The organism is Enterobacter sp. GD03975, assembly GCF_029838645.1.
GTDB lineage: Bacteria > Pseudomonadota > Gammaproteobacteria > Enterobacterales > Enterobacteriaceae > Enterobacter > Enterobacter quasihormaechei.
On sequence record NZ_JAOBZC010000006.1, the window covers coordinates 1 to 115,343 of the forward strand.

Sequence of the window (115,343 nt, forward strand, 5' to 3'; positions counted from 1 at the left end):
ATTTAGCGTGCTGATATGGCTCAGTTGGTAGAGCGCACCCTTGGTAAGGGTGAGGTCCCCAGTTCGACTCTGGGTATCAGCACCACTTTATACTTAGGTTAAAGTTCGGCAAGAAGTAAAAGAATTTGTCTGGCGGCTTTAGCGCGGTGGTCCCACCTGACCCCATGCCGAACTCAGAAGTGAAACGCCGTAGCGCCGATGGTAGTGTGGGGTCTCCCCATGTGAGAGTAGGGAACTGCCAGACATCAAACAAGTAGAAAGGCCATCCGAAAGGATGGCCTTTTTGCGTTATGCGTACTGTTAAATCCCTCACTTCGTTAATCCCTCTCTCGAAATTCGCACATATCGGCGTATACCTATGCGTTTAACTGGCAAAATAGTGCGTATACATAAAGTAATCGAAACGCAGCAGGAGTGAGGTTACTGGCAGGGTTAACTGTGTAAAGCAGGAAGCATAGTAGGGTATTAAATAGAGTTAATAGCGGGTAAAGCCAGGATGGAAAATATAAGCGCTTACATCACAACAAAATAAAAGCGCGGACATTGCCGCGCTTTTAAAAGCCTTATTTAGTCAGAGCAACAATACCCAGCGTCAGGCCCGCTATTGCCGCAGCGCCACCGGCTATCGCACCTGCTGTTTCCCAGTTATCCTGGGTGGTGCCCTTCATGCAGGTATTGGTGTGAACCAGTCGGCCCTGATCGTCGTATACCGGTACACATGGAGAGTCGTGCGCACAGCCAGCAAGCAGCGCAGCGAGGAGTGCAACGGAAAGGAATTTTTTCATGATGTTACCTCAAAATAATCGCTTATTCGCTTCAGAGCCGATGCGGCAATTAACGAATTGATGATTATTTTACCACCGTAATACCATGCAGAACGGTGAATAATCTCAATTTGTGTGGATTGTAAAAATCATGGAGAAAAGGAGCGGGTGGAGATAATTAATGGAGAAAATGTGAAGGACCGATATATTTATTCTGTTGTTTTCCGTAAATAAAAAAAGGCACCCGAGGTGCCTTTTAATTTTTCATTAATCCTTGTGCTTTGTAAACCGTCTTCGGACAACCACAAAGAAAACAGGAACGAAGAAAATGGCCAGCAGCGTAGCTGACAGCATCCCGCCCATCACGCCCGTACCGACAGCGTTTTGTGCCCCACTTCCTGCACCACTACTGATTACCAGAGGCATAACGCCAAGGATGAATGCCAGGGAAGTCATCAGGATAGGACGCAGACGCATACGTGAGGCTTCCAGCGTGGCTTCGATAATCCCTTTGCCTTCTTTATCCATGAGATCCTTGGCGAACTCAACGATCAGTATGGCGTTCTTAGCGGATAAACCAATTGTCGTAAGCAGGCCAACCTGGAAGTAAACGTCATTGTTCAGCCCACGCACCGATGCAGCCAGAAGCGCGCCGATCACCCCCAGGGGCACAACCAGCATGACCGAGAATGGAATTGACCAGCTTTCATAGAGGGCAGCCAGACACAGGAACACCACTATCAGCGAAATGGCGTACAGCGCTGGAGCCTGATTACCGGAAAGACGTTCCTGGTAAGACATCCCCGTCCAGTCGTAGCCGATGCCGGAAGGCAGTTTCGACGCAAGGCTTTCCATCAACGCCATTGCCTCACCGGTACTTTTGCCTGGCGCAGACTCACCGAGGATCTCCATTGACGGCATCCCATTGTAACGTTCCAGACGGGGTGAACCGTATACCCAGTGAGAGCTGCTAAAGGCAGAGAAAGGCACCATTTCGCCGTTAGCGCTACGCACATACAGGCCGTTAATGTCTCCTGGTAGCATACGGAAGCGAGCGTCAGCCTGTACGTAAACTTTTTTCACGCGTCCATGATCGATAAAGTCATTCACATAGGTGCCACCCAGTGCTGTTGAGATGGTCTGATTAACATCAGATACGCTCACACCTAACGCCTGTGCTTTCTCCTGATCGACATCCAGCTTGAATTGAGGCGTATCCTCCAGGCCGTTAGGACGCACGCGGACCAGTAATTCCGGATGTTCTCTCGCCATGCCAAGCAGCTGGTTACGCGCCTGCGTTAGCTGCGTATGCCCCAGGTTTGCCTGGTCAATCAGTTCGAAGTCAAAGCCTGTCGCCGTGCCCAGCTCAATAATCGCGGGCAGGTTAAACGGAAATACAAGGCCATCTTTGATCTGGCTGAACGCTTTCGTCGCACGGCTGACAATGGCGCTAACGCCGTTTTCATCGCCCGGACGTTCTTCCCAGGGCTTCAGGCTGACGAACGCGATACCGGCGTTTTGGCCCTGGCCGCTAAAGCTAAAGCCGTTTACGGTGAAGACCGATTCAACGTTCGCTTTCTCTTTCGTCAGATAGTAATCCTGAACCTGATCGAGCACCTGCTGGGTGCGCATCTGCGTCGCCCCTGCCGGCAGCTGAACCATCGTCATAAACACCCCCTGATCCTCTTCCGGCAGGAAGGAGGAAGGCAGGCGCAGGAACAAGACTGCCATGCCGCCGACGATGATGACGTATACCAGCAGATAGCGCCCGGTCTTACGTAAAATACCGCTTACGCTGTTGCTGTAGTGCTCCACGCTCTTATCAAAAAGCGCGTTAAACCAGCCAAAGAAGCCACCTTTCTTTTCATGATGCTCGCTGGCAACGGGTTTGAGCAGGGTTGCACAAAGCGCTGGCGTTAATATCAGCGCAACCAGCACCGATAAGGCCATCGCGGAGACGATGGTTAGCGAGAACTGGCGATAGATAGCCCCGGTAGAGCCTCCAAAAAATGCCATCGGTATAAACACCGCCGAAAGCACCATGGCAATGCCCACCAGAGCGCCCTGGATTTGTTCCATCGACTTCTGCGTCGCCTCTTTTGGCGGCAGCTTGTCCTCCACCATCACGCGTTCTACGTTCTCGACCACCACGATGGCATCATCGACGAGCAAACCTATCGCCAATACCATCCCGAACATCGTCAGGGTGTTAATGGAGAAACCGAACGCAGCCAGTACCGCAAAAGTACCCAGCAACACCACGGGCACCGCGATAGTCGGTATAAGGGTTGCCCGCAGGTTTTGCAGGAACAGGTACATCACCAGGAACACGAGAACGATCGCTTCAAACAGCGTCTTCACCACTTCATGTATTGAGATCTTCACGAAAGGTGTGGTGTCGTATGGATAGACAACTCTCAGGCCCTGCGGGAAGAAGGGCTGCAACTGCGCCAGTTTGCTCTTGATGGCGGCAGCGGTATCCAGCGCGTTTGCGCCTGTCGCCAGCTTGATCCCGAGCCCCGTCGCGGCCTGCCCATTGATTTTGGTGACCATGTTGTAGTTTTCGCCACCCAGCTCAATGCGGGACACGTCCTTCAGGTGGACCATTGAACCGTCCTGGTTCACCTTCAGCGTCACACGGCCAAACTCCTCCGGCGATTTCAGGCGCGTTTGAGCAATAATTGAGGCGTTCAGCTGCTGACCCGGTACAGATGGCGTCCCCCCCAGCTGGCCCGCCGCAATCTGGTCGTTCTGGGTTTTCAGCTGGTTAATGACGTCCAGCGGCGTGAGCTGGTACTTATTCATTGCGTTGCTGTCCAGCCAGATGCGCATGGCATACTGCGCACCGAACAGCTGCACGTCACCGACGCCGGAAGTACGGCTGATCGCATCTTTTACGTTAGAAGCAACATAGTCGGAGATATCATCCTGAGTAAGGTTTTTATTATCCGACACGAAGCCCGCAACCAGCAGGAAGCTGCTGCTCGATTTTTCCACGCCGATCCCCTGTTGCTGCACTTCCTGCGGCAGCAGCGGCATGGCGAGCTGAAGCTTGTTCTGAACCTGCACCTGCGCGATATCAGGATCCGTACCCGACTCGAACGTCAGGGTGATGGTGACGTTACCGGCAGAATCGCTGGTGGACGACATGTACATCAGATTGTCGATTCCGTTCATGTTCTGTTCGATAACCTGCGTCACCGTGTCCTGTACCGTCTGGGCATCCGCGCCAGGGTAGGTTGCTGTCACCGCAACCGCGGGTGGCGCAATGGTCGGATATTGCGCGACCGGCAGTTTTAAAATGGCCAGCCCGCCCGCAATCATCAGAATGATGGCGAGTACCCAGGCGAAAACAGGCCGTTGAATAAAGAAATTAGCCATGTCGATATCCCTTAACTGGCTGGAGTAGCGGCGGTATCAGGAATAGCCACGACGGTGACGCCAGGGCGAACTTTTTGCAGACCGCTGGTGATGACGCGGTCGCCGTTTTTCAGACCTTCCGTGACCAGCCACCGATCGCCAATCGCCTGCGGTGCAACGACAGTGCGAGATTCCACCTGGTTTTTATCGTTTACCACAAGCACGGTGGCATCCCCGCGCGGTGTACGGGTTACCCCCTGCTGGGGAACAAGAATGGCATCCGGCTGCGTACCTTCATCGATGCGCGCACGGACAAACATACCCGGTAACAGCATATGCTGAGGGTTAGGGAAGAGGGCGCGAAGGGTGATTGAGCCGGTACTTTCATCTACCGTGACGTCAGAGAACTGTAGCGTTCCTTTTAACGGATAAGGCTGGCCGTTTTCCATCAGCAGCTCGACGCTGCTGGTGTCGCCCTTTTGCAGGCTCGTCTGCTTCAGACGCATAAAATCGCTGCTGGACTGGGTCACGTCGACATAAATTGGATCGAGCTGCTGAACCGTTGCCAGCGCAGTTGACTGACCATTCGTGACGAGCGCCCCTTCAGTAACGCTGGATTTACCAATTCGACCGCTGATTGGCGATGTGACTTTCGTGTAGGCTAGGTTGATCCGCGCGCTTTCAACGCCAGCCTTCGCGGCAACGACGCTCGCATCCGCCTGCTGAGCGGTTGCCACCGCCTGATCGTACTCCTGCTTGCTCACATATTGCGTACCGACCAGCGGAACGTAACGTTTCACCGTCAGATGGGCAATATTTGCCGCCGCCTGCGCTTTTACCAGTTCACCTTTCGCATTGTCGTAGGCTGCCTGATAGGTGGCAGGATCGATCTGATAAAGGGATTCACCCGCTTTGACATCGCTGCCTTCGGTAAAATTACGGTGCAGAATGATACCACTGACCTGGGGACGAACCTCCGCAACACGATACGCATCTGTTCTGCCTGGTAATTCCGTCGTTACGGCCAGCGGCGCGCTTTTGACAATATGAACATTCACCTGAGGGGCTTGCGCATGCTGCTGTGAGTTTTCCTGCCCATCGCACCCGGCGAGCAGTGCGGCACAGACAATGAAACCGGATAAGGGTAAGCGTCTGAAATGAGTCGTCATTACTGTTCCTTAAACTACCCCTAAACCGATAATTGCCGTGAATCGGTGAGAGGGTATGAGGCAAAAATAAAAATGTAGCTGCGTATAATAATGAGGGTATTTAATGTTTTTTAATTTATACGTGCTGGAGGGGCATTAAAAAGTAAAAATCAGAATCTGGCCCAGTACTTTCAATATGCAATTTCTGTCAGGATAACCAGCGCAAATGTTTTGGGTTCGCTTTATTCATATATTTTGTGAATGCAATGCATTGAACTTATTTGGCTGAATTATAAATTAAGCAAATTGACTTTTTTTGTGCAAAATGAAAATCGGTTATGATGAATACTTTTATTTATCCGACCCCATCATTACGTTTGGTAGTGTATTAATCATATGAGCAATGAGTAGCAGGCTATGGCGCGTAAAAAGAAAGAAGAGGCTCAAAAGACCCGTCAGCAGTTGATTGAAGCCGCTATCGGGCTATTCGCGACGCGGGGCGTGGCTAACACCACGCTCACCGACATCGCCGATGCTGCGCAACTCACACGCGGGGCAGTTTACTGGCATTTTTCGAGTAAAGCGGAAATATTTAACGCCATCTGGGAACAGCAATTACCGCTGCGTGAGATGATTCGTGACAGGTTAATGCTTTCTGAAAAAGATGACCCGCTGTTAATGCTTCGTGAACAATTTATTGTTGGGTTGCAATATATTGCAAGCAATCCCCGACAGTATGCTCTTCTACAGATTTTGTATCATAAGTGTGAATTTCATGACGATGTGATTTCAGAATGTGAAATACGAAAGCGGATCGGTTTAAACGATGATTATCTTCGCAGGACGCTGAGGCAATGCATTGCTCGTAACATCATCTCGTCACAAACGAATATTGAACTTGCGGTAATAGTTTTCCACGCCTTTTTTAGCGGAGTCATCAAAAACTGGCTCATGAACAGCAACAGTTTCAATCTGTACCAACAGGCGCCGGCGCTGGTGGATAATATTCTGGCGACGCTGCATATCACCCGAGTGACGCCAGTGGTTTACGATACGGCCTCATGACGGCGTCCGGGGTGGCGACATCTCCCCGTGCTGGCACTGTTCCGTAATCGCTTGCGCGGTAATCGGTTTGCCCAGCAGATAACCCTGTAGCTTATGACATCCCAGTTCTGTCAAAAACGCCTGCTGCGCTGCGGTTTCCACCCCTTCCGCCACAACCTTCAGATTCAGCGTTTTTGCCAGAGCGACAATCGCCGAGACAATCGTTGCATCTTCGCTCTCACCACTTAACTCTTTCACGAAAGCGCGATCGATTTTTAACTCACAGGCGGGGAGCCGCTTAAGATAGAGCAGGCTTGAGTAACCTGTACCAAAATCGTCTATCGAGGCTTTTACGCCCGCATCCGTCAGCGCTGTCAGGACGCGAACGCTTTCGTCTGGATTGTTCATCGCCGTGGTTTCGGTCACCTCCAGGATCAACATACCGGGCGGTACGCTATGGCGCGACAGACAATCGAGAACCGTTTTAACCAGCGTTGGCTGTTCGAACTGCAACGTAGAAAGATTCACCGCCATTGACCAGTCCGTGTGGCCCTGAAGATGCCATTCACGCAGCTGGCGGCAGGCCTCGTCGATGACCCAGTTTCCAATGGGAATAATCAGCCCGGTTTTCTCTGCCAGCGGGAGAAACAGCTCGGGAGACAATAATCCCTGTTTTGGATGCTGCCAGCGTAACAGCGCTTCAAACCCAAGTACTGGCCCGGCAGGGGCGTGGAATTTAGGTTGATATAGCAGGCGTAACTCATTACGGTCGATGGCCTGCCACAGATCGTTCATCAACTGAAGATGCGTTTGCGCCAGCGTATTCATTGACGGCTGGAAGAAGTGATAACCGTTGCGACCCATATGTTTTGTGTGATACATCGCCGCATCAGCGTTAAACATCAGTTCACGATCGGTGTTGCCGTCGTGCGGATAGAGCGCGATGCCAATGCTCAGGGTGACCATCAGCTCGTAAGGATCGAGATGGAACGGGCTATCAATAACGCGCACCAGTGAATTGGCCAGTGAGGCTGCATCATCCGGGCTGTCAGTTTCGGCCAGCAGGACGAATTCATCCCCACCGATACGCGCCAGCGTGTACTGACCTTTCAACTGCAACAGCAAGCGCTGAGTCACGGCAATCAGAAGCTTGTCACCGACGTCATGACCGTAGGCATCATTAACGGTTTTAAAACCATCGAGATCCATAAACATCAGCGCGAAGGCGCTCCCCTCGCGATCGGCCTTGCTGATAGCCTGATCGAGACGATCCTCCAGCAGAATGCGATTGGGCAAACGCGTCAGCGTATCATGTAACGCCAGCTGTGCGAGCTCGCGGTTAGCTTCTGCCAGCGATGAGGCCAGCAGCGAGGTACGAGCCTGAAGGCGGGCATCGAACATCGACACCAGTAATGTGATCCCCAAAATAGCAAGCGCGACCACGCTTACCAGTACCGCCAGCCAGCTACCGTTAATGCCATGATGGTGGACCATCGTCGACACCGGAAACTGGGCGGCTTCCATGCCGGCGTAATGCATACCAGCGATAGCGATGCCCATGGTGATCGCCGCCCCCAGCCGCATCAGCGCCATTTGTGCGGCTTCCTGTCGTAAACGGAACGTCAGCCAAAGAGCGGCCAGTGACGCGGCCAGGGCAATGATCACAGAGACGGCCACCCACGTATTATCCCAGACAATACCCGGTGTGACTTCCAGTGCAGCCATTCCGGTGTAGTGCATGGCAACAATGCCCACTCCCATCACGGCTGCGCCGGGGAGCAGCCGGTGCAGACGCAACTGCTCACCGCTAACGAGCCACAGGGCGAACATCGACGAGCTGATGGCGATAACCATCGAAAGCACGGTCAGGGCCGCGTTGTAGCTCATGCTCATGGAAAGATCCATCGCCAGCATACCGATGAAATGCATCGCCCACACGCCAATCCCCATCGACACCCCGCCGCCTGCCAACCAGACGCGCGCAGCGACGCCCTGGCTACCGGCAACGCGCGCAGCCATATTCAGTGCGGTATAGGCGGCAAGAATGGCGACAACAAAGGAGATGACGACGAGGATTTGGTTGTATTGGCTAACCAGCATGGTCTGTTCACTCGTTGGGGGATGTTAAGCAAGAGCGGTTGGAAAGGGCACAGACATTATCATCGTCAGGAAATGACGAAAAGTGATTTAAATCCCTGTTTTTATTAGGTGATAGCAGGGATGGCGCAGGGGGTAGCGGTTAGTCCAGCTCTGAACAGTTCACCAGTTTTAGCGGATTTACGGAATTCATATTGCGACATTTATCGGTTTCAGTGCTCATCAGTTCAATCCACTGCATCAGCAGCGCATCGAAAAGGAAAACAGAGACAGCAAAAACGACCAGCCACCAGTATTTACGAATCATGTGTCATTCCGGGAAAAGAGAACCTGTAAGGTGCTGGAAATATACACGAAAAGCGGGCGTTGAAAAGTGGGGAACGAGAAGGTTTACAAAGGTTGACGGTCGCCCATTTTGGCGATAAAAAAGGCGCTTCCCCATGCCGAAGAGCGCCTTTTTAAACAAGCAGTTAGCTAATCGAAATTAGTTCATGCCGTATTTTTTCAATTTCTTACGCAGGGTACCACGGTTGATGCCCATCATCAGGGCAGCGCGGGTTTGATTACCACGGGTGTATTGCATCACCATGTCCAACAGTGGCTGTTCAACTTCAGCCAGTACCAGCTCATACAGGTCATTAACATCCTGACCGTTCAGTTGAGCAAAATAGTTCTTCAGTGCCTGTTTAACCGAGTCACGCAGGGGCTTTTGAGTCACCTGATCCTGAGAGTTAACGGTAGATACGGTCAGTACGTCAGAATTTACGCGTTGTTCGAACATAGTTCTGTCAGCTCTTTATTTCATTACGCAAGATTTTCGAAGTATGCCTCCAACGCCTCCAGCTGTTCGCTGGCATCCTCAATGGCGTTGAATGTGCGCCGAAACTGGTCATTTGGAGCGTGCTCCTGGAGATACCAGGAGACGTGTTTACGCGCAATTCGGTACCCTTTTGCCTGGCCGTAGTGGTCATGCAGTTCCCGAACATGCGAACAAAGCAAGCGCTTAACCTCTGCCAGAGGCAGCGGGGCAAGCAGCTCCCCAGTGTCCAGATAATGCTGGATTTCCCGAAAGATCCAGGGTCTTCCCTGAGCGGCACGTCCTATCATCAGAGCATCAGCTCCCGTATAGTCGAGCACAGCTCTGGCTTTAAGCGGGTCAGTAATGTCGCCATTCGCGATAATCGGAATGGAAACTTTCTGCTTAACTGCCCGAATGCTGTCGTATTCAGCTTCACCGTTGAACAAACAGGCGCGAGTGCGTCCATGAATGGTCAGGGCCTGAATGCCACAGTCTTCGGCCAGTTGGGCAATCTCTACGCAGTTACGGTGTTCCGGCGACCAACCCGTGCGAATCTTTAACGTAACAGGAACGTCCACTGCGCTGACAACCGCCGTCAGGATTGACTTCACCTGGTCGGGGTATTGCAGAAGGGCTGAACCTGCAAGCTTGCGATTCACCTTTTTGGCCGGGCAACCCATATTGATATCAATAATCTGGGCGCCACTTTCCACGTTAATACGCGCGGCATCTGCCATTTCTTCAGGCACGCTTCCGGCAATTTGCACGGTGCGAATACCTGGCTCATCAACGTGCACCATCCGTAGGCGGGACTTATCGCTTTCCCAAACCTGCGGGTTAGACGACATCATCTCGGAAACGGTCAGTCCTGCTCCCATCTCGTAGCACAGCGTCCTGAACGGCCGGTCGGTAATACCTGCCATGGGTGCTGCGATCAGGCGATTTCTGAGCTGGTGGTGTCCGATGCGCATGAGTTAAGAAATGACCATACTGTGACTGCAAGGCGGCGTATATTACGCATTTTTTGCACGAGATGAAAGGCCAAACTTTGAACAATCCACTGCTGTAGATCAATGAATCGCCAGTCATACTTTTGGGATAAGATTATTCGCTATTTAAATCATTGGGTTATGAATAAATGAACGTTTTGTGGGCTCTTACAATTTCCCGTAACTTCTCATCATTTCTGAATAAATGAATCAATTGTCCGGGATAATCTGCTGCTATATGCAGCAGATTAGGGTGCTTCTTGCGATCTGTGTCGCCTTTCAGCACAGGATATCAGCGCAAAAAATCGACTTATTCAACCACCAGGCGGCCATGAAGCGGCTGGACCGGACGGTTGTTATCGTGATGCATTGTGTGAGTGAATTTTTGCAGCTGTTCAGCAGAGACGGTCAGCGGCTGCTTAAGCACCAGCCACGTTACCCCTTCTGAGCACGGCGGCGTGGTCAGAGAGCCGCTGAAGCGCCAGTAGGTCTTATCCGCGGGCAGGAGTTTATTGATATTGAGGGTTGGCTTGATCGTGACGTTCTGGTCAACCTGTCCCGGCATCACGCTCCAGAGTTTATCCAGCTCAGCGTTTGCCGCACCCTGGTCGAACATAACGGCAACGACCGTCAGTTCGCCGTCAGCATTTTTGTGTACCAGATGCATTTCCATCGCGTATTTTTTACCGTGCACCGTGTTTTCGGACGGGGCATGGAAATGGAACTGTTGTAACGTCCAGGTCTGTTTATCAAGCGTGATGCTGTCGCGTGTATCGGCGTTTTCACTCGCCTGGATAGTATGGCCGTTGTTTGTCAGGGTGACCGGGCCGTCGATGTAGTGCGTTTCCAGCGGAGAGATATGGGCTTTGACCGTGCTATCAATGTTAATCGGCGACTGATACATCCCGCTTTTACACGTTTTATACGCCTCGTCCAGTTCGCCCCAGTGCTCCGGTGCGCCTTCTCCCTGATAGCTCCAGTGTGATGCGTAAGCCGAAGCCGACATCATGCTCAGCGCCAGCAACGCTGCCTTGCCTGCAATATGTTTCATCGTATTCTTCCTGTGAATTTTATTATCCAAATCAATAATTAACATTATGATTTGCAGGGTTATTTTATCGGAGAAAGGATGAAGGCGGGAGGGAAAACCGAAGGGGAAAGGCGTGGTCAGAGGACCACGCCAAATGCTTATTTTTTACGACCGGTGATGCGGCACCACTCTTCTTTCTCGACGACCGGGTCAAGCGCAAAGAGATCGGCGTAGGCTTCGCAGACGCTGTCTGCCTGGCTTGCCAGAATGCCGGACAGGCCCAGCAGGCCGCCCTCAACCGGCAGGACGCTGATTAACGGCGCCAGCTCGCGTAACGGGCCAGCCAGGATATTCGCGACCACCACATCGGCTTTCATGGCCTCTGGCTGTGCATCGGGCAGATACAGTTCAAGGCGATCGGAAACGCCGTTACGCTCGGCGTTATCACGGCTGGCCTGAATCGCCTGCGGATCGATGTCGATCCCGATGGCTTTGGCCGCGCCCAGCTTCAGCGCCGCGATAGCGAGGATCCCGGATCCGCAGCCGAAGTCGATCACGGTTTTGCCTTCCAGATCCAGACCATCCAGCCATTGCAGGCACAGGGAAGTTGTCGGGTGAGTACCGGTTCCAAACGCCAGACCCGGATCAAGCATCACGTTCACCGCGTTTTCATCGGGAACCTCGCGCCAGCTTGGGCAGATCCACAGACGCTGACCAAACTGCATCGGATGGAAGTTGTCCATCCACTCGCGTTCCCAGTCTTTGTCTTCCAGCTGTTCGATTTTATGCGCGAAGCCTGCGCCCAGCAGCGGATGGTTTTCCAGAATCGCCACCACCTCTTTCATGTCGGTTTCTGCATCAAACAGGCCGATAACGTCGGTATCGCCCCACAGGCGCGTTTCGCCCGGCAGCGGCTCAAAGACCGGCGTGTCATGGGTATCCTGGAAAGTGATAGAGACCGAACCGGCTTCCATCAGCGCATCACTCAGTTCTTCGGCGTTCGCACCGGTTGTGTTCAGTTTTAATTGGATCCACGGCATGGCAAAACTCTTTATTTATCAGTAGACATCAGGGTGGCGGGTGGTACGGGGCGGCCGAAACGGTTACCCACCACAAACGCCAGTAAACTTAACAGCAGCGAGGGCACAATCGGGTGAAAGCCCAGATACTGAATTTTAAACGTTGCGAGAACGGCATACAGAACGCCCCCGACAATCATGCCGCTTAACGCACCCGCGGCATTAGCGCGTTCCCAGTACAGGCCCAGCACCAGCGGCCACAGGAAAACGGCCTCCAGCCCGCCAAAGGCGAGCAGGTTCAACCAGATGATCATCTCCGGTGGACGCCACGCGGCCAGCAGCAGCAGCGCACCCAGCACCAGGGTGATCGCGGCCGACATACGCTTCAGGCGACGCTCATTTTCAACCTGTTCAGGGCGCAGGTTCAGGTAGAGATCTTTAATGATCGTAGCGGAACTTTGCAGTAACTGGGCGTTGATGGTCGACATAATGGCCGCCATGGGCGCGGCGAGGAAAATCCCGGCGGCAAACGGCGGCAGCACTTTTACCATCAGGGTCGGGATGACCAGATCCGGCACAGTAAGGTCAGGGATCACCGCGCGTCCCAGCGCGCCCGCCAGGTGCATGCCAAACATCAGGATCGCCACCACAATCGTCCCGATGATGATCCCCCGGTGCACGGCTTTGCTGTCTTTATATGAGATGCAGCGCACGGCGGTATGCGGCAGGCCAATGACCCCAAAGCACACCAGCACCCAGAACGAAGTCATGAAGGTTGGAGAGAGAATATCATCCGCCCCCTGCGGCGAGACCAGCTTCGGATCGATCGCTTCCAGGGTTTCAACCGCATGGCCCAGGCCACCCGCGGCATGCACGATGCCGACCAGAAGAACGAGGGTGCCTACGAGCATCACCAGCCCCTGCATCGTGTCGTTTAGCACGCTGGCGCGGAACCCGCCAAACGCGGTATACAGCGCAATACTGACGCCGAAGATGACCAGACCCGTCTCGTAGGGGATCCCGGCCGCCGTTTCCAGCAGGCGCGCGCCGCCGATGAACTGCACGGTCATCGCCCCGATGAACGCCACCAGCAGGCTCAGGCTTGCCAGCCATACCAGCAGGCGGCTCTGATAGCGGGCAAACAGCATATCGTTCAGCGTCACGGCATTGTAGCGGCGGGCCAGAATGGCAAATTTTTTACCCAGTATGCCAAGCGAGAGCCAGATGGCAGGAAGCTGGATCATGGCCAGCAGTACCCAGCCCAGTCCGTACTTATAGGCCGCGCCGGGGCCACCGATAAACGAGCTGGCGCTGATGTAGGTGGCGGTCAGCGTCATCGCCAGCACGACGCCACCCATTGAGCGGCTCCCGAGGAAATACTCGTTCAGAAAGGTGCCGGTCGAACGTTTACGCATCGCATAAACTGACAGGCCAAACACCAGGAACAGGTAAGCGATAAGGGGCAGAATGACTTCAAGCTGCATCATCGTCCTCCAGAGAAATATCGCGATAGATGAATTTCACCATCGCCCAGCACAGCACAATAAACACCAGCGGCAACAGCAGGCAGGCCATTTCAAACCAGTGCGGAAGGCCGGTTATGCCGATAGCCGAATCAGGTAAGTAAGCAGTTACTAACCAAGCAGCAAGATAGAGAAGGGTCAGCCACAGCGCCCAGCGCGCTTCTTTATGGGCCTGAACAAAACGCTTGTCCATTTTTTGTCCCTTGTGGATGAAGAAAGCGGGGATTGTACATGATGGGGCTTTGCGATCCCCAGAAATAAAAAAGGCCGGATTATCCGGCCTTTTAGCAACGCTGGTCTGTTACTTCTCGTTCAGACCGAGTTTTTTCTCCAGGTAGTGGATGTTAGTTCCACCATTCTGGAAGTGCTCGTCGCTCATGATGCGCATCTGGAGATCAACGTTGGTTTTGATCCCATCGATGATCAGCTCCTGTAGGGCGTTCTTCATGCGGGCAATTGCCACGTCACGGTTTTCGCCGTAGCAGATCAGCTTACCGATCATTGAGTCATAGTACGGCGGTACGGTGTAACCGGCGTAGATATGGGACTCCCAGCGCACACCAAAGCCACCCGGCGCGTGGAAACGCGTGATTTTACCCGGGCTTGGCAGGAAGGTGTTCGGGTCTTCGGCGTTGATACGGCACTCTACCGCATGGCCTTTCACCACAACTTCTTCCTGCTTGATGGACAGCGGCTGACCGGCTGCGATACGCAGCTGCTCTTTGATCAGGTCAACGCCGGTGATCATTTCGGTTACCGGGTGTTCAACCTGAATACGGGTGTTCATCTCAATGAAGTAGAACTCGCCGTTTTCGAACAGGAACTCAAAGGTACCCGCCCCGCGATAGCCGATATCAACACAGGCTTTAGCGCAACGCTCGCCGATGTAGCGACGCAGTTCCGGGGTAATGCCCGGCGCTGGCGCTTCTTCCACGACTTTCTGGTGACGACGCTGCATGGAGCAGTCACGTTCTGCCAGATAGATCGCGTTACCCTGACCGTCGGCCAGCACCTGAATTTCGATGTGGCGTGGGTTTTCCAGGTATTTTTCCATGTACACCATGTCATTGCTGAAAGCCGCTTTCGCTTCCGCTTTGGTCATGGAGATGGACTGCGCCAGTTCGGCATCGCTGCGCACGACGCGCATACCGCGACCGCCGCCGCCGCCGGACGCCTTGATGATAACCGGGTAGCCAATGCGTTTAGCATGAGCACGGTTAGCATCCATGTCGTCGGTCAACGGGCCGTCAGAGCCTGGTACGGTTGGAACACCGGCTTTTTTCATCGCGGTGATGGCAGACACTTTGTCGCCCATCAGGCGAATGGTGTCGGCTTTCGGGCCGATGAAGATAAAGCCAGAGCGTTCAACCTGCTCAGCAAAGTTGGCGTTCTCAGAGAGGAAGCCGTAGCCCGGGTGAATCGCGACCGCGCCGGTGATTTCGGCGGCGCTGATGATCGCCGGAATGTTCAGATAGCTTTTTACGGACGGAGCCGGACCGATACAGACCGTCTCATCCGCCAGCAATACGTGTTTTAAATCGCGATCCGCGCTTGAGTGCACGGCCACGGTCTTGATGCCCAGCTCTTTACAGGCACGAAGAATACGCAGTGCAATCTCGCCACGGTTGGCGATAACAATTTTATCCAGCATGTTCGCCTCGTTACTCGATGACGACCAGCGGCTCGTCAAATTCTACCGGCTGACCACTTTCGACCAGAATCGCTTTCACAGTACCTGATTTGTCTGCTTCGATCTGGTTCATCATTTTCATGGCTTCAACGATGCACAGGGTATCGCCTACGTTGACTTTCTGACCCACTTCGATGAACGCTTTCGCATCCGGGCTCGGGGTGCGGTAGAAAGTACCAACCATTGGGGAACGTACGATGTGACCACTGATTTCTGTTGCAGCCGCAGGTGCTGCTTCTGCTGCCGCTGGCGCAACGGCTGCGGCGAGCGCAGGCTGTTGCACTGGCGCAGCGTAAGCTTGCTGCATTACCGGGAAGCTAGCGGCTGGGGCTGCACGGCTGATGCGTACAGACTCTTCGCCTTCAGAAATTTCCAGTTCGGAGATGCCTGATTCTTCAACCAGCTCGATCAGTTTTTTAATCTTACGAATATCCATGAGTGGGTTCCGTACTCTTGTTTAGTGTGATTGTGACAAGCGTTTTACCGCTGTCTGTAAAGCGTATGAATAGCCGTCTGCACCCAGCCCACAAATAACGCCAGCGGCGATATCCGACAGGTAGGAATGGTGGCGGAACGGCTCTCGGGCGTGCACGTTACTCAGGTGGATCTCGATAAACGGGATACTCACCGCGAGCAGTGCGTCGCGTATAGCAACACTGGTGTGCGTAAACGCGGCCGGATTGATCAGGATATAGTCCACAGTGTCTTTAGCCTGATGAATACGGTCGATGATTGCGTACTCCGCATTTGACTGAAAATGGTCCAAATCCACATTCAGCGAGGCTGCTTCCGTACCCAGACGGTTAACAATTTCGCTCAATGTCAGCGTGCCGTACTTCTCTGGCTCACGGGTGCCGAGCATGTTCAGGTTCGGTCCGTTCAAAACTAAAATTTGGAATTTGTCAGCCATTGTGCCGCTATCTCCTGCGATTTTCGGGTAAAAAACAACATATACCCTCAACGCGCAATTGTCACCCTTTCAGAGGCCTAAAACCCCTGTCCGGAAAACCGAAGTCGCACATTATAACGATTTCGTAGCATTTGGCAGCTAAATACTGGTCTTATCAGGGAAGATTATCAACCGCTATCCGAAAAAGATTCGCGGTTGATAACTATTCTGCGGGAAAACGCACAGTTTCGTTAACTATCGCCACCACTGGCGGAACTTCTTGTAACGCCATGCTAAAAGGGCCAATGCCAGCAGGGCGTAGATGACCGGCTGAGGGGATAAAATCTTCACCGACCACAGGTAATGAAGGGGGGCGAGGATCGCGACAAGATAGACGAAGTTGTGCAGCCGTTGCCAGCGTCGGCCCAGTTTTCGCTGCGCGTACTGCGTGGATGTCAGCGTCAGCGCCAGTAAAACCAGCCAGCTTACGATACCCAGCGTCAGATAAGGGCGCGTCACCAGTTCGCTGCCGAGTAGTGCCAGGTTGTTAATGCCCAACTCCAGCAGGGCGTAGCTGGTGAGATGCAGCGTCGCCCAGGCAAAACACCATAGCCCCAAAAGCCGTCGCGTGCGTATCAATAAGGGCTGTTTAGCGTAGCGCGCCAGCGGTGAGACGAGCAAGGTCGCCAGCAAAAATTTCAGAGCCATCCGACCCGTAAAATGCTGAATATCTTTAGCCGGATCGGCACTAAACTGCCCCTGACTGGCTGCCCAAAAGAGCCAGATAAAGGGGAGTAATCCGGCTAAGTGCAGGAGAACCTTCAGCCCGGTTATCTGCTTTGCCGTTAAACGCACTCAGAAGTTCTCCCGTAAATTCAGCCCACGGTACAGGGATGCCACTTCATCCGCATAGCCGTTAAACAGCAGCGTTGGCTGGCGTTTAACGTCCAGCGCGCCGCCGGAACCGATAAAACGTTCCGTCGCCTGGGACCAGCGAGGATGGTCAACGTGTGGGTTAACGTTGGCGTAAAACCCGTACTCGTCGGGCGCCGCCAGGTTCCAGGTGGTCGGCGGGCGCTCGCGGGTGAGCTTGATGCTGACGATGGATTTAATGTTTTTGAAGCCATATTTCCACGGTACGGTTAAGCGAATGGGGGCCCCGTTTTGCGGCGGCAGTGCTTTGCCGTAAACGCCCACGGTCAGCAGCGTAAGGGGATGCATGGCTTCGTCGAGGCGTAACCCTTCAACGTACGGATATTCCAGCCCGCCGCCGATGAATCGATCCTTCTGGCCCGGCATCTCGTCCGGCGCATAGCGCGTCTGGAAGGAGACATACTTCGCATTGCTGGTGGGCTCAGCCAGGGCCAGGAGCTTGTGCAAAGGGAAGCCTACCCACGGCACGACCATCGACCAGGCTTCCACGCAGCGCATGCGGTAAATGCGTTCTTCAAGGGGGAAGCGGGTGGTGAGGTCGTGATGATCCAGCGTCAGCGGTTTTGCCACTTCGCCATCAATCTTCAGGGTCCAGGGATCGGTTTTCATGCTGCCCGCGTTGGCGGCAGGATCGGCCTTATCAAGACCAAACTCATAGAAATTGTTATAGCCAGTGACTTTCTCTTCCGGGGTCAGCGCCAGCTTATTTTGCCATTGCGCCGGTTTGGTGAAGTTAAGGGGGGCACCGGAGGGGGCTTTCGGGCGATCGTTACCCTTAAACCAGTCGAGCAGGTCAGCGTGGGCCGCAGGCGTGAGCGTCAGGGCGGTGGCGCTGATGCCAAGCATCTTCAGGATCTGGCGGCGCTGTAGCATAAAGACAGACTCAGACGTTACGTCGGCTTCCGTCAGTTTTCGGGTTTTCATGGCATCCTCCGTCAGGCGTTTTTCTAAGCATGACGGAGGAGGCGGGTTAGCGCGAATATGTCACGAAAATTTGAAGATTAGGCAATTTTGACCAGCGCACGACCGTGGAACTGGTTGTCCATGATTTTATTCGCGAACTCTGGCGCCTGGCTCAGGGTAATCTCCGTGGCGCTCTGCTCATAGAACGAGGCCGGCAGATCGCGGACCAGACGTTCCCAGGCTTCGGCACGCCGCTCGGCTGGAGCCATAACCGAATCGACGCCCTGAAGACGCACGTTGCGCAGAATAAACGGCATCACCGTCGTTGGCAGGGCAAAACCACCCGCCAGCCCACAGGCCGCCACGCAGCCGCCGTAGTTCATTTGCGCCAGCACTTTCGCCAGCACTTTGTCGCCGACGGTATCGACCGCGCCAGCCCAGACCTGTTTTTCCAGCGGGCGGGTTTCGGCGAACTCGTCGCGGCTCAGAATACGGTTTGCGCCCAGCTGACGCAGATAATCATGCGTACTTTCGCGGCCAGAGACGGCGGCGACCTGATATCCCAGCTTGTGCAGCAGCGTGACGGCCGTGCTGCCCACACCGCCGCTTGCGCCGGTGACGACGATTTCGCTGGAGTCAGGACGGATCCCGGCCTCTTCCAGCGCCATGACGCACAGCATGGCGGTGAAGCCCGCCGTGCCGACGATCATCGCTTTGCGGCCGTCCATGCCTTTCGGCATCGGGACCAGCCAGTCACCTTTTACGCGCGCCTGTGCTGCCAGCCCGCCCCAGTGGTTTTCACCCACGCCCCAGCCGGTGAGCAGGACCTGCTGTCCGGCGTGGAAGCGCGGATCTTCACTGGTATGCACGCGGCCTGCAAAGTCGATTCCGGGAACCATCGGGAAATTTCGGATGATTTTACCTTTCCCCGTAATGGCCAGTGCGTCTTTATAGTTCAGGCTGGACCAGTCGATATCCACGGTCACGTCGCCTTCCGGCAGGTGGCTCTCCTCAATGGTTTGCACCGAGGCAACGGTTTTGCCGTCCTGCTGTTCTAAAATCAAAGCCTGCATAGGGGGTCCTCACCAGGTTTAGTAATGGGAAAATATGTTCTGAAGACTATACTCGCTCAGTGAAACACCGTGCCGATGTAACGCAATAAATTGCCAGATACACCAGGTTTGGTAGTATGCCGCATTTGAAATGCAAGTTAGCGCTCACTTGCGACCCCTTCAACCCACGGAGTAATCTCAAGGATGCGATTAACGACGAAGTTCTCAGCTTTTATCACTTTGCTGACGGGGCTGACCATCATTGTCACGCTGATCGGCTGCTCGCTGAGCTTTTATAATGCCATCCAGGATAAGCTGGTTAACCGTGTTGAATCGGTTGCATCGGTTATCGACACCCGCCTGATCACCACACCCTTCCCGGCGCTTTCGCGTGAGCTGGATGAGTTAATGGTGCCTGTGGATATTGTGCGGATCGAGATTAAACAGGGGAAGCAGACCGTTTTCAGCCATACCCGCCAGGGCAGCTATCGTCCTGCCGGCACGGTAGATCAGTATCGGGACGTAACGGTACATTCGCTTAAACACCCTGGTATGACGATCCATATGATGTACCAGGATCCGATGAGCAACTATTTACGCTCGCTCATGACCACCGCACCTTTGACCATCGCCGTTGCCTTTATCGTGCTGCTCATTTTCCTCGCCGTTCGCTGGCAGCGTCGTCAGCTTTCCGGCCAGGAACTGCTGGAAACACGCTCCGTGCGGATACTCAATGGCGAGCGGGGGCCGCAGGTGCGGGGATCGGTTTATGAATGGCCGTCGCGCACCAGTAGCGCCCTGGACGTGCTGCTCTCCGAAATCCAGTTTGCCAGCGACCAGCGTAGCCGTATGGACACGCTGATCCGCTCCTACGCCGCGCAGGATAACAAAACGGGCCTTAACAACCGTCTCTTCTTTGATAATCAGCTGGCTACGCTGCTTGATGACCCCGAAAAGGTAGGCACGCACGGCGTGGTGATGATGATTCGCCTGCCGGACTTCGATCTGCTCCGTGATACCTGGGGACAGCGCGTGGCGGAAGAGAATCTCTTCACCCTGATTAACCTGCTGTCCACCTTTATTATGCGCTACCCCGGCGCGCTGCTGGCGCGCTACCACCGCAGTGACTTTGCCGTCTTGCTGCCGCATCGCACCTTAAAGGAGTCCGAGAGTATCGCCAGCCAGCTGCTGAAAGCCGTTGATGCGCTGCCGCAGAGCAAAATGCTCGACAGAGACGACATGGTGCATATGGGCATCTGTGCCTGGCGCGGCGGCCAGTCGACGGAGCAGGTGATGGAACATGCGGAAGCGGCTACGCGTAACGCCGTATTACAGGGCGCGAACGGCTGGGCGGTCTATGATGATACGCTGCCGGAGAAAGGGCGCGGCAACGTGCGCTGGCGAACCCTGATTGAACAGATGCTGAGCCGCGGAGGACCGCGTATCTATCAAAAACCGGCGGTCATGAAGAATGGCCATGTTCATCACCGTGAGCTGATGTGCCGTATTTTTGATGGCACCGAAGAGGTTATCTCGGCGGAATATCTGCCGATGGTGCTGCAATTTGGCTTATCCGAAGAGTATGACCGCCAGCAAATCACCCGCCTCATCCCGTTTTTATCTTACTGGCCTGAGGAAAATCTGGCTTTACAGGTGACCGTCGAGTCGCTGATTCGTCCGCGCTTCCAGCGCTGGTTACGCGACACGTTAATGCAGTGCGAAAAATCGCAACGCAAACGCATTATTTTTGAACTTGCAGAGGCAGATGTAGGTCAACACATCAGCCGGTTACGTCCGGTGGTACGTTTAATCAATGCGCTTGGGGCTCGTGTGGCCGTCACCCAGGCGGGTTTGACGCTGGTGAGCACCAGCTGGATCAAAGAGCTGGATGTTGAATTATTGAAGCTGCATCCTGGTCTGGTCAGAACGATTGAAAAACGCACGGAAAACCAGCTGCTGGTACAGAGCCTGGTGGAAGCGTGCAAAGGAACGCAAACGCAGGTATTTGCCACAGGCGTACGTTCACGCAGTGAATGGCAGATGTTGAAAGAGCGCGGTGTAGCGGGCGGTCAGGGGGATTTTTTTGCGGCCTCACAGCCCCTTGACACCAATGTGAAAAAATATTTGCAAAGATACTCTGTTTGACCTGCCGTTTACTTTGTTTTCACGTAGAATATCGCGCCTGTAGCTTTGAGTAAGACGAGCATAAAAGCCAGTGAACGACCTTTAATGGGTTACAAGTGAAAGTGAGGGACGCTGCTGTTTACTCAGCCCTGACGGATTCAGGGGATGAATTTGTAACAAAGGAAACGTGCTGCACTAATTTTCACCGTAGCAGACGATTTTTGCGCCTTGTCGCTGCTGCGTGTGGTTGGTAAAGTAAGCGGATTTTGTTTTCCGCCCCAGCTTTCAGGATTATCCCTTAGTATGTTGAAAAAATTTCGTGGCATGTTTTCCAATGACCTGTCCATTGACCTGGGTACCGCGAATACCCTTATTTATGTAAAAGGACAAGGCATCGTATTGAATGAGCCTTCCGTTGTGGCCATTCGTCAGGATCGTGCCGGCTCGCCAAAAAGCGTGGCCGCAGTAGGTCATGATGCGAAGCAGATGCTGGGCCGTACGCCGGGCAACATCGCCGCGATCCGCCCAATGAAAGACGGCGTTATTGCTGACTTCTTCGTGACCGAAAAAATGCTTCAGCACTTCATCAAGCAGGTTCACAGCAACAGCTTCATGCGCCCAAGCCCGCGCGTGCTGGTGTGTGTGCCGGTTGGCGCAACCCAGGTTGAACGCCGCGCGATCCGTGAATCCGCTCAGGGTGCCGGTGCGCGTGAAGTGTTCCTGATTGAAGAGCCGATGGCTGCGGCAATTGGTGCGGGTCTGCCGGTTTCTGAAGCAACCGGTTCTATGGTGGTGGATATTGGTGGCGGTACTACCGAAGTGGCAGTCATCTCCCTGAACGGCGTAGTGTACTCCTCTTCCGTACGTATCGGCGGTGACCGCTTCGACGAAGCCATCATCAACTACGTTCGCCGTAACTACGGCTCTCTGATCGGTGAAGCAACCGCAGAGCGTATCAAGCACGAAATCGGTTCTGCTTATCCGGGTGACGAAGTCCGCGAGATCGAAGTTCGCGGTCGTAACCTGGCTGAAGGCGTGCCGCGCGGATTCACCCTGAACTCTAACGAAATCCTGGAAGCGTTGCAGGAGCCGCTGACCGGCATCGTGAGCGCGGTGATGGTTGCGCTGGAACAGTGCCCGCCAGAGCTGGCTTCCGATATCTCCGAGCGCGGTATGGTGCTGACCGGTGGTGGTGCGCTGCTGCGTAACCTCGACCGCCTGTTAATGGAAGAGACAGGTATTCCTGTCGTAGTTGCAGAAGATCCACTGACTTGCGTCGCCCGTGGTGGTGGCAAGGCGCTGGAAATGATCGACATGCACGGCGGCGACTTGTTTAGCGAAGAGTAGTCGGGTGTGAGAGGGTAGCAATTTGCTACCCTTTCTCTCTGACGCGAGAATACGCATAGCCTATGAAGCCAATTTTTAGCCGTGGCCCGTCGCTACAGTTTCGCCTGATCCTGGCGGTTCTGGTGGCGCTCGGGGTCATTATTGCCGATAGCCGCCTCGGTACGTTCAGCCAGATCCGAACGTACATGGATACCGCCGTCAGTCCTTTCTACTTTATTTCAAATGGTCCCCGTGAACTGCTCGACTCCGTGTCGCAAACGCTTTCATCGCGTGACCAGCTCGAACTTGAAAATCGTGCGTTACGCCAGGAACTGCTGCTGAAAAACAGCGAGCTGCTGATGCTGGGGCAATATAAGCAGGAAAACGCGCGCCTGCGTGAACTGCTTGGCTCGCCGCTGCGCCAGGATGAACAGAAAATGGTCACCCAGGTGATCTCCACCGTAAACGATCCCTACAGCGATCAGGTGGTGATTGATAAAGGCAGCGTGAACGGCGTATACGAAGGTCAGCCTGTGATCAGCGATAAAGGCGTTGTGGGCCAGGTCGTGGCGGTTGCCAAACTGACCAGCCGCGTGCTGCTGATTTGCGATGCTACCCATGCGCTGCCGATTCAGGTGTTGCGTAACGACATTCGCGTGATTGCCGCCGGCAATGGCTGTACGGACGATCTTCAGCTTGAACATTTGCCAGCCAACACGGACATCCGCGTGGGCGACGTGCTGGTGACGTCCGGTCTGGGCGGTCGTTTCCCTGAAGGCTACCCGGTTGCAGTGGTCTCTTCCGTGAAGCTCGACACTCAGCGTGCTTACACCGTAATCCAGGCGCGTCCAACGGCGGGCTTGCAGCGTTTACGCTACCTGCTGCTGCTGTGGGGGGCCGATCGTAACGGTGCGAACCCGATGACGCCGGAAGATGTGCATCGCGTCGCGAACGAACGCCTGATGCAGATGATGCCGCAGGTGCTGCCTGCGCCGGATGCGATGGGGCCACCTGCGCCCGTACCGGCTCCGGCGACAGGGTTAACGCAGCCGCTACCGGATGCGCCACCGCCGCCGCAAGTCTCGGGTGGAGGGCAGTAGTGGCCAGTTATCGTAGCCAGGGACGCTGGGTAATCTGGCTCTCATTCCTTGTTGCACTGTTGCTGCAAATTATGCCCTGGCCGGACGACATTCTTGTTTTCCGGCCAAACTGGGTTTTGCTCATTTTGCTCTACTGGATCCTTGCCCTACCGCACCGCGTAAATGTCGGCACGGGTTTTGTGATGGGTGCCATACTGGATCTCATCAGCGGCTCTACGCTTGGCGTGCGCGCCTTATCCATGAGCATTATTGCGTACCTCGTCGCACTCAAATTCCAGCTCTTTCGTAACCTTGCGCTCTGGCAACAGGCGCTGGTGGTGATGTTGTTGTCGCTCGCTGCGGATATCGTTGTTTTCTGGGCAGAGTTTTTAGTGATCAACGTCTCTTTCCGACCGGAAGTGTTCTGGAGTAGTGTAGTAAACGGTGTGCTCTGGCCGTGGCTGTTCCTGCTGATGCGTAAAATTCGCCAGCAGTTTGCCGTGCAATAAAAGGTTTCTATGACGTCTCTGTATCTTGCCTCCGGTTCTCCGCGTCGCCAGGAACTGCTCGCGCAGCTGGGTGTCTCCTTCGAACGCATCGTTACCGGCATTGAAGAAAAACGTGCTGAGGGCGAAAGCGCTCAGCAGTACGTCTCTCGTCTGGCGCGTGAAAAAGCGCAGGCGGGCGTCGCATGCGTGCCGCGTGACTTACCGGTGCTGGGTGCGGACACCATCGTCATTCTCAAGGGTGAAGTGCTTGAGAAACCCCGTTGCGCAGACCATGCGGCGCAGATGCTGCGCAACCTGTCCGGACAAACGCATCAGGTGATGACGGCGGTGGCGCTGGCGGACAGCCAGTACGTTCTGGATTGCCTGGTGGTAACGGAAGTGACGTTCAGAGTCCTCACCGACGAGGAGATCGCCGGCTATATCGCCAGCGGTGAACCGATGGATAAAGCAGGTGCATACGGTATTCAAGGGTTGGGTGGCTGTTTTGTCAGGAAGATAAATGGCAGCTATCACGCCGTAGTCGGCTTACCGCTGGTGGAAACGTATGAGTTGCTGAGTAATTTTAACTCACTGCGTGAGGGAAGGGATAATTATGACGGCTGAATTGTTGGTAAACGTAACGCCCTCGGAAACCCGTGTGGCCTACATTGATGGTGGCATTCTTCAGGAAATTCATATTGAGCGTGAAGCGCGACGCGGAATCGTAGGCAATATCTACAAAGGTCGTGTCAGTCGTGTACTACCGGGTATGCAGGCGGCTTTTGTAGATATTGGGCTCGATAAGGCGGCGTTTTTACATGCCTCCGATATCATGCCGCATACCGAATGCGTGGCTGGCGAAGAGCAAAAGCAGTTTGCCGTGCGCGACATCTCTGAGCTGGTGCGTCAGGGCCAGGATCTGATGGTGCAGGTGGTGAAAGATCCGCTGGGCACCAAAGGCGCGCGTCTGACCACCGACATCACCCTGCCTTCACGCTATCTGGTGTTTATGCCGGGCGCGTCGCACGTTGGCGTTTCACAGCGTATTGAAAGCGAAAGCGAGCGCGAGCGCCTGAAAAAAGTCGTGAGCGCCTACTGCGACGAGCAGGGCGGCTTTATTATTCGTACCGCGGCGGAAGGGATCAGCGAAGACGATCTGGCCTCGGATGCGGCCTACCTGAAGCGCGTCTGGACCAAGGTGATGGAGCGTAAAAAACGCAACCAGACCCGCTACCGTCTGTACGGCGAGCTGGCGCTTGCTCAGCGCGTACTGCGTGATTTCGCCGATGCGCAGCTTGACCGCATCCGTGTGGACTCCCGCCTGACGTATGAAGCCCTGCTGGAGTTCACCGCCGAGTACATTCCGGAAATGCCCGGTCTGCTGGAGCATTACACCGGACGCCAGCCGATATTTGACCTCTATGACGTTGAAAACGAAATCCAGCGCGCGCTGGAGCGTAAGGTTGAGCTGAAATCGGGCGGTTACCTGATTATCGACCAGACCGAAGCGATGACGACCGTGGATATCAACACCGGCGCGTTTGTCGGCCATCGCAACCTCGATGACACCATCTTCAACACCAACATCGAAGCGACGCAGGCCATCGCGCGCCAGCTTCGCCTGCGCAATCTGGGCGGCATTATCATCATCGACTTTATCGATATGAATAATGAAGATCACCGCCGTCGCGTGCTGCACTCGCTGGAGCAGGCGCTGAGTAAAGATCGCGTGAAAACCAGCATCAACGGCTTCTCCCAGCTGGGGCTGGTGGAAATGACCCGGAAACGGACCCGCGAAAGCGTGGAACACGTGCTCTGCAACGAGTGTCCAACCTGCCATGGACGCGGAACGGTAAAGACGGTGGAGACGGTCTGCTACGAGATCATGCGTGAGATTGTCCGCGTCCATCATGCCTACGACTCCGACCGTTTTCTGGTCTATGCTTCCCCTGCGGTGGCGGAGGCCCTGAAAGGGGAAGAGTCGCACGCGCTGGCGGAAGTGGAAATCTTTGTCGGCAAACAGGTAAAAGTGCAGATTGAGCCGCTCTATAACCAGGAGCAGTTTGACGTCGTAATGATGTAAACGCAGTTCGCTGCGAGATTAAAGGCTGACAAGGAGAGACGCGTGAGGCGATTGCCGGGGATTTTACTGCTTACAGGGGCAACGCTGGTCGTGATTGTCGCGTTGCTCGTGAGCGGGCTGCGTCTCGTCTTGCCGCATCTTGACAGCTGGCGTCCGCAGATCCTGGCAAAAATTGAGTCCACCACCGGCCTGCCGTTAGACGTGAGCCATATCGAGGCAAGCTGGCAGACCTTTGGCCCGACGCTTGATGCGCGGGATATCAGCGCCAGCCTGAAAGATGGCGGCCACCTTAAAATCAAACGCGTTACCCTGGCGCTGGATGTCTGGCAAAGCCTGCTGCATCTGCGCTGGCAGTTTCGCGATCTCACCTTCTGGCAACTTCAGCTAAAGACCAATACGCCGCTGCAAAGCGGCGAAGGCGATCGGGGGCTGGAAACCAGCCGTATCAGCGATCTCTTCCTGCGTCAGTTCGATCATTTCGATCTGCGCGACAGCGAAATCAGCTTTATTACCCTTTCCGGGCAGCGCGCCGAGCTGGCGATCCCACAGCTGACCTGGCTAAACGGAAAAGATCGCCACCGCGCCGAGGGGCAGGTAAATCTCTCCAGCCTGAACGGGCAGCACGGCGTGATGCAGGTGCGGATGGATCTGCGCGACGACAATGGCCTGCTGAACAACGGCCGCGTGTGGTTGCAGGCGGACGACGTGGACGTGAAGCCGTGGCTTGGCGAGTGGATCCAGCAAAACATGCAGCTGGAAACCGCGCGTTTCAGTCTCGAAGGCTGGATGACCCTGACGAACGGGGCGTTCGCCAGCGGCGATATCTGGCTCAAGCAGGGGGGCGCGAGCTGGAAGGGCGAAAACCATCAGCATCAGCTTTCGGTCGATAACCTCACCGCCCACGTAACCCAGGAAAAAGGCGGCTGGCAGTTCGCTATTCCGGATACGCGCATCTCTATGGACAACAAACCCTGGCCAAGCGGCGCGCTGACGCTGGCGTGGATGCCGGAGCAGGACGTCGGCGGGGTAAACGGTAAACGCAGCGACGAGTTGCGTATCCGCGCCAGTAACCTGGACCTGACGGCGATCGAGGGCCTGCGTTCAATGGCCGCAAAACTCTCCCCGGAGCTGGGTGACATCTGGCTGGCGACGCAGCCGAGCGGGCAGATAAACCGTCTGGCGCTGGATATTCCGCTTCAGGCCACGGAAAAAACGCGCTTCCAGGCGGCATGGAAAAATCTCGCCTGGAAACAGTGGAAACTGCTGCCGGGCGCTGAGCATTTCAGCGGCAAGCTGGAAGGAAGCGTGGAAAACGGCAGGCTGACGGCAGAAATGCAGGATGCCAAAATGCCGTACGAAACGGTCTTTCGTGCGCCGCTGGAGATCGCGCAGGGTAATGTCACCCTCAACTGGCTGAAGAATGGCAAAGGTTTTCAGCTTGATGGCCGAAATATCGATGTAAAAGCCAGGGCGGTGCATGCCCGCGGCAATTTCCGCTACCTACAGCCTGAAGGCGATGAGCCGTGGCTGGGTATCCTGGCAGGCATCAGCACGGATGACGGCTCGCAGGCGTGGCGCTACTTCCCGGAGAACCTGATGGGGAAAGCGCTGGTGGACTATCTCAGCGGCGCCATTCAGGGCGGTCAGGCGGATAACGCCACGCTGGTCTACGGCGGCAACCCGCACCTGTTCCCATATAAGCATAACGAAGGTCAGTTCCAGGTTCTGGTGCCGCTGCGCAACGCAACCTATGCCTTCCAGCCGGGCTGGCCCGCGCTGAAAAATCTCGATATCGAACTCAACTTCCTGAATGACGGCTTGTGGATGAAGACGGACAGCGTGGCGCTGGGCGGCGTGACGGCGAGCAACCTGACCGCAAACATCCCGGATTACTCGAAAGAGAAATTGCTGATTGATGCGGATATTAAGGGGCCGGGTAATGCGGTTGGTCCGTATTTTGAAGATACGCCGCTGAATGACTCCCTGGCGGCCACCCTTCAGCAGTTGCAGTTAGATGGCGATGTGAATGCTCGCTTACATCTGGATATCCCGCTCGACGGGGAAATGACTACCGCCAAAGGCGACGTTCGCCTTAACAACAACAGCCTCTATATCAAGCCGCTGGACAGTACGCTGAAAAACCTCAGCGGACAGTTCAGCTTTGTTAACGGCAATCTGAAAAGTGCGCCGCTGAAAGCGACCTGGTTCAATCAACCCGTCAATATCGATTTCTCCACCACCGAGGGTGATAAAGCCTACCAGGTGGCGGTAAATATGGACGCGAACTGGCAGCCGTCACGCATGAATGTTCTGCCGAAGCCGGTTGAGAACGCGGTGGACGGCGCGGTGTCGTGGAATGGCAAGGTGGCCATCGACCTGCCTTATCACTCCGGCGCGCGGTATAAGGTCGACATCACGGGCGATCTTAAAAATCTCAGCAGCCAGCTGCCCGCGCCCCTGAATAAGAAAAGCGGCGAGCCGCTGCCTGTCAACGTCAACGTCGACGGTAACCTCAACGGCTTTGACGTAACCGGTAACGCTGGCGGAACAAACCACTTTAACAGCCGCTGGCTGCTTAACCGCAAGCTGACGCTGGACAGGGCGATCTGGACGACGGACAGCCGTACCACGCCACCGCTGCCGGAGCAGGCGGGAATTGAGCTGAATCTGCCGGCGATGGATGGCGCAGAGTGGCTGGCACTGTTCCAGAAAGGTGTTGGGCAAAACGTCGATCAAACGGCGCAGTTCCCGCAGGCCATTACCCTACGTACGCCTGCGCTGACGCTGGGTGGGCAGCGGTGGAACAACCTGAGTATCGTTTCCCGGCCGACGGCTAACGGCTCAAAGGTTGAGGCTCAGGGTCGTGAAATTAACGGCACGTTGACGATGCGCGATAACGCGCCGTGGCAGGCGGCGATCCGCTACCTCTATTACAACCCGACCTTTGCCGTGGCTGAAAAACAGCCGTCGGTCGCTTCGCCCCTCAGCAAGGCTTCGCGCGTTGATTTCAGCGGCTGGCCCGATCTCCAGCTGCGCTGTGCGGAGTGCTGGCTGTGGGGGCAAAAATATGGCCGTATCGACGGAGATGTCGCCATCAAGGGCACGACGCTGAGCCTTACCGGTGGTCTGGTGGATACCGGTTTTGGCCGTTTGACCGCCGCCGGGGAATGGGTGAATAAGCCGGGCGCGCAGCGCACCTCTCTGAAAGGCGATATCAAAGGCAGCAAGCTGGATGCGGCGGCTAACTTCTTCGGCATCAGCACGCCGCTTCGGGGATCGTCATTCGATGTGAATTACGATCTGCACTGGCGTGCGGCGCCGTGGCAGCCGGACGTCGCCACGCTGAACGGCATTCTCAGAACCCGTTTTGGTAAGGGACAAATTGCCGATGTCAGCACCGGCCATGCGGGGCAAATACTGCGCCTGCTGAGCTTTGACGCGCTGCTGCGCAAGCTGCGCTTCGATTTCAGCGATACCTTCAACGACGGTTTCTATTATGACTCCATTCGCGGAACGGCCTGGATCAAGGACGGCGTGATGCATACCGACGATACGCTGCTGGACGGCCTGGAGGCGGATATCGCCATGAAAGGCTCGGTGGATCTGGTGCGTCGTGAACTGGATATGGAAGCGGTCGTCGCCCCGGAGATTTCCGCTACCGTGGGCGTGGCGACGGCGTTTGTGGTTAACCCGATTGTCGGTGCGGCGGTATTTGCCGCCAGCAAAGTGCTGGGGCCGCTCTGGAGCAAGGTCTCGATTCTGCGCTACCGCATTACGGGCCCAATCGATAAACCGCAGATTAATGAGGTGCTGCGCCAGCCGCGCAAAGAAGCACAGCAATGATTTGACGTGGGCAGGTAATTGCCTCACTCTCAATAAATACGATTTTTACACCGCCACGGGCGGCAACGAACGAGTAGCAATACGATGAGTCTGAACCTGGTAAGTGAACATTTGCTCGCAGCGAACGGCCTGAGCCATCAGGACCTGTTCTCCATTCTTGGTCAACTGACCGAACGCCGTCTCGACTACGGCGATCTCTATTTCCAGTCGAGCTATCACGAATCCTGGGTTTTAGAAGACAGCATCATTAAAGATGGCTCCTATAACATCGACCAGGGCGTCGGTGTGCGCGCCGTGAGCGGCGAGAAAACCGGTTTTGCCTATGCCGACCAGATAAGCCTGGCCGCGCTGGAGCAGAGCGCGCAGGCCGCACGCACCATCGTGCGCGACGCGGGCGATGGCCGCGTAAAAACCCTGGGCGAAGTGCAGCATTCGGCGCTCTATACCAGCATCGACCCGCTGCAAAGCATGAGCCGCGAAGAGAAGCTGGACATCCTGCGTCGCGTGGACAAAGTGGCCCGCGCCGCCGACAAACGCGTGCAGGAAGTGTCCGCCAGCCTGAGCGGCGTCTATGAGCTGATCCTGGTGGCAGCAACGGACGGTACGCTGGCCGCCGACGTGCGTCCGCTGGTGCGCCTCTCCATCAGCGTTCAGGTGGAAGATGACGGCAAGCGCGAGCGCGGCTCAAGCGGCGGCGGCGGTCGTTTTGGCTATGACTGGTTCCTCGGCGACGTTGACGGCGAAGCGCGCACTGACGCGTGGGCAAAAGAAGCCGTGCGCATGGCGCTGGTTAATCTGTCTGCCGTGGCGGCACCCGCCGGTACGCTGCCGGTTGTGCTGGGCGCAGGCTGGCCCGGCGTGCTGCTGCACGAAGCGGTCGGTCACGGGCTGGAAGGCGATTTCAACCGCCGTGGTACGTCTGTATTCAGCGGTCAGATGGGGCAGCTTGTCTCCTCTGAGCTGTGTACCGTGGTCGATGATGGCACCATGCCTGACCGTCGCGGCTCGATTTCTATCGACGATGAAGGCACGCCGGGCCAGTACAACGTGCTGATCGAAAACGGCGTCCTGAAAGGCTACATGCAGGACAAGCTCAACGCGCGTCTGATGGGCGTTGCGCCAACGGGCAACGGTCGTCGCGAATCTTACGCGCACCTGCCGATGCCGCGCATGACCAACACCTACATGCTGCCGGGTAAATCCACGCCGCAGGAGATTATCGAATCCGTTGATTACGGTATCTTCGCGCCGAACTTTGGCGGCGGCCAGGTGGATATCACCTCCGGCAAATTTGTCTTCTCGACTTCAGAGGCGTACCTGATTGAGAAGGGCAAAGTAACTAAAGCAGTGAAGGGCGCAACCCTGATTGGCTCCGGCATTGAGGCCATGCAGCAGATTTCCATGGTCGGTAACGACCTGAAGCTGGATAACGGCGTGGGCGTTTGCGGCAAAGAGGGCCAGAGCCTGCCGGTAGGCGTCGGCCAGCCGACGCTGAAGGTTGATAACCTGACCGTGGGCGGCACGGCGTAATTTTTCATTTTCCCCTCATCCTAACCCTCTCCCCAACGGGGAGAGGGCCGGGGTGAGGGGGAAGGCCTACTCTTTCCTTCTTCCCCGCATGCCCTGAAACAGCTCCGCCACTTCCACAAAATAGTCCGTCAGATAGTTAATACAGACCTGCACCTTCAGCGGCAGCTTGTCCTTTTCGGTATACAGCGCGTAAACCGGGCGCGGATCCGACTGGTAGCGCGGGAACAGGATCTCCAGCTCGCCGCTGTTGATCTCGTTGATCACCCACATCAGCGGCACGTAGGCGATACCGGCCCCGGCCACCAGCCAGCGCGAGATGGTCATCGGATCGTTGGTCACGAAGCGGCCTTCAGGCAGCAGCCGGGTGGAAAGCCCTTCCGGCGCGATCAGCTCAAATTCGTTATCCGGGCGCACGCTGTATTCCAGCCACGAGTGGTTGCTCAGGTCGGCGGGTTTTTCCGGCACGCCATACTGTGCCAGGTAGCTCTTTGAGGCGCAGACCACCATCGGCATGCTGCCCAGCCGACGCGAGAACAGGCTCGAGTCCTGCAAGGCGCCAACGCGGATCACCACGTCTAACCCATCGGCAATCAGGTCCGGTGCGGGAATACCCGTCACCAGATTGACGGTTAAGCCTGGATACTCTTTCAGCATTTCCGCCGTCATGGCAGCGAGAACATTTTGTGCCATAGTTGAAGAACACCCGATGCGCAGCGTGCCGATAGGGGTGTTATTAAAGGCATAAAGCTGCTCGTGAACATCCTGCACTTCATGCAGCATTCGACGGCAGCCCTGATAGTAAATTTTACCCGCTTCCGTCAGCCCGATGCTGCGGGTACTGCGGTTGAGCAGCTTCACCTGAAGCTCGTCTTCCAGTTTTGACACCGTCTGGCTAATGGATGAGACGCTCATTTGTAGCTGACGTGCTGCGGCGGTAAAAGAGCCTTGTTCGACAACTTTGGCAAACACCGACATGCGTTTTAGTCGTTCCATTATTCACTCTGGCTTAAAAGTGATTTAGATCACATATGATAGATAACAGCATAACAGTTACGTTAATATACTATTAATTACATAACGGCTGCGCCACTCTCGCCCGGCATTTCTTGCCCTCCTGCGGCGGCGCGAGCTTAACAATCCAGTAGCCTGCACTCTCTATAATCAAGGTCAACATGAGTCTGTTTCCCGTTATCGTGGTGTTCGGTCTGTCGTTCCCACCGATATTTTTCGAGCTTCTTTTATCACTGGCGATCTTCTGGCTGGTGCGCAAGGTGCTGGTCCCTACCGGGATTTATGATTTCGTCTGGCATCCTGCATTGTTTAATACCGCGCTGTATTGCTGCCTGTTCTATTTAATATCGCGCATGTTTGTCTGAGGTTGATGTGAAAACGCTAACAAGAAAAATCTCCCGCACTGCCATCACTATGGCGCTGGTCATCCTGGCGTTCATCGCTATTTTTCGCGCCTGGGTCTATTACACCGAATCGCCGTGGACGCGCGACGCGCGTTTCAGCGCGGAGGTGGTCGCGATAGCGCCCGATGTTGCCGGTCTTATTACGGCGGTCAACGTTCACGATAACCAGCTGGTGAAGAAAGATCAGGTGCTGTTCACCATCGACCAGCCGCGCTATCAAAAAGCCCTTGAAGAAGCAGAAGCCGACGTGGCGTATTACAACGCGCTGGCCTCTGAAAAACGTCGTGAAGCAGGACGCCGTAACAAGCTGGGCATCCAGGCCATGTCCAGGGAAGAGATTGACCAGTCCAATAACGTGCTGCAAACCGTGCTGCACCAGCTGGCAAAAGCTCAGGCGACGCGCGATCTGGCGAAGCTCGATCTGGAACGTACCGTGATCCGCGCCCCGTCCGATGGCTGGGTGACTAACCTTAACGTCTATGCCGGTGAGTTTATCACGCGCGGCTCAACCGCCGTGGCGCTGGTGAAACAAAACTCCTTCTACGTCCTCGCCTATATGGAAGAGACCAAGCTGGAAGGCGTGCGTCCGGGCTATCGCGCTGAAATCACGCCGCTCGGCAGCAACCGTGTCCTGAAAGGGACCGTGGACAGCGTTGCCGCGGGGGTGACCAACTCCAGCAGTACGGTTGATAACAAAGGGATGGCGACCGTCGATTCCAACCTTGAGTGGGTTCGCCTGGCGCAGCGCGTACCGGTGCGCATTCGTCTGGACGAGCAGCAGAGCAACCTCTGGCCCGCAGGCACCACGGCGACGGTGGTGATCACCGGTGAAAAAGACCGTGATGCCAGCCAGGACTCCATCTTCCGTCAAATCGCCCATCGCCTGCGCGAGTTTGGTTGATCGCTATGGGCATTTTTTCCATCGCCAGCCAGCACATCCGCTTCGCCGTGAAGCTGGCATGCGCCATTGTGCTGGCGCTGTTTGTTGGCTTCCATTTCCAGCTTGAAACGCCGCGCTGGGCCGTTCTGACCGCCGCGATTGTCGCCGCCGGTCCCGCCTTCGCGGCGGGTGGCGAACCCTATTCCGGGGCCATCCGCTATCGCGGGATGCTGCGTATTATCGGGACCTTTATCGGCTGTATCGCCGCCCTGACCATTATCATCCTGATGATCCGCACGCCGCTGCTGATGCTGATCGTGTGCTGTATCTGGGCGGGTTTTTGTACCTGGGTCTCCTCCCTTGTGAAGGTTGAGAACTCGTACGCCTGGGGTCTGGCGGGTTATACCGCGCTGATTATTATCATCACCATCCAGACCGATCCGCTGCTCGCCCCGCAGTTCGCCGTGGAACGTTGCAGCGAGATTGTGATTGGTATCGTCTGCGCGATTGTCGCCGATCTGCTTTTCTCTCCGCGTTCTATTAAGCAGGAAGTGGATCGTGAGCTGGACGCGCTGATCGTTGCCCAGTACCAGCTCATGCAGCTGTGCATTAAGCACGGCGACAGCGAAGAGGTCGACAAGGCCTGGAGCGGGCTGGTGCGCCGCACGCAGGCGCTGGAAGGGATGCGCAGTAACCTCAACATGGAGTCTTCCCGTTGGGAGCGTGCCAATCGTCGTCTGAAAGCGATCAATACCGTCTCGTTAACGCTGATCACCCAGGCGTGTGAAACCTACCTGATTCAGAACACTCGCCCCGAAGCGGTAACGGATACCTTCCGCGAACTGTTTGATGAGCCTGTGGAGACGGTGCAGGACGTGCATCGACAGCTTAAACGCATGCGCCGCGTGATTGCCTGGACGGGAGAGCGTGATACGCCAGTCACCATTTATACCTGGGTTGGCGCCGCAACGCGCTACCTGCTTCTGAAACGCGGCGTGATTGGCAACACCAAAATCAGTGCGGCGGAAGAAGAGGTGTTACAGGGCGAAGTGGTAATTAAACCGGAATCCGCCGAGCGGCATCATGCGATGGTCAACTTCTGGCGCACCACGCTGGCCTGTATACTCGGCACGCTGTTCTGGCTGTGGACCGGCTGGACGTCCGGTAGCGGCGCGATGGTGATGATTGCCGTCGTGACCGCGTTGGCGATGCGTCTGCCCAACCCGCGCATGGTCGCTATCGATTTTCTGTACGGTACCATTGCGGCGTTACCGATTGGCGCGCTCTATTTCCTGGTGATTATCCCCTCGACACAGCAAAGCATGCTTTTGCTCTGCATCAGCCTGGCGGTAATGGCGTTCTTTATCGGGATTGAGGTACAAAAACGCCGACTGGGATCGTTAGGTGCCCTGGCGAGTACGATTAACATCATTGTGCTGGATAACCCGATGACCTTCCATTTTAGCCAGTTCCTGGACAGCGCATTAGGCCAGCTGGTGGGCTGTTTCCTGGCGATGATGGTCATCCTGCTGGTGCGGGATAACTCCCGGGCGCGGACAGGGCGTGTGCTGCTGAATCAGTTTGTGTCGGCCGCCGTTTCGTCCCTGACCACCAATACCGCACGACGCAAGGAGAACCACCTGCCGGCTCTTTACCAGCAGCTGTTCCTGTTGCTGAACAAATTCCCGGGCGATGTCGCCCGTTTCCGCCTGGCATTGACCATGATTATCGCGCACCAGCGCCTGCGGAACGCACCGGTGCCGATTAACGACGATTTGTCCGCCTTCCACCGCCAGCTACGGCGCACGGCGGACCACGTGATATCGGCATCCAGCGATGACAAACGTCGCCGCTACTTTAAGCAACTGCTGGAAGAGCTGGATATCTACCAGGAAAAACTGCGGATCTGGGAAGCGCCGCCGCAGGTTACCGAGCCGGTTGAGCGGCTGGTATTTATGCTGCACCGCTACCAGAACGCGCTGACGGACAGCTGATGAAGAGAAAACCGACGCCAAAAGCGTCGGTTTTTTTGTGGCTATACTTAATCCTGTAGGTTCAAACATTCAGGAAGGGAGGACACATGACAACCCAGGCTCTTCAGGACAGTACGCTTTTTCAGACCGGGTATCTGGTTAACGGTATCTGGAAAACACTCGACACCACGTTTGATGTGCTAAACCCGGCCACGGGCGAGGTCATTGCAAAAGTAGCGAAAGCAGGTAAAGCCGAAACCGAAGAGGCTATTGCGGCCGCGACGAAAGCCTTTCCTGCATGGCGCGCAAAAACGGCAAAAGAGCGTTCTGCGATCCTCTATCGCTGGTATGAACTGATTATTGAGAATAAAAGCTGGCTCGGAAGGCTGATGACCACCGAGCAGGGCAAGCCGCTGAAAGAAGCTGAGGGCGAAGTAGAGTATGCCGCCAGCTTCATTCAGTGGTTTGCCGAGCAGGCCAAGCGTGCCAACGGCGAAATTATTCCTCCGGTTAAACCCGGCTCCCGTATTCTGGCCACCCGGGAGCCTGTCGGGGTGGTTGCCGCTATCACACCATGGAACTTCCCGATGGCCATGCTCACCCGTAAGCTCGGCCCGGCGCTGGCAGCTGGGTGTACCGGCGTGATCAAACCTGCAAACAACACGCCGCTGAGCGCCTTTGCGCTGCTGACGCTGGCGAAGCAGGCCGGTGTGCCGGATGGTGTGCTGAATGCGGTCGCGGGGAGCACCTCTGAAATTAGCGACGCCATTATGGCCAGCCATGACGTGCGCAAAATCTCGTTTACCGGTTCAACCGCCGTCGGGAAAACGCTGGTCCGCAATTCCGCAGACACCATGAAAAAGGTGTCGATGGAGCTGGGCGGCAATGCGCCGTATATCGTTTTTGAGGACGCGGACATTGAGGCCGCCGTTAAAGGCGCCATCGCCAATAAGTTCCGTAACGCCGGGCAGGTCTGCGTCAGCGTAAACCGTTTCTATATTCAGGAGACGGTCTACGACAAGTTTGTCAATCAGCTTGCTGATGCGGTGAAGGCGCTGAAGGTGGGTAATGGCCTGGACGAGGGCGTGGTTGTCGGCCCGCTGATTGAGCCTTCGGCTGTCGATAAAGTTCGTGAGCACGTCGAAGATGCGGTAACGAAGGGCGCCACGGTGCTGGCTGGCGGTAAACCGCATGAGCTTGGCGGTAACTTCTGGATGCCCACCGTCCTCGGTGACTGCCATGAAGGCATGAAGCTGGCGGAAGAGGAGACCTTCGGACCTGTTGCCGCCTGCTTCCGCTTCACATCGGAAGACGAAGTTGTGATGCGTGCGAACAATACGCCTTATGGGCTGGCAGCCTACTTCTATACCCAGAATCTGTCGCGGGTGTTCCGCGTCTCACAGGCCATTGAGAGCGGCATGATCGGGATTAATGAATGTGCGGTATCGACCGAACTGGGCCCGTTTGGGGGGGTAAAAGAGTCCGGGCTGGGACGCGAGGGGTCCGTGCTGGGGCTGGAGGAGTTTCTGGAAGTTAAAACCCTGCATATCGGGGGATTATAATAGACAGGGCGGCATCTGCCGCCCGCCTGTACCGGGTGGCTGGCAATGAAAATTTATACCTTTGATTTTGACGAAATTGATAGTCAGGAAGACTTCTACCGCGAGTTTATTCGGGCGTTCGACCTGGAGCGGGACAGCGTAAGCAACCTTGATATGCTGTGGGATGTGGTGACCGGCGACACGCTGCCGTTACCGATGGAAATCGAGTTTACCCATCTGCCTGAAAAGCTGCGCAGACGCTTTGGCGCACTGATTTTACTGTTTGATGAAGCGGAGGAGGAGCTGGAAGGGCAACTGCGTTTCAATGTGCGTCAGTCATAAAAAAGCCCCTGACCGGGAGGTCAGGGGCAAGTCGTATGATGAGATACGACGAGGGTTTATTTGTACAGTTCAGCCGTAGCGTGCCAGTGGTCACCGCTGCGTGCTTCAATTACGCGATAGGATGATGCACCCTGTTCTTCCGCTTTTTTGTTCAGCATGTCGTGCATGTCCATCGGAGATGCGCCGATGGCACCAACAGAAACCGTCCCGATAGCCTGACGGGATTGTGCCTGTTCGGCATTAATGGCGTCGGCCGCAAACGCACCGAATGATAGGACAGAGAGTACGCTCAGGGCAGCAACAGTGTTTTTAATTTTCATGATCGGTTACCTCGTCAATTATTCTACTGGGGTCTTTGTTCTGTGACCCTCATCACAAAATCAAGTATACACTAATCACGCAAAAAATTAATACCAGACTAATGGTTTCCCTTGTTATTACGTATTAAAAAAATCGATTTTTATAACGGGAGTGCATAAAAAAGGGCATGGCAAGGCGATTTTTGTCCATTTTTGTATTTAAAATCATATTGATAGATGAATTTGATTTTTAGTGCGATTTTGCAGCAAATCATCCACTGGCTGAATGTTAACAGGCGGTAAAAAGCACTATTTGCAAAAGCAGCAGGCAGTGGAAAGCAGGGTAAAACGAGGCAACAGCAGAATGATCCCCGTAGCCGTGCGCTACGGGGCAGGCAATTACAGCTCCTGTTCGAACAGGACCAGAATCGCTTCGTAGAGGTCTTTCACCGAGAAACCATTTGCCGGGGTGGTAAAGATGGTGTCATCACCGGCGATAGTACCGAGGATCCCCTCAGCTTTACCCAGCGAGTCCAGCAGGCGAGCAATCAGCTGTGCGGCACCTGGGCTGGTGTGGATCACAACCACGGCATCGTTATAGTCGATGTCCAGAACCAGGTTCTTCAGCGGGCTGGAGGTTGTCGGGACGCCAAGTTCAGCAGGCAGGCAATAAACCATTTCCATTTTGGCGTTGCGCGTACGCACCGCACCAAACTTGGTTAACATGCGGGAGACCTTCGACTGGTTGATGTTATCGAAGCCTTGTTCCTGCAACGCCTGAACAATTTCTCCCTGAGAACTGAATTTCTCTTCTTTGAGTAGCGCTTTAAACGCCTTTACTAATTCTTCTTGCTTAGACGAGCTTCGCATAAGTCACCCGGAATATGACGAAAGAAACAACATTATTATGCATGTGGATGAATTTTTATGCAAATTATCTACCTGGCGCCAGGCTGAAATAATGTTATGAAAGGGAGTGATTTTATCAGATTTCGTTATCGGAAAACATGCCTGGGTCACGCCGCGCAAATAAGCTTAAAAGTAAATTAAATGTTATCAAAATGATGTTGTTTTGGTGGCGTGGCAGGGTGTATTGTAACCCCCTCTTAATACGTTGTTGCCCACAGCCTGATAGCATTCAGGTGAAGGCGAAAGACGTGCGACCTCAAATTCTTTAGCGATGAAAATTGTAATTAATGACGTGCTGAATTATGGTCGCCGCAACGGATTTACAGATACTTAAGTTAACCATAATAAGGAGTTTAGGATGAAAGTCGCAGTCCTCGGCGCTGCTGGTGGTATCGGCCAGGCGCTTGCCCTACTACTGAAAACCCAACTGCCTTCAGGCTCAGAACTCTCCCTGTACGATATTGCTCCGGTAACCCCAGGCGTGGCGGTTGACCTGAGTCACATCCCGACAGCTGTGAAAATCAAAGGCTTCTCCGGTGAAGATGCGCGTCCTGCGTTGCAGGGTGCCGACGTGGTGCTGATCTCTGCGGGTGTTGCACGTAAACCGGGTATGGACCGTTCAGATCTGTTCAACGTCAACGCGGGCATCGTGAAAAACCTGGTTCAGCAGATCGCTGAAACCTGCCCGAAAGCGTGCATCGGTATCATCACCAACCCGGTGAACACCACCGTTGCTATCGCAGCAGAAGTGCTGAAGAAAGCGGGCGTATACGACAAGAACAAACTGTTCGGCGTGACGACGCTGGATATCATCCGCTCCAATACCTTCGTGGCTGAGCTGAAAGGCAAGCAGCCAACGGAAGTGGAAGTGCCGGTTATCGGCGGTCACTCTGGCGTGACCATCCTGCCTCTGCTGTCGCAGATCCCGGGCGTGAGCTTCACCGAGCAGGAAGTGGCTGACCTGACTAAACGTATTCAGAACGCGGGCACCGAAGTGGTGGAAGCGAAGGCGGGTGGCGGGTCTGCAACCCTGTCTATGGGCCAGGCGGCAGCACGTTTCGGCCTGTCTCTGGTGCGCGCGTTGCAGGGCGAAAAAGACGTTGTTGAATGCGCCTATGTTGAAGGCGACGGTGAACACGCGCGTTTCTTCTCTCAGCCGCTGCTGCTGGGTAAAAACGGTGTTGAAGAGCGTAAGTCTATCGGCACGCTGAGCGCGTTTGAGCAAAACGCGATGGAAGGCATGCTGGATACGCTGAAGAAAGATATCACGCTGGGCGAAGAGTTCGTTAACAAGTAAAACGTCCTCTCCCTGAGCAGGCCGGGTAAGCGTAAGTGCCACCCGGCAAAAAAAACCGAAGCACAGGCTTCGGTTTTTTTATGGCCGTCAGTTAGTGGCCGGATATTCCTGAATGGTGACCTGAATCGTCAGCTTCTTATCGTTTCGCATGACTTCAACAGGAATAATGGAGCCCGGTCGAATCTCGGCCACCTGGTCCATGGTTTCCAGCGCAGAGACCGCCGGCGTGCCGTTGACGGAGAGGATAACGTCATTCACCTGGATGCCCGCATTGGCTGCCGGGCCGCCAGGCGCCACTTCGTTGACCACAATCCCCTGGATCTGATCGATACCCCCACCCTGCGTATGCATCGGCGCGATTTCACGACCGCCGATACCAATGTAACCGCGGATCACGCGGCCATCGCGGATCAGCTTGTCCATGATTTTGGTCGCCAGCTGGAACGGAATGGCAAAGCCAATCCCTTCCGGTGTTTCGCCGTCGTTGCTCTTGTCGAAGGAGAGGGTGTTAATGCCCATCAGTTCACCCAGGGAGTTCACCAGCGCGCCGCCGGAGTTACCGTGGTTGATCGAGGCATCGGTTTGCAGGAAGTTCTGTCGTCCTGACGGGTTCAGGCCAATTCGACCGGTCGCGCTGATGATCCCCTGCGTGATGGTCTGGCCCAGGTTGTACGGGTTACCGATCGCCAGCACCACATCGCCGATGTGCGGCGTTCGTTTGCGGTTTATCGGGATAGTCGGCAGACCGCCCGTGGCGTTGATCTTCAGGACCGCCAGATCGGTCAGGCTGTCCGACCCCACCAGCAGGGCTTCAAACACGCGACCATCCTGCAAGGCGACGATAATCTGGTCGGCATCGTTAATGACGTGTTTATTGGTGATGATATAACCCCGGTCATCCATGATCACGCCGGAACCGAGCGTGCGGATCTCCAGCTGATTATGCGCGGAGCTGTTAAGCCCGCGGTTATAAACGTTAACCACGGCGGGGGCGGCACGGCGTACCGCCTGATTGTACGTCGCAGGCGTTTCATCCGTGCTGTCGAACTGGGGAGCCGACAGTTTGTTGAACTGGCGTAAAGATGGCATAGCCACCAGCAGCAGACCGGCAACGATCAAACCAATGACAATTGAACGAAAGAGCTTTAAAAGCATGATGCGTGTGTCGTTAAAAAAGGAACGGTTTGCAGCATAACATGAGTTATCCGGACATCACACGCAGCGGCGATGCCCGGAGTCGCAAATGGTTAACGCAGTAAAATGTACAGAGTGTCGTTGCCACGGATAATTTGCAGGGCAATGACCGCCGGTTTACTCTCCAGCACCTTACGCATTTCCGCAATAGACTGCACACGAGTGCGGTTCACGCCAATAATCACATCGTCCTGATGTAAACCTGCCTGCGCGGCCGGGCTACTCTTCTCAACGTTAGTGACAGAAATGCCTTTCGTGCCGTTTTTAAGCTGACCGTCGCTCAGCGTAGCGCCCTGGAGCGCCGGGGAGATCTGTTCTGCGCTGGCGGAAGAGGAGGTGCTCTTGTCCAGCGTCACTTCCACGGTCAGCGGTTTGCCCTCGCGGATCAGGCCCAGCTTCACTTTAGCGCCAGGCTCCGTGGTGGCAATACGTGAACGTAATTCAGCGAAGCTGCTCAGCGGTTTATCGTTCAGGCTGACAATAACGTCGCCGGATTTCACGCCCGCCTTTGCAGAGCCGGAGTTGGGCAGTACTTCGCTGACAAACGCCCCGCGCTGGACGTTGAGCTTAAAGGCTTTGGCGATATCGGCGCTCATCTCCATGCCTTTGATGCCCAGCAGCCCGCGCTTAACCTCGCCAAACTGAATCAGCTGTTGAGACAGGGTTTTGGCCATGTTGCTCGGAATGGCAAAACCAATCCCGATGCTGCCGCCGCCTGGCGCGAGTATCGCGGTGTTGATGCCGATCAGCTCACCGTTCAGGTTAAGCAGCGCACCGCCGGAGTTGCCCCGGTTGATGGAGGCGTCGGTCTGGATAAAGTTTTCCAGTCCTTCGAGATTCAGGCCGCTGCGCCCCAGGGCGGAGACAATCCCGGAAGTGGCGGTCTGGCCTAAGCCGAACGGGTTACCGACCGCGACGGCAAAATCACCGACGCGCAGCTTATCGGAATCGGCGATGGCGATCTGGGTCAGGTTGCTGGGGTTTTGCACCTGAAGCAGGGCAATATCACTCTGATCGTCACCGCCGATCAGTTTGGCGTCGAACTCCCGGCCATCGTTCAGCTGAACGCTGATCTTATCGGCCTGGCTGATCACGTGGTTATTGGTCAGGATATAGCCCTTAGCCGCGTCGATAATCACGCCCGAACCCAGGCCTTCAAACGGCTGAGCCTGCTGATCCGGCGCCTCTTCGCCAAAATATTTCTTCAGCTCTTCGGGGATGCGCTGGCTTTGTCGTGCGGTCCCTTCCACCTGCACGCTGACCACCGCAGGCAGGACTTTTTCAAGCATCGGCGCGAGGCTGGGAATGGCTTCTTGTCCGGGCACCTGCGAAGGCAGAGCCGCACTGGCAGGGAAGGAGGCCGAGAGAGATAACCCGACACTTAACGCTAAGGCGCTCAACAGCTGGTTTTTTTTCTTCATCGATGCTGACTCTCGTATCCTGGAATGAAAAAGAACGGCCCCAAAAACATCTTGATGTTATTGAATTTTCAACCGCTGAACAATGAGGTGATTGAGTAAATAATAGCTGGGGACGGGAAGAAAGGACGGGCGCATGAGGTGCGCCCGTAAAATTTATTCAGGTTTTGCGATTAATCGCGTTTTACACCACCGCGCAGCAGGCCGGACGCGCCGTCTGAATAGTCGCGTGGCATCTGAACCGGTGCCTGATCGTTACCGGCTTCAGAGTCCGCCAGACGATTGCGGAAGGGGTTGGTCTCTGCGGTCATTTCCGGCAGCAGGCTGCTGGAGCTTTTCGCCATGTGCTGATAGAGCTGGCGATAATCTGTCGCCATGTTGTCCAGCAGCTCGGCGCTACGGGCAAAGTGGCTGACCAGCTCTTCACGATATTCTTCCAGCTCGGCTTTGTTCTTTTCCAGTTCGTATTGCAGTGACTGCTGCTGACGCAATTTGCGGTTACCGAAACGCATGGCCACAGCACCGATGATGATGCCGACGACTAAACCGATTAGCGCATATTCCCAGGTCATGAACTTCTCCCGTTGTCTTGTTGTTCCGTAGGGTGTTGGCTCGGCTCCTGCCTGTGCCTGATTATGCCACTATAACCGCTATTTCCGCAGAAGTGGAATCCTGACGTATCATCGCGTAGTGTAGAACGGCCTTTTTTTCATCAGCCGCGCGCGCTGGTGAGGTTTAACTAAAGGAATAACAACAACATCATGCAAAACCTGTCCCCTTCATCGCGTTACCAACTGGCCCTGAGTGAGGGCACCCACCAGCCGGATGATGTCCAGCGTGAAGCGGTTAACCGCCTGGACACGATATACCAGGAACTTCTGGCGAAACCCGCCGATGCGGCGCAGAGCAGCGGGCTGAAGGCGGCATTTGGCCGTTTGCTGGGTAAAAAAGAGCCGCCGGTAAACGCACCGGTTCGCGGCTTATATATGTGGGGCGGCGTTGGACGGGGTAAAACCTGGCTGATGGATATGTTTTACCAGAGCCTGCCCGGCACACGTAAGCAGCGTCTGCACTTTCACCGTTTCATGCTGCGGGTTCATGAAGAGCTGACGGCGCTCCAGGGCGAAACCGACCCGCTGGAGATCGTGGCCGATCGCTTCAAGGCGGAAACGGACGTGCTCTGCTTCGACGAGTTCTTTGTTTCCGATATTACGGACGCCATGCTGCTGGGGGGGCTGATGAAAGCGCTGTTTGCGCGTGGGATCACCCTGGTGGCAACCTCTAATATCCCGCCGGATGAGCTTTATCGCAATGGTCTCCAGCGGGCGCGTTTCCTGCCGGCCATTGATGCTATCAAACAGCATTGCGACATCATGAACGTCGATGCCGGTGTCGATTATCGTCTGCGCACGCTGACGCAAGCGCACCTGTGGCTTTCGCCGCTGAACGCCGACACCTCCCGCGAGATGGATAAACTGTGGCTGGCGCTGGCGGGTGCGCCGCGAGATAACGCCCCAGCGCTGGAGATTAACCATCGTCCGTTGCCGACCCTGGGCGTTGAGAACCAGACGCTGGCCGTCTCGTTTGCAACGCTCTGCGTGGATGCCCGCAGCCAGCATGACTACATTGCGCTGTCGCGTTTGTTCCATACCGTTATGTTGTGGGATGTGCCCGTCATGACCCCGCTCATGGAGAGCGAAGCGCGCCGCTTCATTGCGCTGGTAGATGAGTTTTACGAGCGCCACGTTAAGCTGGTGGTCAGCGCCGAAGTACCTTTATATGAGATTTATCAGGGCGAGCGCCTGAAGTTTGAGTTCCAGCGCTGCCTGTCGCGCCTGCAAGAGATGCAGAGCGAAGAGTACCTCAAGCGCGAGCATATGCCATAAATGCTACCCTCTCCTTGAGACGGGAACCATGTAGGCCGGGTAAGGCGCAGCCGCCACCCGGCATTTTCCACCGTCTCGAAAAACCCATTCCAAATCACATTTAAGGGTCGATCTTTGACCTCAACTTCTCTATAATCTTGCGACCCCACGTTACGAGAAGGTTTTTTTCCCGAAACTTTCTATGTGTCGGCATGTGCTATTCGAAGGGGTAGGTTTGCCGGACTTTGTCGTGTGAACCTCAACTGACTAAACGTTTGGGTGTTCACCAACGTGTAACTTATTATTTGGGTAAGCTTTTAATGAAAACTTTTACAGCTAAACCAGAAACCGTACAGCGCGACTGGTATGTTGTTGACGCGACCGGTAAAACTCTGGGCCGTCTGGCTACTGAACTGGCTCGTCGCCTGCGCGGTAAGCATAAAGCGGAATACACTCCGCACGTTGATACCGGTGATTACATCATCGTTCTGAACGCTGACAAAGTTGCTGTTACCGGCAACAAGCGTACTGACAAAGTGTACTACCACCACACCGGCCACATCGGTGGTATCAAAGAAGCGACCTTTGAAGAGATGATTGCCCGCCGTCCTGAGCGTGTGATTGAAATCGCGGTTAAAGGCATGCTGCCAAAAGGCCCGCTGGGTCGTGCTATGTTCCGTAAACTGAAAGTTTACGCAGGCAACGAGCACAACCACGCGGCACAGCAACCGCAAGTTCTTGACATCTAATCGGGATTATAGGCAATGGCTGAAAATCAATACTACGGCACTGGTCGCCGCAAAAGTTCCGCAGCTCGCGTTTTCATTAAACCGGGCAGTGGTAAAATCGTAATTAACCAGCGTTCTCTGGAACAGTACTTCGGTCGCGAAACTGCCCGCATGGTAGTTCGCCAGCCGCTGGAACTGGTTGATATGGTAGAAAAACTGGATCTGTACATCACCGTTAAAGGTGGTGGTATCTCCGGTCAGGCAGGTGCGATCCGTCACGGTATCACCCGCGCTCTGATGGAGTACGACGAATCCCTGCGTTCTGAACTGCGTAAAGCTGGCTTCGTTACTCGTGACGCTCGTCAGGTTGAACGTAAGAAAGTGGGTCTGCGTAAAGCACGTCGTCGTCCACAGTTCTCCAAACGTTAATCCATTCTGCTTACGCAGAACGATTGGCGAAAAACCCGCTTCGGCGGGTTTTTTTATGGATAATGCGCAGGTTATCCACAGTAACATTTCATATATCTTCTCTTTTTCCACATTTCCGGCATCCCCTCACCACAAAGCCATCAAAATCTGGTAAACTATCATCCAATTTTCTGCCCAAATATCGGTGAATACTCGATTTTTGTTCGATTCTTGAACAATGTGTCTTCTCTGGGATGGGCGATACTTCATCTGGCTGGCCCCGTTGGGCCGGTAGCAGTAAAAATTCTGAATATACCTGGAGGTTTTCATGGCTGTCGCTGCCAACAAACGTTCGGTAATGACGCTGTTTTCTGGTCCTACTGACATTTATAGCCATCAGGTTCGTATCGTGCTGGCCGAGAAGGGTGTCAGTTTTGAGATCGAGCATGTGGAAAAGGATAACCCGCCTCAGGATCTGATCGATCTCAACCCGAGCCAAAGCGTACCGACGCTGGTGGATCGCGAGCTGACCCTGTGGGAATCCCGTATCATTATGGAATACCTGGATGAGCGTTTCCCGCATCCGCCACTGATGCCTGTTTATCCTGTTGCGCGTGGTGAAAGCCGCCTGTACATGCAGCGTATCGAGAAAGACTGGTACACGCTGATGAACGTTATCGTCAACGGTTCCTCTTCAGAAGCAGATGCTGCGCGTAAACAGCTGCGTGAAGAGCTGCTGGCGATTGCGCCGGTATTTGGTCAAAAACCGTTCTTCCTGAGCGACGAGTTCAGCCTGGTAGATTGCTACCTGGCGCCGTTGCTGTGGCGTCTGCCAACCCTGGGCGTGGAGTTCAGCGGCCCGGGCGCGAAAGAGCTGAAAGGCTATATGACGCGCGTCTTTGAGCGCGACTCTTTCCTGGCATCCTTAACTGAACCGGAGCGCGAAATGCGTCTCGGCCGAGGCTAATGACTGTGGAAATGTCACAACTTACCCCACGCCGTCCGTATCTGCTGCGCGCCTTCTATGAATGGCTGCTGGATAACCAGCTCACGCCGCACCTGGTTGTGGATGTGACGTTGCCGGGCGTGCAGGTTCCAATGGAATACGCACGTGACGGACAGATTGTACTGAATATTGCGCCACGTGCAGTGGGTAACCTGGAGCTGGCAAACGACGAAGTGCGCTTTAATGCGCGTTTCGGCGGCGTCCCGCGTCAGGTTTCCGTTCCGCTGGCTGCGGTTCTGGCTATCTATGCCCGTGAAAACGGTGCAGGCACCATGTTCGAGCCGGAAGCGGCTTATGATGAAGATGTCGCCAGCCTGAATGACGATGACGCATCCGATGAACGCGAAAGCGACCCGGTCATGTCGGTGATTGATGGCGACAAGCCCGATCGTCAGGACGACGACGAGGGTCCGGATGATGAACCGCCACCGCGCGGTGGTCGACCGGCGCTACGCGTTGTAAAGTAAATGAGAGCCCCTTACTTCGGTAAGGGGCTTTTTTTTTGGCTAACCCCTTCATTTTCCATTCTTAATTACTTTATTCAGATCATGAATGCGTAGCAGCAAAGTCATTAATTTATTCTGAAAAAAGAAATTAGTTAAATTAAATATACACATTCACAAAACAGGGTATATTGGCGTCAAATAATATCATTTAGAGCATAAATTACGTTTTAAAATTGGACGACATCGGACAGGAGCGTCAATGATGTCTGGGCTAAATAAAGCCCATCAAGGATGAGCAGAAGGTTAACAGGTTATAATCCTATCGCTTTAAATTCTTCTTATTCCTTCGTTGTATTATTTTTTAAACCAGTACGCGGGATATTTCCCTAAAATACCCTTTCACTAAAGTAGTGATTTTTATAACCGTTATATTTTTAAGGATTGAAAATGAAAAAATTCGCTAAGTCAGCTCTGTTAAGCATGCTTGTATTAGGCGGTTCTGCTATGGCAGCCCACGCTGAAGGCAATGATGGTACCGTTACATTTGTTGGCAAAATTGTGACTTCCCCATGCTCAATTAAAATTGGCGACGAAAACCAGACCATTAGCCTCGGTGAAAACCTGGGTACCGGTTCACTGAAAGCAGGCCTTATTCAGGCTGTAGATTTCGATATTCAGCTGGTCAACTGCGTGTTTGACGATCAGACCAGCATGAACATTGTATTTAATGCGAGCGGTGACGAATCTACGGCGAACCCGGGCTACCTGGCGCTGATGGGTGCGAAGGGCGAGATGAAAGGTTCTCATATCGTTCTGGCGAACTCTAAGGGTACCGAAATCCGTCTGGGCACCGCTGCAACGCAGGCGCTGGCTGTAGATGCCGAAGGCAAAGGTCTGGCCGATCAGAAATTCGCGTTCAAAGCGTGGGTACAGGGCGAAACCGCTGCTGAAACTATCGACACAGGTGAGTTCTCCTCTCTGACCAGTTTCCAGATCAGCTACCTGTAATTCTCTGTTTTGCCCCGCGCAGGCGGGGCAATTTAGACATCTTTGCGCGGGCCATATCGGCATTCAAGGTATTAATAATGAAGTGCGGCAATTTCTATCAACTAAAGCATCTGGCCATATTGATTGGCCTTATTATGGGATCATCTCTTAATGATTCTTTTGCAGAAGATGCAGTTGAATTTAATACTCAGTTTCTGGATGTCCAGGGGAGTGAAAACTACGACTTAAGCCATTTTTCCCGCAAAGGCTATGTGCTGCCGGGGAAATATAATTTACAGGTCATTGTGAATAAAGGCCGGCTGCCTGAAAATTACGATATCAACTGGTATCCAAAAGAAGATGAGCCTGATGACAGCTTTGCATGTCTTTCACCTGATCTGGTCGCGCATCTGGGTATTAAGCCCGAGCTCACAGAGAAGTTTATCTGGATAAAAGAGGGCGCGTGTCTAAAACCAGATCAGCTGAAAGATATGCACGTGAACGCGGACATGTCCGAATCAGCGCTGCGTATTGCTATTCCACAAGCCTATCTCGAATATTCGGATGAAAACTGGGATCCGCCCGCGCGTTGGGATGAAGGTATTCCGGGTATTCTCTTTGATTATAATATTAATGCCAGCCATGAACATGATGAAAATGAAGGCGGCAACGAACAGGATGTCAGCGGCAATGGGACCCTGGGAGCAAACTTAGGCCCATGGCGTCTACGCGCCGACTGGCAGGCTGATTACCAGCATCAGGACGGCGAAACGACCCGTAACTGGGAGTGGAGTCGTTATTATGCCTATCGCGCTTTGCCTGCCTGGGGCGCCCAGCTTCTGATGGGAGAAACGTCGCTCTCGTCAGATATTTTCGACACCTTTAACTACGCAGGGTTAAGTGTCAATTCAGACGATCAAATGCTGCCCCCAAACTTGCGGGGCTACGCGCCTGACATCGCGGGCGTCGCGCGCACCAATGCCAAAGTTGTGGTTACGCAGCAGGGGAGAGTGCTGTATGAAAAACAGGTCCCGGCGGGCCCGTTCCGAATTCAGGATATTAACCAGTCCGTCTCTGGCGATTTGCACGTGCGCATTGAAGAGCAGGATGGAAAAGTACAGGAATACGATGTCAGCACCACGTCGGTGCCTTTCCTGACCCGCGCCAATCAGGTGCGCTTCAAAACCACCGTAGGCCGTCCACAGGACTGGAACCACAATATGGCAGGCAATATTTTTGCGGCCAGCGAAGCGTCCTGGGGCGTAGCCGATGGCTGGTCCCTGTATGGCGGCGGAATAGGTGAGCAGGATTATCAGGCGATGGCGGTAGGCATCGGGCGCGACATGGCCGCGCTTGGGGCACTCTCGTTTGACGTCACGCGTTCGCGCGCGCTCATCACGGAAGATCAAGACGACGATACGCTCCAGGGTAACTCATACCGCATAAGTTATTCCAAAGATTACGACGAGCTGCACAGCCGCATCTCCTTTGCCGGCTATCGCTTCTCTGAAGAAAACTTCATGACGATGAACGATTACCTGGATGCGCAGGACGGTGAACATTTCCGCTCCGGAAAAGATAAGCAGATGTTTACCGTTAACTACAACCAGAACTTAATTGATATTGGCATAAACGTTTTCGTGAACTGGACGCGTCGTTCTTACTGGGACCGTTCGGACGAGAATAACTATAACATTATGTTCTCTAAATATTTTGACATTGGTGACTTTAGAAATATCAGCCTGTCTCTGAACGGCTATCGCAGTGAATATGATGACGAGACTGACGATGGATTTTATCTTTCCGTCAATATTCCGTGGGGAGAAGGCGGCTCGTTTAATTATAACGGCTCTTACAGCCAGGACGATCACTCTAATCGTGTGGGCTATAGCCAGCGCGTGGATGACAATAATAATTACCAGCTTAGCGTCGGTGATTCACAAAGCCAGAAATCGGCCGACGGTTATTATCGCCACAGCGGTGATATCGCGGATTTGGATCTCAATGCCAGCTATCTGGAGAATAATTATTCCTCGGTGGGGATATCCCTGGAAGGCGGAGCCACGCTGACGGGCCACGGCGGCGCGCTGCACCGCGTTTCCATCCCGGGCGGCTCAAGGTTAATGATTGACGCAAGCGGCCAGGAAGGCGTACCGGTGGGCGGCTATAATGCGCCCGTTTATACCAACGCGTTTGGCATGGCCGTCCTGTCGGACATTAACGACTACTACCGTAATGACATAAAAATCGATATTGAAAACTTGCCGGAGAATGCGGAAGCCACGCGCTCAACCGCCCAGATTACGCTGACTGAAGGGGCGATTGGTTACCGTCAGTTCGACATTATTCGTGGAGAAAAAGCGGTCGCGATCCTGCGGTTGAGTAACGGTAAAAATCCACCGTTTGGTGCAGAAGTCTTTAACGAAAGGCATCAGCAGGTAGGGTTAGTTGACGACAATGGCAGCGTCTATCTTGCGGGCGTCAACCCGGGCGAAGAGATGCAGGTGACGTGGAATGGCGACCAGCAATGTTCTATTTCGTTACCGGCTCCTTTGCCGAAAGATCTCTTTAATAACCTGTTACTGCCGTGCCGCAGCGATCGGGAATTAACGACGCCGGCCGCGCCTTCGGTCATGCCGGCAATTCAGCAACAAACTAAACGCGTTATCCCTGCTTCGGAACAAGACGATTTTTCCGCCAAGCCGGATCCGTCAATTCAATCAGGAGAAAACACATGAAAAAAATTGCTTCACTCCCAGCCTATATTGTATTGGGCTGTACGTTACTTCCCATGATGGCAGCCCATGCCGCCATTGTGCCGGACAGAACGCGTATTATTTTTAATGGCAACGAGAAATCCGTCAGCATTACGCTGCGCAATGATAATCAGGAAAGTCCTTACCTGGCACAGTCATGGGTTGAAGATAGTAAAGGTCAGAAAATTACGTCGCCACTGACTGTATTACCGCCGGTTCAGCGTATTGAGCCTAAAGAAACCGGGCAGGTTAAAATACAGGGAATGCCGGGGCTGGCCTCTTTGCCGCAGGATCGTGAATCGCTGTTCTATTTTAACGTGCGTGAGATCCCGCCGAAAGGTAAGCGACCTAATACCCTGCAAATAGCCTTACAGACGCGCATTAAATTATTTTACCGTCCGGCTTCGCTGCCAAAAATGGATCCCCATCATCCGTGGCAATATGCGCTGACGCTGACCCGCAGCGGAGACGATTATCAGGTAAATAACCCGACCAGTTATTACGTGGTGCTGAGTAATGCCAGCAAATCCCACGATACGCCATCCGTGGCGGGCTTCAATCCAATGGTGCTGGCGCCAAAATCCGGGGAATTAATGCACGTGAAAGCCTCTACGCTGGGTCAACAACCCGTGCTGGTCTACGTCGATGATTACGGTGGACGTATGCCGCTCTATTTCCGCTGTTCAGGCACAACCTGTAGCGTAGACCAGGAAAGAAGCAGTAAAAAATAACAGGCAGGAGGCCCCGTTATGTTTCGGAAAATAACCTGTTTACTGGCGATCGCACTGGCTGGCGTCGCGGGGTCATGCAGGGCAGCTGACACGGAGGTGCTTATGAGCGTCACCGTTGTGGTGAACGTACCTATGCCATGTGAGGTGAGCGGCGGGGCGGTCGAGTTTGGCTCGGTGTACACCACAAAAATTGACGGCACCCGCTACACCCAGCCGCTTGATTACACGATCGACTGTAAAAACCGTCTGAAAGACAACCTGAAGATGCAAATTCAGGGGGAGTCGACGGTGATCAACGGGGAAAAGGTGCTTAAAACCAACGTCGAAGGATTTGGCCTGCGCCTACAGACAAAAGACGAAAAACGACTTATTGAACCGGGTTCCACCGACTGGCTGGAGTTTATCTACGCCAACAGCGGGCCCGAGCTGGAAGTCGTTCCGGTGAAGTCGGCCTCCGTCACCCTGAATGCATCTGAGTTCGATGCCAGAGCAACCCTGATCGTGGATTATCAATGAAAATGCGTTCATTTATCTTGCTGCTGTGCTGCTTAACGGTGGGCTCTGCCGGTGCAGAGGGGGATTTGACCTTTCACGGTTTTCTGGTCAGGCCGCCGGAATGCGTAATCAGCAACGATCAAACCATTGAAGTTAACTTCGTCGATGTACAGATAGAAGAGATCGACGGCACGAAATTCATGCAGAATTTGCCCTACACCATTGATTGTGATTCGCCTGACCGCTATTCGGATCTGACGATGTCGCTGACGCTAACCGGTAACGTGACGGACTTTAATAACGCAGCCGTCGTGACGGATGTTTCAGGACTGGGCATTGAAATTCTGCACGGTAATACGCCCTTTGAATTAGGTTCGACGTTAACCGTCACCGAACAGGCATTACCCGTTCTGAAAGCCGTGCCCGTAAAGAAAACGGGGGCAGTCATGTACGCGGGTAATTTCGAAGGTTGGGCAACATTGCAGGTGGATTATCAATGAAGCGCTATCAGCGAGGAACGCTCTCCCTGCTGCTGTTTCTGGCGACGGCAGGTGTTCAGGCTTCACCAGATAACGTGCATTTCACCGGCAACCTGCTGGGCGGAATTTGCAAGATGGAAATGCAGAACGGGGTGCTGGATACCGTCACCTTTCCTGATATTGCCGCCAGTGACTTAATGCTGCGCGGACACTCAGCCCGTCAGCCCGTCAGGTTAAGGCTTTATGATTGTCCGCCTTCCGTGCAAAAAAATGGCGTGCGAGTGACGTTTCACGGCACCGAAGTCACCGGGATGCGCGGTTTTCTGGCCTTTGATGCCGCCTCGATTGCATCCGGGGTGGGCATTGGTCTCGAAATGCTAAACGGCGTGAGCGTTCTGGTTAACGATCCGGTGGGGGCGACCTTTCCGCTCGCCGACGGAAATAACGATCTGATGCTGAACGCCTGGCTTCAGGTCATTCCCGGGCAGGACGTTTTATCCGGAACGTTCACGGCAACATCAACGGTTATTTTTGAATATTTATAATATGAACAGACGATTACTGATTACCCTTGTACTCACTCTCATGAGCCTGTTTTACGCGAGCGGCAGTTACGCAGCTAAAGGTCTTACGGGCAGCCGGGGCCAGATCGTAACCTATTACGGTAAGCCTATTTCAGGGGCTAAAGGTACGGTTACGGTGAATATGGCCACTACCACAAAAGGCGGCGTTTTCCATGGCGTCTGGGATTTATTTAGCCGCGATCCGAATGGCTACATGACGGTTACTTCCTGGGACGGTAACGCCTCAGGTTTTGCTCCAGTGCGTTTGAAGCTTGCCTCTGAGCAAGCGGTTTCTACGGGATGCGCCGGGATGGATAAAACGCGCTGGACCTGCATGAAAGTCTTCATTGATATTGAAGTCACGTGGCAGGACAGTGAAGCCTGTCCCTGGATTTTAATGTTTATTACCCGCTCAACGGATACTTCTACCGGCGACAGCTGGACGTCAACGATGGAGCGTACATCCGGCTGTAACTATGTACCCGCTACCGGTCTGGATATCTCCTGGGATCGCGACGTCGTTCAGCATGACAAGCAAATCACGCTGAATTCTACGGGCGGAACCATGGAAACGACGCTGCATACCTATCTTTGGGAAGGGGGAAGCTTTTGTGATAACAGCGCGATGACCGAACGGGGCGCCTACTGTCGCATGATTACCACGGGCGTTTCGATTAGCGCTATTGGCTGCAATAATGAAAAACTCACGACCTCGGTTGTCCGGCATCCCTTAATGGATCAAATCGTGCACGACATCATACTGAGGATAAATCTTGAGCACGTGGGGGGAGGGCAATTTATCTCCACCTGCAATTACCGGTACGTTATTGACCAGCTTTAGCGGCGAACGGCCCCAGAACAGAGGATTTTTGGCGCATTGTTCACCTGTGCTATGATGCAGTGTTTTCCTTCAATGGCACCGGACTGCAATGAAACCGACCGATCCTAACGCTGAAAACTCAGATGAAACCCTTGGCCGCAGCCTGCGTCGCCGTCCGCTGACGCGCAAAAAGCTGTCGGATATGGTGGAAGAAGAGCTGGAGCAGATGATCCGCCGGAAGGAATTTGCCCAGGGAGAGCAGCTGCCCTCCGAGCGCGAGCTGATGGCGTTCTTCAACGTGGGCCGCCCCTCGGTGCGCGAAGCGCTGGCGGCGCTAAAGCGTAAAGGTCTGGTGCAGATTAACAACGGTGAACGCGCCCGCGTCACCCTGCCGTCTGCCGATACCATCATCAGCGAGCTGTCGGGGATGGCGAAAGATTTTCTGACACAGCCCGGCGGTATTGCCCATTTTGAGCAGCTCCGTCTGTTCTTTGAATCCAGCCTCGTGCGTTATGCCGCAGAGTACGCCACGGACGATCAGATTGCGCGGCTGACGAAAGCGCTGGAGATCAACAGCCAGTCCCTGGATGACAACGCGCTGTTCATTCGTTCCGACGTCGATTTTCACCGCGTGCTGGCGGAGATCCCCGGTAACCCAATCTTCAACGCGATCCACGTTGCGCTGCTCGACTGGCTAATCGCGGCGCGTCCTACAGTGCCGGACGCTGAGCTTTATCAGCATAATGAAGTCAGCTATCGCCAGCATATCGCGATCGTTGACGCGATCCGCCGCCGCGATCCCGATGAAGCCGATCGGGCGCTGCAAACTCACCTCAACAGCGTTTCCGCTACCTGGCACGCCTTCGGCCAGCATTCAAAATCTAAAAAGTAACGATCCTTTAGTGAAGCAGCTCGCAATATAAGCGTTCTGTATTCCACTGCTGCTTATTTGATCTGGTATAACAGGTATAAAGGTATATCGTTATAACAAGCACACGAATGATTGAGGTATCTATGGCAACGCAACTACGCGGCGTAATGGCCGCTCTTCTGACTCCGTTTACCCAACAGCAGGCGCTGGATAAGGAGAGCCTGCGCCGTCTGGTGCAGTTCAATATTGCGCAGGGCATCGACGGGCTTTATGTCGGCGGTTCAACGGGGGAAGCCTTTATCCAAAGCCTTTCTGAACGCGAGCAGGTGATGGAGATCGTGGCGGAGGAGGCGAAAGGAAAAATCACGCTCATTGCCCACGTTGGTTGCGTGAGCACCGCGGAAAGCCAGCAGCTGGCCGCCGCCGCTGCCCGCCTGGGCTTTGACGCGGTGTCCGCCGTCACGCCGTTTTATTACCCCTTCAGCTTTGAAGAACATTGCGATCATTACCGTGCAATTATTGATTCGGCGGATGGTCTGCCGATGGTGGTCTATAACATTCCGGCGTTAAGCGGCGTGAAGCTAAGCCTGGATCAGATCAACACCCTGGTGACGCTGCCCGGCGTCGGCGCGTTGAAGCAAACCTCCGGCGATCTGTTCCAGATGGAGCAGATCCGCCGTGAGCATCCGGATCTGGTGCTCTATAACGGCTATGACGAAATCTTTGCCTCCGGCCTGCTGGCCGGCGCGGACGGGGGGATCGGCAGCACCTACAACATTATGGGCTGGCGCTACCGGGCTATCGCCAACGCGGTTCGTGAGGGGGATAACGCCACCGCACAGCGCCTGCAAAGCGAATGCAACGAGGTCATCGACCTGCTGATTAAAGTCGGGGTCTTCCGTGGTCTGAAAACGGTTCTGCACTACATGGACGTGGTGTCCGTGCCGCTGTGCCGAAAACCGTTTGCCCCTGTAGACGAGCAATTCGTGCCGGCGCTGAAGGCGCTGGCAGAGCAGTTAATGGCGGAAAAACGCTAACGCACTGCCGGATGGCGCGTCGCTTATCCGGCAAAACGACAGAGAAATCGTCGGGAGAGTGAAATGAGTAAGTCTACCCAAAGCATCCCGTGGTACCGCCATCTAAGCCGCCCTCAGTGGCGCGCCTTCTCCGCCGCCTGGCTGGGGTATCTGCTAGATGGCTTCGATTTTGTCCTGATTGCTTTAGTGCTGACAGAAATTAAAAGTGAATTTGGCCTGACGACCGTGGAAGCGGCGAGCCTCATTTCTGCGGCCTTTATTTCGCGCTGGTTCGGCGGCCTGCTGCTGGGCGCCATGGGCGACCGCTATGGCCGCAAGCTGGCAATGATAACCAGCATCGTGCTCTTCTCCTGCGGTACGCTGGCCTGCGGTTTTGCGCCGGGTTACGTCACCCTGTTTATCGCCCGCATGGTGATTGGTATGGGGATGGCGGGAGAATACGGCTCCAGCGCAACCTACGTCATTGAAAGCTGGCCGAAACACCTGCGCAATAAGGCGAGTGGTTTTCTGATTTCTGGCTTCTCCGTCGGTGCCGTGGTTGCGGCCCAGGTCTACAGCCTTGTCGTGCCCGTCTGGGGCTGGCGAGCACTGTTCTTTATCGGCATCCTGCCCATCGTCTTTGCCCTGTGGCTGCGGAAAAATATTCCGGAAGCTGAAGACTGGAAAGCGAAGCACGAAGGTCAGGCGCCGGTACGCACAATGGTTGATATCCTTTATCGCGGCAAATACCGCCTGATCAATATGGCGATGACGCTGTTTGCCGGTACGGCGCTGTGGCTCTGCTTTGCAGGCGAACTCAACAACGCGGGGCTGGTGGTGATTCTCGGCCTGCTGTGCGCCATTGTGTTTATCAGCTTTATGGTGCAAAGCAGCGGTAAACGCTGGCCTACGGGCGTCACGCTGATGGTAGTCGTGCTCTTCGCGTTCCTCTACTCCTGGCCGATTCAGGCGCTGTTACCCACGTATCTGAAAACCGACCTGGCCTATGATCCGTCAACGGTGGCGAAGGTGCTGTTCTTTAGCGGCTTCGGCGCGGCTGTAGGCTGCTGCGTGGGTGGTTTTCTCGGCGACTGGTTGGGCACCCGGAAGGCGTATGTCTGTAGCCTGCTGGCCTCACAGCTGCTGATCGTTCCCGTCTTTGCGATCGGTGGCGCAAATGTCTGGGTGCTGGGCCTGCTGCTCTTTTTCCAGCAGATGCTGGGGCAGGGGATCTCGGGGATCTTACCGAAACTCATCGGTGGTTATTTCGACACCGACCAGCGTGCGGCGGGCCTGGGCTTTACCTATAACGTCGGGGCGCTGGGCGGGGCGATCGCCCCGGTGATTGGCGCGCTGCTGTCGCAGAATATGGCGCTGGGCACAGCCCTGGGATCGCTCTCCTTCGGCCTGACCTTTGTGGTGGTCCTGCTGATTGGGCTGGATATGCCGTCCCGCGTTCAGCGCTGGCTGCGGCCGGAGGCGATTCGAACCTACGACGCCATCGACGGTAAACCTTTCAGCGGAGCCGTCCCGTTTGGCGGCGATAAAAGCGCTTTAGCCAAAAGCAAAAGTTAATCCGCTGGAAAAAACGGCAGGGCGTTAGCTCCGCCGTGAGGATATTTTTATGTACGCGATGACGTGTGCCACGCGGTTTCCTACCCAGTATTAGCGCTTAAACGTCACCGCTTCCGGCTGCGTCAGGTGCACGGTTGTCTGGCTGGGCACCGTCTCGGCAATCACCCTGCCGTGGCGAACAGAGTATCGTGCCGGCGTCTGGCGACGAACGGCATCAAACCCATTCTCTGCCGGGAGGATCACCAGGTTTGCTGAATTCCCAACGCGCACGCCATAGTCCTGCAAATCGAGCGTTTTCGCGCTGTGGGTAGTGATCAGGTTAAGCCCATCGTTTATTTGCCCGTAGCCCATCAGTTGGCAGACGTGCAGCCCCATATGCAGAACCTGAAGCATATTCGCGGTTCCCAGCGGATACCACGGATCGAAAACGTCGTCATGACCAAAGCAGACGTTGATCTCCGCTTCCAGCATTTCTTTGACGCGCGTGATGCCGCGGCGTTTGGGGTAGGTATCGAAACGGCCCTGCAAATGCGTGTTAACCAGCGGGTTTGCCACGAAGTTAATGCCTGACATTTTTAACAGGCGGAACAGTCGGGACGTATACGCGCCATTATAGGAGTGCATCGCCGTGGTATGGCTGGCGGTCACGCGCGAACCCATTCCGTCACGATGTGCCAGGGCGGCAACGGTTTCAACGAAGCGCGATTGCTCATCATCAATTTCGTCACAGTGGACATCGATCAGACGGTCGTACTTTCTGGCAAGAGAAAACGTTTTATGCAGCGACTCCACGCCATATTCACGCGTAAATTCAAAGTGCGGGATTGCGCCGATGACATCCGCCCCTAAACGCACGGCTTCCTCAAGCAGTGCTTCACCGTTCGGATAAGAAAGAATGCCTTCCTGCGGGAATGCCACAATTTGCATATCGACCCACGGGGCGACTTCCTGCTTCACCTCCAGCATGGCTTTCAGTGCCGTAAGGGTAGGGTCCGAGACGTCAACGTGTGTACGTACGTACTGAATGCCGTTGGCGATCTGCCACTTCAGGGTCTGCATCGCGCGGGTTTTAACGTCTTCGTGGGTGAGCATCGCCTTACGTTCGGCCCAGCGCTCGATTCCCTCGAAAAGGGTGCCTGACTGGTTCCAGTTCGGTTCACCCGCCGTTTGCGTTGTATCCAGATGGATATGCGGTTCGATGAAAGGAGGGATAACCAGCCCGCATTCAGCGTCCAGCACCTGACCGACTGGCGCAGGGGCAGTTTCCTGAGGATCGATACGGCTGAAGCGTCCGTTCTCAATCGTGATCTGCCATAAACCTTCCTGCCCCTGCAAACGGGCCTGACGGATAGTGAGGGAATTATTCTGCATGGGAAGCCTCCGAAGGATTAGCAAGGGTACGTTTGGCGAATGGGTTTAACACCAAATAGCTGAAGACGCCACCCAATACTGCGTTAACGGGGACAATTCCCGGAATGTAGTGCCCGGCAGCAACACCCAGGGCGACCGAGAAAATGGCAATCCAGTTAACGGACACAAATTTTGCATGGTCGAAGCTGGCATAGCGGCGGCGATTAATCAGATAGTCGGCGATAATCACCCCGCCAATCGGCGGAATCGCTGCCGACAAAAAGGTCAGCCAGCCAACGAAGTTGTTGTATAGCCACAGCGCGCACAGCGTACCGATAATGCCATTCATCACCGACAGCGTACGGCTGGAAAGGCCAGTAATATTGGCGAAACCCAGACCAGAGGCGTACAGCGCGTTGTCATTGGTGGTCCAGATATTCAGGCCGAGAACGACAATCGCCGGCAGCAGCAGTCCCTGGGCGATCATCACGTCAGAAATATCGGCCTGTCCTACGGCGGCAGCGCCTGCCGCACCGAAGATAAACATCAGCGAGTTGCCAAGGAAAAATGCCACCATCGCCACCAGAACGGCCCCTTTGGCATTGCGGCCAAAGCGGACGAAGTCGGCGGTCAGCGTGCCTGCGCTGATAAACGAACCTACAACCAGCGCCAGCGCGCTGGAAAAGTTGAGCGGCGTCTGCGGCACAATGGATTTGAGGTGGTCCAACCCTCCCACGCCGTCCACCGCCAGCCAGACGGAGTAGCTACCCAGGATGACGATAGCGGGTACGGCGATGATGGATAAAATCGTCAGTGCCGAGATGCCAAAAAAAATGGTCAACGTCATCAGCAGGCCGGAAACCGCAATCAGGATGTTCACGTCGATGCCCGTGGCTTTACTCACCGGGATGGCAAACATCGCTACGCCGACGCCAAACCATCCTACCTGCGTACCGCCTAAAAGCATGGAGGGAAGCCAGGACCCTTTTATACCGAACGAGTAACGCGCAAGAAGATGGGTTGAGAGGCCGGTTTTCGCGCCAATGTAGCCAAGAAAAGCAGTGTAAATACCGAGGAGGAGATTGCCGAAGAGAACTGCGAGGAAGAAATCATTATAGGAAAGACCGGTACCGAGCGTGCCTCCGGTCCACATACTGGCGGAAAAAAACGTTAACCCTAACATCACAAAAGTGAGTGGAACCACGCCTTTCCGCGCCGCCAGAGGAACGGGGCCCTGGCTATAATTGTTATCTTGCGACACAACGCCTCCTTGAATTTTGGCCAAAAAATCCGCCGCATAATATACATTTTTTTCGACAATGCAAACGTTTACGTCGGGATTTACGCTGCTTTTTTGGGGTAGAGGGTATCGTTAACTGAAGGATAGGTTACTGAAAACAGGCTCCCCGGCGTTCCGCGTTATGCTTCTGCCGGGGAGTCAGAGGGGCTTATACTTCCAGGAAGTTCATGATCCCGTCAGCCGCTTTACGCCCTTCGGCAATCGCGGTAACCACCAGGTCTGAACCGCGAACGATATCGCCACCGGCGAAGATTTTCGGGTTGCTGGTCTGGAAGGCGTTGTCGCTGCCTTCCGGCGCAATCACGCGGCCCTGAGAGTCCAGTTCTACGCTGTGCTTCGCCAGCCACTCCATGCTGTGAGGGCGGAAACCAAACGCCATCACCACGGCGTCGGCCGGGATCACGTGCTCAGAGCCAGCCACGATCTCCGCGCGACGACGGCCTTTCGCATCCGGCGCGCCCATCTCCGTGCGCGCCATCTTCACGCCGCTTACCTTACCGTTGGCGTTCACTTCAATGCCCAGAGGCTGGATGTTGAACTGGAACTCCACGCCCTCTTCACGCGCGTTTTTCACTTCGCGCTTAGAGCCCGGCATGTTCTCTTCGTCACGACGGTAGGCGCAGATGACGTGCGCCGCGTTTTGACGAATGGAGGTACGCACGCAGTCCATCGCGGTATCACCGCCGCCCAGCACGACAACGCGTTTACCTTCCATGCTGACAAACGGCTCGTCGGCGGTTTCGCCGTAGCCCATCAGCTGTTTGGTGTTAGCAATCAGGAACGGCAGCGCATCGTACACGCCTGGCGCATCTTCGTTCTCCAGACCACCGCGCATGGACTGATAGGTGCCCACGCCCAGGAACACGGCGTCGTAATCCTTCAGCAGATCGTCGAGCTGCACGTCGCGGCCCACTTCGGTGTTGAGTTTGAACTCAATGCCCATGCCGGTGAAGATTTCACGGCGGCGGGTCATCACCTCTTTTTCCAGCTTGAAGGCCGGGATGCCGAACGTCAGCAGACCGCCGATTTCCGGATGACGGTCAAAAACCACCGCCTTCACGCCGTTGCGTGTCAGCACGTCGGCACAGGCGAGGCCTGCCGGACCCGCGCCGACGATCGCCACGCGCTTGTCGGTTTGACGCACGCCGGTCATATCCGGACGCCAGCCCATCTCGAAGGCTTTATCGTTGATATAGCGTTCGATGTTGCCGATGGTCACCGCACCAAACTCGTCGTTCAGCGTACAGGAGCCTTCGCACAGGCGATCCTGAGGACACACGCGCCCGCACACTTCCGGCAGGGTGTTGGTCTGGTGAGACAGCTCGGCGGCTTCAAAAATACGCCCTTCGTTGGCCAGCTTCAGCCAGTTCGGAATGTAGTTATGGACCGGACATTTCCATTCGCAGTAAGGGTTACCGCAGGACAGGCAGCGGTCTGCCTGTGCTTTGGCCTGGCCTTCTGAAAACGGCTCATAGATTTCAACAAATTCAATTTTACGGATCTTCAGCGGTTTCTTTGGCGGATCAACACGCTGAAGGTCGATAAACTGGTAAACGTTCTGGCTCATCTGAATTCCTTACTGCGCCTGCACGCGCAGCTCTGCTGCGCTACGACTACGGTGACCCAACAGGGCTTTAACATCGCTGGACTTCGGCTTAACCAGCGCGAATTTCGCAGAGAACGCTGGCCAGTTCGCCAGGATCTCTTCGCCGCGCGAAGAACCGGTATGCTGCACGTGTTCGGTTATCAAACCGCGCAGGTGTTCTTCGTGAATGGCCAGCGAATCAACGTCCAGCACTTCCACCAGTTCCGGGTTCACGCGTTTGCGGAACTCACCGTCTTCATCCAGCACGTAGGCAAAACCGCCCGTCATGCCGGCGCCAAAGTTCACGCCGGTTTTACCCAGGACGCATACAATTCCGCCCGTCATGTATTCGCAGCCGTTATCGCCGATGCCTTCCACCACGGTGATGGCACCGGAGTTACGCACCGCAAAACGCTCGCCCGCACGGCCCGCAGCAAACAGACGACCGCCGGTCGCACCGTACAGACAGGTATTGCCGATGATGCTGGCTTCATGACTGCGGAAGGCTGAACCCACCGGAGGACGCACCGCCAGCAGACCGCCCGCCATGCCTTTCCCGACGTAGTCGTTGGCATCGCCGGTCAGGTATAACTCAACGCCGCCGGCGTTCCACACGCCGAAGCTCTGGCCCGCGGTACCGCTGAAGTGCGCGGTAATCGGATCCGACGCCAGCCCCTGGTCACCGTGCGTTTGCGCGATGTAACCGGAGAGGGATGCGCCCACGGAACGGTCGGTGTTGCGGATGTCAAACCAGAACGTTTTGCTCTGCTTCTCGTCTACATACGGCTTCGCCTGTTGCAGCAGCTGCGCGTTCAGCACGCCGTTGTCGAACGGCGGGTTGTTCTCGGTGCAGTAAACCGCTTTGCCAGGATGCGGCTCAGCCGTTTCCAGCAGCTTAGACAGCTCCAGCTTCTGCTGCTTGGCGGTGAAGCCTTCCAGCTCTTTCAGCAGGTCGGTACGGCCAATCAGATCCACCAGACGCTTCACGCCCAGCTGCGCCATCAGCTCGCGGGTTTCACGGGCGATGAAGTCAAAGTAGTTGGTCACCTTGAACGGCAGGCCGTGATAGTGATTCTTACGCAGCTTCTCGTCCTGGGTCGCAACGCCGGTTGCGCAGTTGTTCAGGTGGCAAATACGCAGGTATTTACAGCCGAGCGCAACCATCGGGCCAGTACCGAAGCCGAAGCTTTCCGCACCCAGAATCGCCGCTTTGATGATGTCGAGGCCGGTTTTCAGACCGCCGTCCACCTGCAAACGGATCTTGTGGCGCAGGCCGTTAGCCACCAGCGCCTGCTGGGTTTCCACCAGGCCAAGCTCCCACGGACAGCCCGCGTATTTCACGGAGGAGAGCGGGCTTGCGCCAGTGCCGCCGTCGTAGCCGGCAATGGTGATCAGATCCGCATAGGCTTTCGCCACGCCGGTGGCGATGGTGCCGACGCCCGGCTCGGAGACCAGCTTCACGGAGATCATCGCTTTCGGGTTGACCTGCTTCAGGTCGAAAATGAGCTGCGCTAAGTCCTCGATAGAGTAGATATCGTGGTGCGGCGGCGGGGAAATCAGCGTCACGCCCGGCACCGAGTAGCGCAGTTTGGCGATGTACGGCGTGACTTTATCACCCGGCAGCTGACCGCCTTCGCCCGGTTTTGCACCCTGAGCGACCTTAATCTGGATCACGTCGGCGTTAACCAGGTACGCAGGGGTTACGCCAAAGCGGCCGGACGCCACCTGCTTGATGCGCGACACTTTGTTGGTGCCGTAACGGGCCGGATCTTCACCGCCCTCGCCGGAGTTGGAGTTGCCGCCGATGCTGTTCATGGCTTCCGCCAGCGCTTCGTGCGCTTCCGGGCTCAGCGCGCCGATGGACATCGCCGCGGTATCGAAGCGTTTAAACAGTTCGGACGCCGGTTCTACGTCGTCGATGCTGACAGCCTCGTCACCCGGATTCAGGGCAATGAGATCGCGCAGCGTCGCTGCCGGACGGTTGTTCACCAGCTCGGCATACTGCTGATAATCGCTGTACTCGCCGCTCTGTACCGCCTGTTGCAACGTGCGCACCACGTCCGGGTTATACGCGTGGTACTCGCCTCCGTGGACATATTTCAGCAGGCCGCCCTGTTCCAGCGGCTTACGTGCCAGCCAGGCGCGCTTCGACAGGTTCACCAGATCCTGCTGGAAGTCAGCAAAACCGGCGCCGCCGATACGGCTGATGACGCCCTGGAAGCAGAGGTTCGCGACGTCGTCGTGCAGGCCGACCGCTTCAAACAGCTTCGAGCAGCGGTAAGAGGCGATGGTCGAGATGCCCATTTTGGACATGATCTTGTACAGGCCTTTGTTGATGCCGTTACGGTAGTTCAGCATCACCGCACGGTAGTCTTTGTCGATGGCGCGGGTGTCTACCAGGCGGGCCAGCGTTTCGTAGGCCAGGTACGGGTAGATCGCCGTCGCACCAAAGCCTAAGAGCACGGCAAAGTGGTGTGGATCGCGGGCGCTCGCGGTTTCAACAATGATGTTGGCATCGCAGCGCAGGCTCTTGTCGACCAGACGCGTCTGGATAGCCCCCACCGCCATTGGCGCAGGCACCGGCAGACGGTTTTTCGCGATGTTGCGGTCAGACAGCACCAGCAGAACGGTGCCGTTACGCACCATTTGCTCGGCTTTGTCGCACAGCGCATTCACCGTCTCTTCGAGGCTCGTTTCGGTCACGTCGAAGGTGATATCGAGCGTGTCGGCGCGGTAGTGCTCCTCGGTCATGGTGGTGAGCTGTTTAAAATCGGAATACAGCAGGATCGGTGATTTAAAGGTCAGACGGTGCGCCTGGCCTTCGGCTTCACAGAAGACGTTCATCTCGCGACCGATGCTGGTGGCCAGCGACATCACGTGCGCTTCGCGCAGCGGATCGATTGGCGGGTTGGTTACCTGCGCAAACTGCTGACGGAAATAGTCGTAAATAATGCGCGGCTGGCTGGAGAGCACGGCGAACGGGGTATCGTCACCCATCGAGCCGACCGCTTCCTGGCCGTTTTCGCCGAGTACGCGAATAACCGAGTCCAGCTCTTCCGCGCTGTAATTAAACTGTTTCTGGAAGCTCGCGAGGGTATCGTCGTCCATCTCGCGGCTGCCCACTTCGTCGTCAGACAGATCTTCGAACGGCACCAGGCGACGCACGTTTTTCGCCATCCACTCTTTATACGGATGGCGGCTTTTCAGATCGTTATCGGTTTCCGCAGAGTGCAGAATACGGCCGCCGCGGGTATCGATAACCATCAGCTCGCCCGGACCGACGCGGCCTTTCTCGACCACTTCGTCAGGCTGGTAATCCCAGATGCCGACTTCAGAGGCGCAGGTGATGAGCTTGTCTTTGGTAATGACGTAGCGTGCCGGACGCAGACCGTTACGGTCCAGGTTACACGCAGCGAAGCGACCGTCGGACATCACGATGCCCGCCGGGCCGTCCCACGGCTCCATGTGCATGGAGTTGAAATCGAAGAACGCGCGCAGCTCCGGATCCATATCCGGGTTGTTCTGCCAGGCCGGTGGCACGAGCAGACGCATGGCGCGCACGATATCCATTCCGCCCGCCAGCAGCAGCTCCAGCATGTTATCCATGGAGCTGGAATCCGAGCCGGTTTCGTTCACGAACGGCGCGGCATCGTGCAGGTCAGGGATCAGCGGGGTCTGGAACTTATAGGTACGGGCGCGCGCCCACTGGCGGTTACCGGTGATGGTGTTGATCTCGCCGTTGTGCGCCAGGTAGCGGAACGGCTGTGCCAGCGGCCAGCGCGGCACGGTGTTGGTGGAGAAGCGCTGGTGGAACAGGCAAATGGCCGATTCCAGACGCAGGTCCGCCAGGTCCAGGTAGAAGCGCGGCAGGTCAGCCGGCATACACAGACCTTTATAGATGTTCACCAGGTTCGAGAGGCTACAGACGTAGAACTCTTTATCGTCCTGGAGACGTTTTTCGATGCGGCGGCGGGCGATAAACAGACGGCGTTCCATATCACGTGGACGCCAGCCCGCAGGCGCGTTAACGAAAATCTGTTCAATACGAGGCAGCGAGGAGAGGGCAATTTCACCGAGCACCCCTTCGTTGGTTGGCACATCGCGCCAGCCGACAATCGACAGGGTTTCGCGCTGAAGTTCTTCTTCAACGATGCGGCGTGAGGCGGCCGCTTTTTCAGGATCCTGATTCAGGAACAGCATGCCGACAGCGTAGTTTTTGGCTAAACGCCAGCCGCGCTCTTCCGCCACGATGCGGAAGAAACGATCCGGTTTTTGCAGCAGCAGGCCGCAACCGTCGCCGGTTTTACCATCGGCAAGGATGGCGCCACGGTGCTGCATACGGGCCAGTGCGTGAATAGCGGTACGCACTACCTTGTGGCTAGGTTCGCCTTCTATGTGGGCGATCAGGCCGAAACCACAGTTATCCTTCTCAAGGGATTTATCGTACAACATATCAGTGAACCTCCCCAGGCTCGTCGGGCTTCCCACTGAACTTTACCGTGGCGCACAGGCGCAGAAAGAGCATGGCGACGGGGTTTGCGTTTCATACGCGAACCTCGCATTCGCCCTCTTTTTCATCCTTTCGCGCAGGTAAACAAGTTTGAGGACTTGCTTCAGAGGGAATCTCAATTACTGCATAAATATGATGAGCAGGCCGCTCATCCAGAAAGCTTCCAGCGGATTTCCAACTTATCGGGAATTAGTACACAGGTCAAATGGCAATCTTATTTATACAAAAATGTGCTAAAGCGTAATTATCCTTTTGTTTTTATTGGTTATTTAACTAATTTTACAACCACTTAAAGCGTCAGGAAGGTGCAGGGGAGTGTGATCTGACTCACTATATGAAAGCGGTATTATTGATGCAGCATGCTGAAATGCGGATTTATGGCAGAATAATAATCTGGTGCAGTGTTCGAACCCGCATAAAATCACTGTTTTTCAGTCCTGGCGCTATAAATGAAAAAAACCATCAGAACATAAGGAAAAGTAATTACGCAGCGGATGAATGAAATCCCGGTAATCGTGATTATTTATTCAAATAGATAAAGGCCGTCCAGGGCGATTGATCCAGGTCATCGCCGACAGAGGCTAAAAATGGCAGGCTTGTCCCCTTTCTTCGGGACGGTCTATCAGATTATGCAGTTACAGAAATTAGTCAATATGTTTGGTGGGGATCTTTTGCAGCGTTACGGGCAAAAGGTGCATAAGCTGACGCTTCACGGCGGCTTTAGCTGTCCGAACCGCGACGGCACCATCGGGCGTGGTGGCTGCACGTTCTGCAACGTGGCGTCGTTTGCTGACGAAGCCCAGCAGCATAAATCTATCGCAGAACAGCTCGCGCATCAGGCCAGCCTCGTGAACCGTGCCAGGCAATATCTGGCCTATTTTCAGGCCTACACCAGCACGTGGGCGGAGGTGCAGGTATTACGCTCTATGTATCAGCAGGCGGTCGCTCAGGCGAATATTGTCGGGCTGTGCGTAGGTACGCGCCCGGACTGCGTACCGGAGGCGGTGCTGGATTTACTTAGCGAGTACAGAGAGAAGGGCTACGAGATCTGGCTGGAGCTGGGCTTGCAGACCGCGCACGATAAAACCCTGCACCGTATCAATCGCGGGCATGATTTCGCCTGCTACCAGCGCACCACGCGTCTCGCCCGCGAGCGTGGCCTGAAAGTCTGTTCGCATCTGATTGTCGGCTTGCCCGGAGAAGGGCAGCAGCATGGCCTGGAGACGCTGGAAAAAGTGGTTGAGACCGGCGTGGACGGGATCAAGCTGCATCCGCTGCACATCGTAAAGGGCAGCATAATGGCGAAAGCCTGGGAAGCGGGGCGGTTAAGCGGTATCGAACTCGACGACTATACGGTGACGGCGGGGGAGATGATACGCCACACGCCGCCGGACATTGTTTATCACCGTATCTCGGCAAGCGCCCGCCGCCCAACGCTTCTGGCACCACTGTGGTGCGAGAACCGCTGGACGGGGATGGTAGAAATTGACCGTTATCTGCGTGAACACGGTGTGCAGGGGTCGGCGCTGGGCCGTCCGTGGGTTCCCCCGCTACCGGCGACGGCCGCCTAGCAGACTTCCCAGCATGCCGCGCACTATCTGATTGGTAATCTGACGCGTCGCGCTTTTTGCCATGGTCTGCACTACGCCATCGCGCTTGCCGCCGCGTGGCCCGGTGCTGCCGAACAGAATATCTTTCAGCCCGCCGAGAATACCGTCATCCACGGCGACAGATTGTCCTTTGGCGGCAGGCGCTTCCTGCGATTCGGCAGTCGCCTGCACCCCTTTTTGCAGCATCTCGAACGCGGATTCGCGATCCACCTCGTCTTCATACTTCCCGTAGAGGGGAGAAAGGTTAATCAGGCTGTTGCGTTCATCGTCCGTCACCGGCCCCATGCGCGAGCAGGGCGCAATCACCATCGCGCGCTCGACAACTGTCGGGCTGCCTTTTGCGTCCAGGAACGAAATCAGCGCTTCGCCGGTGCCTAACGCCTGAATGGCCGCTTCGGTATCAAAGGCCGGATTGGCACGCATGGTTTGCGCGGCGGCTTTGACGGCTTTCTGATCTTTCGGCGTAAAGGCGCGCAGGGCGTGCTGTACGCGGTTACCCAGCTGTCCCAGCACGTTGTCAGGAATATCCGACGGGTTTTGCGACACAAACCAGACCCCAACGCCTTTGGAGCGGATCAGGCGGATAACCTGTTCAATTTTATCCAGCAGCACCTGCGGCGCGTCGTTGAACAGCAGGTGCGCTTCGTCGAAGAAGAACACCAGCTTAGGTTTTTCCAGATCGCCTGCTTCTGGCAGCTGTTCGTACAGCTCGGAGAGCATCCACAGCAGGCTGGCGGCGTAGAGCTTCGGCATCTGGTAGAGCTTTTCTGAACTCAGGATGTTGATAATGCCTTTGCCGTTGCTGTCGGTGCGCATCCAGTCCTTGATATCCAGCATCGGCTCGCCGAAGAAGTGCTCGGCACCCTGCTGCTCCAGCGTCAGTAGCCCGCGCTGAATGGCACCAACAGAGGCGCTGCTGATATTGCCGTACTGGTTCTGGAAGGATTTAGCGTTATCGCCGATGTACTGGGTGATGGCGCGCAGATCTTTGAAATCAAGCAGCAGCAGCCCCTGATCGTCGGCGATACGGAAGATGATGTTCAGCACCCCGGACTGTACGTCGTTCAGATTAAGCAGACGGGCCAGCAGCAGAGGACCGAGATCGGAGACGGTGGCGCGCACCGGGTGCCCTTTTTCGCCGAAGATATCCCATAGCACGACAGGATTGCCGTGCGGCGTCCAGTCCGTGATGCCGATATTTTTCAGGCGCTCGAGCAGTTTTTCTGATGCCGTACCTTCCTGAGCCACCCCGGTTAAATCGCCCTTCACGTCAGCCATAAAAACCGGCACGCCAATGTCTGACAATGACTCCGCCAGCTTTTGCAGGGTGACGGTTTTCCCCGTCCCGGTCGCGCCTGTGATCAGGCCATGACGGTTCGTCATCGCGGGCAGTAAAAACAGCTCTTTTTCCAGCGTCCTGGCGATTAACAATGGTGTACTCATGATGCACGTCCTCTCGTAGTCCTGGGTGGAGTATAGGCAACCTGACGGCAAAATGTCTGCGTAAATTCCTCACTTTGCGGCGCATTATCCAGTGCGAACTATGCTTTTGCATACGGTAAACAAATTTTTGGGAAACTATGTCCAGATTCTTTTTTAACGACCGCAAACAGCTTGTCAACGACGCCATTGAAGGCATACTCCTCTCCGCGCCACACGGTAATCTCGTCAAACTTGATATCGATCCGGCCATCCGGGTGGTGGCGCGCGGCGACTGGGATAAAAGCCGCGTGGCGGTGATCTCCGGTGGCGGCTCCGGCCACGAACCGGCGCATGCCGGGTTTGTCGGTAAAGGCATGCTCACCGCCGCGGTGTGTGGCGATCTGTTTGCCTCCCCAAGCGTGGATGCGGTTCTCAACGCCATTGTGGCGGTGACGGGCGATCGTGGCTGCCTGCTGATCGTAAAAAACTATACCGGTGACCGGCTTAACTTTGGCCTGGCCGCGGAGAAAGCCAAACGCTACGGCCTGAAGGTGGAAATGGTTATCGTGGCGGATGACATCGCCCTGCCGGATAACAAGCAGCCGCGCGGCATTGCGGGAACGGCGCTGGTACACAAGATTGCGGGATATGCGGCAGAGCAGGGGAAATCGCTCACCGAGGTGCGGGATATTGCGCAACAGGCCTGCGATAACCTCTGGAGCCTGGGCGTTGCGATGCAAACCTGCAACCTGCCGGGGAGCGATGACGAAGAAGGGCGTATCAAACAGGGCCACGTGGAGCTGGGGCTGGGTATTCACGGCGAGCCGGGGGCCTCGGTGGTGGATACGCAAAATAGCAGGGCGATTATCGATACGCTGGTGACGCCGCTGAAAGCCCAGGCGGGTGAAGGACGCTTTGCGGTGCTGATCAACAACCTCGGCGGCGTGTCCGCGCTGGAGATGGCTCTGCTCACCAAAGAGCTGGCACATTCAGCGCTGAAAGCGGAGATCGCTTACCTGATTGGCCCCGCGCCGCTGGTGAGCGCGCTGGATATGAAAGGCTTTTCGCTGACGCTGTTAAAGCTCAACGATTACGTTGAGAAGGCGATTCACGCCGAGGTTGAGACGCTGGGCTGGCAGAAGCCCGTCGCGTTTGCGCTCCTGCGTACCGTCCCACATAGCGCCCTTCATGACCGCGTGGAATATACTCCGTCGGAAAATCCGCAGGTGGGCGGGTTCGTCTCCTCGGTGACGAATACATTGATCCAGCTTGAAAATCGCCTGAACGCGCTGGATGCCAAAGTGGGCGACGGCGATACCGGCTCAACCTTTGCGCAAGGTGCACGGGATATTGCGCAGCGTCTGGAGGAGAACAACCTGCCCCTTAACGACGTACCGACATTACTCCTGCTGGTGGGCGAGCGGCTGGCAACGGTGATGGGCGGTTCGAGCGGCGTATTGATGTCGATCTTCTTTACGGCGGCCGGGCAAAAGCTGCATGACGGTCAATCCCTGCCGGATGCGCTGTTGAGCGGGCTGGCGCAGATGAAGCAGTACGGCGGGGCCGATCTCGGGGATCGCACGCTGATCGACGCCCTGCAACCGGCACTGGAAGCCTTACAGAAAGGCACTATTCAGGCGGCGGCGCAGGCTGCGCAGCATGGCGCCGAAGCCACGGCGAAAATGGCGAAAGCGGGAGCGGGACGCTCGTCGTATGTTAATAAGGAAAACCTGGATGGGGTGATGGATCCCGGGGCGGTCGCGGTGGCGGAAGTGTTTAATATATTGGCGCAGTAGCAAAAGTAGGCCGGGTCAGGCGAAGCCGCCACCCGGCAAACTCACATCAGAAATCCGCTTTCAACACCACGCGGTAACGGGCTTTACCGTCGCGTACGTGCTGGATCGCTTCGTTGATTTTCGACATCGGATACAGCTCGGTGGTCGGCGCCACTTTGGTGCGTCCGGCAAACTTCATCAGCTTGCGCAACTCGTATGGCGTACCGGTCGCGGAGCCTGACACGCTGCGATCCCCGCCGATCAGGGTAAAGGCGGGAACCGGCAGCGGCTTCATCACCGCACCCACGGTGTGGAAGTTACCGCCATAGGCCAGCGCTTCAAAGTACGGCTGCCAGTTGAGATCGACGTTGACGGTGTTAATGATCAGGTCAAACTGCCCAGCCAGCGCGTTCAGCGCTTCAGGATCGCGGCTGTTCACCACTTTGTCTGCACCCATCGCCAGCACTTCCTGCTCTTTTGCCGGGTTGGAGCTGAACGCCGTCACTTCGCAGCCCATCGCGTGCAGCAGTTTGATGGCAATATGCCCCAGACCGCCAATACCGATTACGCCCACGCGGCTGGTGGCGGTGACGTGGTGCATCAGCAGCGGTTTAAAGACGGTGATACCGCCGCACAGCAGCGGACCTGCGGATTCAATATCAATGCAGTCCGGCAGCGGGATAACCCATTGCCAGTCGGCGCGAAGCTTATCGGCAAAGCCGCCTTTGTTGAGGATGGTAGGAACAGCGCCTTCCGTGCAGTTAACCTGATTACCGCTGATACAGGCGTCGCAGTGGCCGCAGCTGCGTGCCGTCCAGCCGATGCCCACGCGCTGGCCCACTTTCAGCCCTTTGTCCTGCGCGGCGCTGCCGAGCGCCGCAACGCGACCAATCACTTCGTGACCGGCAACCAGCGGATAGCTGGAAAAGCCCCATTCGTTGTCGATCATCGAGAGATCCGAGTGGCAGATCCCGCAGTAATCAACCTGTACCTCGACGTCTTCCGCTTTTAGTTCGCCCGCATCGTACTCGTACAGCTCAAGTTCTGCACCCGCCTGCGGTGCGGCGTAGCTTTTTATCTTCGACATCGCGTTTCCCCTGTTTTGGTGTGAACTGAGAGTGTAGAGCATTCAGTTTACAGTCGCTTAACAGAAGACGGCAGGAACGAAACTTACAGACTTTTCAGCATTCTGACTTCGCAGTCCACGTGGCCCGTGCAGCCCAGTGGCGCGTCGATATGCTCAAAGCCCAGATGTTCATACAGGCCAATGGCCTCTTTAAGGAACGCGGTGGTTTCGAGGTAGCAACGTTTAAAGCCCTGTGAGCGCGCATGTTCCAGGGCGATCAGCGCCAGCTTTTTCGCCAGGCCTTGGCCGCGTATCGCGGGCAGAAAATACATTTTCTGTAGTTCACAGATATCCGGCTCGCTGCAAAGCAGGGGGGCAATGCCGCCGCCGCCCACGACCTGACCGTCCTGCTCGACGACCCAGTACGCATGACCCGGCTGGCTGTACAGCTGAAAAAGTTCGTCCAGATTCGGGTCGGCCACGGTGTAGCCTTTGTCGGCGGTCAGACCGTATTCGGCAGAGACCGTGCGGATAACGGCGGCGATAGCCGGGTTGTCGCTGGTGGATATCCGGCGGAGTGTAGGGAGGGACTGCGTGGAACTCATTTTGTTACTCAATCGAAAAACAATTTATCATAGTGATATTTGATACCACCCTCTTTTCTCTCATGCAAGACCGATATTTACCATGCGAAAATTTTTCATCTTTAACCCGTTTTTTCGTTGCATTGCTCAAGTTTTATTTTTTGAATTTCTCTTAAATTGCCTTCTGGTTTAAAGGGGGGGTTATATTATTTATAAGATTGATGAATTATGAATATAGATGCGCTTTTATCAATGTCGCTACCGTGTGAGATTTTTTCAACGTTCCATCGTTTCGAAAATTATTATACTGATGATATGCAGTGTGGCGACTTGAACGATTGGGACTTTCAGCAACTGGGTCTGGAGGACATTTCTGCTCGTGTCGACCCATTCAGGTGTTTGAAATTTGATATGATGGCTAGTTTTAACACCCATGCTTTCGGATTCGGACTTCAGCAAAAGCAGGGAAGGCCGATTAGCCGGCAGCACTGCGCAGATATTATGTTCGATGAGATGAAAGAGCTATCTACGCAATTTGCTAGCGGGTTGTATGCTCCTCTTATTGGTGAGCTAATCGACCATTTTCATTACGGCAACGGGCAACCATGGACTGGTGTCCGTTTGAATCACGCGTATGAAGAGATCATCAAGGGTGTTGGAACAAATGATGTGCTGAGGAAAATTTGGGAGGCGATAGATAATCATTTATATTTGAAGCGGCAAGCAAGTCTGGATTATCGTTTTTTTACGGATTTGAAAGGAAAAATAAATCATTTGAGGTTACCAAAATTCAATCGTTTTATTGATAGGTTTAATGGTTTGGGGATAAGCATACATGATGTTTATGCGCAACAAATCAAATTGGTACGTTTCCAGCGCTATGCCATGTCATGGGAGGGATTGCTTTCTTTTAAAGGGCAGGATCATTTTGGCCTCGGCAGAGAAGATATTGCTAACGAACTTTATAAAAATTTGCGCTTTTTCCGCATCTGGTTTTTCCTGCAACGACATCGTGATTATGCATTCAAGCCATTTATGACTAACTTTAGTGCGCATATTCCTGTTAAGGGTGGAGTATGAATTCGAAATCTAAAGTCGTTATCGGGAGTCTGGTGTTACTGATATTCAGCTACCTGCTGTGGACACAACGACCTGTCACTGTTATCCGGGCAGGGAGTCAGGTTGAATACGACCCTACGTTTGTGTTAGAGCAGTTCGCGAGCAAAGATAGAAGGTTCGAGTCATACGATATTGTAGTGAATCACTTTCCATTAACCGAGTGGGGGCGAATTCACTGGTACCTGGAACATAAAGAAGAGCTGAAGAAAATATACAATATTCCTTCGAGCGATTCTTATACTATTACTTTTTGGGATATTGGCAGCGGATTTGCTGATATTCAAACATCCAGCGATGGCGATCTGTATTGTTTTCCCCCGAAAAATGATACGGAGAAGCACTGTATCGAAAAAAATATTCTTCTTGATGTTGAATTCGACACGGCAACCTACGAAAGGTTTTCTTTCAGCGGGAGTGAGTATTACTGGATAACCATGCCTGACGGGAAGCTGGTACGAATAAAAAATGCCTTATAAAAGAAAACGCCGAAGAGGGCCTCCGGCGTTTTCATAATATTACAGAGCGGCGATAACGGCCTGCTGCTCGATCAGTTTGGTCTTCGCATCGGCGAAGGCAACCAGACGCTCACGCTCTTTGGCGATGACCGCTTCCGGCGCGCGGGCCACAAAGCCCTCGTTCGCCAGTTTGCCTTCGATTTTTGCAATTTCCACGTCGACTTTCGCCACTTCTTTCGCCAGACGAGCCAGCTCAGCGTCTTTGTCGATCAGGCCCGCCATCGGGATCAGCAGCTCCGCACCGTCGATGATTTTTGTCACGGAAACCGGACCTTTGTCATCGGCAGGCAGCACGGTGATGCTTTCCAGACGCGCCATGGTTTTCAGGAAGGTGTTGTTCTCGGTGACGCGACGAACGGCAGCGTCGCTGCAACCGCGCAGCAGCAGCTCCAGTGGTTTACCCGGCGCGATGTTCATTTCTGCACGGATGTTACGTACCGCAACGATCGCCTGCTTCAGCCACTCGGTATCCGCAGACGCGGCTTCATCCACTTTCGCGGCGTCGAAGGCCGGGAACGGCTGGAGCATGATGGTATCGGCGTTGATACCGGCAATGACCTTCACGCGCTGCCAGATGGTTTCGGTGATGAACGGAATAATCGGGTGCGCCAGGCGCAGCAGGCCTTCCAGAACGGTAATCAGCGTATTACGCGTGCCGCGCAGCTCCGCTTCAGAACCGCCGTTCATGACCGGCTTCGCCAGCTCCAGATACCAGTCGCAGAACTGGTTCCAGGTGAATTCGTACAGAATGCCCGCTGCGATATCGAAGCGGTAGCTGTCCAGCGCGTCGCGGAACGCTTTCACCGTCTGGTTAAATTCCGCCAGGATCCAGCGGTCTGCCAGAGACAGGGTCATTTCGCCGCCGTTAAAGCCGCAATCCTGATCTTCGGTGTTCATCAGCACGAAGCGGCTGGCGTTCCACAGCTTGTTACAGAAGTTACGGTAACCTTCCAGACGCTTCATGTCCCAGTTGATGTCGCGGCCGGTAGAGGCCAGCGCCGCCAGGGTGAAGCGCAGGGCGTCGGTACCGTGAGATTCGATCCCGTTCGGGAACTGCTTCTCGGTACGCTTGCGGATTTTCTCAGCCAGCTGCGGCTGCATCATATTACCGGTACGTTTTTCCAGCAGCTCTTCCAGAGAGATCCCGTCAACCATGTCCAGCGGGTCGATAACGTTACCCTTGGATTTGGACATCTTCTGGCCTTCATCGTCGCGGATCAGGCCGGTCATGTAGACGGTATGGAACGGAACCTGCGGCTTGCCGTCTTCGTCTTTGATGAAGTGCATGGTCATCATGATCATGCGGGCAATCCAGAAGAAGATGATGTCGAAGCCGGAGACCATCACGCTGGTTGGGTGGAACTGACGCAGCGCGTCGGTGTTTTCCGGCCAGCCGAGGGTGGAGAAGGTCCACAGCGCGGAGGAGAACCAGGTATCCAGCACGTCTTCGTCCTGACGCAGCGCCACGTCAGCGCCCAGGTTATTTTCCTGACGCACTTCCTCTTCGGTGCGGCCAACGTAGACGTTGCCTTCGTTGTCGTACCATGCCGGGATGCGGTGGCCCCACCACAGCTGACGGGAGATACACCAGTCCTGAATGTCGCGCATCCAGGAGAAGTACATGTTTTCATACTGCTTCGGCACGAACTGAATGCTGCCGTTCTCAACCGCTTCCACAGCCGGTTTCGCCAGCACGTCGGCACGGACGTACCACTGGTCGGTCAGCATTGGCTCAATAACCACGCCGCCACGGTCGCCGTACGGCACGGTCAGATCGTGAGGCTTAATCTCTTCCAGCAGGCCGAGCGCATCAACGGCGGCTACGATGGCTTTACGTGCGGCAAAGCGTTCCAGCTTCTGGAACTCAGCCGGGATCTCGCTGGAGTAAACGTCGGATTCGTTGCCTTTGGTGTCGTACACTTCTGCGCTTTCGCGGATATCGCCGTCGAAGGTCAGAATGTTGATCATCGGCAGGGCGTGACGACGGCCCACTTCATAGTCGTTGAAGTCGTGCGCCGGGGTGATTTTCACGCAGCCGGTGCCTTTTTCCATGTCGGCGTGTTCGTCGCCCACAATCGGAATGCGGCGGTTCACCAGCGGCAGCACCACGAATTTGCCGATCAGATCTTTATAGCGCGGATCTTCCGGGTTCACGGCCACGCCGGTATCGCCCAGCAGGGTTTCCGGACGAGTCGTGGCGACCACCAGGTAATCTTTACCGTCTGCGGTTTTTGCGCCGTCGGCCAGCGGATAGCGGATGTGCCACATGGAGCCTTTAGACTCGCGGTTTTCCACTTCGAGGTCAGAAATCGCGGTGCGCAGTTTCGGGTCCCAGTTCACCAGGCGCTTGCCGCGGTAAATCAGGTCTTCTTTGTACAGACGGACGAAAACTTCTTTCACGGCGTTGGACAGGCCTTCGTCCATGGTAAAGCGCTCGCGCTCCCAGTCCACGGAGTTGCCGAGACGGCGCATCTGACGGGTAATGGTGCCGCCGGATTCCGCCTTCCACTGCCAGATTTTGTCGATGAACGCGTCGCGACCGTAGTCGTGGCGGGTTTTACCTTCTTCAGCGGCAATTTTACGCTCAACCACCATCTGGGTCGCGATACCCGCGTGGTCAGTCCCCGCCTGCCACAGGGTGTTTTTGCCCTGCATGCGCTGGTAGCGGATCATGGTGTCCATGATGGTCTGCTGGAAAGCATGCCCCATATGCAAACTGCCGGTGACGTTCGGCGGCGGGATCATGATGCAGAAGGACTCTTTGCTTTCGTCGCCGTTAGGCTTGAAATAGCCCTGCTGTTCCCAGTGCTCGTAAAGCGGCTGTTCGATATCGCGTGGGTTATATGTCTTTTCCATTATTTCCAGGTTGCCGTATTCAGGTTAAAACCGGCCAGGCGGTACGCTTTGTAGCGTTCGCGCGCCAGTTGTTTCAAAGATTCTTCGTAAGGGACAAAGTCTACCACTTCTGTGAAAGCGGTGGCAAAATCTGCAAAGTCTGTCCGCAGGCTAATGAGAATGTCGCGCGCGCTGCTGTTGCGTTTTTGCGGCCAGGCTATTTCGACCGGTGCCCCGCCGCGTGGACCTTCACCCGACAGGTTATGCGGAACAAAACTTTCCGGCGGGCGCGCCCACAGCGCTTCATCCAGGCGAATCGCCTGCTGCTCATCTTCACAGGCAATCAGTACGCGTTTACCTGCGCGCCAACGTTCTGCGGCAATTTCACACACCAGCTGTTCAACGGCGCTGAGGCCATCCTGATGAGTGTCGTTGTCCAGAAGGTAGAACGTTGCATTCTTCATATATGGGGCTTCTTGTCGTGGATTTAAATGCAAAGCCGGGTGGCGCTTCGCTTACCCGGCCTACGGTTGAGTGCCGTGTAGGCCGGGTAAGGCGAAGCCGCCACCCGGCACATTACATCACTCGTCGCCGTTAAAACCCGCACGATTAAACAGGAACTGCGACAGCAGGGCAACCGGACGTCCGGTCGCGCCTTTGGCTTTACCGGAACGCCATGCGGTTCCCGCGATGTCCAGGTGCGCCCAGTTATATTTACGGGTGAAGCGCGCCAGGAAGCAGCCTGCGGTAATTGCGCCGCCAGGACGACCACCAATGTTAGCCATGTCCGCGAAGTTTGACTCCAGCTGTTCCTGGAACTCGTCCCCCAGCGGCAGACGCCATGCGCGGTCGCCAGCCTGCTCGGACGCGCCAATCAGCTCATGCGCCAGCGGATTGTGGTTCGACATCAGGCCGGTGATGTGGTGGCCCAGGGCAATCACGCAGGCACCGGTCAGGGTGGCCACGTCGATGACCGCTTCTGGTTCGAAACGCTCAACGTAGGTCAGCACGTCACACAGCACCAGACGGCCTTCCGCGTCGGTGTTCAGCACTTCCACGGTTTGGCCGGACATGGTGGTCAGCACGTCGCCCGGACGATAGGCGCGACCGCCAGGCATGTTTTCGCAGCCTGCCAGCACGCCGATCACGTTGATGGGCAGCTGAAGCTCCGCAACCATGCGCATCACACCGTAAACCGCCGCCGCGCCGCACATGTCGTACTTCATCTCGTCCATGCCTTCTGAAGGCTTGATGGAGATACCGCCGGAGTCAAAGGTCAGCCCTTTACCGACGAGCACGATCGGACGCGCGTCTTCAGACGGATTGCCTTTGTATTCGATGACGGACATCAGGGATTCGTTCTGAGAGCCGTTACCGACCGCCAGATAAGAGTGCATCCCCAGCTCTTTCATTTGCTGTTCGCCGATGACGCGGGTGATAACGTTCTTGCTGTAGGAGTCAGCCAGCTGGCGCGCCTGAGAGGCCAGATACGCGGCGTTACAGATGTTTGGCGGCATATTGCCAAGATCTTTAGCGGCTTTAATGCCCGCAGCAATAGCCAGGCCGTGCTGAATAGCGCGCTCGCCGCTGGTCAGCTCGCGACGGGTTGGCACGTTAAAGACCATTTTACGCAGCGGGCGACGCGGCTCGCTTTTGGTGGTCTTCAGCTGATCGAAGCTGTAGAGGCTCTCTTTTGCGGTTTCGACGGCCTGGCGTACTTTCCAGTATGTGTTGCGGCCCTTAACGTGCAGCTCGGTCAGGAAGCAGACCGCTTCCATTGAACCAGTATCATTCAGTGTATTAATGGTTTTCTGAATAACCTGTTTGTACTGGCGCTCATCAAGCTCACGTTCTTTACCGCAGCCAATCAGCAGAATACGCTCGGACAGGACGTTCGGAACATGGTGCAGCAACAGGGTCTGCCCTGGTTTGCCTTCCAGTTCGCCACGGCGCAGCAGGGCGCTGATATAGCCGTCGCTGATTTTATCGAGTTGCTCGGCGATCGGGGAGAGTCGGCGTGGTTCAAAGACGCCCACAACGATGCAGGCACTCCGCTGTTTCTCCGGGCTACCGCTTTTTACACTGAACTCCATGCACTACGCTCCTGAATCTTAAAGACAACGGCGGCGGCTACGGATAGAATTGAAACCTTTCGTAACTCATGTCCGCCGTTGTGGTGACTTCGTGTTAATCTTACGTTACTACGGTTTCGACACGTCAATAAATGTCATGAAGCGCGAATCCGCCGGGTTTTTTAATCTTAGCGATGATTTCGACGACTCAAGAGAATAAATGACGTTTAAGCCATGAAACAAGCTAAATTCCTGCATAAGACGAGTTTTAACGGGCGTATTTAAAGTGATAATCATAAGATATCTGGTTCGGGAGACGCTGAAGAGCCAACTGGCGATCCTCTTTATCCTCCTTCTGATCTTTTTCTGTCAGAAGCTGGTCAGGATCCTCGGCGCGGCGGTTGATGGCGAAATCCCAACGAATCTGGTGCTTTCCCTGCTCGGGCTTGGCGTGCCGGAAATGGCGCAGCTTATCCTGCCGTTAAGCCTTTTCCTCGGTTTGCTGATGACGCTGGGTAGGCTCTATACCGAAAGTGAAATCACCGTGATGCATGCCTGCGGCCTCAGTAAGGCCGTACTGGTAAAAGCAGCCATGGTGCTGGCGCTGTTCACGGGCATTGTTGCCGCGGTCAACGTCATGTGGGCGGGGCCGACATCCTCTCGACATCAGGATGAGGTGCTGGCGGAAGCAAAAGCTAACCCGGGGCTGGCGGCGCTGGCGCAGGGGCAGTTCCAGCAGGCGACCGACGGTAATTCCGTTCTGTTTATCGAAAGCGTTGATGGCAACCGCTTCAACGACGTGTTTCTTGCTCAGTTGCGCCCGAAAGGTAACGCTCGCCCTTCGGTGGTGGTGGCGGATTCAGGCCAGCTGGCGCAGCGTAAAGATGGCTCTCAGGTCGTCACGCTGAACAAAGGAACGCGTTTCGAAGGCACGGCAATGCTGCGCGACTTCCGCATTACGGACTTCCAGAACTACCAGGCCATAATTGGTCACCAGGCCGTCGCGCTCGATCCTACGGATACCGAGCAGATGGACATGCGCACCTTAATCAATACCGATACCGATCGTGCGCGTGCTGAGCTGCACTGGCGTATCACGTTGGTATTCACCGTATTTATGATGGCGCTGATGGTGGTGCCGCTGAGCGTGGTGAACCCACGTCAGGGCCGCGTGCTGTCGATGCTGCCGGCGATGCTGCTGTATCTGGTGTTCTTCCTGCTGCAAACCTCGATCAAGTCTAACGGCGGGAAAGGCAAAATTGACCCGATGATCTGGACCTGGGTCGTGAATGGTTTGTATCTGCTGCTGGCAGTCGGACTCAACTTGTGGGACACGGTGCCTGTGCGTCGTCTACGTGCCCGGTTTACGCGTAAAGGAGCCATCTAATGCAGGCGTTTGGCGTACTTGACCGCTATATCGGTAAAACAATTTTTACCACCATCATGATGACCCTGTTCATGCTGGTGTCGCTCTCGGGCATTATCAAATTTGTCGACCAGCTGAAAAAAGCCGGGCAGGGGAGTTACGACGCGTTAGGCGCCGGAATGTATACCCTGCTCAGCGTGCCAAAAGATGTGCAGATCTTCTTCCCGATGGCGGCCCTGCTGGGTGCGCTGCTGGGCCTGGGGATGCTGGCTCAGCGTAGCGAACTGGTGGTGATGCAGGCATCGGGCTTTACCCGTATGCAGGTTGCGCTGTCGGTGATGAAAACCGCGATCCCGTTGGTGCTGCTGACCATGGCGATCGGCGAATGGGTTGCGCCGCAGGGCGAACAGATGGCGCGTAACTACCGTGCTCAGGCGATGTACGGCGGTTCACTGCTCTCCACGCAGCAGGGGTTATGGGCGAAAGACGGTCAGAACTTCGTCTATATCGAACGGGTGAAGGGGGATGACGAGCTGGGCGGCGTGAGCATTTATGCCTTTAACGACCAGCGTCGCTTGCAGTCCGTGCGTTATGCCGCCTCTGCCAAATTTGATGCCAACAACAAGCTGTGGCGGTTATCGCAGGTTGATGAATCGGACCTGACGAACCCGAAACAGATCACCGGCTCGCAGACCGTCAGCGGTACCTGGAAAACCGACCTGACGCCAGACAAGCTCGGCGTCGTGGCGCTTGACCCCGATGCGCTCTCCATCAGCGGTCTGCATAACTACGTGAAGTATCTGAAGTCCAGCGGACAGGATGCGGGGCGTTACCAGCTCAACATGTGGAGCAAAATCTTCCAGCCGCTGTCGGTGGCGGTGATGATGCTGATGGCGCTGTCGTTCATCTTTGGCCCACTGCGTAGCGTGCCGATGGGGGTTCGCGTGGTGACCGGTATCAGCTTTGGTTTTGTGTTCTACGTCCTCGATCAGATTTTTGGTCCGCTGACGCTGGTGTACGGCATTCCGCCAATTATCGGCGCGCTGTTGCCGAGCGCCAGTTTCTTCCTGATCAGCCTCTGGATGCTGCTAAAACGTTCCTGATAAACCTTCATCCTCGCTCCCGGTTGCTCGGGGGCGAGGCTAATCTCCTGTTTCACCCCGCACTTTTTCTCACAACCTGCAACGCCTCGCCGTGAATTTGAGTATTATTGAGCGATAAAGTCGTGAAGGGATCCTCTATGAAGCAAATTCGAATGCTGGCCCAGTACTACGTCGATCTGATGATGAAGCTCGGGCTGGTGCGTTTTTCCATGCTGCTGGCGCTGGCGCTGGTCGTTCTGGCCATCGTCGTGCAAATGGCCGTCACCATGGTTCTGCATGGCCAGGTCGAGAGCATCGACGTCATCCGCTCTATTTTCTTTGGCTTGCTGATTACCCCATGGGCGGTCTATTTCCTCTCCGTGGTGGTCGAGCAACTGGAGGAGTCCCGACAGCGTTTATCAAAGCTGGTGGATAAGCTGGAAGAGATGCGCGAACGCGATCTCAAGCTCAACGTCCAGCTCAAGGACAATATTGCCCAGCTGAATCAGGAAATTTCAGACCGTGAGAAGGCGGAAGCCGAGCGCCAGACCACGCTGGAGCAGCTCAAAATTGAGATGAAAGAGCGTGAAGTCACGCAGATCCAGCTTGAACAGCAATCCTCTTTCCTGCGCTCGTTCCTCGATGCGTCGCCGGATCTGGTGTTCTACCGTAACGAAGATAAAGAGTTTTCCGGCTGTAACCGGGCCATGGAGCTGTTGACCGGGAAAAGCGAAAAGCAGCTGATCCACCTGAAGCCGCAGGACGTCTATTCCGAAGAGGCGGCGGCAAAAGTGATGGAGACGGATGAAAAGGTCTTCCGCCATAACGTCTCGCTGACCTACGAGCAGTGGCTGGACTACCCCGACGGGCGCAAAGCCTGCTTTGAGATCCGCAAAGTGCCTTATTACGATCGGGTGGGTAAACGCCATGGTCTGATGGGCTTTGGCCGCGATATCACCGAGCGTAAGCGCTATCAGGATGCGCTGGAGCGCGCCAGCCGTGACAAGACCACCTTCATCTCCACCATCAGCCATGAGCTTCGTACGCCGCTTAACGGCATTGTGGGGCTGAGCCGCATTCTGCTGGATACCGACCTGACCAGCGAGCAGGAAAAATACCTCAAAACGATCCACGTTTCGGCGGTCACGCTGGGCAATATCTTCAACGATATTATCGATATGGATAAGATGGAGCGCCGTAAGGTTCAGCTCGACAACCAGCCGGTTGATTTTACCGGCTTCCTTGCGGACCTGGAGAACCTTTCAGGTTTGCAGGCCCAGCAAAAAGGGTTGAGCTTTGTGATGGAGCCAACGCTGCCGCTGCCGCATAAAGTGGTGACGGACGGCACGCGGCTGCGTCAGATCCTGTGGAACCTCATCAGCAACGCCGTGAAGTTTACCCAGAAGGGGCAGGTTGCGGTGCGCATTCGTTATGACGAAGGGGACATGCTGCACTTTGAAGTTGAGGACTCGGGTATCGGCATTCCTCAGGAGGAGCAGGACAAGATCTTCGCCATGTATTATCAGGTTAAAGACAGCCACGGCGGTAAACCGGCAACGGGTACGGGCATTGGCCTGGCGGTGTCGAAACGCCTGGCGAAAAGTATGGGCGGGGATATTACCGTTGCCAGCCAGCCGGGTAAAGGCTCAACCTTTACCCTTACCGTGCACGCGCCTGCCGTCGCTGAAGAGGTGGAAGATACGTTCGAGAACGACGATATGCCGCTGCCGGCCCTGCACGTTCTGCTGGTGGAAGATATTGAGCTGAACGTCATTGTCGCCCGGTCGGTACTGGAAAAACTCGGCAACAGCGTGGATGTGGCAATGACCGGCAAAGCCGCGCTGGAGATGTTCACGCCGGGCGAGTACGACCTGGTGCTGCTTGATATTCAGCTCCCGGACATGACCGGGCTGGATATCTCCCGCGAGCTGACGCGCAAGTACGCCCCTGACGAGCTGCCGCCGCTGGTGGCGCTGACCGCAAACGTGCTGAAAGATAAAAAAGAGTACCTCGAGGCCGGTATGGACGATGTGCTCAGCAAGCCGCTGGCGGTACCCGCCCTGACGGCGATGATCAAGAAGTTCTGGGATACCTGTGATGAAGAGGAGAGCACCATGACGTCTGTTGATAGCGCCAAAGCCCAAACGATACTCGATACCGCCATGCTGGAGCAGTATATCGATCTGGTGGGACCAAAACTGATCACGGACGGTCTGGCCGTGTTCGAAAAAATGATGCCGGGCTATCTGAACGTGCTCGAATCTAACCTGACGGCGCGTGACCAGAAGGGCATCGTCGAAGAGGGACATAAAATCAAGGGCGCGGCTGGCTCCGTCGGGTTACGCCATCTCCAGCAGCTGGGCCAACAGATTCAGTCGCCTGATTTACCTGCGTGGGAAGATAACGTGGGTGACTGGGTTGAAGAGATGAAACAGGAGTGGCAGAACGATGTGGCGGTGCTGAAAGCCTGGGTGGAATCCAGAAAAAAATGACCCCGGCTATACCGGGGTGCGCGAATACTGCGCCAACACCAGGGAAATCGTGGCTGCGCCTGATTTTTATGGGTTGTTTTCGCATGGACGCCGCCTGAAAATTGAGGCCGCACGCAGATAAGATAGCAAATCTTAAACAGTTTGTTACATGAATCAGTGAAATGTGTGAAGCATAGCGTTTTAATCAGAATTTTTAATGTGCTTCGGCGAGTTGCTTAGAAGGATCGTCAGAATGAAGAAAGTGGGTGTCGTGCTGAGCGGATGTGGGGTTTACGATGGTTCAGAGATACATGAAGCCGTGTTAACGCTGCTGGCATTATCGCGCCAGGGAGCAGACATTATCTGCTTCGCGCCGGATAAAACTCAAGCAGACGTAATGAATCATCTTACCGGCGAGCCAATGGCGGAAAGCCGTAACATACTGATTGAAGCGGCGCGTATTGTGCGTGGCGATATTCATCCGCTGGCACAGGCCGATGCCGCTGAACTTGATGCGCTCATCGTGCCGGGCGGCTTTGGCGCGGCGAAAAACCTGAGCACGTTTGCCACTGAGGGGGCGGCGTGTCAGGTCGATCCCGACTTAAAAGCGCTATCGCTGGCGATGCATGCGGCGGGTAAGCCGCAGGGCTTTATCTGCATTGCGCCAGCCATGCTGCCGAAAATTTTTGATTTCCCGCTGCGGCTCACGATCGGAACCGACATTGATACCGCTGAAATTATCGAGGATATGGGCGGCGAGCACGTGCCATGCCCGGTCGACGACATTGTGGTGGATGAGGACAACAAAATCATCACCACGCCGGCGTATATGCTGGCGCAGAACATCGCTGAGGCTGCCGCCGGCATTGAAAAGCTGGTGGACAGAGTGCTGGTTCTTACCGAATGAGTCGTAAATTATCCCCAAACGGGTGGTTAAAACGGATCCTGCTGCGTATTGTGCTTGTGCTGGCCGTTTTCTGGGGCGGAGGCATTGCGCTGTTCAGCATCCTGCCCGTCCCGTTCTCCGCCGTGATGGCAGAGCGGCAGATTAGCGCCTGGCTCTCAGGTGATTTCGGCTACGTTGCCCACTCAGACTGGGTCGGCATGGATGACATTTCCCCGTGGATGGGGCTGGCGGTCATTGCGGCAGAAGATCAGAAATTCCCCGAACACTGGGGTTTTGACGTGGCGGCTATCGAGAAGGCGCTGGATCATAATGAGCGTCATGAAAACCGCGTGCGCGGCGCGTCGACGCTGTCTCAGCAGACGGTAAAAAATCTGTTCTTATGGGACGGTCGCAGCTGGGTGAGGAAAGGTCTGGAGGCCGGGCTGACGCTGGGCGTCGAGACGGTGTGGAGCAAAAAACGCATTCTGACCGTCTATCTGAATATCGCGGAGTTTGGTGACGGGGTGTTTGGCGTCGAAGCGGCATCGCAACGTTATTTCGGCAAGCCCGCCAGCAGGCTGAGTATGTCCGAAGCGGCGCTGCTTGCCGCCGTGCTGCCGAACCCTCTGCGTTTCAAGGCCAGCGCGCCGTCAGGCTACGTGCGAAGCCGCCAGGCGTGGATCATGCGCCAGATGCGTCAGCTGGGTGGGGAAGGGTTTATGGAGCGAAATCATCTTATGTAGGGCGGGTAAGCGTTGCGCCACCCGCCGACGTAGCGAACGTTAGTCTTCGTCAAACCCGGCATTAAACAGGGCAATCACCGCGGCCAGCGCTTCTTCTTCCTGCGGGCCGGTCGCTTCGACTTCAATCTGGCGTCCTTTGGCAGAATCCAGCATCAGCAGCGCAATCACGCTGTTGGCTTCTGCCTCGGTTCCCTCGTCGTTGCGCAGCAGCACCTCAGCATCAAAACCCTGCATCAGTTCAAACAGCTTCATCGCCGGGCGCGCATGCATGCCCAGCTTGTTGGTGATTTCGACGGTCTGTTTTACGGTCATGTTTTACGTTTTTCCAGCGTGCGATGACGGGACTGAACGTTCTTCCCGCGTGAGCGGAAGTAATCGGCCAGCTGTTCGGCAATATAGACCGAACGATGTTTACCGCCGGTACAGCCAATCGCCACCGTCAGGTAGCTGCGATTGTTTGTTTCCAGCATAGGTAACCATAGCTCAAGGTAGCTTCGCGTCTGGTAGATAAAATTATGTACTTCTGTGTGTCGGTCAAGGAACGCCGCCACGGGCTTATCCAGACCGGTCATCGGACGCAGTTTCGGATCCCAGTGTGGGTTCGGCAGGAAACGCACATCAAAAACGTAATCCGCATCGATAGGAATGCCGTGCTTAAAGCCGAAGGATTCAAACACCATCGTCAGTTCGCGCTCGCGCTTGCCGAGCAAGCGAGTTCGCAGCATTTCTGCCAGCTCGTGGACGGACATTTCAGAGGTGTCGACAATCAGGTCGGCGCGGGAACGCAGCGGCTCAAGCAGATCGCTTTCTTTATCAATGGCGCTTTCCAGCGACAGATTTTTACTGGAGAGCGGATGTAAACGACGGGTATCGCTGTAGCGGCGGATCAGCGTGTTGCGGTCAGCATCAAGGAACAAGAGCTGCGGTGAAAAACACTCCGGCAGATTGTTCATTGCCTGCTCGAAGATTTCCGGCGATTCCGGCATGTTGCGCACGTCAATACTGACGGCGGCAGAGATTTGCCGGTCCGCAAGCGTCCGCGCCAGATCGGGTAACAACACTACCGGCAGGTTATCTACACAGTAAAATCCCATGTCTTCCAGCGCGCGCAGGGCCACGGACTTACCGGACCCCGAACGACCGCTGACGATCATCAGCACCATGTTCCGTTTCTCCTCAGGGCAGCCGTTCTGAAGGCCTTCTCCCGATTATGCCTCATCCTGATTGCCTTCTGCTTCAGTGATAATTTGATAAAGCTCTTCATCACTTTGGGCTGAGCGCAGTCGACGACAAATGGTTTTGTCCGCCAGACGTTTGGCCACCAGCGACAGCGTGTGCAGATGGGTTTTGGTCTGATCGGCAGGAACCAGCAGCGCAAAGAGCAGATCCACAGGCTGGTTATCGATGGCGTCAAAAGCGATAGGCGTTTCCAGTTGCACAAACACCCCCACGGCACGCAGCGTATCTTCTTCCAGCTTGCCATGCGGGATCGCAATGCCGTTGCCGATGCCGGTACTGCCCATTTTTTCACGGGTCAGAATGGCTTCAAACACGATCTGCGGCGGCAGACCCAGCTGTTTTGCGGCCAGTTCACTGATAATTTCCAGCGCACGTTTTTTGCTCTGGCAGTGAACGCCACTGCGGGTACAATCCTGGTTAAGGACATTGCTCAGTTGTAGAGCGGAATCGTTGTTTATCATAATTTCACCTAAGCGCTAACCGTACAAATGGCCTGTTGTGTCTCACAACAGGCCGTCCTGCACCCGTTAACTGCCCGGACAATTAGTGTTGTTTCAGTTTATCTTTATGTTTATTGAGCTGTCTCGCAAGCTTATCAATCAAGCCGTCGATAGCCGCGTACATGTCTTGCCCTTCCGCACTGGCATGGAGTTCCCCTCCGTTGACGTGCAGAGTCGCATCCGAGATATGCGTCACTTTCTCCACTTTCAACACAACATAGACCTGATTGATCCTTTCGAAATACTGCTCAAGTTTTGCAAACTTAGTGTTCACAAAATCGCGTAAAGCCTCAGTAATCTCGACGTTATGTCCGGTGATATTGAGCTGCATAGTGTCTTCCTTATCGGTTGTGTCAAACCAGTTGTTTACGCTGGTTAGACGGCGGAATGGATAAAGACTCTCGATACTTCGCAACAGTACGGCGTGCCACCATAATACCCTGATCGGACAGCATGGTGGTTAACTTACTGTCACTGAGTGGCTTCGCGGGGTTCTCCGCGGCGATCAACTTCTTCACCAGTGCGCGAATGGCCGTTGACGAGGCTTCGCCGCCGCCTTCAGTGTTCACGTGGCTGGAGAAGAAATACTTAAGCTCAAAAATACCGCGCGGACTGTGCAGGTACTTCTGCGTAGTCACGCGGGAAATGGTTGATTCATGCATCTCGACGGCCTGGGCGATGTCTGCCAGCACCATCGGTTTCATAAACTCTTCGCCCTGTTCAAAGAACGCCTGCTGCTGTTCGACAATACAGCGGCTGACGCGCAGCAGCGTGTCATTTCGGCTCTCCAGGCTCTTAATCAACCATCGTGCTTCCTGAAGGTTGCTGCGAATGTATTGATTATCGGCGTCGTTACGTGCGCTGGTGCACATGGAGGCATATTGCTGGTTGATTTGCAGGCGAGGAAGGCTGTCGGCGTTCAGTTCAACGACCCAGCGGCCGTTGTGCTTTCTCACCAGCACATCAGGAATGACATATTCCGGTTCGCTGGTCTGGATCGACTGTCCCGGACGCGGATCGAGTGACTGGATCAGATTCACCGCTTCCTTCAGCACCTCTTCTTTGAGGCGCGTGACGCGCATCAGGGTGCGGAAATCGTGATTCGCCAGCAGATCCAGATGATCGCTGATGATGAGCCGGGCTTCGTCAATCCACGGTGTCTCTTTGGCAAACTGCGAAAGCTGGATCAGCAGGCAGTCGCGCAGATCTTTCGCGGCGACGCCAATCGGGTCGAAACGCTGGACGCGCTTGAGGACGGCTTCGATCTCTTCCATCTCAATGTCGTCATCGCCGATGCTTTCCAGAATATCGTCCAGCGTCACGGTCAGATAGCCCGTGTCGTCAACGGCATCGACAATCGAGGTGGCAATCGCGCGATCGGTATCCGAGAAAGGGGTCAGCTCCACCTGCCACATCAGGTAGTCCTGAAGCGACTGGGTGGTTTCGCCCTGATAGACCGGCAGTTCGTCGTCCTGATAATCCGCGCGCGTGCCGGAAGGCGTTCCTGCGGTGTAGATTTCATCCCAGCTGGCATCCAGCGGCAGCTCGTCCGGCATCTCTTTTTGTTCGAGCGCATCGGCGGTGTCGAGCGTTTCCGTGTCCTGCGTTTGCTGTGTATCTACCTCGTCATGAAGATCGGTTTGCTCCAGCAGCGGATTGCTGTCCAGCGCCTGCTGGAGCTCCTGCTGGAGTTCTAACGTGGACAACTGCAACAGACGGATGGCCTGTTGTAGCTGCGGCGTCATGGCCAGTTGCTGGCTGAGCCGTAATTGCAAACCTTGCTTCATGTTCAGCGCGTTTTTCTCCGGTTCGGCGTGACTTAACCTCTACCCTATCAGAGTCTGAAGTCTTCCCCAAGGTACACGCGCTTAACATGCTCATCTTCGAGGATTTGCTGCGGCGTACCGTGGGCAATCAGATGGCCCTGGCTCACAATGTAGGCGCGTTCACACACGGCCAGCGTTTCGCGTACGTTGTGGTCCGTGATCAGTACGCCAAGCCCGCTGTCGCGCAGATGCTCAATGATACGTTTGATATCGATAACCGAAATCGGGTCAACGCCCGCAAACGGCTCATCCAGCAGGATAAATTTCGGATTTGCTGCCAGCGCGCGCGCAATCTCAACGCGGCGGCGTTCACCGCCGGACAGCGCCTGACCGAGGCTGTCGCGAAGGTGTTCAATATGAAACTCTTCCATCAGCTCGTTCGCGCGGTCGGTGCGCTGCTCGCTGGTCAGATCGTCACGGATCTGGAGCACGGCCATCAGGTTATCGAACACGCTTAAGCGGCGGAAGATAGACGCTTCCTGCGGCAGGTAGCCGATGCCACGACGCGCGCGGGCATGAAGCGGCAGCAGGCTGATGTCTTCATCATCAATGATGATGTTGCCAGCGTCACGCGGGACAATGCCCACCACCATGTAGAAGGTTGTGGTTTTACCCGCACCGTTAGGGCCAAGCAAGCCCACGATTTCGCCGGAGTTGACGGTCAGACTGACATCTTCGACGACGCGGCGGCCCTTGTACGCTTTCGCGAGGTTTTTTGCAGTTAATGTTGCCATAACGAATTAGTTACTCTTTTTCTGTGCCGGAGCCTGACCGTTGTTCTTGTCCTGCAACTGCGAAGGCACAAGCACGGTAGTGACGCGTTTACCTTTTTCGCTGGAGGCCTGCATTTTCTGCTCTTTCACCAGATAGGTGATCTTGTCGCCTTTGATGTTGCTGTCCAGCTGTTCCAGGTAAGCATTACCGGTCAGGATGACCAGATCCTTCGCCAGTTCGTAGTGCATATGCGAGGCATGGCCTTTTACCGGCTTGCCGTTGTCCTGCATCTGGTAGAACGTGGCCGGGTTGCCATAACCATCAATAATCTCTTTGCCCTGTTCGCCGCCCGGACGGGTAACGACCACTTTGTCGGCATTGATTTTGATGGTGCCCTGGGTAACGACGACGTTGCCGGTAAAGGTAACGACGTTACCCTGCATATCCAGAGACTGCGTATCAGATTCGATATGAATCGGCTGTTCGGTGTCGCCAGTCACAGCAAGCGCGGGAAGACTGGCCGCCAGCAGCGCGCTGGCGATAACAACTTTAAGGCTGAGTTTGTTTGTTTTGAATTTCATAGGAGGTTCTAACCTTTTCAATCAGCTCGGCGTTTTTGCTGCGTAAGTTCCCGCGCATTCTTAAACCGCTGGAATTAAATGTTGTGCCATACAGGGTGACTAAATCCTGCGACGTGACATCCTGGGTGACCAGGTTGATCTGGGCGTTATCGGTCGTAATTTTGCGCAGTTGAGCGTCAGCGGTCAGGGCGTTGACTTCAACGTGACCATACAGATAAAGCATACGGTCATTTGTCAGTTTTGCCCGGTCAGACTTGATTGACCACGTCGGCACTTTGTCGGTATCAAAGGTGGTCAGCACCGGCTGGGTAAACCACGAAACACCGTCATCTGAAAAATATTCGACATGCTGAGCAATCAGGCGATAGTTCAGTGCGCCTTCCGGGCTATAAACCACGGTATCGCTGCGATCGCTTTTGTAGGTCGGGTCGCTCGTGTTGACCACTTCCGTTTGCGTATCATCGCGGTCAGCGAGGTTCACGCCAATCAGGATCAGGACGACAAGCGAAAGCAGAATGATAACCCAACGTCTGGTTTTACTCATATCGATTGCCCTTTCGCCTCATCAAGCTTGCCCTGCGCCAGCAGAAGCAGATCGCAGACTTCACGCACGGCACCGCGGCCACCGTGAATATGGGTAACGTAATCAGCACGCGGGATCAGCAGCGGGTGTGCGTCAGCCACGGCAATGCTCAGACCCACCTCCGCCATCACTGGCCAGTCGATCAAATCATCCCCGACGTACGCCACATTCTCTGGCGCAATGGCCAGTTTTTCCAGCAAATCCCGGAAGGCTACCATCTTATCAGACTGTCCCTGATAGAGATGCGTAATGCCCAGCGTTTCACACCGATCTTCTACCAGTTTAGCTTTCCGCCCGGTGATGATTGCAACGTCAATACCGGACGTGAGCGCACAGCGGATACCGTAACCGTCGCGAACGTTAAAGGCTTTCAGCTCTTCGCCGTTATTGCCCATATAAATCAGACCGTCGGAAAGCACGCCGTCTACATCGAGGATCAGCAGGCGGATAGTTTCCGCCTTTGCCATCATCTGGGCGCTCACCGGGCCATAACAGGTTGCAAGGGATGCACCCGCATTACTCATTGTCTTATCCTTCATTACACTACGCCTGCGCGCAGCAGATCATGCATATGTACCACACCCAGCAGTTGGTCGCCATCGGCAACCATCACTGAGGTGATATGACGGGACTGCATCAGGTTCAGCACATCGACCGCCAGCGTGCCCGGACGGACGCGGATCCCGCCTGGCGTCATCACATCCGCGATGCCCAGCGTTCGAACATCCACACCCATATCGAACACCCGGCGCAGGTCACCGTCGGTAAAAATGCCCTGAATCTTCATCAGGTCGTCACAGATGACCGTCATGCCCAGGTTTTTGCGGGTGATTTCCAGCAACGCGTCGCGCAGAGAAGCCTCTTTGCTGACGTGCGGAATTTCATCCCCGGTGTGCATAATATCGTTAACCCGCAGCAGCAGTTTGCGCCCGAGCGCGCCGCCGGGGTGAGACAGGGCGAAATCTTCAGGCGTAAAACCGCGGGCTTCCAGCAGCGCAACGGCAAGGGCATCGCCCATCACCAGCGCGGCGGTGGTGCTGGAGGTCGGGGCCAGTCCCAGCGGACAGGCTTCTTTCGGCACCTTCACGCACAGGTGAATATCTGCCGCACGCGCCATGCTGCTTTCCGGGCGGCTGGTCATGCAAATCAGCGGGACGTGCAGGCGCTTGAGCACCGGGATCAACGCCAGGATCTCATTCGATTCCCCAGAGTTAGATAGCGCAATAACCACGTCCTGCGGCGTAACCATGCCGAGGTCACCGTGCGCGGCTTCACCCGGATGAACGAAGAAGGACGAGGTGCCGGTGCTGGCAAAGGTCGCCGCCATTTTGCGCCCGATATGACCAGACTTGCCCATCCCCATCACCACGACTTTACCGGCACAGTAGAACATCTTCTCACAGGCCAGACTAAAATCCTGATTAATGTACTGATCTAACTGCGCCAGACCTTCACGTTCAATCTCCAGAACGTCTTTGCCTGCTTTCTGAAAGTCAAAACCCGGCTGCAATTCTATTTGCGACATAATGCGTTTCCGTTTACCCAGAGAGAAGTGGCGAGAGCCAGTACAGCATCGCCAGCCATACGATAAATCCACCCGTCAGCAGCGCGCCTGCGCCTTTGCCGATCTGCTCTTTTCGCCGCCAGCAGAGCAGGGCGAAAATGACGCTGACCAGCAGCATCACACCGTAATCGCGCGTGAAGACCATGGGGTTAAACGGCCCCGGCGAGATCAGCGCCGGCAGCCCCGTCACGATCGCGATATTGAAAATATTAGAGCCAATGATATTGCCGATGGCGATATCATCTTCACCTTTACGCGCCCCGGCGATGGCGGTGGCCAGCTCTGGCAGGCTGGTGCCGATGGCGATGACCGTCAGACCGATTGTCAGTTCGCTCATCGCAAACGCGTTCGCCAGCACCGTCGCGTTATCGACGACCATCCGCGTGGCCATCGGCATGATTATCAGCGCGACGCCCAGCCACAGCAGGGCGACGGGTAAGGTGCCTTCCCTGGGCAGCTCGGCGAGATGCTCACGCGTGAGGCTGTCGTTGCCCTGTTTTTCCGCCAGACGCGCGATTTTCACGCTGTAAAGCAACCAGATCCCGGCCAGGGCGAGCAGGAATATACCGTCATCAATGCTCAGCACCCCGTCGTAAAGCACGTAGCCAGCCAGCAGGCTAACGACTAACATTAGCGGCAATTCGCGGCGCAAAACATCAGAATGGACGCGAAATGGATGCAGCAATGCGGCTAAGCCTAAAATCAGTAATATATTGACGATGTTAGAGCCAATCGCGGTGCCGATAGCGAGGTCGACCTGACCATGCAGCGAGGCTGAAACAGAAACAATGATTTCAGGAAGCGATGTGCCTACACTGACCACCGTCATTCCGATAATGATGGGCGGCATGCCAATGAGTCGACAAAGAATGGATGCGGCAAAGACCAAACGGTCAGCACTGTAGACCACCAACAGTAAACCAATTATTAACAGTGCTGTTGCTAAAAGCATCAAAAGTCCTTTCTTCAGGTATACTCGCTGGTCCACTGCGCACGGATTCTGGCGCCAGATGAAGTCTGAGACGTGACGAATTCCTAATTTTGACTTTATGCGCCGGAAAAGTAAAACAAATGCCAGCTTTAGCTAACCCCAATAGTGAATATTCTGTAAAAATGCGGGGTTTAGGGCTGATTTACGCTTCATGCCAGCCGTGAAGCAAGGTAAGTAAGGAACCATAAATGAGCCAAACGATGGCGAATATAGTCGATGTCCGGGGCGTCAGTTTTTCTCGCGGCAGCCGGGTGATATTTGATGATATTTCGCTGACCGTGCCGCGCGGTAAAATCACCGCCATCATGGGGCCGTCAGGGATCGGTAAAACGACGTTGCTGCGTCTTATCGGCGGGCAAATCCCCCCTGACAGCGGCGAAATTCTCTTCGACGGTGAAAACGTTCCGGAGATGTCTCGCTCGCGCCTCTACACGGTTCGCAAACGAATGAGCATGCTCTTTCAGTCGGGTGCGCTGTTCACCGATATGAACGTATTTGACAACGTGGCCTATCCGCTGCGTGAGCACACCCATCTTCCTCCTGCGCTGTTGCACAGCACGGTGATGATGAAACTCGAAGCCGTGGGGTTGCGGGGGGCGGCGAAACTCATGCCGTCCGAACTCTCCGGCGGGATGGCGCGCCGCGCCGCGCTGGCGCGTGCTATTGCCCTTGAACCGGATTTAATCATGTTCGACGAACCGTTCGTCGGGCAGGACCCTATCACTATGGGCGTACTGGTGAAGCTCATTTCAGAACTGAACAGCGCCCTTGGCGTCACCTGCGTGGTGGTTTCCCACGACGTGCCGGAAGTGCTGAGCATTGCTGATTACGCCTATATTGTGGCTGACAAAAAGATCGTCGCCCACGGCAGCGCTCAGGCGTTGCAGGAGAATGGCGATCCGCGCGTGCGGCAGTTCCTGGACGGTATCGCAGATGGGCCGGTGCCTTTCCGCTATCCGGCAGGCGACTATCATGACGATTTACTGGGAATAGGGAGTTAAGCCACTCATGCTGTTAAATGCGTTGGCGGGTCTTGGACACCGTGGCCTAAAAACCATCAGTACGTTCGGACGTGCCGGATTAATGTTGTTCAACGCGCTGGTTGGCAAACCGGAGTTCCGCAAGCATGCGCCGTTACTGGTGCGGCAGCTTTATAACGTCGGCGTACTGTCGATGCTTATCATCATCGTGTCGGGGCTGTTTATCGGCATGGTGCTGGGGTTGCAGGGATATCTGGTGCTGACAACCTACAGCGCGGAAACCAGCCTGGGCATGCTGGTGGCGCTCTCGCTGCTGCGTGAACTCGGACCGGTGGTTGCCGCGCTGCTGTTCGCCGGGCGTGCCGGGTCAGCACTGACGGCGGAAATTGGCCTGATGCGCGCCACCGAGCAGCTTTCCAGCATGGAGATGATGGCGGTCGATCCGCTGCGCCGGGTGATCTCACCGCGCTTCTGGGCCGGGGTTATCTCCTTACCGTTACTGACTATCCTCTTTGTGGCGGTCGGTATCTGGGGCGGCGCGCTGGTCGGCGTCAACTGGAAAGGCATTGATGCCGGGTTCTTCTGGTCCGCCATGCAGGACGCCATCGATCTGCGGATGGATTTGGTCAACTGTCTGATCAAGAGCGTGGTTTTCGCTGTGACGGTTACCTGGATTGCGTTGTTTAATGGTTACGATGCCATTCCGACGTCGGCGGGCATTAGCCGCGCAACGACGCGTACTGTCGTACATTCGTCGCTGGCCGTTTTAGGTCTGGATTTTGTGCTCACCGCACTGATGTTTGGGAATTGAGTTCATGCAAACGAGAAAAAATGAAATTTGGGTTGGCGTGTTTCTGCTTCTGGCGCTGCTGGCCGCGCTGTTCATCTGCCTGCGAGCGGCGGACATTACCTCTGTTCGCGCCGAGCCGACGTATCGCGTCTACGCGACCTTCGATAATATCGGCGGCCTGAAGGCGCGCTCGCCGGTGCGTATTGGTGGCGTCGTCATCGGACGTGTAGCGGACATTACGCTTGATGAAAAAACGTATCTGCCGCGCGTCGCGATGGATATCGAAGAGCGTTATAACCACATTCCTGACACCAGCTCGCTCTCTATCCGCACTTCTGGCCTGCTGGGGGAGCAATATCTGGCCCTCAACGTTGGTTTTGAAGATCCTGAGCTGGGAACGTCTATCCTTAAAGACGGTAGCGTAATCCAGGATACCAAGTCAGCGATGGTGCTGGAGGATATGATTGGTCAGTTCCTTTACAACAGTAAAGGGGATGATAAAAAGTCTGACGATGCCCCTGCGCAGAGTGAAGACCACACCAACGTCGAACCGACGCCAGGCGCGACGAATTAATTTCAGGAGAAGTCATTCATGTTTAAACGACTGTTAATGGTTGCCATGCTGGTCATTGCCCCTCTGACTGCGGTACACGCTGCGGATCAGAGTAACCCGTACAAACTGATGGATGAGGCTGCGAAGAAAACCTTCGACCGTCTTAAAAACGAACAGCCCAAAATCCGCTCTAACCCTGACTATCTGCGTGATGTCGTGGATCAGGAACTGCTGCCGTATGTGCAGATCAAGTATGCGGGCGCGCTGGTACTGGGCCGTTATTACAAAGAGGCGACCCCGGCGCAGCGCGAGGCTTACTTCGCGGCGTTCCGTGAATACCTGAAACAGGCTTACGGTCAGGCGCTGGCGATGTATCACGGTCAGACCTATCAGATTGCCCCTGAACAGCCGCTGGGCGATGCCACCATCATTCCTATCCGCGTGACAATTATCGATCCAAACGGCCGCCCGCCGGTTCGCCTGGACTTCCAGTGGCGTAAGAACAGCCAGACCGGAAACTGGCAGGCGTATGACATGATCGCCGAAGGCGTAAGCATGATTACCACTAAACAGAACGAGTGGAGCGATCTGCTGCGCACCAAAGGTATTGATGGCCTGACGGCTCAGCTTCAGTCTATCTCTCGTCAGAAAATTACCCTGGACGAGAAGAAGTAATGTCGCAGCAGCTTAGCTGGGCGCGAGACGGCGAGACGCTGACGCTGACGGGAGAGCTGGATCAGGATCTGCTTAACCCGCTGTGGGACGCTCGCCATAACGCGATGCAAGGCGTGACGCGGATTGATCTACATGGCGTCACGCGGGTAGATACCGCCGGTATTGCGCTGCTGGCGCACCTGGTTGCCACGGGCAAAAAGCAGGGGAGCAGCGTTACCCTGACGGGGGTAAGCGACAACGTCGTCACCCTTGCACAGCTTTACAATTTGCCCGAAGACGTATTACCTCGCTAATTTTTTCAGTACGTTACTTCCGAAAGCCCCGACAGTTTGCGCGTCGGGGCTTTTTGCTTGTTTAAGACCGCGCCACTTTGCTCTAAGATGTTGGGCTTGTTTTCACTATCAGATGATGTAGACCCCATGGAAAATAATGAAATCCAGACTGTGCTGATGAATGCACTCTCCCTTCAGGAAGCCCACGTCTCTGGCGATGGCAGTCACTTCCAGGTTATTGCTGTGGGTGAGATGTTCGACGGAATGAGTCGCGTGAAAAAACAGCAGGCTGTGTACGCGCCGCTGATGGAATACATTGCGGACAACCGCATTCACGCCCTGTCGATTAAAGCGTTCACCCCACAGGAGTGGGCACGCGATCGCAAACTAAACGGTTTTTGAGCTGGGGGCGAAGCGCTCGCAGCACGGTTGAATTTATAAGAGAGCAAACAATGGATAAATTTCGTGTACAGGGACCCACGCGTCTCCAGGGCGAAGTCACAATTTCTGGCGCTAAAAACGCCGCGCTGCCTATTCTTTTCGCTGCGCTGCTCGCAGAAGAGCCGGTAGAGATCCAGAACGTACCGAAGCTGAAAGATATCGACACGACCATGAAGTTGCTCGGCCAGTTGGGCACCAAAGTGGAGCGTAACGGTTCCGTCTGGATCGATGCCAGCAACGTGAACAACTTCTCAGCACCGTATGAGCTGGTGAAAACCATGCGTGCTTCCATCTGGGCCCTTGGGCCGCTGGTGGCGCGTTTCGGTCAGGGTCAGGTTTCACTCCCGGGCGGATGCGCTATCGGTGCGCGTCCCGTCGACCTGCATATCTTTGGCCTGGAAAAGCTGGGCGCGGAGATCAAGCTGGAAGAAGGTTACGTGAAAGCGTCCGTCAATGGTCGTCTGAAAGGCGCGCACATTGTCATGGACAAAGTGAGCGTGGGCGCAACGGTGACCATCATGTCGGCTGCTACGCTGGCAGAAGGCACTACCATCATTGAAAACGCCGCGCGCGAACCGGAAATCGTGGACACCGCGAACTTCCTGGTCGCACTGGGTGCGAAGATCAGCGGGCAGGGCACGGACCGTATTACCATCGAAGGCGTTGAGCGTCTGGGTGGCGGCGTGTACCGCGTCCTGCCAGACCGTATCGAAACCGGGACCTTCCTGGTGGCGGCGGCCATTTCTGGCGGTAAGATTGTCTGCCGCAACGCACAGCCGGATACCCTGGATGCGGTGCTGGCGAAGCTGCGCGATGCGGGCGCGGACATTGAAATCGGTGAAGACTGGATAAGCCTGGATATGCACGGGCAGCGTCCTAAAGCCGTTAACGTGCGCACTGCGCCACACCCGGCCTTCCCGACGGATATGCAGGCGCAGTTCACGCTGCTGAACCTGGTGGCCGAAGGCACGGGCTTCATCACGGAAACCATCTTCGAAAACCGTTTCATGCATGTCCCGGAGCTGATCCGTATGGGAGCGCATGCTGAGATTGAAAGCAACACGGTCATCTGTCACGGCGTTGAAAAACTGTCCGGTGCGCAGGTGATGGCGACCGATCTGCGCGCATCTGCGAGTCTGGTACTGGCAGGGTGTATTGCGGAAGGCACTACCGTTGTCGATCGTATCTACCACATCGACCGTGGTTACGAGCGCATTGAAGACAAACTGCGCGCGCTGGGTGCGAATATCGAGCGTGTGAAGGGCGAGTAATCGTCAAAAGAGAAGCTCCCGCAGTAGCGGGAGCTTTCACATCTTATTCTGCAAATTTATAGTTAATAGCTCTCTTCTCTAAAAAAGTCTTATCATTATTTAACCGCATAATACATATCTTACATTTTAAACTGAATAATACGCTAAGTATAAATATACGTTTGATTTATTCTATGTGATTATTGTTATTTAATATGTTTTGTGAATTATCATTGTTGTTATGAATATTTTATCGAAACCACTTGATTAATAAATCTCTATTTTAAGAATATATTAAGGTGATATTAATTATAGTATTTAATCTTTAGACTTATAATACACTACTGTATATCACAGCATTATTTGTCGGATGAATAGCATGGAGCAGGACGATAAAATTAAATATCAAGATAATGCCACAATTGCGCTTAAAATTATTGCACATTTTCATGGTGTGGCATTAAACATACAGGATGTTAAGCATGCTTACGATCCTAAAGGATCTGGTCTTTCTCAAGTTCAGTGGCTGCTTGCAGCGAAAGATATTGGCCTCAAAGCCAGGGCTGTAAAAAAAACATATCAACAACTTGATAAATTAACACTTCCTGCACTGGTCTGGGATGATAGTGGTAAGCACTTTATCCTTGCACGAGTCGATAAAGATAAATATCTAATTCACGATTTAGAGTTAAAAAAACCGGTTGTTCTGTCAAAAAAAGACTTTATTAGCCGTTATACTGGTATGGTCATCTTGGTAACATCAAGAGCTGCTGCTCTAGGTTCATTAGCTAAATTTGATTTTACCTGGTTTATTCCTGCAATAATTAAATATAGGAAAATATTTTTAGAGGTAATTGCTGCTTCAATAGTATTGCAGTTATTCGCACTAATGACCCCACTTTTTTTTCAGGTGGTAATGGATAAAGTGCTCGTACATCGTGGCCTTAATACCTTAAATGTTATTACGGTTGCACTCATTTTCATTATCATTTTTGACGTTACACTCGGTGGTTTAAGAACTTATATTTTCGCTCATACTACCAGTCGAATTGATGTTGAGCTTGGTGCAAAATTGTTTCGCCATTTGCTTAAACTCCCTATTGCATGGTTTGAAAAAAGACGCGTAGGAGATACGGTTGCACGTTTACGAGAGCTTGAACAGATTCGTAATTTCTTAACCGGCCAGGCAATGACGTCGCTACTCGATCTGGTATTTTCTTTCATTTTTATTGTCGTGATGTACTTTTATAGTGGCTGGTTAACACTGGTGGTATTAGCCTCGTTGCCATGTTATGCAATCTGGTCTGCGGCAATAAGCCCACTTTTACGCTCTCGGCTAAATGATAAATTTGCCCGCAGTGCTGATAACCAATCTTTCCTGGTGGAATCGGTGACGTCAATTGGCACTCTTAAGGCTATGGCTGTTGAACCGCAAATGACCCATCATTGGGATAAGCAACTGGCTGCCTACGTTCATGCTGGTTTTAAAGTGACAAAATTGGCAACCGTTGGGCAGCAGGGTATACAGCTTATGCAGAAATTGGTGATGGTGGCCAATCTTTGGATCGGAGCGCAATTGGTGATTGCTGGTGAGCTGAGTGTTGGAGAATTAATTGCATTTAATATGCTGGCTGGTCAGGTCGCCGCTCCGGTTATCCGGTTGGCACAATTGTGGCAAGATTTCCAACAGGTAGCTATCTCCATCGCTCGGCTAGGGGATATCTTGAATACGCCGACGGAGATCCCCGGCAGTAGTCTGACCCTTCCAGAAATTAAAGGAGCTATCGAATTTGAAAATGTGGCCTTTCGCTATCGCCCGGATGGCCCCCAAATCCTCAAAGCGTTAAATCTTTCAATCCGGTCCGGAGAGATCGTTGGCGTTGTAGGCCGCTCCGGTTCGGGAAAGAGCACCTTAACGCGTCTCGTCCAACGTTTATATACTCCGGAACAAGGCCGAGTTTTGATCGATGGTCAGGATCTTGCGTTAACTAATCCCGCGTGGTTAAGACGTCAAATTGGCGTTGTTTTACAGGATAATGTCCTTTTAAATCGCAGCATACGTGAAAACATCGCTTTGTCGGAACCCGGCATGCAGTTAGAGAAAATCATCCATGCGGCTAAAATTGCTGGCGCGCATGAATTTATTCTTGGGTTACCCGAAGGGTATGACACACAGGTTGGAGAGCAGGGAGCGTGTCTGTCGGGGGGGCAACGGCAGCGCGTGGCTATTGCCCGGGCGCTCGTTACGAATCCGAGGATCCTTATTTTAGATGAAGCGACAAGTGCCCTTGATTATGAATCTGAAAAAATAATCATGAATAATATGCAAAAAATTTGCTATAACAGAACGGTGATTATCATTGCTCATCGTTTATCAACGGTACGTTTTGCACATCGCATTATAGCGATGGATCGAGGAGAGATAGTTGAAGAGGGTTCGCATGACGAATTAATATTAAAAGAGCAGGGTTTTTATCGTTATCTTCATCAACTCCAAAAAGGTTAAAGTTCATCCCGTTTATTTAAAAAATTAGCTGCCCCCGGAGTTAACCGGGGGATGTTTTTTATTGCGGAATAGTTAGTGCTGTTGTCAGTTGGTGACGATCAGTAATATTAGATTGTATATCACTTGCTTGATATGAAGAATCGAATGACGATATTGCACTTACAAGAATCTGAGCTTGAGAGGCAGCGCAAGGTTCGTTATTTACAACGCCGCTGTCAACTGTAGCGTTATTCATTTTAACTAATGCATTGTTATCACTTTGCTGCAGGTTCAGAGATTGGAGTAAAGTCGGATCTCCAGGAATAATATCTACCGTTTCAGTATAGGTGATACCACCACATTCTAAAACGAACTCTGGCATATCTTCATAGCTTATGGTTCGATCATCGAAAACCAGATCAAAATAGCGGTAAGTTTCATTGTCAAAAAATCTATTTATCTTAACGGAATCATTTTCTCCATATGCCTGAATAACCAGACTGGTGCCAGATTGATACATTTTTACATCGTTACTGGATGTACCTTTGAAAACAAGATGATCTAAAGTATCAGTTCCTGAACAATAAACGATATCGTTGTCATGACCCCGTTCGAATATGAAAGTGTTAGAGCCTTCATAACCTGATAAACTATCATCGCCTTCTCCACCAGTTATAGTATCATCGTTCTTCCCCCCATTGATGGTATCTTTCCCTTCATCACCATACATTATGTTATTACCATCATAACCATAAATCCAGTCATCGCCCGCGCCCCCATAAATAGTATCGTTTCCATCGAAACCATAGAGAGAATCACCGCTTGCAAGGCCCCAAATGTTGTCATCACCTGTAAACCCGGTAAGCGAATCACTATTTTCCGTCCCGTATATATCGACTCCCATGGAACGAAACTCTTGAGCAGAGATCGTCTTATCGTCAAAAACAAGTTCGAAGTATTTGTCTTCTGTAGACGAATAGCTTTTTATCGTCACAGAGTCGGTGTCTTGATAGACATGAAGAACCAAGTCACCTCCCTTTTTTTCAAGTTTCAACTGATCTGATGTTGCACCAGAGAAAATGAATTTATTCGCGGTATTCGCATCGGCATCAATGACAGCATCAGCACCATGGCCCATTTGAAAATGATAAATATCGTCGCCGCTGCCTCCGTCAAGGGTGTCGTTACCGGCGCCGCCGTCAAGGCTGTCGCTGCCGTCTTCGCCATGGAGGATATCGGTGCCCGCGCCGCCATGAAGGCTGTCATCTCCTGCATAGCCGAACAGAGTATCGTTCCCGTCGGCGCCGTCGATGGAATCGTTATTTTTACTGCCGTACAGGTTTTCATTTTTTGCCGTCCCGATATCCACGACACCGATGGCGGCGAATTCCTCTGCGGTGAGGGTGCGGTCATCAAGCACCACGCTGAACGCCTGGTATTTATCGGAGATGAAGTAATCCCGGAGGGTCAGGGCGTCGTCGCTGCCATAGGCCCGGATGACAAGGCTGTTGCCGGTACGTTCCAGGGCAAGGGAGTCACTTGTGGCGCCGGTAAAGACGAGGGTGTTGACGGTGTCAGCGTAACTGTCGGTCAGGGTATCCTGGCCGTGCCCGGCGCTGAAGGTGTAGGTGTCATCGCCGCTGCCTCCGTCAAGGGTGTCGTCACCGGTGCCGCCGTCAAGATGATCAGACCCTTCATAGCCATGGATAATATCGTTTCCTCCAAAACCGTTAATATCATCATTAGTTTCTGTGCCATAAAGTGAGTTAGCATTATCATTGCCTGATATCATGCTTATAGTATTTTGAACGATATTTTGTGTGAAGGTATAATTACGCATATATTCCTCGAGGTTATATTAAAAATAGACAATGTCAGTTTATGTATGAGTTAATCAATCACATGCCGTAAACGATAGTCATTAAAACGACACATTTAAGTTAGTGTAAATTTGATTAAGAGAGTATTTTTCTTTGCGTATGAAATCAACTAATGAAAAAATTGGTTTAGATAATATAAAGACTAGCTATTATTCATTTAATAAATATTTATGATCGCTTTCTTCCTTGATTGCTGAATTATTTGTGAGTAGAGAATGTAATATAAACCTGATAAGTGCATTTGGGCAGAATTAACCCAGAGCCGATCGATGGCTTCATTTAATTAAAGAGATTTAATATAGGGAGATGTCAAGTGAAGTTGTGGTTTAGTACGTTTTCGGATTTGTTTTTACGTTACAAAGATACCTTTGTAGAAATTTGGCGCGTCAGGCATACGCTAGACGCACCTGAGCGGACGCCCGATGAGCGAGAGTTTCTTCCCGCCCATCTGGAACTGACGGAGACGCCGGTATCGGCTGCGCCCAAAGTGGTCGTGCGGTTAATCATGCTCTTTGCGTTAATTGCCCTGGTCTGGTCCATTATTGGCCAGGTGGAAATAGTCGCCACCTCCGCCGGCAAAACGATCCCTTCCGGGCACAGCAAAACGATTCAGCCGCTGGAAACCTCGGTGATCAAAAAGATCCTGGTTAAGGATGGAGATAAGGTTAATAAGGGTGATTTGTTGATTGAGCTGGCTGGCATTGGCTCTGACAGCGATTACAACCAGACCATGCGTCAGTTGAGTGCGGCAACGCTCGCGAGCGTTCGTGGTCAGGCGCTTTTACAGGGTTTAGAAAAGCATACGTTACCGGATATACAGCAAAGCGATATTTCCACACTTCCCATTACCGATACGGAGTTGGCTGAGGCCCGCAGGCTGGTACAAAACCAGTATCAAACCTGGTTTGCGCAGGATGAACAGATGCAAACGGTTTTACAGCAGCGCAACGCCGAGCTGCGCGCTACGCGTTCTCAAATCGTTAAGCTACAGAATGTGGGAAGAATTGAAAAACAGCGGCTACACGATTTTGAGAAACTTCAGCAAAAGAATTACCTGTCTCAGCATGAACTGTATCAGCAGCAAAGCAAAACCATTGAAAACGATCAGGATCTCGCCAGCCAGAAGGAGCAGCTTCAGCAAATAGAGGAAAGTATCCATCAGGTTGAAAAAGAACGTCTGGTGAATTTGCAGACCCTGAAGCGCGATACGCTGGATAGCCTCAGGCAGGCAAACGAGGATATCCAACAGCTCAAAGAACAGCTGGAAAAAACGCGTCAGCGTCAGGCATGGATGTCTCTTACTTCACCGGTGGCGGGTCTGGTCCAGCAGTTGGCATTTCATAATGAAGGTGGCGTAGTGATGGAAGGGCAGGCCATCATGTTGATTGCACCTCAGGACGATAAGATTGACGTTGAGGCAATGGTAGAAAACAAAGACATTGGTTTCGTAAAAGCGGGGCAGAGTGTGGTGGTGAAGATTGAATCTTTTCCCTATACCCGTTACGGCTATCTTACCGGCACGGTTAAGCACGTCAGTTTTGATGCTATTGAGGACGAAAAACGGGGCCTCCTTTTCAGCGCCAGAATTTCTCTCGATCAAGACCATATCAACGTTGAAGGCACCGATATTCCGTTAAATGCGGGGATGAACGTGACAGCAGAAATAAAAACGGGGAAACGTCGCGTGATCGATTACTTACTGAGTCCACTTCAAACCACGCTGGACAAAAGCTTTACCGAGCGGTAATCCTCCAGGCAACCGGGGCTAAGCCCCGGCAGTGCTCACCGTTTACGCATCATGCGCGTTCTGTCGATAAATTCATGGGTAATGGGATCGTGGTAGCGTGACGGCCATATCACCCACGGATGCGTATCCAGCGCCCTCGCGATAATCAGCTCCCCCTTCGGCCATGGGCGGGTCAGTGCATTTGCCAGCGTCGACGAGCTCAACCCGTTGCGACGTGATTCGGCAGCCAGCGATGTCCCTTTTTTACGCAGTGCCGCAATAATGTCAGCAGAATGCCAGTCGATGAATTTTGTATCCATAATGCTGTCCTTGTGTTCGTTATCGTCCACGCCTTTTCGTGTGAAAAGACAGCATTACTATACTCACTTAGAACATCTGTTCTAAAAAGTTCATGTTACGAGAAGCAATATTCAGAATAAGGCATGGCTTTATACATGCGGCCTGTAACCTGATGAGCTTACACGGAAATGTAATTTACTGGCGCGTACTGGAATCTCCCTGCGGAGCGCAGGGAGACGAGGAGGGGATTAACGATCGCGCTGGACGGCGATGTGTGCGAGGCCGATTAGCGCATCGCGCCATGGGCTGTCAGGAATGACCTGAATGGCGGCGATGGCTTTGTCTGCTTCTTCTTCTGCACGCTGACGCGTCCATTCCAGGGAGCCACAGACTGCCATTGTTTCCAGTACCGGTTCCAGAAGATGGCGACCATTTCCCTGCTCGATAGCCTCGCGGATCATTTTCGCCTGATCCGGTGTGCCATTGTGCATCGCGTGGAGCAGCGGTAGCGTTGGCTTGCCTTCGTTCAGGTCATCACCGACGTTTTTACCGAGCGTTTCGCCATCCGCGCTGTAGTCCAGCAAATCATCAATCAGCTGGAATGCGGTACCGAGATAGCGGCCATAGTCCTGAAGCCCTTTTTCCTGCGCTTCGCTACAGCCTGCCAGAATCCCGGAGCACTGCGCGGCGGCTTCAAACAGACGTGCGGTCTTGCTGTAAATCACCCGCATGTAGTTTTCTTCGGTGATGTCCGGGTCGTTAACGTTCATCAACTGTAGGACTTCACCTTCAGCGATAACGTTCACCGCTTCTGACATCACTTCCAGCACCTTCAGCGAGCCAAGGCTGGTCATCATCTGGAAAGCGCGGGTATAGATAAAATCCCCGACCAGAACGCTTGCCGCATTACCAAACGCGGCGTTGGCGGTGGCTTTACCCCGACGCATGTCTGATTCATCCACAACATCGTCGTGAAGCAGGGTGGCGGTGTGGATAAATTCGATCAGCGCCGCGATTGTGACGTGGGCGTTCCCCTGATAGCCAACCGCGCGTGCGGCCAGAATGGCAATCATCGGACGAATACGTTTACCGCCGCCGCTGACGATGTAATAGCCCAACTGATTGATCAGCTGAACGTCAGAGTTGAGTTGCTCCAGGATTGCTGCATTCACACCCGCCATATCTTGCGCGGTTAACTCATTGATTTTTTCTAAATTCATCGCAAAAGCCGGGCTTTTTATCCTGTTTATCCCACACGAGATGGGTACACAAAGGGTTTCGGTTTATAAATAGTATTGCTGATTGTACTGAAAAAACGGCTCAGATAAACGTTACCGTACGTGTTGTGTTTTTTTTCTTCATGTATTGATGGTAGCACTTGTCAAAGGCTCGCGTTTTGCGTAATATTCGCGCCCTATTGTGAATATTTATAGCGCACTCTGAATCATACGAGGATGTGCGCGGAAGCGGAGTTTATATGTACGCGGTTTTCCAAAGTGGTGGTAAACAACACCGAGTAAGCGAAGGTCAGACCGTTCGCCTGGAAAAGCTGGACATCGCAACTGGCGAATCTGTTGAGTTCGCAGAAGTTCTGATGATCGCAAACGGTGAAGAAGTCAAAATCGGCGTTCCTTTCGTTGATGGCGGCGTTATCAAAGCTGAAGTTGTTGCTCACGGTCGTGGCGAGAAAGTTAAAATCGTTAAGTTTCGTCGTCGTAAACACTATCGTAAGCAGCAGGGCCACCGTCAGTGGTTCACTGATGTGAAAATTACTGGCATCAGCGCCTAAGACCTGAGGAGAGATTTAAATGGCACATAAAAAGGCTGGCGGCTCCACACGTAACGGTCGCGATTCAGAAGCTAAACGCCTGGGCGTTAAGCGTTTCGGTGGCGAATCCGTTCTGGCGGGTAGCATCATCGTTCGTCAGCGTGGCACCAAGTTCCACGCGGGTACCAACGTAGGTTGCGGTCGTGACCACACTCTGTTTGCTAAAGCAGACGGTAAAGTGAAATTTGAAGTTAAAGGCCCGAACAACCGTAAATACATCAGCATCGTTGCTGAGTAAGGTTTTCTCGGTCCGGTAACGGATTAAAGCCCCGCAACGTGTTGCGGGGCTTTTTACATTGGAAACCCGGAAAATTTTCTGTAGGGAAAACGGGCATGAAGCAGCAGGCCGGCATTGGTATTCTTTTGGCGCTCATTACCGCAATGTGCTGGGGTGCGCTGCCAATTGCAATGAAGCAGGTGCTGGAAGTGATGGAACCGCCTACGGTGGTGTTTTATCGCTTCCTGATGGCAAGCATTGGCCTGGGCGCCATTCTGGCCGTCAAAGGTAAGCTGCCACCGCTGCGCATCTTCCGAAAACCGCGCTGGCTGGTATTACTGGCTATCGCGACGGGCGGTCTGTTCGGGAACTTCATTCTGTTCAGCTCCTCCCTGCAATATCTTAGCCCTACAGCGTCGCAGGTGATTGGGCAACTTTCACCGGTCGGCATGATGGTCGCCAGTGTCTTTATCCTCAAGGAGAAGATGCGCGGCACGCAGATCATCGGAGCAAGCATGCTGCTTTGCGGTCTGGTGATGTTCTTTAACACCAGCCTGATCGAGATTTTTACCCGCCTGACGGATTACACCTGGGGTGTCATTTTCGGGGTGGGTGCAGCAACGGTCTGGGTGAGTTATGGCGTCGCGCAAAAGGTGTTATTGCGCCGTCTTGCCTCACAGCAGATCCTCTTTTTGCTGTACACTTTGTGTACACTGGCATTATTGCCGTTAGCGAAGCCGGGTGTGATTACCCAGCTCAGCGACTGGCAACTGGCGTGCCTCATTTTTTGTGGGCTGAATACGCTGGTTGGTTATGGCGCGCTGGCGGAAGCTATGGCGCGCTGGCAGGCAGCACAGGTGAGCGCCCTAATCACGCTTACCCCGCTGTTTACGCTGTTATTTTCAGATTTGTTATCAATGGCCTGGCCCGATGTCTTCGTCAAGCCGATGCTCAACCTGTTGGGTTATCTCGGTGCGTTTGTCGTGGTTGCGGGCGCGATGTATTCCGCCATTGGTCATCGTCTCTGGGGACGTTGGCGCAAAAATGAAGCGGTTGTAATAGTCCCCCGCTCAGGCGAATGAGTTACGGAGAGTAAAATGAAGTTTGTTGATGAAGCGACGATTCTGGTCGTGGCAGGTGATGGCGGTAACGGTTGTGTAAGCTTCCGCCGTGAAAAATATATTCCTCGTGGCGGTCCTGACGGCGGTGACGGCGGTGACGGCGGTGACGTGTGGCTGGAGGCGGATGAAAACCTCAACACGCTGATCGACTACCGTTTCGAAAAATCTTTCCGCGCCGAGCGTGGCCAGAACGGCCAGAGCCGCGACTGTACCGGTAAACGCGGTAAAGACGTGACGATCAAAGTGCCGGTGGGTACGCGTGTCATCGATCAGGGCACGGGCGAAACCATGGGTGATATGACCAAACACGGTCAGCGCCTGATGGTGGCGAAAGGCGGCTGGCACGGCCTGGGTAACAGCCGTTTCAAATCGTCCGTTAACCGTACCCCGCGTCAGAAAACGATGGGTACCCCGGGCGATAAGCGCGACCTGCAACTTGAACTGATGCTGTTGGCAGACGTAGGTATGCTGGGTATGCCAAACGCCGGTAAATCAACGTTTATCCGTGCAGTGTCTGCGGCGAAACCAAAAGTGGCGGACTATCCGTTTACTACGCTGGTGCCGAGCCTGGGCGTTGTTCGTATGGATAACGAAAAGAGCTTTGTGGTAGCTGACATTCCAGGTCTGATTGAAGGGGCGGCAGAAGGCGCCGGTCTGGGTATTCGCTTCCTGAAGCACCTTGAGCGTTGCCGCGTACTGTTGCACCTCATCGACATCGATCCGATCGACGGTTCCGATCCGGTTGAAAACGCCCGTATCATTATCGGCGAGCTTGAAAAATACAGTGAAAAACTGGCGGAAAAACCACGCTGGCTGGTGTTCAACAAGATCGACCTGATGGACAAAGCGGAAGCTGAAGCGAAGGCAAAAGCGATTGCCGAAGCGATGGGCTGGGAAGATAAGTACTATCTGATCTCTGCCGCCAGCCAGGTTGGCGTGAAAGAACTCTGCTGGGATGTAATGACCTTTATCATCGAGAATCCGGTTGTTCAGGCAGAAGAAGCGAAACAGCCTGAAAAAGTCGAATTCATGTGGGATGACTACCACCGCCAGCAGCTCGAAGAGCTGGAAGCGGAAGAAGATGATGAAGACTGGGACGATGACTGGGATGAAGACGACGAAGAAGGCGTCGAGTTCATTTACAAGCACTAAGCCCTGCATAAAGCCCCTGACGGGGCTTTTTTTTATCCTATCTTCGCGGGTAGCCAGCAGCAGGCATTTAAGCCGCCCTCAGCACCGTTCTCCAGCGTTAAATGACCATGATGGAGCTGCACGATACGCTGTACAATGCTTAGCCCAAGGCCGCTGCCGCCGTAGCGCTGGTCGAGACGCCGGAAAGGTTCGGTAATCGACTGTCGGTGCGCCTCATCTATACCCGGCCCCTGATCGGTAACGCTGACCCGGGTACCGCCTTCCGTCGCCGTTAATACCACTTCAATGGTTGTGCCTGCCGGGCTGTAGCGGGCGGCATTCTCCAGAAGGTTCCTTAACATCAGACGTAACAGAACGGCATCTCCCTGCACCGTCAGCGTGCTTTCAGCAGGCCATATCACCGTATGCTCTTTAGCTTCATGCTCCAGTCTGAGCGGGGCAATAATAGTCTCTGTCCAGTTCACCGTATCGTAATGGCCGCTGGCCATCGCCTGTCCGGCACGCGCCAGCATCAGCAGCTGTTCTACCGTATGCATCAGCTGGTCGATACGGCTTATGAGTGGCGTGGCTTGCGGAGAACCGGACTGGGCCATCAGCTCCAGATGAAGCCTGATCCCCGCAAGCGGCGTTCGTAACTCGTGCGCCGCATCGGCGGTGAACAGGCGTTCCTGCTGGATAGTGTGGTCCAGCCGGGCGAGCAGTTGATTGAGCGACGCGGTTACTGCGCCTATCTCTTCCATATCCGAATACATCGGCAGGGGAGTCAGATTATCCGCCGAGCGGTTCGCAAGGCTGGCGCGAAGTTGGTTGAGTGGCCGGGTGATCCAGGTGACTGCCCAGAATGAGAAAAACAGGGTAAAACCGACCATCACCAGAGAAGGGACCAGCAGAGAGGCAATGGCTTCGCGGATCTCTTTTTCAACATGGTTGTTGCGCGCTTTTGCAGACAACGTTTCGTTCACCAGAAAACCGATTTGTTCGCGGCTCTCATGCCACAGCCACACCACGCTAATCAGTTGAAAAAAGAGCAGTATCACCGCCAGCAACACCATTAATCGCCGGCGCATACTGTTCATTTCTGGCTCTCCAGACGGTAACCCACGCCGCGTACGGTTTTGATACGATCTTTACCGAGCTTGCGCCGCAGATTATGAATGTGCACTTCAAGCGTGTTTGAACCCGGATCGTCCTGCCAGGAGTAGATGTCCTGTTGCAGCGTCTCACGGTGCACGGTCTGCCCGCTGCGCATGATCAGGCGCGTTAGCAGAGCGAACTCTTTTGGCGTCACTTCCACAGGCTGAGACTGGCGAAGCACCTGCTGGGTTTGCAGATTAAGGGTGATATCCCCGTCCGTCAGCAGGTTGTCGCTGTGGCCCTGATAGCGCCGAATCAGTGCCCGTACGCGCGCCTGTAGCTCGGCAAGGGCGAAGGGTTTTACCAGATAATCGTCAGCCCCGGAATCCAGCCCGTTAATTCTGTCTTCAATGGCATCGCGGGCGGTAAGAATCAATACGGGATTTTCCACTCCGCGACGACGCCACTGGCAGAGCAGCGTCGCGCCGTCTTTATCTGGCAGGCCCAAGTCCAGGATCACCAGGCTGTATTCTCCGCTCTGGATCAGGGCTTCTGCTTCAGCGGCCGTGGCGGCACGGTCAAGCGCATAGCCTTCATTAGCCATCGCGAGCGCAAGCCCTTCCTGTAATAACAAATCGTCTTCAACGATAAGGAGTTTCATCTCTGTTCTTCCGAGCCCGTGTCCTTTTACTGAAATGATTATGGCAGAAAGCAAGGTTCAGGCGTACTCCCTTATCCTCTGCGGTTTGTAATCCTTAATATATTCCTAATTAAATTTTATTAAATAGGGAGAACTTATAGCAAAAGTTATAATGCTGCTCTTGTACTCATCACGTCTCTGCCACTGACGTCTTATAATCAACGAGTAAGAGAATGGATTCACTCTATTTATTAATCTTTTCAGTGAGTTGCATGGTTTTTGCAACAGCGTTGTATCGGTTTAAATCTTATCAAAACGCTTATCTGTCCCTGTTCATATTCGTTATGACCGTCGGTTCGGTGTTTCTGGATGGCTTTTGGGTTGTCTGCCAGTATTTTACCGGCGATGGTGTTAATGAATCTGTGCTTTACACGCTAACGACAACGATGGAAGGCGGTGAAATAAGTGATTACATCTGGCCATCTTTATTTGCATTAGTCTTATGTGCAGTGATTATTGTTATCATCCATCGTATTCTCTTTCGTGGTCAATCAGACGGTAAGCAAAGCTGGATATTTACGTTATTTTCTGTTTGCTGTAGCGCCCTCGCGCTGTTTATCTCACCGGCGTTCTCTCAGCTTAGCGGTAATACGCTCATGACGACGAAAATAGATGGTTCGGACTTTAATCAGTACTATTTTAATCAACCCGGCATTATTGAAAATCCAAAATATAATTTAGTCTATATCTATGGCGAAAGTCTGGAGCGGACCTATTTTGATCAACTTGTTTTTCCCAATCTGCTTCCTGATTTGGATAAACATAGGTCCATGAGCTTGGACTTTTCTAATACTTTTCAAATGCCCGCCACCGATTTCACCATTGCGGGGATTGTAGCCTCGCAGTGCGGATTACCACTCTTTAAGCCCACTGCGTTTAATGGCCAGAATACGGTGACGAGCTTTTATCCTGAGAGCAAATGTCTGGGTGATATACTCAGCGAGTCAGGATATGAAACCTATTTCTACCAGGGGGCCAACCTTCACTTCGCGGATAAAGATGCCTTCTTTAAAGTGCATGGCATTAAGCATGCCTGGGGGTTAACCGAATCGGGGCTTAAGGATAATTTTGATGTGCAGAATAACTGGGGCCTGTATGACAGTGTTGTTATGGATAAAGCCTGGGAAAAGTTCAGTGAACTGTCCTCCTCGGGGCAGCGTTTTGCGCTTTTTGCACTCACGGTCGATACGCATCCTCCAAGAGGCTACATTTCTCCAGGATGTCGTCAGAACAGTTATTCCATCGAAGGCCATAAGGTTGATGCGCTAAGTGCCGTATTGTGTAGTCAGGAAAATATTGCACGCTTTGTACAGCGGATCCAGTCTTCGCCCTGGGCCAACAATACGATCGTTGTGCTTTCGTCGGATCACCTGGCAATGCCCAGCACGACGGTTTCCGTGGACTATCTTAATAAGCTTGAACGTCGGGATCTGTTTTTTGTGCTTGGACCAAAGATAAAAGCCGAAATTAAGTCGCAGCCAAGGAGCACGCTTGATAATGGCGCGACAGTCCTGGACCTGCTCGGTGGTGGAACGAAAATAGGCCTAGGACGAAGCTCCGCCAGTGAAAAATCGCTCACCGAAACTATACCGGAATTTAAGAATAAACTTTATGCCTGGGGGGGCAGCATTCGAGGCCTGTGGGGGATCCCGGATCGCATCGATCGTTTTACGCTGGATACGCGTAAGAATGAGATTTCATTTAGCGGTCACACCTATAGTTTGCCGATTTTGATTGATATAAAACCGAATGAGGTATTACCGGTTATTGACGATAGCAGCAGAACTCTATCGCTAAGACAATCCCTGGCATTTTTACCCGAAGGCGAACGTTTCCTGTGGGTCGATAAATGTTTTCGCCCCGCAACGCTGTGGCGTAACGACCTTTCGCTTTCTGAAAAATGGTGCGTCACGCAAGGTAAAGCCGGAGGAAAGGTGACAGTCGAGGAGGTAATGGATGAACAATACGAGGGCAACGTTAGCATTGATGATGGTCCCACGAATTCAGCGACGTATCAGCGTGAGCAAGGGCTGCTGAAGATGAAACCCGATGAGATCCGTTATGTTTCAGATACCTTCAAGTTCAATCTCGACGGGCTACCTCTTTTCATCGAAAACGTGATGGGGCTAGGACGACAGGAGCCCTGGGGACGATGGTCAGATGCACTGACGTCGCCGTCGATATTGTTGCTGTATAAAGCCCCGTTTGTGCCCGAATTTGACGTTGAGATTGAAGCAAAAGCGTATGGCAAAAATATTGATGCACCGGTAGCGGTGAAGATCGGCGAGCAGACGCAGTATGCGCGCTTCGGTGAAAAGCCGACCCGCGTTACGCTTCGCTTTAAAGGGGATTCATACTCGCGTTTAATTATGATTACTCCGCCTGAGCCGACGCTCAGCCGTGAAGGCAGCGTATTGGGGCAAATGTACACCTCCCCGGCCAGAAAGATAGGTATCGGTCTCATTGAGGTGAAAGTCGTTCCTGTGATTCAGACCAACAAGAAATAGTGCGAGGCGGTGGCCTGCCTGGGAGCAGGCCACCGTGAACATCAGTTGTTTTGATAGATGTCTTTGTAGAGCCGGCTTTCGAAACGCACCAGTGGAATACGACGATTGCGCTGGTCGGCCGGTTCGACGGCATACCCGGAGAGATACTGCACAAATGCCATGCGTTGCCCGCTGGCTGTGGTGATGAAACCGGCAAGGTTGTAAACACCCTGCAAGGAACCCGTTTTGGCTGACACTTTGCCGTCCACGCCCGCAGCGTGAAGCCCCGCGCGATACTGAAGTGAACCGTCGTGCCCGGCCAGCGGCAGCATCGTGATAAAGTTTAGCTCAGCGTCATGCTGAGCGATGTACTGCAATACCTGCATCATGGTTGCCGGCGAGATCAGGTTATGGCGCGATAAACCGGAACCATCGACGGCGATCGTATTGCCCAGATCGATACCCGCCTGCTGGCGCAGGATCTGACGTACGGCGTCAGAACCGGCCCGCCAGGTGCCCGGCACGCCAAAGCGCGCGTGCCCAATCATGCGGAACACCGTGTCGGCAATCATGTTATCCGACTTTTTCAGCATAATCTTAAGCAAATCATGCAGTGGCGCAGACTGTTTGCTGGCGATCACCGTGCCTGGCTCATTCACCTGCGTCTGGCGCAGCAGCGTTCCGGTGTAGGTGATACCCGCCTGCTTCAGTTCGTCTTTGAAAATGGCCCCGGCGTAGCCCGCACCGTCCTGAATGGCGAAGGCCAGCGGCAGCGGGTCAGCTCGCTGGGTCAGGCAGCCGGTGAGCGTATAGCGGTTGAGATCGCCCGGTACCACGTCCAGCTCGCAATACTGCGCCTCCGGGGAGCCTTTCGCCAGCGTCCGTACCTGGCTGAACATCGTGACCGGGTAGTATGAGGCAACGCGAATAAACGCTAAGTCATTGGGCTTAGGCGCGCTGTAAAGCGAAACGGAGAAGCAGTTACGGTCGACGATTGCGGCGGCTGGCGGGGCGCTAAAGCACTGCGTCATGTCATTCCATGGCCAGCCGGGCGCTTTATCGTGGCTGGCGAAAATGGAGGTGTCGATTAGCACGTTACCGTCGATTTTTGTCACGCCGGATTTTTTTAGCGCCGCCACCATGTTGCGGACATCCTGGCGCTTAAAGGTGGGATCGCCACCAAAACGGGCGATAAGATCGCCTTTCAGTTCGCCACCCGTGACGTTACCTTTAGTTTCTAGGGTGGTGGTAAAACGGAAGTCAGGCCCGAGCTGGAGCAGGGCGGCGAGGGCAGTGATCACCTTCTGGGTACTCGCAGGCAGCGCCATCTGTTGACTGTGATAGTCAATCTGGGGGGCCTGCGCGCCAACCTTCTGCACCATCAGGGCAAGGTTCGC

General features: G+C 54.4%; 103 protein-coding genes, 1 tRNA gene and 1 rRNA gene (1 of these 105 running past the window's edge). 55 read left to right on the forward strand and 50 right to left on the reverse strand.

The window, feature by feature from the left end:
• Positions 1–9: 9 nt before the first annotated feature.
• Positions 10–85: transfer RNA gene (locus N5C09_RS12085), tRNA-Thr, on the forward strand.
• Between the two features lie 43 nt (positions 86–128).
• Positions 129–244, forward strand: a 5S ribosomal RNA gene (gene rrf, locus N5C09_RS12090).
• 319 nt (positions 245–563) lie between these two features.
• Here the strand turns inward: rrf and N5C09_RS12095 are convergent.
• From N5C09_RS12095 to N5C09_RS12105, 3 genes are all read right to left on the reverse strand, one after another.
• Positions 564–785, reverse strand: coding sequence for a lipoprotein (locus tag N5C09_RS12095; RefSeq protein WP_279749115.1), 222 nt, complete (start codon positions 783–785; stop codon positions 564–566).
• A 246-nt stretch (positions 786–1,031) separates the two neighbouring features.
• Positions 1,032–4,145 carry an efflux RND transporter permease subunit gene (locus N5C09_RS12100; protein WP_279749116.1) on the reverse strand — a complete coding sequence of 1,038 codons (3,114 nt, stop codon included), beginning with the start codon at positions 4,143–4,145 and terminating at the stop codon, positions 1,032–1,034.
• An 11-nt stretch (positions 4,146–4,156) separates the two neighbouring features.
• Positions 4,157–5,293 carry an efflux RND transporter periplasmic adaptor subunit gene (locus N5C09_RS12105; protein WP_279749117.1) on the reverse strand — a complete coding sequence of 379 codons (1,137 nt, stop codon included), beginning with the start codon at positions 5,291–5,293 and terminating at the stop codon, positions 4,157–4,159.
• Positions 5,294–5,689: 396 nt separating this feature from the next.
• Here N5C09_RS12105 and envR point away from each other — a divergent pair, with 396 nt between their 5' ends.
• Complete coding sequence (gene envR, locus N5C09_RS12110) at positions 5,690–6,337, forward strand: acrEF/envCD operon transcriptional regulator (RefSeq protein WP_107534013.1); 648 nt, start codon at positions 5,690–5,692, stop codon at positions 6,335–6,337.
• On the opposite strand, the gene N5C09_RS12115 is transcribed toward envR, so the two are convergent.
• From N5C09_RS12115 to N5C09_RS12180, 14 genes are all read right to left on the reverse strand, one after another.
• The gene (locus tag N5C09_RS12115) at positions 6,332–8,416 is read right to left on the reverse strand and encodes a bifunctional diguanylate cyclase/phosphodiesterase (RefSeq protein WP_279749118.1); all 2,085 of its coding nucleotides are present in this window, start codon (positions 8,414–8,416) and stop codon (positions 6,332–6,334) included. The genes envR and N5C09_RS12115 overlap by 6 nt on opposite strands.
• Positions 8,417–8,555: 139 nt before the next feature.
• A complete protein-coding gene (locus N5C09_RS12120; protein WP_063450987.1) occupies positions 8,556–8,720 on the reverse strand; it encodes a DUF2556 family protein in 165 nt (54 codons plus the stop codon).
• Between the two features lie 177 nt (positions 8,721–8,897).
• Entirely contained in the window at positions 8,898–9,194 is a 297-nt protein-coding gene (gene fis, locus N5C09_RS12125) for a DNA-binding transcriptional regulator Fis (protein ID WP_000462905.1), read from the reverse strand.
• 23 nt (positions 9,195–9,217) lie between these two features.
• Positions 9,218–10,183, reverse strand: a complete 966-nt coding sequence (dusB, locus tag N5C09_RS12130) for a tRNA dihydrouridine synthase DusB (RefSeq protein ID WP_006812176.1) — start codon at positions 10,181–10,183, stop codon at positions 9,218–9,220.
• 328 nt (positions 10,184–10,511) lie between these two features.
• Positions 10,512–11,252: a carbonic anhydrase family protein gene (locus N5C09_RS12135; protein ID WP_279749120.1), complete on the reverse strand. Its 741-nt coding sequence runs from the start codon at positions 11,250–11,252 to the stop codon at positions 10,512–10,514.
• 137 nt (positions 11,253–11,389) lie between these two features.
• Complete coding sequence (prmA, locus tag N5C09_RS12140) at positions 11,390–12,271, reverse strand: 50S ribosomal protein L11 methyltransferase (protein WP_017382703.1); 882 nt, start codon at positions 12,269–12,271, stop codon at positions 11,390–11,392.
• 11 nt (positions 12,272–12,282) lie between these two features.
• Positions 12,283–13,734 (reverse strand): sodium/pantothenate symporter, encoded by a 1,452-nt coding sequence (gene panF, locus N5C09_RS12145; protein ID WP_063867532.1) that lies wholly within the window; start codon positions 13,732–13,734, stop codon positions 12,283–12,285.
• Positions 13,724–13,966 carry a YhdT family protein gene (locus N5C09_RS12150; protein WP_022649569.1) on the reverse strand — a complete coding sequence of 81 codons (243 nt, stop codon included), beginning with the start codon at positions 13,964–13,966 and terminating at the stop codon, positions 13,724–13,726. The genes panF and N5C09_RS12150 overlap by 11 nt, the downstream gene beginning before the upstream one ends.
• A gap of 108 nt (positions 13,967–14,074) precedes the next feature.
• Positions 14,075–15,424 carry an acetyl-CoA carboxylase biotin carboxylase subunit gene (accC, locus tag N5C09_RS12155; RefSeq protein WP_003860388.1) on the reverse strand — a complete coding sequence of 450 codons (1,350 nt, stop codon included), beginning with the start codon at positions 15,422–15,424 and terminating at the stop codon, positions 14,075–14,077.
• Positions 15,425–15,434: 10 nt separating this feature from the next.
• Complete coding sequence (gene accB / locus N5C09_RS12160; protein WP_063450991.1) at positions 15,435–15,899, reverse strand: acetyl-CoA carboxylase biotin carboxyl carrier protein; 465 nt, start codon at positions 15,897–15,899, stop codon at positions 15,435–15,437.
• Between the two features lie 21 nt (positions 15,900–15,920).
• Positions 15,921–16,373 carry a type II 3-dehydroquinate dehydratase gene (gene aroQ / locus N5C09_RS12165; protein WP_022649568.1) on the reverse strand — a complete coding sequence of 151 codons (453 nt, stop codon included), beginning with the start codon at positions 16,371–16,373 and terminating at the stop codon, positions 15,921–15,923.
• A 234-nt stretch (positions 16,374–16,607) separates the two neighbouring features.
• Positions 16,608–17,207: a protein-methionine-sulfoxide reductase heme-binding subunit MsrQ gene (msrQ, locus tag N5C09_RS12170; protein ID WP_063867534.1), complete on the reverse strand. Its 600-nt coding sequence runs from the start codon at positions 17,205–17,207 to the stop codon at positions 16,608–16,610.
• Positions 17,208–18,209 carry a protein-methionine-sulfoxide reductase catalytic subunit MsrP gene (msrP, locus tag N5C09_RS12175; RefSeq protein WP_063450993.1) on the reverse strand — a complete coding sequence of 334 codons (1,002 nt, stop codon included), beginning with the start codon at positions 18,207–18,209 and terminating at the stop codon, positions 17,208–17,210.
• A 77-nt stretch (positions 18,210–18,286) separates the two neighbouring features.
• A complete protein-coding gene (locus N5C09_RS12180; protein WP_279749121.1) occupies positions 18,287–19,261 on the reverse strand; it encodes an oxidoreductase in 975 nt (324 codons plus the stop codon).
• 183 nt (positions 19,262–19,444) lie between these two features.
• Here N5C09_RS12180 and csrD point away from each other — a divergent pair, with 183 nt between their 5' ends.
• The 8 genes from csrD (at position 19,445) to tldD (ending at position 31,713) form a co-directional block, all read left to right on the forward strand.
• Positions 19,445–21,385 carry an RNase E specificity factor CsrD gene (gene csrD / locus N5C09_RS12185; RefSeq protein ID WP_063867536.1) on the forward strand — a complete coding sequence of 647 codons (1,941 nt, stop codon included), beginning with the start codon at positions 19,445–19,447 and terminating at the stop codon, positions 21,383–21,385.
• Between the two features lie 282 nt (positions 21,386–21,667).
• Positions 21,668–22,711 (forward strand): rod shape-determining protein MreB, encoded by a 1,044-nt coding sequence (gene mreB / locus N5C09_RS12190; RefSeq protein WP_000913396.1) that lies wholly within the window; start codon positions 21,668–21,670, stop codon positions 22,709–22,711.
• Positions 22,712–22,773: 62 nt separating this feature from the next.
• On the forward strand, positions 22,774–23,790 hold the full coding sequence (gene mreC / locus N5C09_RS12195) for a rod shape-determining protein MreC (protein WP_003860400.1): 1,017 nt from the start codon (positions 22,774–22,776) through the stop codon (positions 23,788–23,790).
• The gene (gene mreD / locus N5C09_RS12200; protein WP_003860402.1) at positions 23,790–24,278 is read left to right on the forward strand and encodes a rod shape-determining protein MreD; all 489 of its coding nucleotides are present in this window, start codon (positions 23,790–23,792) and stop codon (positions 24,276–24,278) included. Before mreC ends, mreD begins: the two co-directional genes overlap by 1 nt.
• Before the next feature lie 9 nt (positions 24,279–24,287).
• Complete coding sequence (locus tag N5C09_RS12205) at positions 24,288–24,881, forward strand: Maf family protein (protein WP_279749122.1); 594 nt, start codon at positions 24,288–24,290, stop codon at positions 24,879–24,881.
• Positions 24,871–26,340 carry a ribonuclease G gene (rng, locus tag N5C09_RS12210; protein ID WP_063450998.1) on the forward strand — a complete coding sequence of 490 codons (1,470 nt, stop codon included), beginning with the start codon at positions 24,871–24,873 and terminating at the stop codon, positions 26,338–26,340. Before N5C09_RS12205 ends, rng begins: the two co-directional genes overlap by 11 nt.
• 42 nt (positions 26,341–26,382) lie before the next feature.
• Complete coding sequence (yhdP, locus tag N5C09_RS12215; RefSeq protein ID WP_279749123.1) at positions 26,383–30,183, forward strand: AsmA2 domain-containing protein YhdP; 3,801 nt, start codon at positions 26,383–26,385, stop codon at positions 30,181–30,183.
• An 84-nt stretch (positions 30,184–30,267) separates the two neighbouring features.
• Complete coding sequence (gene tldD, locus N5C09_RS12220) at positions 30,268–31,713, forward strand: metalloprotease TldD (RefSeq protein WP_279749124.1); 1,446 nt, start codon at positions 30,268–30,270, stop codon at positions 31,711–31,713.
• A gap of 66 nt (positions 31,714–31,779) precedes the next feature.
• Here tldD and aaeR read toward each other — a convergent pair whose 3' ends face one another.
• Positions 31,780–32,706, reverse strand: coding sequence for an HTH-type transcriptional activator AaeR (aaeR, locus tag N5C09_RS12225; RefSeq protein ID WP_063451001.1), 927 nt, complete (start codon positions 32,704–32,706; stop codon positions 31,780–31,782).
• A gap of 179 nt (positions 32,707–32,885) precedes the next feature.
• On the opposite strand from aaeR, the gene aaeX reads away from it, so the two are divergent.
• From aaeX to N5C09_RS12250, 5 genes are all read left to right on the forward strand, one after another.
• Entirely contained in the window at positions 32,886–33,089 is a 204-nt protein-coding gene (gene aaeX / locus N5C09_RS12230) for a p-hydroxybenzoic acid efflux pump operon protein AaeX (RefSeq protein WP_003860416.1), read from the forward strand.
• Positions 33,090–33,096: 7 nt separating this feature from the next.
• Positions 33,097–34,029 (forward strand): p-hydroxybenzoic acid efflux pump subunit AaeA, encoded by a 933-nt coding sequence (aaeA, locus tag N5C09_RS12235; RefSeq protein ID WP_063451239.1) that lies wholly within the window; start codon positions 33,097–33,099, stop codon positions 34,027–34,029.
• A 5-nt stretch (positions 34,030–34,034) separates the two neighbouring features.
• The gene (aaeB, locus tag N5C09_RS12240) at positions 34,035–36,002 is read left to right on the forward strand and encodes a p-hydroxybenzoic acid efflux pump subunit AaeB (protein ID WP_236329006.1); all 1,968 of its coding nucleotides are present in this window, start codon (positions 34,035–34,037) and stop codon (positions 36,000–36,002) included.
• Between the two features lie 86 nt (positions 36,003–36,088).
• Positions 36,089–37,543, forward strand: coding sequence for an NAD-dependent succinate-semialdehyde dehydrogenase (locus N5C09_RS12245; RefSeq protein ID WP_279749125.1), 1,455 nt, complete (start codon positions 36,089–36,091; stop codon positions 37,541–37,543).
• Between the two features lie 45 nt (positions 37,544–37,588).
• Positions 37,589–37,864 (forward strand): barstar family protein, encoded by a 276-nt coding sequence (locus N5C09_RS12250; RefSeq protein ID WP_279749126.1) that lies wholly within the window; start codon positions 37,589–37,591, stop codon positions 37,862–37,864.
• A 56-nt stretch (positions 37,865–37,920) separates the two neighbouring features.
• Here N5C09_RS12250 and yhcN read toward each other — a convergent pair whose 3' ends face one another.
• Complete coding sequence (gene yhcN / locus N5C09_RS12255) at positions 37,921–38,184, reverse strand: peroxide/acid stress response protein YhcN (RefSeq protein WP_063451005.1); 264 nt, start codon at positions 38,182–38,184, stop codon at positions 37,921–37,923.
• Between the two features lie 378 nt (positions 38,185–38,562).
• On the reverse strand, positions 38,563–39,033 hold the full coding sequence (gene argR / locus N5C09_RS12260; RefSeq protein ID WP_003860428.1) for a transcriptional regulator ArgR: 471 nt from the start codon (positions 39,031–39,033) through the stop codon (positions 38,563–38,565).
• A gap of 397 nt (positions 39,034–39,430) precedes the next feature.
• Here argR and mdh point away from each other — a divergent pair, with 397 nt between their 5' ends.
• Complete coding sequence (gene mdh, locus N5C09_RS12265) at positions 39,431–40,369, forward strand: malate dehydrogenase (protein ID WP_006812159.1); 939 nt, start codon at positions 39,431–39,433, stop codon at positions 40,367–40,369.
• Between the two features lie 87 nt (positions 40,370–40,456).
• Here the strand turns inward: mdh and degS are convergent, their stop codons facing one another.
• From degS to zapG, 3 genes are all read right to left on the reverse strand, one after another.
• A complete protein-coding gene (gene degS / locus N5C09_RS12270) occupies positions 40,457–41,524 on the reverse strand; it encodes an outer membrane-stress sensor serine endopeptidase DegS (protein ID WP_003860430.1) in 1,068 nt (355 codons plus the stop codon).
• Positions 41,525–41,616: 92 nt separating this feature from the next.
• On the reverse strand, positions 41,617–42,984 hold the full coding sequence (gene degQ / locus N5C09_RS12275) for a serine endoprotease DegQ (protein WP_107534001.1): 1,368 nt from the start codon (positions 42,982–42,984) through the stop codon (positions 41,617–41,619).
• Positions 42,985–43,154: 170 nt separating this feature from the next.
• Entirely contained in the window at positions 43,155–43,553 is a 399-nt protein-coding gene (gene zapG / locus N5C09_RS12280; protein ID WP_003860432.1) for a Z-ring associated protein ZapG, read from the reverse strand.
• Between the two features lie 189 nt (positions 43,554–43,742).
• Here zapG and zapE point away from each other — a divergent pair, with 189 nt between their 5' ends.
• The 15 genes from zapE (at position 43,743) to N5C09_RS12355 (ending at position 57,727) form a co-directional block, all read left to right on the forward strand.
• Complete coding sequence (gene zapE / locus N5C09_RS12285) at positions 43,743–44,867, forward strand: cell division protein ZapE (RefSeq protein WP_279749127.1); 1,125 nt, start codon at positions 43,743–43,745, stop codon at positions 44,865–44,867.
• 299 nt (positions 44,868–45,166) lie between these two features.
• The gene (gene rplM / locus N5C09_RS12290; protein ID WP_006178824.1) at positions 45,167–45,595 is read left to right on the forward strand and encodes a 50S ribosomal protein L13; all 429 of its coding nucleotides are present in this window, start codon (positions 45,167–45,169) and stop codon (positions 45,593–45,595) included.
• A 15-nt stretch (positions 45,596–45,610) separates the two neighbouring features.
• On the forward strand, positions 45,611–46,003 hold the full coding sequence (gene rpsI, locus N5C09_RS12295; protein ID WP_003860436.1) for a 30S ribosomal protein S9: 393 nt from the start codon (positions 45,611–45,613) through the stop codon (positions 46,001–46,003).
• Positions 46,004–46,310: 307 nt separating this feature from the next.
• A complete protein-coding gene (gene sspA / locus N5C09_RS12300) occupies positions 46,311–46,949 on the forward strand; it encodes a stringent starvation protein SspA (RefSeq protein WP_014071978.1) in 639 nt (212 codons plus the stop codon).
• Between the two features lie 5 nt (positions 46,950–46,954).
• Positions 46,955–47,455 carry a ClpXP protease specificity-enhancing factor gene (gene sspB, locus N5C09_RS12305; RefSeq protein ID WP_279749128.1) on the forward strand — a complete coding sequence of 167 codons (501 nt, stop codon included), beginning with the start codon at positions 46,955–46,957 and terminating at the stop codon, positions 47,453–47,455.
• Positions 47,456–47,881: 426 nt separating this feature from the next.
• The gene (locus N5C09_RS12310) at positions 47,882–48,442 is read left to right on the forward strand and encodes a fimbrial protein (RefSeq protein ID WP_063867544.1); all 561 of its coding nucleotides are present in this window, start codon (positions 47,882–47,884) and stop codon (positions 48,440–48,442) included.
• Between the two features lie 77 nt (positions 48,443–48,519).
• A complete protein-coding gene (locus N5C09_RS12315; protein WP_279749129.1) occupies positions 48,520–51,159 on the forward strand; it encodes an outer membrane usher protein in 2,640 nt (879 codons plus the stop codon).
• A 53-nt stretch (positions 51,160–51,212) separates the two neighbouring features.
• A complete protein-coding gene (locus tag N5C09_RS12320) occupies positions 51,213–51,908 on the forward strand; it encodes a fimbria/pilus periplasmic chaperone (RefSeq protein WP_226842347.1) in 696 nt (231 codons plus the stop codon).
• 102 nt (positions 51,909–52,010) lie between these two features.
• Positions 52,011–52,424: a fimbrial protein gene (locus tag N5C09_RS12325; RefSeq protein ID WP_077221105.1), complete on the forward strand. Its 414-nt coding sequence runs from the start codon at positions 52,011–52,013 to the stop codon at positions 52,422–52,424.
• Positions 52,425–52,426: 2 nt separating this feature from the next.
• Positions 52,427–52,903 carry a fimbrial protein gene (locus tag N5C09_RS12330; protein WP_063867932.1) on the forward strand — a complete coding sequence of 159 codons (477 nt, stop codon included), beginning with the start codon at positions 52,427–52,429 and terminating at the stop codon, positions 52,901–52,903.
• Positions 52,900–53,427: a fimbrial protein gene (locus N5C09_RS12335; protein WP_063867548.1), complete on the forward strand. Its 528-nt coding sequence runs from the start codon at positions 52,900–52,902 to the stop codon at positions 53,425–53,427. The genes N5C09_RS12330 and N5C09_RS12335 overlap by 4 nt, the downstream gene beginning before the upstream one ends.
• Positions 53,428–53,587: 160 nt before the next feature.
• On the forward strand, positions 53,588–54,286 hold the full coding sequence (locus N5C09_RS12340) for a StfH/YfcO family fimbrial adhesin (protein ID WP_279749131.1): 699 nt from the start codon (positions 53,588–53,590) through the stop codon (positions 54,284–54,286).
• Between the two features lie 88 nt (positions 54,287–54,374).
• The gene (gene nanR / locus N5C09_RS12345) at positions 54,375–55,157 is read left to right on the forward strand and encodes a transcriptional regulator NanR (protein ID WP_279749132.1); all 783 of its coding nucleotides are present in this window, start codon (positions 54,375–54,377) and stop codon (positions 55,155–55,157) included.
• A 122-nt stretch (positions 55,158–55,279) separates the two neighbouring features.
• Positions 55,280–56,173 (forward strand): N-acetylneuraminate lyase, encoded by an 894-nt coding sequence (nanA, locus tag N5C09_RS12350; RefSeq protein WP_279749133.1) that lies wholly within the window; start codon positions 55,280–55,282, stop codon positions 56,171–56,173.
• 63 nt (positions 56,174–56,236) lie between these two features.
• A complete protein-coding gene (locus N5C09_RS12355) occupies positions 56,237–57,727 on the forward strand; it encodes an MFS transporter (protein WP_279749134.1) in 1,491 nt (496 codons plus the stop codon).
• 90 nt (positions 57,728–57,817) lie between these two features.
• On the opposite strand, the gene N5C09_RS12360 is transcribed toward N5C09_RS12355, so the two are convergent.
• From N5C09_RS12360 to gltB, 4 genes are all read right to left on the reverse strand, one after another.
• Positions 57,818–59,098, reverse strand: a complete 1,281-nt coding sequence (locus tag N5C09_RS12360; RefSeq protein ID WP_279749135.1) for a cytosine deaminase — start codon at positions 59,096–59,098, stop codon at positions 57,818–57,820.
• Entirely contained in the window at positions 59,088–60,338 is a 1,251-nt protein-coding gene (gene codB / locus N5C09_RS12365) for a cytosine permease (protein ID WP_112791866.1), read from the reverse strand. The genes N5C09_RS12360 and codB overlap by 11 nt, the downstream gene beginning before the upstream one ends.
• Positions 60,339–60,525: 187 nt before the next feature.
• Positions 60,526–61,944 (reverse strand): glutamate synthase subunit GltD, encoded by a 1,419-nt coding sequence (gene gltD, locus N5C09_RS12370; RefSeq protein WP_063451012.1) that lies wholly within the window; start codon positions 61,942–61,944, stop codon positions 60,526–60,528.
• Positions 61,945–61,953: 9 nt separating this feature from the next.
• On the reverse strand, positions 61,954–66,414 hold the full coding sequence (gltB, locus tag N5C09_RS12375) for a glutamate synthase large subunit (protein ID WP_063867554.1): 4,461 nt from the start codon (positions 66,412–66,414) through the stop codon (positions 61,954–61,956).
• A 687-nt stretch (positions 66,415–67,101) separates the two neighbouring features.
• Between gltB and N5C09_RS12380 the strand changes: the two genes are divergently transcribed.
• Positions 67,102–68,043 carry a TIGR01212 family radical SAM protein gene (locus N5C09_RS12380; RefSeq protein ID WP_131637556.1) on the forward strand — a complete coding sequence of 314 codons (942 nt, stop codon included), beginning with the start codon at positions 67,102–67,104 and terminating at the stop codon, positions 68,041–68,043.
• Here the strand turns inward: N5C09_RS12380 and N5C09_RS12385 are convergent.
• Positions 68,023–69,525: a DUF853 domain-containing protein gene (locus tag N5C09_RS12385; protein ID WP_279749136.1), complete on the reverse strand. Its 1,503-nt coding sequence runs from the start codon at positions 69,523–69,525 to the stop codon at positions 68,023–68,025. The two genes, N5C09_RS12380 and N5C09_RS12385, sit on opposite strands and share 21 nt — an antisense overlap.
• 137 nt (positions 69,526–69,662) lie before the next feature.
• Here N5C09_RS12385 and N5C09_RS12390 point away from each other — a divergent pair, with 137 nt between their 5' ends.
• A complete protein-coding gene (locus tag N5C09_RS12390) occupies positions 69,663–71,300 on the forward strand; it encodes a dihydroxyacetone kinase subunit DhaK (protein WP_279749137.1) in 1,638 nt (545 codons plus the stop codon).
• A gap of 46 nt (positions 71,301–71,346) precedes the next feature.
• Here N5C09_RS12390 and N5C09_RS12395 read toward each other — a convergent pair whose 3' ends face one another.
• Complete coding sequence (locus N5C09_RS12395) at positions 71,347–72,366, reverse strand: NAD(P)-dependent alcohol dehydrogenase (protein WP_279749138.1); 1,020 nt, start codon at positions 72,364–72,366, stop codon at positions 71,347–71,349.
• Between the two features lie 83 nt (positions 72,367–72,449).
• Positions 72,450–72,950, reverse strand: coding sequence for a GNAT family N-acetyltransferase (locus tag N5C09_RS12400; RefSeq protein WP_112791861.1), 501 nt, complete (start codon positions 72,948–72,950; stop codon positions 72,450–72,452).
• 207 nt (positions 72,951–73,157) lie between these two features.
• On the opposite strand from N5C09_RS12400, the gene N5C09_RS12405 reads away from it, so the two are divergent.
• Both N5C09_RS12405 and N5C09_RS12410 read left to right on the forward strand, forming a co-directional pair.
• The gene (locus tag N5C09_RS12405) at positions 73,158–74,009 is read left to right on the forward strand and encodes a DUF3289 family protein (protein WP_279749139.1); all 852 of its coding nucleotides are present in this window, start codon (positions 73,158–73,160) and stop codon (positions 74,007–74,009) included.
• Positions 74,006–74,524 carry a DUF943 family protein gene (locus tag N5C09_RS12410; protein WP_112791859.1) on the forward strand — a complete coding sequence of 173 codons (519 nt, stop codon included), beginning with the start codon at positions 74,006–74,008 and terminating at the stop codon, positions 74,522–74,524. The genes N5C09_RS12405 and N5C09_RS12410 overlap by 4 nt, the downstream gene beginning before the upstream one ends.
• A gap of 39 nt (positions 74,525–74,563) precedes the next feature.
• On the opposite strand, the gene N5C09_RS12415 is transcribed toward N5C09_RS12410, so the two are convergent.
• The 3 genes from N5C09_RS12415 to pepA form a co-directional block, all read right to left on the reverse strand.
• Positions 74,564–77,419 (reverse strand): valine--tRNA ligase, encoded by a 2,856-nt coding sequence (locus N5C09_RS12415; RefSeq protein WP_063867560.1) that lies wholly within the window; start codon positions 77,417–77,419, stop codon positions 74,564–74,566.
• Positions 77,419–77,862, reverse strand: coding sequence for a DNA polymerase III subunit chi (gene holC / locus N5C09_RS12420; RefSeq protein ID WP_003861884.1), 444 nt, complete (start codon positions 77,860–77,862; stop codon positions 77,419–77,421). Before holC ends, N5C09_RS12415 begins: the two co-directional genes overlap by 1 nt.
• A 117-nt stretch (positions 77,863–77,979) precedes the next feature.
• Positions 77,980–79,491 (reverse strand): leucyl aminopeptidase, encoded by a 1,512-nt coding sequence (gene pepA / locus N5C09_RS12425; RefSeq protein ID WP_279749140.1) that lies wholly within the window; start codon positions 79,489–79,491, stop codon positions 77,980–77,982.
• Positions 79,492–79,756: 265 nt separating this feature from the next.
• On the opposite strand from pepA, the gene lptF reads away from it, so the two are divergent.
• The 5 genes from lptF (at position 79,757) to mtgA (ending at position 86,018) form a co-directional block, all read left to right on the forward strand.
• Entirely contained in the window at positions 79,757–80,857 is a 1,101-nt protein-coding gene (gene lptF / locus N5C09_RS12430; RefSeq protein ID WP_063451023.1) for an LPS export ABC transporter permease LptF, read from the forward strand.
• The gene (gene lptG, locus N5C09_RS12435; RefSeq protein WP_063451024.1) at positions 80,857–81,939 is read left to right on the forward strand and encodes an LPS export ABC transporter permease LptG; all 1,083 of its coding nucleotides are present in this window, start codon (positions 80,857–80,859) and stop codon (positions 81,937–81,939) included. The genes lptF and lptG overlap by 1 nt, the downstream gene beginning before the upstream one ends.
• Positions 81,940–82,076: 137 nt before the next feature.
• Positions 82,077–84,410, forward strand: coding sequence for an aerobic respiration two-component sensor histidine kinase ArcB (arcB, locus tag N5C09_RS12440; protein ID WP_063451025.1), 2,334 nt, complete (start codon positions 82,077–82,079; stop codon positions 84,408–84,410).
• 232 nt (positions 84,411–84,642) lie between these two features.
• Positions 84,643–85,296, forward strand: a complete 654-nt coding sequence (elbB, locus tag N5C09_RS12445; protein WP_063867562.1) for an isoprenoid biosynthesis glyoxalase ElbB — start codon at positions 84,643–84,645, stop codon at positions 85,294–85,296.
• Positions 85,293–86,018, forward strand: a complete 726-nt coding sequence (gene mtgA / locus N5C09_RS12450) for a monofunctional biosynthetic peptidoglycan transglycosylase (RefSeq protein ID WP_279749141.1) — start codon at positions 85,293–85,295, stop codon at positions 86,016–86,018. The genes elbB and mtgA overlap by 4 nt, the downstream gene beginning before the upstream one ends.
• Positions 86,019–86,057: 39 nt before the next feature.
• On the opposite strand, the gene npr is transcribed toward mtgA, so the two are convergent.
• The 11 genes from npr to N5C09_RS12505 form a co-directional block, all read right to left on the reverse strand.
• Positions 86,058–86,330 carry a PTS phosphocarrier protein NPr gene (npr, locus tag N5C09_RS12455; protein WP_003861872.1) on the reverse strand — a complete coding sequence of 91 codons (273 nt, stop codon included), beginning with the start codon at positions 86,328–86,330 and terminating at the stop codon, positions 86,058–86,060.
• A complete protein-coding gene (rapZ, locus tag N5C09_RS12460; RefSeq protein WP_063451028.1) occupies positions 86,327–87,181 on the reverse strand; it encodes an RNase adapter RapZ in 855 nt (284 codons plus the stop codon). Before rapZ ends, npr begins: the two co-directional genes overlap by 4 nt.
• A gap of 45 nt (positions 87,182–87,226) precedes the next feature.
• Complete coding sequence (ptsN, locus tag N5C09_RS12465; RefSeq protein WP_003861869.1) at positions 87,227–87,718, reverse strand: PTS IIA-like nitrogen regulatory protein PtsN; 492 nt, start codon at positions 87,716–87,718, stop codon at positions 87,227–87,229.
• An 82-nt stretch (positions 87,719–87,800) separates the two neighbouring features.
• Entirely contained in the window at positions 87,801–88,088 is a 288-nt protein-coding gene (gene hpf, locus N5C09_RS12470; protein ID WP_003861866.1) for a ribosome hibernation promoting factor, read from the reverse strand.
• Positions 88,089–88,110: 22 nt separating this feature from the next.
• A complete protein-coding gene (gene rpoN, locus N5C09_RS12475) occupies positions 88,111–89,544 on the reverse strand; it encodes an RNA polymerase factor sigma-54 (protein WP_064910003.1) in 1,434 nt (477 codons plus the stop codon).
• Between the two features lie 47 nt (positions 89,545–89,591).
• Positions 89,592–90,317, reverse strand: coding sequence for an LPS export ABC transporter ATP-binding protein (gene lptB / locus N5C09_RS12480; protein ID WP_003861862.1), 726 nt, complete (start codon positions 90,315–90,317; stop codon positions 89,592–89,594).
• A 6-nt stretch (positions 90,318–90,323) separates the two neighbouring features.
• Positions 90,324–90,878, reverse strand: a complete 555-nt coding sequence (gene lptA / locus N5C09_RS12485) for a lipopolysaccharide ABC transporter substrate-binding protein LptA (protein WP_063451030.1) — start codon at positions 90,876–90,878, stop codon at positions 90,324–90,326.
• The gene (gene lptC / locus N5C09_RS12490) at positions 90,847–91,422 is read right to left on the reverse strand and encodes an LPS export ABC transporter periplasmic protein LptC (protein ID WP_063451031.1); all 576 of its coding nucleotides are present in this window, start codon (positions 91,420–91,422) and stop codon (positions 90,847–90,849) included. Before lptC ends, lptA begins: the two co-directional genes overlap by 32 nt.
• Complete coding sequence (gene kdsC / locus N5C09_RS12495) at positions 91,419–91,985, reverse strand: 3-deoxy-manno-octulosonate-8-phosphatase KdsC (RefSeq protein ID WP_063867563.1); 567 nt, start codon at positions 91,983–91,985, stop codon at positions 91,419–91,421. The genes lptC and kdsC overlap by 4 nt, the downstream gene beginning before the upstream one ends.
• A 14-nt stretch (positions 91,986–91,999) precedes the next feature.
• Positions 92,000–92,986: an arabinose-5-phosphate isomerase KdsD gene (gene kdsD, locus N5C09_RS12500; RefSeq protein ID WP_003861853.1), complete on the reverse strand. Its 987-nt coding sequence runs from the start codon at positions 92,984–92,986 to the stop codon at positions 92,000–92,002.
• A gap of 13 nt (positions 92,987–92,999) precedes the next feature.
• Complete coding sequence (locus N5C09_RS12505; protein WP_063867564.1) at positions 93,000–93,977, reverse strand: calcium/sodium antiporter; 978 nt, start codon at positions 93,975–93,977, stop codon at positions 93,000–93,002.
• Between the two features lie 227 nt (positions 93,978–94,204).
• Between N5C09_RS12505 and mlaF the strand changes: the two genes are divergently transcribed.
• From mlaF to N5C09_RS12545, 8 genes are all read left to right on the forward strand, one after another.
• Complete coding sequence (gene mlaF, locus N5C09_RS12510; RefSeq protein ID WP_063867565.1) at positions 94,205–95,017, forward strand: phospholipid ABC transporter ATP-binding protein MlaF; 813 nt, start codon at positions 94,205–94,207, stop codon at positions 95,015–95,017.
• Positions 95,018–95,024: 7 nt separating this feature from the next.
• On the forward strand, positions 95,025–95,807 hold the full coding sequence (gene mlaE, locus N5C09_RS12515) for a lipid asymmetry maintenance ABC transporter permease subunit MlaE (RefSeq protein ID WP_003861848.1): 783 nt from the start codon (positions 95,025–95,027) through the stop codon (positions 95,805–95,807).
• A gap of 4 nt (positions 95,808–95,811) precedes the next feature.
• The gene (mlaD, locus tag N5C09_RS12520) at positions 95,812–96,360 is read left to right on the forward strand and encodes an outer membrane lipid asymmetry maintenance protein MlaD (protein ID WP_063451035.1); all 549 of its coding nucleotides are present in this window, start codon (positions 95,812–95,814) and stop codon (positions 96,358–96,360) included.
• A gap of 18 nt (positions 96,361–96,378) precedes the next feature.
• A complete protein-coding gene (gene mlaC / locus N5C09_RS12525) occupies positions 96,379–97,014 on the forward strand; it encodes a phospholipid-binding protein MlaC (protein WP_063451036.1) in 636 nt (211 codons plus the stop codon).
• A complete protein-coding gene (mlaB, locus tag N5C09_RS12530; RefSeq protein WP_063451037.1) occupies positions 97,014–97,307 on the forward strand; it encodes a lipid asymmetry maintenance protein MlaB in 294 nt (97 codons plus the stop codon). Before mlaC ends, mlaB begins: the two co-directional genes overlap by 1 nt.
• Positions 97,308–97,433: 126 nt before the next feature.
• Positions 97,434–97,688 carry a BolA family iron metabolism protein IbaG gene (gene ibaG, locus N5C09_RS12535; protein WP_003861840.1) on the forward strand — a complete coding sequence of 85 codons (255 nt, stop codon included), beginning with the start codon at positions 97,434–97,436 and terminating at the stop codon, positions 97,686–97,688.
• A gap of 50 nt (positions 97,689–97,738) precedes the next feature.
• Complete coding sequence (murA, locus tag N5C09_RS12540) at positions 97,739–98,998, forward strand: UDP-N-acetylglucosamine 1-carboxyvinyltransferase (protein ID WP_006812128.1); 1,260 nt, start codon at positions 97,739–97,741, stop codon at positions 98,996–98,998.
• A 358-nt stretch (positions 98,999–99,356) separates the two neighbouring features.
• Positions 99,357–101,483 carry a type I secretion system permease/ATPase gene (locus N5C09_RS12545; RefSeq protein WP_279749142.1) on the forward strand — a complete coding sequence of 709 codons (2,127 nt, stop codon included), beginning with the start codon at positions 99,357–99,359 and terminating at the stop codon, positions 101,481–101,483.
• Positions 101,484–101,541: 58 nt separating this feature from the next.
• Here N5C09_RS12545 and N5C09_RS12550 read toward each other — a convergent pair whose 3' ends face one another.
• Positions 101,542–103,302, reverse strand: a complete 1,761-nt coding sequence (locus N5C09_RS12550; protein ID WP_279749143.1) for a calcium-binding protein — start codon at positions 103,300–103,302, stop codon at positions 101,542–101,544.
• A 353-nt stretch (positions 103,303–103,655) separates the two neighbouring features.
• Between N5C09_RS12550 and N5C09_RS12555 the strand changes: the two genes are divergently transcribed.
• Positions 103,656–105,089, forward strand: a complete 1,434-nt coding sequence (locus tag N5C09_RS12555; protein WP_279749144.1) for an HlyD family type I secretion periplasmic adaptor subunit — start codon at positions 103,656–103,658, stop codon at positions 105,087–105,089.
• A 35-nt stretch (positions 105,090–105,124) separates the two neighbouring features.
• Here N5C09_RS12555 and sfsB read toward each other — a convergent pair whose 3' ends face one another.
• A complete protein-coding gene (gene sfsB / locus N5C09_RS12560; RefSeq protein ID WP_279749145.1) occupies positions 105,125–105,388 on the reverse strand; it encodes a DNA-binding transcriptional regulator SfsB in 264 nt (87 codons plus the stop codon).
• A gap of 228 nt (positions 105,389–105,616) precedes the next feature.
• Positions 105,617–106,588 carry an octaprenyl diphosphate synthase gene (gene ispB, locus N5C09_RS12565; protein ID WP_063451038.1) on the reverse strand — a complete coding sequence of 324 codons (972 nt, stop codon included), beginning with the start codon at positions 106,586–106,588 and terminating at the stop codon, positions 105,617–105,619.
• 257 nt (positions 106,589–106,845) lie between these two features.
• Between ispB and rplU the strand changes: the two genes are divergently transcribed.
• From rplU to cgtA, 4 genes are all read left to right on the forward strand, one after another.
• Complete coding sequence (gene rplU, locus N5C09_RS12570) at positions 106,846–107,157, forward strand: 50S ribosomal protein L21 (RefSeq protein WP_003025032.1); 312 nt, start codon at positions 106,846–106,848, stop codon at positions 107,155–107,157.
• A 19-nt stretch (positions 107,158–107,176) separates the two neighbouring features.
• Positions 107,177–107,434 (forward strand): 50S ribosomal protein L27, encoded by a 258-nt coding sequence (gene rpmA / locus N5C09_RS12575; protein WP_003861831.1) that lies wholly within the window; start codon positions 107,177–107,179, stop codon positions 107,432–107,434.
• Positions 107,435–107,529: 95 nt separating this feature from the next.
• Positions 107,530–108,495 (forward strand): DMT family transporter, encoded by a 966-nt coding sequence (locus N5C09_RS12580; protein WP_279749146.1) that lies wholly within the window; start codon positions 107,530–107,532, stop codon positions 108,493–108,495.
• 15 nt (positions 108,496–108,510) lie between these two features.
• Positions 108,511–109,686, forward strand: coding sequence for an Obg family GTPase CgtA (gene cgtA / locus N5C09_RS12585; protein ID WP_063451039.1), 1,176 nt, complete (start codon positions 108,511–108,513; stop codon positions 109,684–109,686).
• A gap of 32 nt (positions 109,687–109,718) precedes the next feature.
• Here cgtA and pmrB read toward each other — a convergent pair whose 3' ends face one another.
• Both pmrB and pmrA read right to left on the reverse strand, forming a co-directional pair.
• On the reverse strand, positions 109,719–110,762 hold the full coding sequence (gene pmrB / locus N5C09_RS12590) for a two-component system sensor histidine kinase PmrB (protein WP_279749147.1): 1,044 nt from the start codon (positions 110,760–110,762) through the stop codon (positions 109,719–109,721).
• Complete coding sequence (gene pmrA, locus N5C09_RS12595; protein WP_279749148.1) at positions 110,759–111,421, reverse strand: two-component system response regulator PmrA; 663 nt, start codon at positions 111,419–111,421, stop codon at positions 110,759–110,761. The genes pmrB and pmrA overlap by 4 nt, the downstream gene beginning before the upstream one ends.
• A 212-nt stretch (positions 111,422–111,633) precedes the next feature.
• Between pmrA and opgB the strand changes: the two genes are divergently transcribed.
• Positions 111,634–113,967 (forward strand): phosphatidylglycerol--membrane-oligosaccharide glycerophosphotransferase, encoded by a 2,334-nt coding sequence (gene opgB / locus N5C09_RS12600; protein WP_279749149.1) that lies wholly within the window; start codon positions 111,634–111,636, stop codon positions 113,965–113,967.
• Between the two features lie 41 nt (positions 113,968–114,008).
• On the opposite strand, the gene dacB is transcribed toward opgB, so the two are convergent.
• Positions 114,009–115,343 carry the 3' portion of a serine-type D-Ala-D-Ala carboxypeptidase gene (dacB, locus tag N5C09_RS12605; RefSeq protein WP_279749150.1) on the reverse strand. It continues 99 nt past the right edge of the window, so only the last 1,335 of its 1,434 coding nucleotides appear in the window; its start codon lies off the right edge, out of view; the stop codon is at positions 114,009–114,011.

Coding starts and splice junctions, on each gene's coding strand:
- fis (WP_000462905.1), bottom strand. CDS start 9,194: ATGTTCGAACAACGCGTAAATTCTGACGTACTGACCGTATCTACCGTT.
- N5C09_RS12550 (WP_279749143.1), bottom strand. CDS start 103,302: ATGCGTAATTATACCTTCACACAAAATATCGTTCAAAATACTATAAGC.
- N5C09_RS12340 (WP_279749131.1), top strand. CDS start 53,588: ATGGCCACTACCACAAAAGGCGGCGTTTTCCATGGCGTCTGGGATTTA.
- pmrA (WP_279749148.1), bottom strand. CDS start 111,421: ATGAAACTCCTTATCGTTGAAGACGATTTGTTATTACAGGAAGGGCTT.
- N5C09_RS12115 (WP_279749118.1), bottom strand. CDS start 8,416: ATGCTGGTTAGCCAATACAACCAAATCCTCGTCGTCATCTCCTTTGTT.
- N5C09_RS12325 (WP_077221105.1), top strand. CDS start 52,011: ATGAGCGTCACCGTTGTGGTGAACGTACCTATGCCATGTGAGGTGAGC.
- aaeX (WP_003860416.1), top strand. CDS start 32,886: ATGAGTCTGTTTCCCGTTATCGTGGTGTTCGGTCTGTCGTTCCCACCG.
- zapG (WP_003860432.1), bottom strand. CDS start 43,553: ATGACCTGGGAATATGCGCTAATCGGTTTAGTCGTCGGCATCATCATC.
- mlaD (WP_063451035.1), top strand. CDS start 95,812: ATGCAAACGAGAAAAAATGAAATTTGGGTTGGCGTGTTTCTGCTTCTG.
- N5C09_RS12095 (WP_279749115.1), bottom strand. CDS start 785: ATGAAAAAATTCCTTTCCGTTGCACTCCTCGCTGCGCTGCTTGCTGGC.
- N5C09_RS12320 (WP_226842347.1), top strand. CDS start 51,213: ATGATGGCAGCCCATGCCGCCATTGTGCCGGACAGAACGCGTATTATT.
- holC (WP_003861884.1), bottom strand. CDS start 77,862: ATGAAGAATGCAACGTTCTACCTTCTGGACAACGACACTCATCAGGAT.
- N5C09_RS12545 (WP_279749142.1), top strand. CDS start 99,357: ATGGAGCAGGACGATAAAATTAAATATCAAGATAATGCCACAATTGCG.
- N5C09_RS12135 (WP_279749120.1), bottom strand. CDS start 11,252: ATGAAACATATTGCAGGCAAGGCAGCGTTGCTGGCGCTGAGCATGATG.
- kdsD (WP_003861853.1), bottom strand. CDS start 92,986: ATGTCGCAAATAGAATTGCAGCCGGGTTTTGACTTTCAGAAAGCAGGC.
- N5C09_RS12390 (WP_279749137.1), top strand. CDS start 69,663: ATGTCCAGATTCTTTTTTAACGACCGCAAACAGCTTGTCAACGACGCC.
- N5C09_RS12385 (WP_279749136.1), bottom strand. CDS start 69,525: ATGAGTACACCATTGTTAATCGCCAGGACGCTGGAAAAAGAGCTGTTT.
- tldD (WP_279749124.1), top strand. CDS start 30,268: ATGAGTCTGAACCTGGTAAGTGAACATTTGCTCGCAGCGAACGGCCTG.
- ispB (WP_063451038.1), bottom strand. CDS start 106,588: ATGAATTTAGAAAAAATCAATGAGTTAACCGCGCAAGATATGGCGGGT.
- yhcN (WP_063451005.1), bottom strand. CDS start 38,184: ATGAAAATTAAAAACACTGTTGCTGCCCTGAGCGTACTCTCTGTCCTA.
- cgtA (WP_063451039.1), top strand. CDS start 108,511: ATGAAGTTTGTTGATGAAGCGACGATTCTGGTCGTGGCAGGTGATGGC.
- nanR (WP_279749132.1), top strand. CDS start 54,375: ATGAAACCGACCGATCCTAACGCTGAAAACTCAGATGAAACCCTTGGC.
- hpf (WP_003861866.1), bottom strand. CDS start 88,088: ATGCAGCTCAATATCACCGGACATAACGTCGAGATTACTGAGGCTTTA.
- nanA (WP_279749133.1), top strand. CDS start 55,280: ATGGCAACGCAACTACGCGGCGTAATGGCCGCTCTTCTGACTCCGTTT.
- ibaG (WP_003861840.1), top strand. CDS start 97,434: ATGGAAAATAATGAAATCCAGACTGTGCTGATGAATGCACTCTCCCTT.
- N5C09_RS12410 (WP_112791859.1), top strand. CDS start 74,006: ATGAATTCGAAATCTAAAGTCGTTATCGGGAGTCTGGTGTTACTGATA.
- sfsB (WP_279749145.1), bottom strand. CDS start 105,388: ATGGATACAAAATTCATCGACTGGCATTCTGCTGACATTATTGCGGCA.
- N5C09_RS12580 (WP_279749146.1), top strand. CDS start 107,530: ATGAAGCAGCAGGCCGGCATTGGTATTCTTTTGGCGCTCATTACCGCA.
- lptC (WP_063451031.1), bottom strand. CDS start 91,422: ATGAGTAAAACCAGACGTTGGGTTATCATTCTGCTTTCGCTTGTCGTC.
- mlaE (WP_003861848.1), top strand. CDS start 95,025: ATGCTGTTAAATGCGTTGGCGGGTCTTGGACACCGTGGCCTAAAAACC.
- mlaF (WP_063867565.1), top strand. CDS start 94,205: ATGAGCCAAACGATGGCGAATATAGTCGATGTCCGGGGCGTCAGTTTT.
- aaeB (WP_236329006.1), top strand. CDS start 34,035: ATGGGCATTTTTTCCATCGCCAGCCAGCACATCCGCTTCGCCGTGAAG.
- accC (WP_003860388.1), bottom strand. CDS start 15,424: ATGCTGGATAAAATTGTTATCGCCAACCGTGGCGAGATTGCACTGCGT.
- lptA (WP_063451030.1), bottom strand. CDS start 90,878: ATGAAATTCAAAACAAACAAACTCAGCCTTAAAGTTGTTATCGCCAGC.
- panF (WP_063867532.1), bottom strand. CDS start 13,734: ATGCAGCTTGAAGTCATTCTGCCCCTTATCGCTTACCTGTTCCTGGTG.
- N5C09_RS12405 (WP_279749139.1), top strand. CDS start 73,158: ATGAATATAGATGCGCTTTTATCAATGTCGCTACCGTGTGAGATTTTT.
- envR (WP_107534013.1), top strand. CDS start 5,690: ATGGCGCGTAAAAAGAAAGAAGAGGCTCAAAAGACCCGTCAGCAGTTG.
- N5C09_RS12415 (WP_063867560.1), bottom strand. CDS start 77,419: ATGGAAAAGACATATAACCCACGCGATATCGAACAGCCGCTTTACGAG.
- N5C09_RS12335 (WP_063867548.1), top strand. CDS start 52,900: ATGAAGCGCTATCAGCGAGGAACGCTCTCCCTGCTGCTGTTTCTGGCG.
- pmrB (WP_279749147.1), bottom strand. CDS start 110,762: ATGAACAGTATGCGCCGGCGATTAATGGTGTTGCTGGCGGTGATACTG.
- sspA (WP_014071978.1), top strand. CDS start 46,311: ATGGCTGTCGCTGCCAACAAACGTTCGGTAATGACGCTGTTTTCTGGT.
- aroQ (WP_022649568.1), bottom strand. CDS start 16,373: ATGGCTGACAAATTCCAAATTTTAGTTTTGAACGGACCGAACCTGAAC.
- lptB (WP_003861862.1), bottom strand. CDS start 90,317: ATGGCAACATTAACTGCAAAAAACCTCGCGAAAGCGTACAAGGGCCGC.
- ptsN (WP_003861869.1), bottom strand. CDS start 87,718: ATGATAAACAACGATTCCGCTCTACAACTGAGCAATGTCCTTAACCAG.
- rpmA (WP_003861831.1), top strand. CDS start 107,177: ATGGCACATAAAAAGGCTGGCGGCTCCACACGTAACGGTCGCGATTCA.
- N5C09_RS12355 (WP_279749134.1), top strand. CDS start 56,237: ATGAGTAAGTCTACCCAAAGCATCCCGTGGTACCGCCATCTAAGCCGC.
- rng (WP_063450998.1), top strand. CDS start 24,871: ATGACGGCTGAATTGTTGGTAAACGTAACGCCCTCGGAAACCCGTGTG.
- pepA (WP_279749140.1), bottom strand. CDS start 79,491: ATGGAGTTCAGTGTAAAAAGCGGTAGCCCGGAGAAACAGCGGAGTGCC.
- N5C09_RS12395 (WP_279749138.1), bottom strand. CDS start 72,366: ATGTCGAAGATAAAAAGCTACGCCGCACCGCAGGCGGGTGCAGAACTT.
- N5C09_RS12400 (WP_112791861.1), bottom strand. CDS start 72,950: ATGAGTTCCACGCAGTCCCTCCCTACACTCCGCCGGATATCCACCAGC.
- gltD (WP_063451012.1), bottom strand. CDS start 61,944: ATGAGCCAGAACGTTTACCAGTTTATCGACCTTCAGCGTGTTGATCCG.
- accB (WP_063450991.1), bottom strand. CDS start 15,899: ATGGATATTCGTAAGATTAAAAAACTGATCGAGCTGGTTGAAGAATCA.
- N5C09_RS12505 (WP_063867564.1), bottom strand. CDS start 93,977: ATGCTTTTAGCAACAGCACTGTTAATAATTGGTTTACTGTTGGTGGTC.
- prmA (WP_017382703.1), bottom strand. CDS start 12,271: ATGCCGTGGATCCAATTAAAACTGAACACAACCGGTGCGAACGCCGAA.
- rapZ (WP_063451028.1), bottom strand. CDS start 87,181: ATGGTGCTGATGATCGTCAGCGGTCGTTCGGGGTCCGGTAAGTCCGTG.
- N5C09_RS12310 (WP_063867544.1), top strand. CDS start 47,882: ATGAAAAAATTCGCTAAGTCAGCTCTGTTAAGCATGCTTGTATTAGGC.
- mlaC (WP_063451036.1), top strand. CDS start 96,379: ATGTTTAAACGACTGTTAATGGTTGCCATGCTGGTCATTGCCCCTCTG.
- N5C09_RS12180 (WP_279749121.1), bottom strand. CDS start 19,261: ATGCAGGCTTTGATTTTAGAACAGCAGGACGGCAAAACCGTTGCCTCG.
- N5C09_RS12330 (WP_063867932.1), top strand. CDS start 52,427: ATGCGTTCATTTATCTTGCTGCTGTGCTGCTTAACGGTGGGCTCTGCC.
- opgB (WP_279749149.1), top strand. CDS start 111,634: ATGGATTCACTCTATTTATTAATCTTTTCAGTGAGTTGCATGGTTTTT.
- gltB (WP_063867554.1), bottom strand. CDS start 66,414: ATGTTGTACGATAAATCCCTTGAGAAGGATAACTGTGGTTTCGGCCTG.
- N5C09_RS12100 (WP_279749116.1), bottom strand. CDS start 4,145: ATGGCTAATTTCTTTATTCAACGGCCTGTTTTCGCCTGGGTACTCGCC.
- N5C09_RS12105 (WP_279749117.1), bottom strand. CDS start 5,293: ATGACGACTCATTTCAGACGCTTACCCTTATCCGGTTTCATTGTCTGT.
- npr (WP_003861872.1), bottom strand. CDS start 86,330: ATGACCGTAAAACAGACCGTCGAAATCACCAACAAGCTGGGCATGCAT.
- N5C09_RS12205 (WP_279749122.1), top strand. CDS start 24,288: ATGACGTCTCTGTATCTTGCCTCCGGTTCTCCGCGTCGCCAGGAACTG.
- aaeR (WP_063451001.1), bottom strand. CDS start 32,706: ATGGAACGACTAAAACGCATGTCGGTGTTTGCCAAAGTTGTCGAACAA.
- murA (WP_006812128.1), top strand. CDS start 97,739: ATGGATAAATTTCGTGTACAGGGACCCACGCGTCTCCAGGGCGAAGTC.
- elbB (WP_063867562.1), top strand. CDS start 84,643: ATGAAGAAAGTGGGTGTCGTGCTGAGCGGATGTGGGGTTTACGATGGT.
- N5C09_RS12150 (WP_022649569.1), bottom strand. CDS start 13,966: ATGGACAAGCGTTTTGTTCAGGCCCATAAAGAAGCGCGCTGGGCGCTG.
- mlaB (WP_063451037.1), top strand. CDS start 97,014: ATGTCGCAGCAGCTTAGCTGGGCGCGAGACGGCGAGACGCTGACGCTG.
- rplM (WP_006178824.1), top strand. CDS start 45,167: ATGAAAACTTTTACAGCTAAACCAGAAACCGTACAGCGCGACTGGTAT.
- lptG (WP_063451024.1), top strand. CDS start 80,857: ATGCAGGCGTTTGGCGTACTTGACCGCTATATCGGTAAAACAATTTTT.
- mtgA (WP_279749141.1), top strand. CDS start 85,293: ATGAGTCGTAAATTATCCCCAAACGGGTGGTTAAAACGGATCCTGCTG.
- degQ (WP_107534001.1), bottom strand. CDS start 42,984: ATGAAGAAAAAAAACCAGCTGTTGAGCGCCTTAGCGTTAAGTGTCGGG.
- csrD (WP_063867536.1), top strand. CDS start 19,445: ATGCGATTAACGACGAAGTTCTCAGCTTTTATCACTTTGCTGACGGGG.
- arcB (WP_063451025.1), top strand. CDS start 82,077: ATGAAGCAAATTCGAATGCTGGCCCAGTACTACGTCGATCTGATGATG.
- mdh (WP_006812159.1), top strand. CDS start 39,431: ATGAAAGTCGCAGTCCTCGGCGCTGCTGGTGGTATCGGCCAGGCGCTT.
- argR (WP_003860428.1), bottom strand. CDS start 39,033: ATGCGAAGCTCGTCTAAGCAAGAAGAATTAGTAAAGGCGTTTAAAGCG.
- N5C09_RS12120 (WP_063450987.1), bottom strand. CDS start 8,720: ATGATTCGTAAATACTGGTGGCTGGTCGTTTTTGCTGTCTCTGTTTTC.
- dusB (WP_006812176.1), bottom strand. CDS start 10,183: ATGCGCATCGGACACCACCAGCTCAGAAATCGCCTGATCGCAGCACCC.
- degS (WP_003860430.1), bottom strand. CDS start 41,524: ATGCTTTTAAAGCTCTTTCGTTCAATTGTCATTGGTTTGATCGTTGCC.
- zapE (WP_279749127.1), top strand. CDS start 43,743: ATGCAAAACCTGTCCCCTTCATCGCGTTACCAACTGGCCCTGAGTGAG.
- mreC (WP_003860400.1), top strand. CDS start 22,774: ATGAAGCCAATTTTTAGCCGTGGCCCGTCGCTACAGTTTCGCCTGATC.
- msrP (WP_063450993.1), bottom strand. CDS start 18,209: ATGAAAACCCGAAAACTGACGGAAGCCGACGTAACGTCTGAGTCTGTC.
- rpoN (WP_064910003.1), bottom strand. CDS start 89,544: ATGAAGCAAGGTTTGCAATTACGGCTCAGCCAGCAACTGGCCATGACG.
- N5C09_RS12360 (WP_279749135.1), bottom strand. CDS start 59,098: ATGCAGAATAATTCCCTCACTATCCGTCAGGCCCGTTTGCAGGGGCAG.
- N5C09_RS12245 (WP_279749125.1), top strand. CDS start 36,089: ATGACAACCCAGGCTCTTCAGGACAGTACGCTTTTTCAGACCGGGTAT.
- rplU (WP_003025032.1), top strand. CDS start 106,846: ATGTACGCGGTTTTCCAAAGTGGTGGTAAACAACACCGAGTAAGCGAA.
- mreB (WP_000913396.1), top strand. CDS start 21,668: ATGTTGAAAAAATTTCGTGGCATGTTTTCCAATGACCTGTCCATTGAC.
- kdsC (WP_063867563.1), bottom strand. CDS start 91,985: ATGAGTAATGCGGGTGCATCCCTTGCAACCTGTTATGGCCCGGTGAGC.
- rpsI (WP_003860436.1), top strand. CDS start 45,611: ATGGCTGAAAATCAATACTACGGCACTGGTCGCCGCAAAAGTTCCGCA.
- N5C09_RS12380 (WP_131637556.1), top strand. CDS start 67,102: ATGCAGTTACAGAAATTAGTCAATATGTTTGGTGGGGATCTTTTGCAG.
- N5C09_RS12315 (WP_279749129.1), top strand. CDS start 48,520: ATGAAGTGCGGCAATTTCTATCAACTAAAGCATCTGGCCATATTGATT.
- N5C09_RS12250 (WP_279749126.1), top strand. CDS start 37,589: ATGAAAATTTATACCTTTGATTTTGACGAAATTGATAGTCAGGAAGAC.